The sequence below is a fragment of the Pseudoalteromonas sp. Z9A6 genome, assembly GCF_011378805.1.
GTDB classification, from domain to species: Bacteria; Pseudomonadota; Gammaproteobacteria; order Enterobacterales; family Alteromonadaceae; genus Pseudoalteromonas; species Pseudoalteromonas distincta.
This window is the reverse complement of record NZ_WTKZ01000010.1, coordinates 1-104,540: the sequence shown is the minus strand read 5'-3', so window position 1 is coordinate 104,540 and position 104,540 is coordinate 1. Positions and strand designations below refer to the sequence as shown.

At 38.2% G+C, this 104,540-nt stretch carries 89 protein-coding genes and 2 tRNA genes; 31 read left to right on the top strand and 60 right to left on the bottom strand.

Going from position 1 to position 104,540, the window contains the following annotated elements:
- Positions 1–80: 80 nt before the first annotated feature.
- The 4 genes from GQR53_RS06375 to GQR53_RS06360 form a co-directional block, all read right to left on the bottom strand.
- Entirely contained in the window at positions 81–3,140 is a 3,060-nt protein-coding gene (locus GQR53_RS06375) for an ATP-binding protein (RefSeq protein WP_165743221.1), read from the bottom strand.
- A gap of 275 nt (positions 3,141–3,415) precedes the next feature.
- Positions 3,416–4,624, bottom strand: a complete 1,209-nt coding sequence (locus GQR53_RS06370) for an ABC transporter permease (protein ID WP_165743224.1) — start codon at positions 4,622–4,624, stop codon at positions 3,416–3,418.
- A complete protein-coding gene (locus GQR53_RS06365; RefSeq protein ID WP_165743220.1) occupies positions 4,617–5,405 on the bottom strand; it encodes an ATP-binding cassette domain-containing protein in 789 nt (262 codons plus the stop codon). Before GQR53_RS06365 ends, GQR53_RS06370 begins: the two co-directional genes overlap by 8 nt.
- Positions 5,402–6,214 (bottom strand): DUF3025 domain-containing protein, encoded by an 813-nt coding sequence (locus tag GQR53_RS06360; protein WP_165743219.1) that lies wholly within the window; start codon positions 6,212–6,214, stop codon positions 5,402–5,404. Before GQR53_RS06360 ends, GQR53_RS06365 begins: the two co-directional genes overlap by 4 nt.
- Before the next feature lie 113 nt (positions 6,215–6,327).
- Here GQR53_RS06360 and GQR53_RS06355 point away from each other — a divergent pair, with 113 nt between their 5' ends.
- Positions 6,328–7,953 (top strand): M28 family metallopeptidase, encoded by a 1,626-nt coding sequence (locus GQR53_RS06355; protein ID WP_165743218.1) that lies wholly within the window; start codon positions 6,328–6,330, stop codon positions 7,951–7,953.
- A gap of 120 nt (positions 7,954–8,073) precedes the next feature.
- A complete protein-coding gene (locus GQR53_RS06350; RefSeq protein WP_165743217.1) occupies positions 8,074–9,243 on the top strand; it encodes a putative manganese transporter in 1,170 nt (389 codons plus the stop codon).
- A gap of 61 nt (positions 9,244–9,304) precedes the next feature.
- Here the strand turns inward: GQR53_RS06350 and GQR53_RS06345 are convergent, their stop codons facing one another.
- From GQR53_RS06345 to seqA, 7 genes are all read right to left on the bottom strand, one after another.
- A complete protein-coding gene (locus GQR53_RS06345) occupies positions 9,305–9,670 on the bottom strand; it encodes a DUF805 domain-containing protein (protein ID WP_165743216.1) in 366 nt (121 codons plus the stop codon).
- A gap of 417 nt (positions 9,671–10,087) precedes the next feature.
- Positions 10,088–11,674: a dihydrolipoyllysine-residue acetyltransferase gene (locus tag GQR53_RS06340; RefSeq protein WP_165743215.1), complete on the bottom strand. Its 1,587-nt coding sequence runs from the start codon at positions 11,672–11,674 to the stop codon at positions 10,088–10,090.
- An 8-nt stretch (positions 11,675–11,682) separates the two neighbouring features.
- Complete coding sequence (locus GQR53_RS06335) at positions 11,683–12,660, bottom strand: transketolase C-terminal domain-containing protein (protein ID WP_165743214.1); 978 nt, start codon at positions 12,658–12,660, stop codon at positions 11,683–11,685.
- Positions 12,660–13,874 (bottom strand): thiamine pyrophosphate-dependent dehydrogenase E1 component subunit alpha, encoded by a 1,215-nt coding sequence (locus GQR53_RS06330; protein ID WP_165743213.1) that lies wholly within the window; start codon positions 13,872–13,874, stop codon positions 12,660–12,662. Before GQR53_RS06330 ends, GQR53_RS06335 begins: the two co-directional genes overlap by 1 nt.
- A 265-nt stretch (positions 13,875–14,139) precedes the next feature.
- Positions 14,140–15,192 (bottom strand): succinylglutamate desuccinylase, encoded by a 1,053-nt coding sequence (gene astE, locus GQR53_RS06325; protein ID WP_149602584.1) that lies wholly within the window; start codon positions 15,190–15,192, stop codon positions 14,140–14,142.
- A 120-nt stretch (positions 15,193–15,312) separates the two neighbouring features.
- The gene (gene pgm / locus GQR53_RS06320; protein WP_002962933.1) at positions 15,313–16,950 is read right to left on the bottom strand and encodes a phosphoglucomutase (alpha-D-glucose-1,6-bisphosphate-dependent); all 1,638 of its coding nucleotides are present in this window, start codon (positions 16,948–16,950) and stop codon (positions 15,313–15,315) included.
- A 9-nt stretch (positions 16,951–16,959) separates the two neighbouring features.
- Positions 16,960–17,556, bottom strand: coding sequence for a replication initiation negative regulator SeqA (gene seqA, locus GQR53_RS06315; RefSeq protein ID WP_039487971.1), 597 nt, complete (start codon positions 17,554–17,556; stop codon positions 16,960–16,962).
- Positions 17,557–17,776: 220 nt separating this feature from the next.
- On the opposite strand from seqA, the gene GQR53_RS06310 reads away from it, so the two are divergent.
- From GQR53_RS06310 to fur, 5 genes are all read left to right on the top strand, one after another.
- On the top strand, positions 17,777–18,544 hold the full coding sequence (locus tag GQR53_RS06310) for an alpha/beta fold hydrolase (protein WP_138489112.1): 768 nt from the start codon (positions 17,777–17,779) through the stop codon (positions 18,542–18,544).
- Between the two features lie 95 nt (positions 18,545–18,639).
- Entirely contained in the window at positions 18,640–18,861 is a 222-nt protein-coding gene (locus GQR53_RS06305; protein ID WP_002962930.1) for a DUF2788 domain-containing protein, read from the top strand.
- A 2-nt stretch (positions 18,862–18,863) separates the two neighbouring features.
- A complete protein-coding gene (ybfE, locus tag GQR53_RS06300; RefSeq protein WP_002962928.1) occupies positions 18,864–19,142 on the top strand; it encodes a LexA regulated protein in 279 nt (92 codons plus the stop codon).
- Between the two features lie 14 nt (positions 19,143–19,156).
- Positions 19,157–19,684: a flavodoxin FldA gene (gene fldA, locus GQR53_RS06295; RefSeq protein WP_007586856.1), complete on the top strand. Its 528-nt coding sequence runs from the start codon at positions 19,157–19,159 to the stop codon at positions 19,682–19,684.
- Between the two features lie 186 nt (positions 19,685–19,870).
- Positions 19,871–20,314 (top strand): ferric iron uptake transcriptional regulator, encoded by a 444-nt coding sequence (gene fur / locus GQR53_RS06290; protein WP_002962922.1) that lies wholly within the window; start codon positions 19,871–19,873, stop codon positions 20,312–20,314.
- A gap of 308 nt (positions 20,315–20,622) precedes the next feature.
- On the opposite strand, the gene glnS is transcribed toward fur, so the two are convergent.
- Positions 20,623–22,281, bottom strand: a complete 1,659-nt coding sequence (gene glnS, locus GQR53_RS06285) for a glutamine--tRNA ligase (protein WP_024596870.1) — start codon at positions 22,279–22,281, stop codon at positions 20,623–20,625.
- A 218-nt stretch (positions 22,282–22,499) separates the two neighbouring features.
- On the opposite strand from glnS, the gene GQR53_RS06280 reads away from it, so the two are divergent.
- The gene (locus GQR53_RS06280; RefSeq protein ID WP_165743210.1) at positions 22,500–23,570 is read left to right on the top strand and encodes a DUF3083 family protein; all 1,071 of its coding nucleotides are present in this window, start codon (positions 22,500–22,502) and stop codon (positions 23,568–23,570) included.
- Between the two features lie 58 nt (positions 23,571–23,628).
- Here GQR53_RS06280 and sucD read toward each other — a convergent pair whose 3' ends face one another.
- The 8 genes from sucD to sdhC form a co-directional block, all read right to left on the bottom strand.
- On the bottom strand, positions 23,629–24,501 hold the full coding sequence (gene sucD / locus GQR53_RS06275; RefSeq protein ID WP_002961811.1) for a succinate--CoA ligase subunit alpha: 873 nt from the start codon (positions 24,499–24,501) through the stop codon (positions 23,629–23,631).
- Positions 24,501–25,667 (bottom strand): ADP-forming succinate--CoA ligase subunit beta, encoded by a 1,167-nt coding sequence (sucC, locus tag GQR53_RS06270; protein ID WP_002961809.1) that lies wholly within the window; start codon positions 25,665–25,667, stop codon positions 24,501–24,503. The genes sucD and sucC overlap by 1 nt, the downstream gene beginning before the upstream one ends.
- A 177-nt stretch (positions 25,668–25,844) precedes the next feature.
- Complete coding sequence (odhB, locus tag GQR53_RS06265) at positions 25,845–27,362, bottom strand: 2-oxoglutarate dehydrogenase complex dihydrolipoyllysine-residue succinyltransferase (RefSeq protein ID WP_039487977.1); 1,518 nt, start codon at positions 27,360–27,362, stop codon at positions 25,845–25,847.
- 3 nt (positions 27,363–27,365) lie between these two features.
- Positions 27,366–30,185 (bottom strand): 2-oxoglutarate dehydrogenase E1 component, encoded by a 2,820-nt coding sequence (gene sucA / locus GQR53_RS06260; RefSeq protein WP_033021680.1) that lies wholly within the window; start codon positions 30,183–30,185, stop codon positions 27,366–27,368.
- Positions 30,186–30,276: 91 nt separating this feature from the next.
- Positions 30,277–30,993 carry a succinate dehydrogenase iron-sulfur subunit gene (locus tag GQR53_RS06255; protein WP_002961804.1) on the bottom strand — a complete coding sequence of 239 codons (717 nt, stop codon included), beginning with the start codon at positions 30,991–30,993 and terminating at the stop codon, positions 30,277–30,279.
- 10 nt (positions 30,994–31,003) lie between these two features.
- Positions 31,004–32,776, bottom strand: a complete 1,773-nt coding sequence (gene sdhA, locus GQR53_RS06250) for a succinate dehydrogenase flavoprotein subunit (protein WP_002961801.1) — start codon at positions 32,774–32,776, stop codon at positions 31,004–31,006.
- Positions 32,777–33,124, bottom strand: a complete 348-nt coding sequence (gene sdhD / locus GQR53_RS06245) for a succinate dehydrogenase, hydrophobic membrane anchor protein (protein WP_002961798.1) — start codon at positions 33,122–33,124, stop codon at positions 32,777–32,779.
- A complete protein-coding gene (gene sdhC / locus GQR53_RS06240; protein ID WP_122975019.1) occupies positions 33,115–33,492 on the bottom strand; it encodes a succinate dehydrogenase, cytochrome b556 subunit in 378 nt (125 codons plus the stop codon). The genes sdhD and sdhC overlap by 10 nt, the downstream gene beginning before the upstream one ends.
- 420 nt (positions 33,493–33,912) lie before the next feature.
- Here sdhC and GQR53_RS06235 point away from each other — a divergent pair, with 420 nt between their 5' ends.
- The 3 genes from GQR53_RS06235 to GQR53_RS06225 all read left to right on the top strand — a co-directional run bounded on the left by GQR53_RS06235 (position 33,913) and on the right by GQR53_RS06225 (position 36,991).
- On the top strand, positions 33,913–35,199 hold the full coding sequence (locus GQR53_RS06235) for a citrate synthase (RefSeq protein WP_165743208.1): 1,287 nt from the start codon (positions 33,913–33,915) through the stop codon (positions 35,197–35,199).
- A gap of 115 nt (positions 35,200–35,314) precedes the next feature.
- Positions 35,315–36,541 (top strand): SufS family cysteine desulfurase, encoded by a 1,227-nt coding sequence (locus GQR53_RS06230; RefSeq protein WP_165743206.1) that lies wholly within the window; start codon positions 35,315–35,317, stop codon positions 36,539–36,541.
- 33 nt (positions 36,542–36,574) lie between these two features.
- The gene (locus GQR53_RS06225; protein WP_165743205.1) at positions 36,575–36,991 is read left to right on the top strand and encodes a SufE family protein; all 417 of its coding nucleotides are present in this window, start codon (positions 36,575–36,577) and stop codon (positions 36,989–36,991) included.
- A gap of 66 nt (positions 36,992–37,057) precedes the next feature.
- Here the strand turns inward: GQR53_RS06225 and tcdA are convergent, their stop codons facing one another.
- The 7 genes from tcdA to GQR53_RS06190 are packed head-to-tail and all read right to left on the bottom strand — an operon-like array spanning position 37,058 to position 44,519.
- On the bottom strand, positions 37,058–37,855 hold the full coding sequence (tcdA, locus tag GQR53_RS06220; RefSeq protein ID WP_154903051.1) for a tRNA cyclic N6-threonylcarbamoyladenosine(37) synthase TcdA: 798 nt from the start codon (positions 37,853–37,855) through the stop codon (positions 37,058–37,060).
- Entirely contained in the window at positions 37,856–38,536 is a 681-nt protein-coding gene (locus GQR53_RS06215; RefSeq protein ID WP_165743203.1) for a TIGR01621 family pseudouridine synthase, read from the bottom strand.
- Positions 38,533–39,294: a 3-deoxy-manno-octulosonate cytidylyltransferase gene (gene kdsB / locus GQR53_RS06210; RefSeq protein ID WP_165743201.1), complete on the bottom strand. Its 762-nt coding sequence runs from the start codon at positions 39,292–39,294 to the stop codon at positions 38,533–38,535. The genes GQR53_RS06215 and kdsB overlap by 4 nt, the downstream gene beginning before the upstream one ends.
- Positions 39,282–39,479: a Trm112 family protein gene (locus GQR53_RS06205; protein WP_002961789.1), complete on the bottom strand. Its 198-nt coding sequence runs from the start codon at positions 39,477–39,479 to the stop codon at positions 39,282–39,284. Before GQR53_RS06205 ends, kdsB begins: the two co-directional genes overlap by 13 nt.
- Positions 39,469–40,449 carry a tetraacyldisaccharide 4'-kinase gene (lpxK, locus tag GQR53_RS06200; RefSeq protein ID WP_165743199.1) on the bottom strand — a complete coding sequence of 327 codons (981 nt, stop codon included), beginning with the start codon at positions 40,447–40,449 and terminating at the stop codon, positions 39,469–39,471. Before lpxK ends, GQR53_RS06205 begins: the two co-directional genes overlap by 11 nt.
- Entirely contained in the window at positions 40,446–42,191 is a 1,746-nt protein-coding gene (gene msbA, locus GQR53_RS06195) for a lipid A export permease/ATP-binding protein MsbA (RefSeq protein WP_149602576.1), read from the bottom strand. Before msbA ends, lpxK begins: the two co-directional genes overlap by 4 nt.
- 60 nt (positions 42,192–42,251) lie before the next feature.
- Complete coding sequence (locus GQR53_RS06190) at positions 42,252–44,519, bottom strand: DNA internalization-related competence protein ComEC/Rec2 (protein WP_165743198.1); 2,268 nt, start codon at positions 44,517–44,519, stop codon at positions 42,252–42,254.
- Between GQR53_RS06190 and GQR53_RS06185 the strand changes: the two genes are divergently transcribed.
- Positions 44,499–45,005 carry a DUF2062 domain-containing protein gene (locus GQR53_RS06185; protein ID WP_024595571.1) on the top strand — a complete coding sequence of 169 codons (507 nt, stop codon included), beginning with the start codon at positions 44,499–44,501 and terminating at the stop codon, positions 45,003–45,005. The genes GQR53_RS06190 and GQR53_RS06185 overlap by 21 nt on opposite strands.
- Positions 45,006–45,107: 102 nt before the next feature.
- On the opposite strand, the gene GQR53_RS06180 is transcribed toward GQR53_RS06185, so the two are convergent.
- From GQR53_RS06180 to GQR53_RS06065, 24 genes are all read right to left on the bottom strand, one after another.
- Complete coding sequence (locus GQR53_RS06180; protein ID WP_165743196.1) at positions 45,108–46,853, bottom strand: DUF3466 family protein; 1,746 nt, start codon at positions 46,851–46,853, stop codon at positions 45,108–45,110.
- Between the two features lie 11 nt (positions 46,854–46,864).
- Complete coding sequence (locus tag GQR53_RS06175; RefSeq protein WP_165743194.1) at positions 46,865–48,778, bottom strand: ABC transporter ATP-binding protein; 1,914 nt, start codon at positions 48,776–48,778, stop codon at positions 46,865–46,867.
- 15 nt (positions 48,779–48,793) lie between these two features.
- Complete coding sequence (locus GQR53_RS06170; protein ID WP_165743192.1) at positions 48,794–49,033, bottom strand: glutaredoxin family protein; 240 nt, start codon at positions 49,031–49,033, stop codon at positions 48,794–48,796.
- Entirely contained in the window at positions 49,026–51,143 is a 2,118-nt protein-coding gene (gene rlmKL / locus GQR53_RS06165; RefSeq protein WP_008133692.1) for a bifunctional 23S rRNA (guanine(2069)-N(7))-methyltransferase RlmK/23S rRNA (guanine(2445)-N(2))-methyltransferase RlmL, read from the bottom strand. The genes GQR53_RS06170 and rlmKL overlap by 8 nt, the downstream gene beginning before the upstream one ends.
- Before the next feature lie 92 nt (positions 51,144–51,235).
- On the bottom strand, positions 51,236–51,766 hold the full coding sequence (locus GQR53_RS06160; protein WP_002961896.1) for a cell division protein ZapC: 531 nt from the start codon (positions 51,764–51,766) through the stop codon (positions 51,236–51,238).
- A 117-nt stretch (positions 51,767–51,883) separates the two neighbouring features.
- Positions 51,884–52,894 (bottom strand): quinone-dependent dihydroorotate dehydrogenase, encoded by a 1,011-nt coding sequence (gene pyrD / locus GQR53_RS06155; protein ID WP_165743190.1) that lies wholly within the window; start codon positions 52,892–52,894, stop codon positions 51,884–51,886.
- A 120-nt stretch (positions 52,895–53,014) separates the two neighbouring features.
- Positions 53,015–57,856: an NAD-glutamate dehydrogenase gene (locus GQR53_RS06150; protein ID WP_165743189.1), complete on the bottom strand. Its 4,842-nt coding sequence runs from the start codon at positions 57,854–57,856 to the stop codon at positions 53,015–53,017.
- A gap of 208 nt (positions 57,857–58,064) precedes the next feature.
- Positions 58,065–60,386 (bottom strand): MMPL family transporter, encoded by a 2,322-nt coding sequence (locus GQR53_RS06145; RefSeq protein ID WP_165743187.1) that lies wholly within the window; start codon positions 60,384–60,386, stop codon positions 58,065–58,067.
- Positions 60,386–61,408, bottom strand: coding sequence for a YCF48-related protein (locus GQR53_RS06140; RefSeq protein ID WP_165743184.1), 1,023 nt, complete (start codon positions 61,406–61,408; stop codon positions 60,386–60,388). Before GQR53_RS06140 ends, GQR53_RS06145 begins: the two co-directional genes overlap by 1 nt.
- Before the next feature lie 132 nt (positions 61,409–61,540).
- Positions 61,541–62,905 (bottom strand): DUF1329 domain-containing protein, encoded by a 1,365-nt coding sequence (locus GQR53_RS06135; RefSeq protein ID WP_165743183.1) that lies wholly within the window; start codon positions 62,903–62,905, stop codon positions 61,541–61,543.
- A 13-nt stretch (positions 62,906–62,918) separates the two neighbouring features.
- Entirely contained in the window at positions 62,919–65,018 is a 2,100-nt protein-coding gene (locus tag GQR53_RS06130; protein ID WP_165743181.1) for a DUF1302 domain-containing protein, read from the bottom strand.
- A 253-nt stretch (positions 65,019–65,271) separates the two neighbouring features.
- Positions 65,272–65,493, bottom strand: a complete 222-nt coding sequence (locus GQR53_RS06125) for a DUF2835 family protein (protein WP_033011738.1) — start codon at positions 65,491–65,493, stop codon at positions 65,272–65,274.
- Positions 65,494–68,088, bottom strand: a complete 2,595-nt coding sequence (pepN, locus tag GQR53_RS06120) for an aminopeptidase N (RefSeq protein ID WP_165743179.1) — start codon at positions 68,086–68,088, stop codon at positions 65,494–65,496.
- A gap of 47 nt (positions 68,089–68,135) precedes the next feature.
- Positions 68,136–69,599: a Na+/H+ antiporter NhaC gene (gene nhaC, locus GQR53_RS06115; protein WP_197098738.1), complete on the bottom strand. Its 1,464-nt coding sequence runs from the start codon at positions 69,597–69,599 to the stop codon at positions 68,136–68,138.
- Between the two features lie 181 nt (positions 69,600–69,780).
- Positions 69,781–71,805, bottom strand: coding sequence for a carboxy terminal-processing peptidase (gene prc, locus GQR53_RS06110; protein ID WP_165743176.1), 2,025 nt, complete (start codon positions 71,803–71,805; stop codon positions 69,781–69,783).
- 26 nt (positions 71,806–71,831) lie between these two features.
- A complete protein-coding gene (proQ, locus tag GQR53_RS06105) occupies positions 71,832–72,482 on the bottom strand; it encodes an RNA chaperone ProQ (protein WP_002961909.1) in 651 nt (216 codons plus the stop codon).
- A 15-nt stretch (positions 72,483–72,497) separates the two neighbouring features.
- Positions 72,498–72,776, bottom strand: coding sequence for a hypothetical protein (locus GQR53_RS06100; protein ID WP_002961910.1), 279 nt, complete (start codon positions 72,774–72,776; stop codon positions 72,498–72,500).
- Complete coding sequence (locus GQR53_RS06095) at positions 72,776–73,234, bottom strand: GAF domain-containing protein (RefSeq protein ID WP_002961911.1); 459 nt, start codon at positions 73,232–73,234, stop codon at positions 72,776–72,778. The genes GQR53_RS06100 and GQR53_RS06095 overlap by 1 nt, the downstream gene beginning before the upstream one ends.
- Positions 73,235–73,362: 128 nt before the next feature.
- Complete coding sequence (locus GQR53_RS06090; RefSeq protein ID WP_002961912.1) at positions 73,363–73,743, bottom strand: hypothetical protein; 381 nt, start codon at positions 73,741–73,743, stop codon at positions 73,363–73,365.
- A gap of 173 nt (positions 73,744–73,916) precedes the next feature.
- Positions 73,917–74,162, bottom strand: coding sequence for a hypothetical protein (locus GQR53_RS06085; RefSeq protein ID WP_024594562.1), 246 nt, complete (start codon positions 74,160–74,162; stop codon positions 73,917–73,919).
- A 13-nt stretch (positions 74,163–74,175) separates the two neighbouring features.
- The gene (locus tag GQR53_RS06080; protein WP_165743175.1) at positions 74,176–74,988 is read right to left on the bottom strand and encodes a CPBP family intramembrane glutamic endopeptidase; all 813 of its coding nucleotides are present in this window, start codon (positions 74,986–74,988) and stop codon (positions 74,176–74,178) included.
- Positions 74,989–75,106: 118 nt separating this feature from the next.
- Positions 75,107–75,484, bottom strand: coding sequence for a LytTR family DNA-binding domain-containing protein (locus tag GQR53_RS20830; RefSeq protein ID WP_231619909.1), 378 nt, complete (start codon positions 75,482–75,484; stop codon positions 75,107–75,109).
- Between the two features lie 890 nt (positions 75,485–76,374).
- A tRNA-Ser gene (locus GQR53_RS06070) sits at positions 76,375–76,465 on the bottom strand.
- An 83-nt stretch (positions 76,466–76,548) separates the two neighbouring features.
- Positions 76,549–76,639, bottom strand: a tRNA-Ser gene (locus GQR53_RS06065).
- A 251-nt stretch (positions 76,640–76,890) separates the two neighbouring features.
- Here GQR53_RS06065 and GQR53_RS06060 point away from each other — a divergent pair.
- The 7 genes from GQR53_RS06060 to GQR53_RS06030 are packed head-to-tail and all read left to right on the top strand — an operon-like array spanning position 76,891 to position 80,030.
- Positions 76,891–77,556 (top strand): Bax inhibitor-1/YccA family protein, encoded by a 666-nt coding sequence (locus GQR53_RS06060; protein ID WP_008133668.1) that lies wholly within the window; start codon positions 76,891–76,893, stop codon positions 77,554–77,556.
- Positions 77,557–77,611: 55 nt separating this feature from the next.
- Positions 77,612–77,965 (top strand): sulfurtransferase complex subunit TusD, encoded by a 354-nt coding sequence (gene tusD / locus GQR53_RS06055; protein WP_024596911.1) that lies wholly within the window; start codon positions 77,612–77,614, stop codon positions 77,963–77,965.
- A complete protein-coding gene (tusC, locus tag GQR53_RS06050; RefSeq protein ID WP_002962696.1) occupies positions 77,962–78,318 on the top strand; it encodes a sulfurtransferase complex subunit TusC in 357 nt (118 codons plus the stop codon). Before tusD ends, tusC begins: the two co-directional genes overlap by 4 nt.
- Complete coding sequence (locus GQR53_RS06045) at positions 78,315–78,581, top strand: DsrH/TusB family sulfur metabolism protein (RefSeq protein WP_008133664.1); 267 nt, start codon at positions 78,315–78,317, stop codon at positions 78,579–78,581. Before tusC ends, GQR53_RS06045 begins: the two co-directional genes overlap by 4 nt.
- Before the next feature lie 3 nt (positions 78,582–78,584).
- Positions 78,585–78,914, top strand: coding sequence for a TusE/DsrC/DsvC family sulfur relay protein (locus tag GQR53_RS06040; protein ID WP_165743173.1), 330 nt, complete (start codon positions 78,585–78,587; stop codon positions 78,912–78,914).
- A complete protein-coding gene (locus tag GQR53_RS06035; RefSeq protein WP_024604803.1) occupies positions 78,914–79,600 on the top strand; it encodes a pseudouridine synthase in 687 nt (228 codons plus the stop codon). The genes GQR53_RS06040 and GQR53_RS06035 overlap by 1 nt, the downstream gene beginning before the upstream one ends.
- The gene (locus GQR53_RS06030) at positions 79,593–80,030 is read left to right on the top strand and encodes an NUDIX domain-containing protein (protein ID WP_024600509.1); all 438 of its coding nucleotides are present in this window, start codon (positions 79,593–79,595) and stop codon (positions 80,028–80,030) included. Before GQR53_RS06035 ends, GQR53_RS06030 begins: the two co-directional genes overlap by 8 nt.
- Before the next feature lies 1 nt (position 80,031).
- On the opposite strand, the gene GQR53_RS06025 is transcribed toward GQR53_RS06030, so the two are convergent.
- Positions 80,032–81,303 carry a sensor domain-containing diguanylate cyclase gene (locus GQR53_RS06025; RefSeq protein ID WP_165743171.1) on the bottom strand — a complete coding sequence of 424 codons (1,272 nt, stop codon included), beginning with the start codon at positions 81,301–81,303 and terminating at the stop codon, positions 80,032–80,034.
- A gap of 361 nt (positions 81,304–81,664) precedes the next feature.
- Here GQR53_RS06025 and mnmA point away from each other — a divergent pair, with 361 nt between their 5' ends.
- The 5 genes from mnmA to GQR53_RS06000 all read left to right on the top strand — a co-directional run bounded on the left by mnmA (position 81,665) and on the right by GQR53_RS06000 (position 86,628).
- Complete coding sequence (mnmA, locus tag GQR53_RS06020) at positions 81,665–82,765, top strand: tRNA 2-thiouridine(34) synthase MnmA (RefSeq protein WP_002962705.1); 1,101 nt, start codon at positions 81,665–81,667, stop codon at positions 82,763–82,765.
- Positions 82,765–83,367 (top strand): high frequency lysogenization protein HflD, encoded by a 603-nt coding sequence (gene hflD, locus GQR53_RS06015; RefSeq protein WP_165743169.1) that lies wholly within the window; start codon positions 82,765–82,767, stop codon positions 83,365–83,367. Before mnmA ends, hflD begins: the two co-directional genes overlap by 1 nt.
- Before the next feature lie 31 nt (positions 83,368–83,398).
- Positions 83,399–84,769, top strand: coding sequence for an adenylosuccinate lyase (gene purB, locus GQR53_RS06010; protein WP_002962710.1), 1,371 nt, complete (start codon positions 83,399–83,401; stop codon positions 84,767–84,769).
- 88 nt (positions 84,770–84,857) lie between these two features.
- Entirely contained in the window at positions 84,858–86,015 is a 1,158-nt protein-coding gene (locus GQR53_RS06005; protein ID WP_165743167.1) for a cupin domain-containing protein, read from the top strand.
- A 154-nt stretch (positions 86,016–86,169) separates the two neighbouring features.
- The gene (locus GQR53_RS06000) at positions 86,170–86,628 is read left to right on the top strand and encodes a GNAT family N-acetyltransferase (protein WP_165743165.1); all 459 of its coding nucleotides are present in this window, start codon (positions 86,170–86,172) and stop codon (positions 86,626–86,628) included.
- Positions 86,629–86,690: 62 nt separating this feature from the next.
- Here GQR53_RS06000 and GQR53_RS05995 read toward each other — a convergent pair whose 3' ends face one another.
- The 3 genes from GQR53_RS05995 to GQR53_RS05985 form a co-directional block, all read right to left on the bottom strand.
- The gene (locus GQR53_RS05995) at positions 86,691–87,137 is read right to left on the bottom strand and encodes a DUF4826 family protein (protein WP_165743163.1); all 447 of its coding nucleotides are present in this window, start codon (positions 87,135–87,137) and stop codon (positions 86,691–86,693) included.
- Positions 87,138–87,254: 117 nt separating this feature from the next.
- A complete protein-coding gene (locus GQR53_RS05990; RefSeq protein ID WP_165743161.1) occupies positions 87,255–88,658 on the bottom strand; it encodes a M28 family metallopeptidase in 1,404 nt (467 codons plus the stop codon).
- A 173-nt stretch (positions 88,659–88,831) separates the two neighbouring features.
- Positions 88,832–89,245, bottom strand: coding sequence for a hypothetical protein (locus GQR53_RS05985; RefSeq protein WP_165743158.1), 414 nt, complete (start codon positions 89,243–89,245; stop codon positions 88,832–88,834).
- A 149-nt stretch (positions 89,246–89,394) separates the two neighbouring features.
- On the opposite strand from GQR53_RS05985, the gene GQR53_RS05980 reads away from it, so the two are divergent.
- The gene (locus tag GQR53_RS05980) at positions 89,395–90,192 is read left to right on the top strand and encodes a hypothetical protein (RefSeq protein ID WP_165743156.1); all 798 of its coding nucleotides are present in this window, start codon (positions 89,395–89,397) and stop codon (positions 90,190–90,192) included.
- Positions 90,193–90,198: 6 nt separating this feature from the next.
- Here GQR53_RS05980 and GQR53_RS05975 read toward each other — a convergent pair whose 3' ends face one another.
- On the bottom strand, positions 90,199–90,666 hold the full coding sequence (locus GQR53_RS05975) for a GFA family protein (protein ID WP_231619910.1): 468 nt from the start codon (positions 90,664–90,666) through the stop codon (positions 90,199–90,201).
- A gap of 451 nt (positions 90,667–91,117) precedes the next feature.
- Here GQR53_RS05975 and GQR53_RS05970 point away from each other — a divergent pair, with 451 nt between their 5' ends.
- Both GQR53_RS05970 and GQR53_RS05965 read left to right on the top strand, forming a co-directional pair.
- Positions 91,118–91,954 carry a hypothetical protein gene (locus tag GQR53_RS05970; protein WP_165743154.1) on the top strand — a complete coding sequence of 279 codons (837 nt, stop codon included), beginning with the start codon at positions 91,118–91,120 and terminating at the stop codon, positions 91,952–91,954.
- A gap of 150 nt (positions 91,955–92,104) precedes the next feature.
- The gene (locus GQR53_RS05965) at positions 92,105–93,952 is read left to right on the top strand and encodes an ABC transporter ATP-binding protein (protein ID WP_165743152.1); all 1,848 of its coding nucleotides are present in this window, start codon (positions 92,105–92,107) and stop codon (positions 93,950–93,952) included.
- Between the two features lie 128 nt (positions 93,953–94,080).
- Here GQR53_RS05965 and GQR53_RS05960 read toward each other — a convergent pair whose 3' ends face one another.
- From GQR53_RS05960 to GQR53_RS05950, 4 genes are all read right to left on the bottom strand, one after another.
- Positions 94,081–94,500, bottom strand: a complete 420-nt coding sequence (locus GQR53_RS05960; RefSeq protein WP_002963227.1) for an MAPEG family protein — start codon at positions 94,498–94,500, stop codon at positions 94,081–94,083.
- Positions 94,501–94,689: 189 nt separating this feature from the next.
- Positions 94,690–96,096 (bottom strand): tetratricopeptide repeat-containing diguanylate cyclase, encoded by a 1,407-nt coding sequence (locus GQR53_RS20825; RefSeq protein WP_231619911.1) that lies wholly within the window; start codon positions 96,094–96,096, stop codon positions 94,690–94,692.
- 151 nt (positions 96,097–96,247) lie between these two features.
- Positions 96,248–96,853, bottom strand: a complete 606-nt coding sequence (locus GQR53_RS20820) for a hypothetical protein (RefSeq protein ID WP_231619912.1) — start codon at positions 96,851–96,853, stop codon at positions 96,248–96,250.
- A gap of 389 nt (positions 96,854–97,242) precedes the next feature.
- The gene (locus tag GQR53_RS05950; protein ID WP_165743222.1) at positions 97,243–98,346 is read right to left on the bottom strand and encodes an endonuclease/exonuclease/phosphatase family protein; all 1,104 of its coding nucleotides are present in this window, start codon (positions 98,344–98,346) and stop codon (positions 97,243–97,245) included.
- Positions 98,347–98,642: 296 nt separating this feature from the next.
- On the opposite strand from GQR53_RS05950, the gene GQR53_RS05945 reads away from it, so the two are divergent.
- The 4 genes from GQR53_RS05945 (at position 98,643) to GQR53_RS05930 (ending at position 104,499) form a co-directional block, all read left to right on the top strand.
- Positions 98,643–100,934 (top strand): peptidase U32 family protein, encoded by a 2,292-nt coding sequence (locus tag GQR53_RS05945; protein ID WP_165743150.1) that lies wholly within the window; start codon positions 98,643–98,645, stop codon positions 100,932–100,934.
- Positions 100,935–100,947: 13 nt separating this feature from the next.
- On the top strand, positions 100,948–101,607 hold the full coding sequence (locus GQR53_RS05940) for a glutathione S-transferase (RefSeq protein WP_165743148.1): 660 nt from the start codon (positions 100,948–100,950) through the stop codon (positions 101,605–101,607).
- Positions 101,608–101,743: 136 nt separating this feature from the next.
- Complete coding sequence (locus GQR53_RS05935; RefSeq protein ID WP_165743147.1) at positions 101,744–103,006, top strand: valine--pyruvate transaminase; 1,263 nt, start codon at positions 101,744–101,746, stop codon at positions 103,004–103,006.
- A 293-nt stretch (positions 103,007–103,299) separates the two neighbouring features.
- Positions 103,300–104,499: an Nramp family divalent metal transporter gene (locus tag GQR53_RS05930; RefSeq protein ID WP_165743146.1), complete on the top strand. Its 1,200-nt coding sequence runs from the start codon at positions 103,300–103,302 to the stop codon at positions 104,497–104,499.
- Positions 104,500–104,540 lie beyond the last annotated feature (41 nt).

The following is a 104,540-nucleotide window of genomic DNA, read 5'->3' as shown; positions in this document are numbered from 1 at the left end:
TTTCTTAATAATACTGAAATGACACAGATTTCTAAACACTACCAAAAAATCAGCTGCTTAGCAGCTGATTTTCAAAACGATTAACTTAACCAAGTAATTAGCTTGTCTTTTAAAGTTTGTGGTTTAATTGGTTTTGTAATGTAGTCGTTCATTCCAGCAGCTAAACATCGCTCTCTATCACCTTCCATCGCACTCGCTGTCATAGCGATAATCGGTATGTAAGTATAATCTACCCCTGCCTTACTATTTCTAATTTCACTTGTGGTATCGTAGCCATTTAAATTGGGCATTTGGCAATCCATTAATATAACATCAAAAGCTTGCTCTTCGTTTTCTCTCAATGCTTGTAATGCTTCAATACCGTCTGACGCACAAGTGATTTTTACTTTAGTACGCTTTAATATCGCCTTAGCTACTTCAATGTTTATCATATTATCGTCAACTAATAATATATGATAAGCAGATAGGTCAGGCTCTACTTGTTCCACTTCCAAGCCTTTAGGTGGCGCTATAATACAGTCACTACTAGCACCAAATAAGCTGGCCAATTTATAACTGAATTGATCTTGAGTGAGTGGTTTATTTAAAATATGGCTGCCTTCAGGTAATACCGTTTTGATTGGCTTATCTGTCACCATGTCTCGTAAAATTAAAACATACTTTTTATTAAACTGTTTACAGTAATCAATTAACGCATCAATTTGAGGATGCTCATCATCAATTAATAATAAATCAGCTTCAAACTCTTTGTGCTCACTAAAGTAATCAAGTCGTACAATGTTTTCTGCTTTTACTTTGCAGGTTAATAACAATAAGTCGCACACGTTTTTATAAACGTTATCGCGCGCTATTAATGCCGCTACGCTAATACTTGTAGCAAGCTCTATACCTGTGTTTAATTTTTTCTCTTGTGCAACGTGTAGCTCAACCGTTGCGGTAAAGGTACTACCCGCGCCCTTTTCACTTATAACCGTAATATTACCACCCATTAACTGAGCAAGCTTTTTACATATAGATAAACCTAAGCCTGTACCACCAAAATGGCGGGTCGTGCTTGAGTCTTCTTGCGTAAATACTTCAAATAATTTGTCTATGTTTTCAGGCGCTATACCAATTCCGGTATCTTTTATTGTAAAGCTCATTAATAACTTTGAGTCAGTAATGTACTTAGAGCCCACAGTTAAACTTACTTCACCTCTATGAGTAAATTTAAACGCATTATTAACTAAGTTAATTAAAATTTGTTTAAGTCGATGGCTGTCGCCAATAACCATTCTGTCTACTACATCTTTAGTATCTAAAAATACTTCAAGACCTTTGCGTTGACCCTGTAACGCTAAAGAGCTAATCATATCGCTACATACTGTAACAACATCAAATGTATGATTATCAATATCAAGCTTACCTGCTTCTATTTTAGAAAAATCAAGGATATCGTTAATCAAATTCATCAATGAATTAGCACTGCTATTTGCTAGTTTTAAATAATGGTATTGTTGTTCGGTTAAGCCATCTTCTTTGAGCATTTCAAGCATCCCTAATACGCCATTCATTGGTGTGCGTATTTCGTGAGAGATATTTGCTACAAAGTCACTTTTTGCTTGGCTCGCTGCTAATGCTTGATCAATTGCTCGCTCTAGCTCAACAGTCCTTTGTGAAACCTTTAGCTCTAAAGTACTGTTTAAGCCTTCAAGCTCTGATTGAGTATTTTTTAATGAGCTAATATTTCTTAAAATAGCCGCTACCTGATAACGGTTATTATATACGTCAAAAATACTGCTAAGCGTAATCGAAAAATATTGTTTGTTGCCATAACCATCTGAGTAGATAGCTTCAAACGGCATTTTTGATCCGATTGTAATAGTCTCTTGTATACAATTAGTGTCTGCGTTGTTTAAATTAAACAGCGAGACAAAATCAGGATTAGTGCCTGAAATTGAACTACCAAAAACCTCTTTAGCGGTATTATTAAAGTGAACAATTTCGCCGTTTTGCTCAATTGTAAAAATAGCATCTAGAGAATTTTCTATTACTTTATTATTTTGCTCTTTTAGAGAATTAATTAACAGCTTACGGTTTATAAAACGTTGGTATAAAAAAGCAATAACTAAAAATACGCTAAAAAATACTACTAACATTGCAATAAAGTTTTGACGTCTCTCATTCACCTTTGCAAACAATGTTTTTGTATCAACACTTACACCAAGCTCTAAAGGGAGCATGGCTATATCACCCTCAAACGAAATTCGTTTTTTTAAAGTGTAAGCCACTGGATAATTACTTATTGGTAAAGTGCCTTGCTCTGTCATGGTGGTTGCAGTAGAGAATTCTTCAGACCATGTTTTAGTTTTATTAAATTCAAAACTGAATCGAAGTTGAGGGTTTGGATGATATAAAAATTCACCTTCATTATTCATAAGGTAAATCTGCGTCCCTTGTGGAGATTCAACTGTCAAATCTTCAAGTAATTTATCCGCAAAGTAATTAGTAACTAATATTGCAAATATTTTATTATTTTCATCAAAAACAGGCTTAGCAACACGAAAAGTGCTTATATAAGGTTCTTGTATTTGTCCATTTTCACGGTTGTAGTTAATTGGAGAAATATAAACACTTTTCTTATCAAGCATGCTTGCTTTGATTATGTAATCGCGTTGACCTTTTTTTTGTAATTGCTGACCCTGCAGACGATTAATTTCTCCAAGTTGATTTCGGTCAACTCTGACAACTTCTTGCCCACCATCTTCGAGCATAATATAGCGAGCTTGCAAAATACTGTCATCGGTCTGCATAAAACCAGTAAAAATGCTTGCTAAGCGCTCTTGCCAAACATCTATTGGCGTACCAAGAACGGGATCAATTAGTTTATTTTCTTTTGCGCGGGTAATCCCTTGTATTGGTGGTGTAGCATCTAAAAAGCGAATGGCGGTAACACTGTCTTTAAGATGTTTTTTTAATGAAAGGCTTTTTGTTTCAAGTTCACGCTTTAATTCTATTTGAGCTGAATTATAAACATCACTTCTTACTTTTTGATCGAACAAATACAGAGATGGTAAAGCTATAAGAACAAATATTATTGTTGCAACGAGCATTAATTTATTATTTTTTGTCACGTTCAAAAAAATATTCTTTTTTAACATTTACCGTCACCATAAGTTTTTATTGTTATTAGTATAGAGTATTAAAGAGAGAATTGGACCCTCTAACTAATCAGTTATCGTTATAATTTTTATAATAAAAAGACTAAATCATTAGTTTTATTTAGAGCACAACCCTTATGTGAATTTTAAATGAATGGGTTAAAAAATATTGGCTTACAAAATTAATAAATGGGCTATTTTAACTATTAATCACTTCAAAATATAAAAGGTAGCAATTGCTACCTTTTATATATTCTTAAAACCCTTTATGTACATTACCTAAATAATACATCTTCTCTGTTAAACCACTTAACACAAAAAGCCAATAGTCCAGCAGCAATGATTGCAGTGGCTAAAAATATTAAGCCTACAAATGTGTAATCAACAGTCCCTTTTACTATTTCTTTAATTGCTAATGCTACGTTTGTAACAGGAATGAATGCAGTTTTAGCAGTAAGTTCCATATTTGGCATTATTGAAATAATAATCGGGAAAAATACGCCCATACTAAGTGGTGCCATATAATTCTGCGCTTCTTTAAACGTGCGAGCATAGATAGATATAGCCAGAGCTAAGGCCGAAAATATAGCTGCAACCGGTAATAATAGTACAAATATCATTAGTAAATCGGTAACTGCTAATGTACTAAATGCGGCTTTAATAAAATCAAGATCGGCAAACGCGAGCGCCAATGCTATCCAGCACCCCATACTTAAGACGGTTATGGTTGTGGAGGCAATTGATGTAGTTAACAAGGTTATAAATTTACCAAGCACCAACTCTGTACGCGTAATAGGTGTAAGTAGGAGTGTTTCTAGCGTGCCGCGTTCTTTTTCGCCAGCGCCTAAATCAATAGCGGGATAAGTTGCCCCCATCAATACTAATGGAATAAGCAGGTAAGGTAAAAGCCCGCCAATTTTTTCGCCAAGGTTTTCACGTTTATCGGCTGTATCTACTTTTATGACTTCAATTGGATTAAGAATAGATTTTTGAACAGACTCTTCAATACCAAAACTGATTAGTTTTTGAGTTTGCAGTACGTCACTGTATTCTTTTGCGAGTTCTTTAACTCGTTCGAATAAAAAGTTGATAGATTTTGAATCGTTAAACACAACCTGCCACTGGCTTTGTTCACCGCTATCTAAAGTTTGCTCAGCATGGCTTGGTAAATAAATACCCATATCAATATCGCCAGCTATAACGCCTGCTTTAAGCTCTTCAATGTTATTAAAGGTTTTAGTACCTTTATAAAGCTCAAAACTTTTGTGATAAAACACTTTGTCAGTAAATTCTTGTGCGTATTCACCGTTAATAATAGCGTATGTATTTACTTTTTGCTCAGCGTCCATTGCAGCTTGCGAGCTTATAAATGCCATTACGGCAAACAATAACGGAAATATAGCAACAGGGAGCGCGACTACAAATAATAGCGTTTTTTTATCGCGTAATAACTCTCTTAATTCCTTTTTAAATACCTCAAACATCATGCTTCTCCGTTAATATATTCATAAACGCTTGATTAAGCTCATCACTATTACCTGCTTGTTTAAACTCTTCTACTGTCCCGTCAAAACAGCTAATACCTTCGTTAATTACAGCGACACGGTCACATAAAAGGGCTACTTCATCTAAATGATGGGTTGAGAAAATAACAGGCGTCCCTTGCGCCTTTAAACCTTTGATAAATTTAATAACGGTTTGTGTTGTCATTATATCAAGGCCCGTTGTTGGCTCATCAAGTACCACAACTGCTGGGCGATGAACAACTGCGCGCGCAATATTTGCTTTTTGCTTCATACCTGTTGATAGGTTTTCTGCCCGTTTATCTACAAACTTATGCATATCAAGCAATGTAAATAGCTCATCACAACGCGTTGCTATATCGCTTTTGTTCATGCCATGAAGCTTTGCAAAATACTCTATGTTTTCTTTTACAGTTAAGCGGCCATACAAACCCGTAGAGCCTGATAAAAATCCAATAGACTTACGGCCCAGTAGCGGTTTTTTTACAATATCGTTTCCAGCAATAGTTATTGAGCCTTCATCGGGCTTTAACGCGGTTGAAATCATTCTCAGTGTCGTCGTTTTACCCGCACCATTTGGGCCGAGCAATCCAAGTACCTCACCTTTAGCGCAACTAAAACTAACGTCTCGTACTGAGTGAAAGTAGTCTTTATCTTCACGAGGATCGATGTCGTCTATTTTATTTTTTTTGTGATCTTTAGTTAGCTTAAATTTCTTTTTAAGCCCAGCAACTTCTATCATGTTCGCATCCTTCGTTTCGCTCTAAAATAATCTGTATTGTTGTAAAAAGAGTCGTCTTTGTTTTCGTCATGCCAGCCTGGCACACCTAATAAAGGCAGTGGTGAAAGCTTTTTGTTATCGGCTAAGCAGTTATCTGTACTAATCATCTCATAAAGGGCTTGGTCAAGGTACTGGTATTGAGTTACTAAATCTTTACAAAATATTTCATTAGGTACACAAACAAATAACGCTTTACCCGTTAAACCTATATAAGGCTTTGTTAGCATTTCATAATTAGCATGACCAAACATAAAAGGTTTTATTGTTTTACCCCACTCATGTTTGTGTTCAACAAATGCAGTTTTCCATTGGTGATCGCAAAGCCACTGCTGCCATTTACTCTCACTTATAGCTAATACAACGCCACATTCATCAAAAAGCGTTAGTGCATTACGTTGCTTAGTACGCTGTTGCAGTCCATGCTCAGCTATATCTTGCACATGTCTATGGTTTATTAACGCTTTGGTTTTAGGAAATAAACACCATATAAACCCACCAAATAAGTCATGCCAATTTTCACTGCGTGTAGGTACAACACCCGTTTCAAAAATTACTTGCTCGTAATACCGATCGCCAAAGTCTACCTTTGCATCATCTTCAAAAGTAATAGGAATATTATTCTCATTAATAGCAGTTAAAAATGGAGAAAACCACTGCGGCGCCGGCCAATCTGTTAGTTCGTTAACTTTAAATAGCTCACGTAAATGCGCAAATGCACCTGTTTCTAAACTACTGATTTGCCACTGCTCGGGGGGAGTAAAACGCTTCATTTAAACCTTTAACAATTTATGCCTATAATTTACGAGAAGTTTACCGCAAAAACTGGTTCTGCTTAATAGAAGTTAATATACTAATCACAACTTAAAACAAAAAAAGAGCTGACATGAAACATTATTTCTCTCTCTCACTCCTCGCTACTGCTGTTTTAGCAGGTTGCGCAACAACAAGTATTACCCCTACTGATGTAACAAATGGTTATAACAGTATTCAAGCTGATGAACTGGCTAAACATGTAAAAGTACTCGCATCGGATGAGTTTGGTGGCCGTGCTCCTTCATCACCTGGCGAAAAGCTAACGCTTGATTATTTAACTGCGCAGTTTAAAGCTTTAGGTTTAGAACCTGGTAATGGCGACAGTTACTTACAAGAAGTCCCATTGGTTTCTTTAGAAGCTGATTCGAACATGGTGCTTAGTATTGGTGGTAAAGACTATCAATATAAAAAAGACATGGTTATGGGTAGCAGCCGCATTAGCGCACAAGAAGGCATAGAAAATTCTGAACTTGTATTTGTGGGCTACGGCGTTAATGCCCCTGAATACAATTGGAATGATTACGAAGGGTTAGACGTTAAGGGCAAAACGGTTGTAATGCTTGTTAACGATCCGGGCTTTGCAACAAAAGACCCTGCTTTATTTACTGGCGATGCAATGACCTATTACGGTCGTTGGACATACAAATATGAAGAAGCAAGTCGACAAGGTGCTGCAGGTGCAATTATTATTCATGAAACAGCACCTGCGTCATACCCATGGTCGGTTGTTGAAAATTCGTGGAGTGGCGAGCAGTTTGGTTTTCAAAAAGAAAACAACAATATGGACCGCGTTGCCGTTGAAGGCTGGGTTACAACTGACGTAGCAAAAGAGCTTTTTACTAAAGCAGGATTAGATTTTGAGACTGCGAAAGAAAACGCAGCTAAAGGTGCTTACTATGTTGATATGGGCGATTTAACTGCTTCTGTTAATGTTAAAAATACAATTAAAAAATCAGTGTCGTATAACTTTATCGCTACGTTACCAGGAAGCGAGCAACCAGATGAGCATGTTATTTACTCAGCGCATTGGGATCACTTAGGTACAGATAAAACACGTAAAGGCGATCAAATTTACAACGGTGCTCACGACAACGCAACGGGTACAGCTGGGCTTATTGAAGTAGCTGAAGCCTTTACTAAATTACCAAAGCACCCTAGCCGCTCAATGACATTTTTAGCAGTTACGGCTGAAGAGCAAGGCTTACTAGGTTCTAAATACTATGCAGCTAACCCAGTGATTGCAGCTAATAAAACAGTCGCTAACATAAACATGGATAGCTTAAATTTATTAGGCAAAGTAAAAGACATGAATGTGGTTGGTATTGGTAAGTCACAAATGGATGAGTTTTTAGCAACTGCAGCTAAAGAGCAAGGCAGAACAATATCAGGCGATCCTAAACCATCATCTGGTGGCTATTACCGCTCTGATCACTTTGCATTTGCAAATATGGGTATTCCGGCAATGTATGCAGGCGGTGGTACTGTGGCTGCTGATGAAGAGACAGCTAATTACCGTAAACGCATGAGTTTAGTACTTCGCGGTTGTTATCATCAACCATGTGATCGTTACCGTGACGAATGGGATTTATCGGGTGCTGTTCAAGACTTACAATTGTTTTATAAAGTAGGCTTTGATATTTCGGAGCAAGAGCAATGGCCAACGTGGAATGCAAACTCAGAATTTCAACGTAAGTAGCATTGGTTTAACATCGAAAAACTCAAAGAGAGTAATCGATTTAAATAGATGCAAATGATATTGATTATCATTTAATTAAAATATACAGTGTTACTAAGTTTATTTAATTGGTAACACTGTATGATTTTACTCTCTCAAATAGGATTTATTACGCCCGCTTCTAAACGCTTTGTTAGCCAAAATAAACGTTTATTATTACCACTTTTTTTGCTGGTATGCTTAGCTGTGCCATCACTTCGTGAAATTACAATAACAGCACTAAGTGATGCTTTTTTTCAAGTTAGCGTATTTGTTGCTGCAACATTATTAATTTATTACTACGCCATAGAGCATTTACCTCAATTAGAGCTTAGTTATTTAAGTGCTAAATCGCCGGTATTAGAAATATTTTTTGCTGCCGTTTTAGGTGCCCTTCCTGGATGTGGTGGTGCAATAATAGTGGTTACCCAGTTTACAAAAGGCCAAGCAAGTTTTGGGGCCATTGTTGCTGTTTTAACAGCTACAATGGGAGATGCCGCATTTTTACTCCTTGCCACTCGCCCTACTGAAGGTTTAACCATAATGGCCATTGGCTTAGTCGTAGGCACGCTTTGTGGTGTTATAGTAAATGCCCTACATGCAAAAGACTTTTTACGCCCAACAAAGCAAGAACAAAAACACCAAGTTAAAGTATTGCCAACTCGTATAATTAAAATAAGCAAACCCGTTTGGATGTTCGCTATTATTCCAAGCCTCATTATTGCTTTTTTAATTGCATTTAATGTCGACTTTGATCAATTTGGAAAATACACAGGCACAAGTATTAGTATTTTTGGTGCTGCAATGGCGTTATTTACTGTAACTATATGGGCGTATTCTTCTAAAGGTGAAAGCTATAAAGAAGTAACCTCAGAAGACGATGAATGTAATCCACCTTCTAAAATTATTAAAGTACTTCAAGACACACACTTTGTGACCGCATGGGTAGTGGCATCGTTTATGTTGTTTGAGCTTTTAGTAAATATTGCAGGGCTTGATTTAAAAAACTGGTTTGCACATTATGCTTATTTGGCGCCACTTATTGCTGTGGTGATTGGTTTTTTACCCGGTTGTGGTCCGCAAATAATTGTTACTACGTTATATATTCAGGGGATCATTCCATTTAGCGCATTAACTGCTAATGCAATATCTAACGATGGTGATGCGTTATTTCCTGCAATTGCAATGGCACCTAAAGCGGCTGTAATTGCGACTGTGTATACATCTATTCCTGCTTTGGCCGTTGGCTATGGCCTTTACTTTTTAAGTTAAAATTGCCATAAACAAAAAAGCTCAGCTATTGCTGAGCTTTTAGGATGTTAACTTATTTTATTTATACGGCTGCAGGCTCTGCAGCTAGTTCTTTTGGATTTGGGCCATAATCGTTCTCACCTTCGTGCGAATCTTGCGCAAGGAAAACAATTAAAACAATCCAACCAATTACTGGCACTAACCAAAGTAGCTGCCACCATCCTGAACGGCCTGTGTCGTGTAAACGACGTGCACCCGCACTCAATTGAGGGATCAATAAAGCTAAGCTATATATTGAGCTTACGAACATTGTGTTTGTAATACCATCTATAACACTTGTTAAAAGCGAAAAAATAATATTAATTAGCATAAACATCCAAAATGCTTTACGACGATTACGGCCTGAAAAATCTGCGTAGCTACGCAACGCGTTCATATAATGTTCCATGAAATTTCCTTAGTGTTATTTTTTATATTCCCTAACGGGGTTAACTTTATTACTTTTTAGTAACACTTGTATCTTAAATAAAAACAGACTCATTTAAAACAAAAAACCAGCAAATTGCTGGTTTTTTTATTAGGGCGTGTTGACCTTTGCGGATTGAAATTTGTTCAATCTAGGGGCGATTAAATCGCGGCGCGAGGTTTGTAACCTAGTGGGCTAAGTAAAAACCGAGCAACAAAGAGTTTATCGCCCCTAGGCAAAACCCGAAGGGCAGCGCATGTTTGGCATTTATGCTGCGTTATCGCCTACTTATGGGGAGTAACCACACTTCATAGGCTCTGCCTTGCCTAAAAACCAAACATACTGCTGCAAATTCAATCACCAAAGATCAACACGCCCTAGGTTTAAACAATTATATTATTAACTCATTGCCATCATCATTGCCGAAGGATTTTCTAAGTACGATTTCCATAGGTTATTAAAGCGTGCAATAGTGCCGCCATCAATAACACGATGATCGCCAGACCAACTCACTTGCATTATCGCTTTACTCACAACTTGGCCACTTTCATCAAAACGCGGTAAGTGCTGCAGTTTACCCAATGCAACAATAGCTACTTCTGGTTTATTAATTATAGGGGTCGCAATAGTGCCGCCAATCGCACCAATGTTAGAGATACTAATTGTCCCACCTTTTAAATCATCAGGTGCAACACGCCCTTCTCGCGCTGAGTGAGTTAAGCGGGTTAAATCATTAGCCACATCAACAATACTCTTACTCTGGCACGACTTAATATTAGGCACTAACAAGCCAATTTTTGAATCAACCGCTATACCAATATTATGATCGTTATAATAGGTAAGCTCTGAGCAATCATCGTTCACTTTTGAATTAAGTACAGGGTACTCTTTCATTGCTAGCGAGAGTGCTTTTACAAAAAATGGCATCATGGTGAGCTTTACGCCTTGTGCTTTGTACTGCTCTTTTAAGGAGCTGCGCAAAGCTATAAGCTGTGTTAAGTCTATTTCATCACTAAACGTAAAGTGCGGAATAGTTGAAACCGATGCCACCATTTGCTTGGCCATGGCCGCTTTAATGCCTTTAATTTGCTCTACTCGTACACCACCGCTTTGATTCTGTGTTTGGTTTTGTACTGCACTTTGAGAAGCATCGCTATTAAGCGGTGAAGTATCAATAGTATTTGGCACTTCGCCTTTTACAAACTCTTCAATATCTTGCTTGTAAATACGTCCATTTTTTCCACTACCTGGTACGCACGTTAAATCAACATCAAGTTCACGTGCTTTACGACGAACTGCAGGCGACGCAACCGCTTTTTGATTGATAACCTTTGCAGCTTGCTGCGTTTTAACAGAGGCAACTTTTTCAGCGACGGCATTAGTTTGAGCCTTTACGACCGCTTGGTTTATATCAACATTTGGCTTTACTGCACTGCCTGCAATTGTCATTTGAAACAACGGGCTATGTACTTTTGCTATTTCACCTTTTTGGTAATATAGTTTTTTTACTGTGCCTGTATATTTTGCCGGAATTTGTACTAATGCTTTGTCGGTCATTACATCACAAACCGCTTGGTCTTCTTCTATTTCGTCGCCTTCAGCAACTAACCAATCAACAATCTCACACTCAACAATACCTTCACCAATATCTGGTAGTATAAAGTCCTCAACTACATCAGATGCATTGTTATTAGTTTTATTTTCAGCTTGAACTGGCTCTTCGACTACTTCATTACTAGTACTATCACCAGTTACATCCATAGCAAATAAAGGCGCATGTACTTTAGCAATTTCACCTTTTTGATAATATAGCTTTGTAATAATACCATCATGCACTGCCGGAATTTGTACTAATGCTTTGTCTGTCATCACATCACAAATTGGCTGATCCTCAGATACGGTATCGCCTTCTTGTACTAGCCATTCAACTACTTCGCATTCAACAATGCCTTCACCAATATCGGGTAATATAAAATCTTTCGCCATGGTAACCCCTAAAAATCCATTGATTGTTTAATTGCAGCCAACACTTTTAGTGCATCCGGTACGTATTCTTTTTCAAGTGCCAACGGGTATGGTGTATCTAGACCACATACACGTAAAATTGGCGACTCTAAATGCAAGAAACACGCTTGTTGTATTGTTGCTGCTATTTCGGCACCAAAGCCATTAGTTATAGGCGCTTCATGGCTCACGATTAAACGACCGGTTTTAATAACCGATTTAGCAATCGTTTCAACATCCCATGGTAAAATACTACGAAGGTCAATAACTTCACAGCTTATACCTTGCTCGTTTGCTTGCTGTGCTGCCTCTTCAATAATCTCCATTTGAGCACCCCACGCTAAAAGCGTAATATCGGTACCCTCTTGTACTACTTCAGCCGTGCCTAATTCAATACTATAATCTTCTTCTGGCACTTCGCCTGTTGATGCACGATATAAACGCTTAGGCTCAAAAAATATGACAGGGTTATCATCTTTAATAGAGGCACGTAATAACCCCTTAGCTTGATAAGGGTTACGCGGTACAACCACTTTCAAGCCCGGTGTATGTGCAAAATAAGCTTCGGGTGATTGCGAGTGGTATAAGCCACCAGCAATACCACCGCCATAAGGCGTACGAATAGTTAAGTTACCAACATTAAATTCATTACCACTGCGATAACGAAATTTAGCGGCTTCATTTACTATTTGATCGAACGCTGGGAATATATAATCAGCAAATTGAATTTCTGCCAATGCAGGCGCACCAAAAGCCGCTAAGCCATTAGCAAAGCCTAAAATACCTTGTTCGGTTAAAGGCGTATTAAAAACGCGATGCTTACCGTACTTTTCTTGCAAACCTGATGTTGCTCTAAATACACCGCCGAAGTAACCAACATCTTCGCCAAAAATACAGGCTTGAGGGTGTTCGTTCATCGTAATATCGAGGGCAGAGTTAATTGCGTGGAGCATGTTCATTTTAGCCATTACTTAATTCTCCCTGCGGTTACTGGGTAAGCATCTGGATGCTGTTTTATATGATCTTTTAATTGCTCGTACTGGCGTTGCAATAAGGGAATTGGAGTATCGTAAACGTCAGATACCAATTCTTCTAAAGCAGGCTTGGCAACAACTTCAGCACGCTTAAGCGCTGCTAAAATTTCTTCACGAATCGACTCTTTTGCTTTTATGTCGTCCTCTTCGTTTAACCAATCTTGCTTAACCAACCATTTTCTAAATTTATCAATAGGACAGATTTGATTATTTGCCTCTTCATCTTTAGAGCGATAACCACTGGGATCGTCTGATGTAGAATGCGCGCCTAATCGATAAGCAATCGATTCAATAAGCACAGGCTCACCTTGTGTTGAGGCTATTTCGCGTGCTTTTTTAGTCGCTGCATACACTGCAAGTGCATCTGTGCCATCAACACGAATTGTTTTAATACCATAACCTACACCACGCGACGCAATACCATCGCCTTTAAACTGTTCATCAGCAGGGGTAGATATGGCATAGCCGTTATTACGTGCAAAAAATATAACCGGCGCTCTGTGAACAGCCGCCATATTTAAGCCCGCATGAAAGTCACCTTCTGATGCAGCACCTTCGCCAAAGTAACAAATAGTCACGTTATCAATTGTACTTGCAAGCTCACCTGTTTTAGCGTCGATATGCTTTATTTTTTGACCATATGCATAACCTGTGGCCTGTGGTATTTGCGTACCCAGTGGCGATGAAATCGTCATGTAGTTTAGCGCTTTAGAGCCATAATGGATTGGCATTTGGCGACCTTTACCTAAATCCAATTCATTTGAGAACATTTGGTTCATAAATTGATCAAGCGTAAAGCCACGATAATGCAGTGCAGCTTGCTCACGATATTGCGCCATGATCATATCGTCTTGATCAAGTGCAGCAGAAGAGGCTGTAACTGCGGCTTCTTCGCCTAGGCATTGCATATAAAAACTAACACGACCTTGGCGCTGCGCGCCTTGCATACGTTCATCTAACAAACGTATAAAACGCATTGTTTCATATAACTTAATAGCGGTATGTTTTGAAATATCAGGTGCGGTTGCACTAGGATGAATGTCGCCGTCCTCAGTTAAAATACTAAGGGTTGGAATATTAAGTGCTTGGCCATCAATAAATTCAAGCGCGTGGTTAATATTCAGCGATACGTTATTTGGATTACTCATAACCTACCTTCTTTTGTTGTCGGTAAAACAGTGCCCCTTTAAATTATTATTGTGGGTGATTGTTGCTGGTTAAACTTTGCAACATCTGCACTATCTTTAATTAAAGCTGCCAACACTTTACGTTAACGTAAAGTGTTATTCAACACATCTGGGACGAAACAAAAGCAAATACAGGTTAAATAAGTGGCAAGTTAACGATACGGTTACTTTAATTAATAGTAATCATATAGTTAACTTGAAGTCACCAGTGGTCTGATGAGTTTAATTAGACGAAATTGCTATCAATATCCATTGGAATAACGGTAAGCAGTGCTCTTTGGCCTAATGCTACGCTCGCATTTGGAAATATAATAGCCTCACCTTCAACGTCAGCGTAAATCGCTGTATCACCGTCGGTTGCAAGTAGTTCACCTTTCGCAAAGCCAGTAAAGTTCTCAGCATCATCAGAAAAAGGGAAACTAAAATCATCCTGCGTTCTATTAATTGTGCGGTGCACTGCAAATAACTCAAACTCACTTGCATTAAAATCAGGGTATTTAACTTCATTTTGGCTAATTAATGCAGTTAATGTTTGCTTTGTTTTTTCAAAGCGGGCCATATCATTTTGGCCAAATGGCTTAACCTGACCCAGCTCTACCGTAAACGAGTCCGCACCATGAACAAACGACGAATAATAGCTAAACGTTGTTGCGGGTGATTTCATCATAAGTACGGTATTTACACCACAGCTCAATAAAAATTGTAACTGTGACTTTTTCCATGGCTTACCATGTAAAAATGGATACACAGCAAATTTTTCGTTTTTAGAGCCTCTAATTGCAGTGTGTAAGTCGTAATGACATCGGCTACTGCCTTGCTGGCCACGGGCATAAAAGTCACTTACGTATTGCTCAAGCTTTGCAGCGCGGTTTCGTTCATTATTCATTGGTACACCTTCAACTGTATGGTGACCATTAAATAATCTATTTAAGTTTTCTTCTACAAAACGCAGGCCAATATTAATTGATTGTGGATTACCATAAATAAATAAAACACGCTGTTTAAGGACTAGCTCACCTTTTATAATTTGTTTAATGAGCGCATCACAAATTTCAATTGGCGCAGTTTCGTTACCGTGTACAGCGCTTGAATAAATTACATCTTTGCTTGTTTTGACAGCAGGTTGAAACTCAATTACACCGGTATCGTGTATATTTACACAAGTTCCATTATCTAAAACAAATTCACCTGCATCTAAATGCCATTCGTTATTACGGCTAAGCGTTAAAAAATCGCCTGTTTGTTTTAATTCATTTAAGTAAGATGGATTGGCTGACATGTAATAAGCCCTTTAAAAATAATGTGAGAGTAAACTCTTATGCATATATATGCACAAGGTAAAGGTATAGAAACAAAAACGGCTGAATAAATCAGCCGTTTTAAAATAGTTTAAGCAGTGTTAGCTGATCACAGAATCGACTAACTTTTTAGCTTCTTTTTCAAGTAACGCTAAATGCTCTTCACCTTTAAATGATTCAAGGTATATTTTATAAATATCTTCAGTACCTGATGGACGCGCTGCAAACCAGCCATTTTCAGTGACCACTTTTAAACCACCAATTGCCGCATCGTTACCTGGTGCATGAGTCAGTTTTTGCAAAATAGGTTCGCCAGCAAGTGTATCTGCTTTAACATCAGAAGCACTCAATGCTTTTAAACGTGACTTTTGGCCGCTTGAGGCCGGTGCATCAAGGCGTTTATAAATTGGAGAACCAAACTCTTGTTCTAGTTCTTTATATAGCGCTGATGGAGTTTTACCTGTTACTGCAAGTATTTCTGCAGCAAGTAGTCCCATAATAAAGCCGTCTTTATCTGTACACCATACAGAGCCATCAAAACGTAAAAATGCAGCGCCTGCGCTTTCTTCGCCACCAAATGCAAGCTTGCCTTTGCTTAAGCCCTCAACAAACCATTTAAAGCCTACGGGTACTTCTTTTACTTTACGATTATTGCGCGCTGCTACTTTATCGATCATAGAGCTAGAAACCAGTGTTTTACCAATCTCTACTGTTTCATTCCAATCACGGTGTTTAAGTAAGTAATCAATTGCCACTGCTAAAAAGTGGTTTGGATTCATTAAACCATCTGGCGTTACAATACCGTGGCGATCGTAGTCAGGGTCGTTACCAATAGACACATCAAAATCATCTTTTAATGCAATAAGGTTCGCCATTGAATAAGGTGATGAACAATCCATACGAATTTTGCCATCTTTATCAAGTGGCATAAAAGCAAAACGTGGGTCAACAACATCATTAACGACGGTTAAATCTAAATTATATTTTTTAGCAATAACAGGCCAAAAATTAATACCTGAACCACCTAGTGGATCGATACCAATTTTGATACCTGCATCGCTAATGGCTTTTAAATTAACGATATTTGCTAAATCATCAATATAAGGAGTCATTAAATCTTCGTAGCGGATAAAGCCTGAACGTGAAGCTTTAGCGAATGGGAATAACTCAACTTCAACCAAGTCTTCTAATAAAAGTTGATTTGCTCTGTCTTCAATCCATTTAGTAACGTCGGTATCAGCAGGTCCGCCATTAGGTGGGTTGTATTTAAAGCCACCATCTTCAGGAGGGTTATGCGAAGGCGTAACAACAATCCCGTCTGCAAGCTCATTTGGGTGTAGCTTGTTATGGCTAACTATGGCGTGGCTGATAACTGGCGTTGGTGTAAAGTCACCGTTTTCTTGCGTTATCACTTGCACTTCGTTAGCAACTAAAACTTCAATAGCTGAATTAAATGCAGCCTCACTCAGTGCGTGTGTGTCTTTACCTAAAAATAACGGACCAAAAATATCATTTTGTTTTCTATAATCACAAATAGCCTGAGTAATCGCTAAAATGTGTGACTCGTTAAATTTAACATCGTAAGAACAACCACGGTGGCCTGATGTACCAAAAGCAACACAATGCTCTGGATTTTGTTCAAGATCAGGTTCGTTTAAGTAATACGCAGATACTAATTTAGGTACGTTAACCAGTGCTGATTGTGGAGCAGTTTTGCCTGCGCCTGAGTGAATAGCCATTATATTTCCTTACAGGTAATCGCGAATTTTTTCAGCTTGCTCTGCACTATATCCAAGGCAAAGAGCAACTTCATGAAGCATCATTTTTTTACGCGTTGTATTAGAATTTGTCATAACCCAATATTCACTATCAGTTATGTTTTTAGGGTTCATACTACTACCGCTATTTACTAAGGCTTCTTTACTAGTAGCAAAGTAAACACGGTCACGCCCTTTTATATCTAGTACAGCCGAAAAATCAGTTTTATGTGTGCGGTAAAATGCACTTAAAATAAACAAAAAGCGCCCAACAACACCCTTTTGCATTGCCAGCTCTTCTTTATTTAATACATTAAAAACATTATCGCTTTTTTGCTTCACGGGTGCGTGAGCTACAGGCGTTTGTTTTTTTGAAGTCTCAGCAGCAGGTGGCTCTGAGCTTTTTAATGTGGCGGTAGACGTAGTCGCAGTTTGATTATTTTGAGTTAGTTCTACGTTTGCGGTTTGAATTTTTTCGCCGCTCAGATTTAATAAACGACGTAAAATAGTGGATGCACTTTCACCAATACTTTGCGTATTGCTTGCAATATACTGATATAACTCGTCGTCTATGTCGATTTGTTTCATGTTCTTCCTGTCATTACGGGTCACATTTTTTTCTCCCGTGTGATTATACCCAAACCAATCAGAAATGCGAGTTACAACAAGCACTCCCGTAAACATATTAATATTTACTTGATTGTTGTTGATTTAACAAACAAAAGCCCAATTTAATAAATAGTCGCTGTATTTTTTGCTTTTTAGAGCAATGCTCGGCAAACTATGGCGAAATTTTCAGGAGGCGTGTATGCAGTTAAATTACAAGCAACAAGGGCAAGGCCCTAATGTTATCTTGATCCACGGACTTTTTGGATCATTAGAAAACCTAAATGTAATCGCAAAACCATTAAGTGAACACTTTAATGTTATTAACGTTGATTTACGCAACCACGGGCTTTCTCCTCATAGTGATGAAATGAACTACCCTGCAATGGCTCAAGATATTGTCGAGTTATTAGCACATTTAAACATAGATAAAGCTCATTTAGTTGGACATTCTATGGGTGGGAAAGTCGCAATGGAATTAGCACTAACACACCCTGAACTGGTAAATAAATTGGTTGTACTTGATATCGCACCTGTTAGTTACCCTGCTCGCCACACAAAAATATTACAAGCATTAAAAGCAGTTTCAACGCAGTCAATAGATGATAGAAAGCAAGCTGATGCAATTATGCAGCCTTTTATCGAAGAGCTTGGAGTTCGACAATTTTTACTTAAAAGCCTCGCTAAAAATGAAGAAGGTCATTTTGCATGGCGATTTAACCTAAATGTGCTTGATGAAAAATATTCGACAATCACATCCAATGTTAATGAAAACAATTCTTGTTTATGCGATACTCTTTTCATTAAAGGTAATGATTCTGACTATATATTGCCCGAGCATCGTACTGCAATTACAGCACGCTTTAAAAACACCAAGGCTAAAATTATTCATGGCGCAGGTCATTGGCTTCATGCTCAAAAGCCTCTTGCTGTTAATAAAGCGATAAATGACTTTTTAACTGCGGTTTAAAGCAATTTTAATCGCGTGTTTTTGATTCAGCGCACTAAATATATGAATATTTATATGCTATAGTACGCGCCGTTTAATTTAAAGGTTATACGTTGATGGTCAGTCAGTTAATTAACGAATTTGATACCCTAGGGTTGTATTTTGGCTTAGCCGGTATTTTCATATTCATCGGCATGGCAATTAAAGACGTACTAAAAAGTGGCAATGTACCAAAGTTCGGACAATACATTGTTTGGGGCGTGCTCTTTTTAGGTTGTTCAGGCTTTATTGCTAAAGGGCTTATTCAAGTATTTTGGCAAGGCGCAGGTGTAGGTTAAGCATGGCGAAGTCAGAAACAGATAGAACTACACTCGATTTATTTGAATACGAAAAACGCCCAGGCAGACCTAAAACCAATCCCCTTTCTCGGGATATGCAGTTAAAGGTAAATAAACGTAATCAAATAAAAAGAGATAAAGCACGTGGTTTAAAGCGTGTTGAATTTAAAGTTTCATCGCAGTTATATCAAGCATTGAGTGATATGGCAGATGCACAAAATATTAGCCGCAGTGCGCTGATTGAAACGATTTTACAAGAAAGATTGGCTATTGATACATAAAAGGTTTTAAATCCATGGCAAGTGTAGGCATTTTTTTCGGAAGTGACACAGGTAACACAGAACACGTAGCAAAAATGATCCAAAAAGAATTGGGTAAAAAGCTAGTGGCTGTTCATGATATTGCAAAAAGCTCCAAAGAAGAGATTGCTGAATTTGATTTAATCTTATTCGGTATCCCTACTTGGTACTACGGTGAAGCTCAATGTGACTGGGATGACTTTTTCCCAGAACTTGAGGAAGTAGACTTTGAAGGTAAACTTGTTGCTATTTTTGGTTGTGGTGACCAAGAAGATTACGCTGAGTACTTTTTAGATGCAATGGGCATGATCAACGATATTGTTACTGAACGTGGCGCTATTGTTGTGGGCCATTGGCCAAGTGAAAGCTATGACTTTGAAGCGTCTAAAGGAATGGCTGATGATAAGCACTTTGTAGGTTTGGGTATCGACGAAGACCGTCAACCAGAGCTTACAGAACAACGTGTTAAAGCATGGTCTGCTCAAGTATATGAAGAAATGTGTTTAAGTGAATTAGCTGACTAATTTACTGCATATATCGCTAGCTGTTTAAATAATTATCAAACAGTTAGCGTTTTAAGCTTTAGAGGCAATATAAATCAATTGTTCTTTGCACTTAACGCTTAGGCACGTTATCCTGTTTGTTGCTAATGTGTCGTGTACATCTTTGCAAGATGTCTAGTATAACCAAATAAAATTGAGACAGATTTAATGACTGATCATAACTTGGAACTTAAAAAAGCCGGTTTAAAAGTAACTTTACCGCGTATTAAAATATTAGAGATTTTACAATCTCCAGATAACCAACACATCAGTGCTGAAGATGTTTACAAAATTCTTTTGGATCTAGGTGAAGAAATTGGTCTTGCAACTGTATACCGCGTACTTAACCAATTTGATGATGCGGGTATTGTAAGCCGTCATCACTTTGAAGGCGGAAAATCAGTATTTGAACTTTCTGGAAGCACTCACCACGATCATTTAGTATGTTTGAAATGTGGCAAAGTAGTAGAGTTTGAAGATGACATGATTGAGCGTCGTCAACTAGAAATTGCTGAAGAAAATGGTATTACTCTTACAAACCATTCTTTGTATTTATACGGTGAGTGTAATGATAAAGCAGCGTGTAAAGAATTTAGCGACGCTAACAGCTAATATCGCTTTTAAAAGCAATAAAAAAACCTGCTAAGTGCAGGTTTTTTTGTGCCTAAAAGACAATAGTAATAAATATACCCAGTAAATCCTGGGGATACTAAACCTGAACTCTGGTTAAGAGATTTACCAACGTATTGAATCATGGTGATATACAAATTTATTTTCTCTAGCCAGAGATTTTAAGTGAAAACAAGGCGAATTCACGCGTCAATAGCTGGCCTATTGCAAGTAAATTCAACGCAGTTAGCGCTGAAAATAGCTGCTCGAGATAGATTTATTATCCAGAGTTCAGGTTTTTTAGATATTACTTATTGAGTTTTAGACCATGAATCGCGAAGACCCACGGTTTGATTAAATACAACGTTCTCTGATTTAGAATCACGAGAGAAATAACCTGTACGCTCAAACTGAAAGCCCTGCTCTGCTTGTGAATTAGCAAGCGATGGTTCTAATTTAGCATTAGGTAAAACAACCAGTGACTCCGGGTTTAGCGTAGTTTCAAATTCCTCTGCAGCTGCTGGATTTGGTACGCTAAACAAGCGGTCGTATAAACGAACTTCTGCACTAATAGACTCTGGTGCTGAAACCCAATGAATAACACCTTTTACTTTACGACCATCACTTGGGTTTTTACCAAGTGTTTCGCTGTCGTAAGTACAGAAGATAGTTGTGATTTCGCCATTTTCGTCTTTTTCAACACGCTGCGCTTTAATAACATAAGCACCACGTAAGCGTACTTCTTTATCAAGTACTAAACGTTTGAATTTGTTATTCGCTTCTTCTTTAAAGTCTTCTCGTTCAATATAGATTTCACGAGTAAATGGAACATCACGACGCCCCATTTCTTCTTTATTTGGGTGATTAGCCACTGATAAAGTTTCAACTTTATCTGCATCGTAGTTTTCAATAACGATTTTAACAGGATCGAGTACAGCCATTGCACGTGGTGCATTTTCGTTTAAGTCTTCACGGATACAGGCTTCAAGCATGCCCATTTCAACCATATTCTCTTGTTTTGTTACACCAATACGCAAACAAAATTCACGAATTGAACCTGGTGTATAACCACGACGACGTAAACCTGCAATAGTAGGCATACGAGGGTCATCCCACCCTTCTACATAGTTATTTACTACTAAATCATTTAGCTTACGCTTTGACATAATAGTGTATTCAAGATTTAAGCGCGAAAACTCAATTTGCTGTGGGTGACACTCTAAACTAATGTTATCAAGTACCCAGTCGTATAAACGACGGTTATCTTGAAACTCTAATGTACATAATGAATGTGTAATACCTTCAAGCGCATCAGAAATACAGTGAGTGAAGTCATACATTGGGTAAATGCACCACTTGTCTGCTGTTTGGTGATGATGAGCAAAACGTACACGGTAAATAATTGGATCGCGAAGCACCATAAATGAGCTTGCCATATCAATTTTAGCACGCAGTACACATTCACCTTCTTTGAATTCGCCAGCGCGCATTTTTTCAAATAACGCTAGGTTTTCTTCAACTGAAGTATCTCTATAAGGACTGTTTTTACCTGGCTCTTTTAATGTACCGCGGTACTGTCGTGCTTCGTCTGCAGTTAAAAAACAAACGTACGCTAAGCCTTTTTCAATAAGCTCTACTGCGTAACCATATAAAGTATCAAAATAGTTAGAAGAATACTTTATGTCGCCATCCCAATTAAAGCCTAACCACTGTACATCCTCTTTAATAGAGTTAACGTAGTTAATGTCTTCTTTTTCAGGGTTTGTATCGTCAAAACGTAGGTTACATAAACCGTTGTAGTCTTTTGCGATACCAAAATTCAAACAAATTGATTTGGCATGGCCAATATGTAAAAAACCATTTGGCTCAGGTGGAAAACGTGTATGCGTTGTCGCATGTTTGCCACTTGCTAAGTCTTCATCAATTCGGGTTCTAATAAAGTTACTTGGGCGATTCTCAATTTCCGCCATAGGAGTGTGATCCTCTAAATATTACGTAATAACAAAACTAATGCATTATTACAAAAACATACAATAACATACAGCAATAGATTAAGGTTTATTTTAGATATTGATTAACTTTAATCCACTTGTTCAATTGTTTATGAATAAAATTTGTTTTAACGCAACATTTAGGTCATCAAAGCCAATTATAGTAGCTAAATAACCTACTTTATAAGGATTCTAAGATGGCGACACTTAATCAACACCGTGTATATATTCCAACTAATGCACGCGCTAACCACTATTTATTGGCTGAAATAATACCTAATGAAGCATTTTATAATAGCTTTAGCACTATAAACTGTTGCTATGAGCGTATTGCGCGTCAATTATTTGCATGTTGTGATGAGTATGAACTGCATAATGTACATTTATTAGCAAACGATAAACTACCGGTTGTACGCTTTCATGATGAGTCATATCAATTAGAAACCGACAAGCAGATGTTGTTTTTTTATAACCCTCGTTATCACGAGGCACATAAAATTTATTACTCACCAGATATAAAAAGCAAGAAAATACGTTTCTTGTTTTTAGCCACGGGTGAAGACTTACGTGCAAACTCAGCTTTGTTTCACAATAGAGTGCAAAAAGTATTAAACTTACTCCAAGAACAGTTATTTATAAATCAGCCCCAATTTAAACTTCGCGATCACCAACATCTAACTTACGATTTATTTGCTAAAGATAAGGGAAATAAAGAGAGTTATGGATATAAACTCAGAAGCCTCTACCCTCGTTATCAATCAAGGCAATGTAATATTCCTAGTGACTATGCTGAAATGACTTACGCAACATTTACCATTGCGATTTCTCGGGCCATCAAAACACAGTTTCAAACAATGGTGAACAATAACGATGTGGAAAAGTTTTATGATTACTTTGCAGATAGTTTTAAACGCGCATGTGAACAAAACAAACTAACACACGGTGCAATGGTAGCTAATGGCGCAATACCCATTGTCCGAAACAGTAAAATAGATAAAAATGAAGGTAATGCAGAGTTACAAAAGTTGAGTTTTGATGTTGAATCAAATGAAAATCAAATTAAGTATTTTTATGAAGCAACAAAATTAGTAGAAACACTACATTTTGTTATTGTCGCAACGCAGCAGGATAAACATGAAATTGGTTATGGCCGCTTTATGAACCAAGTAGAGAAAACAATTCATGCATTATGTAACGAGCTGGCTATAAATAAACAACGACAAGATTTGACTGTACGCTTTTTTCAGCATATTAGTTATCCGTTCTAAATTTACCTCAATAACAAAAAGGCCCGCATAAGCGGGCCTTTTCAGAGGAAACAAGCAATTACCAGCCTGTTTTCTCTTTAAGTGCTTTACCGATTTCAGCAAGTGAACGTACAGTTTTTACGCCCGCAGCTTCTAATGCAGCAAATTTCTCATCAGCAGTACCTTTACCGCCTGCGATGATTGCGCCAGCGTGACCCATACGCTTACCTTCTGGTGCAGTAACACCAGCAATGTAAGATACTACAGGTTTAGTTACGTTAGCTTTGATGTACTCTGCAGCTTCTTCTTCTGCAGTTCCACCAATTTCACCAATCATTACGATTGCTTCAGTTTGTGGATCTTTTTCGAACATTTCTAAAACGTCGATAAAGTTAGTACCTGGGATTGGATCACCACCAATACCAACACACGTAGACTGACCAAAACCAGCATCAGTAGTTTGCTTAACCGCTTCGTACGTTAAAGTACCAGAGCGAGAAACAATACCTACTTTACCAGGTTTGTGGATGTGACCAGGCATGATACCAATCTTAGTCTCACCAGGAGTAATAACACCTGGACAGTTAGGACCAATCATACGAGTACCTGTTTGATCTAGTTTAACTTTAACGTCAACCATATCAAGCGTAGGGATACCTTCAGTGATACAAACAATCAGCTCGATGCCAGCATCGATAGCTTCTAAGATTGCATCTTTACAGAAAGGAGCTGGTACGTAGATAACTGAAGCAGTTGCGCCAGTTTCTTGAACAGCATCACGAACTGTGTTGAATACAGGAAGACCAAGATGCGTTTGACCGCCTTTACCTGGGCTTACACCACCAACCATTTGTGTACCGTACTCAAGCGCTTGCTCTGAGTGGAAAGTACCTTGGCCACCAGTGAAACCTTGACAGATAACTTTTGTATCTTTATTGATTAATACAGACATTATTTGCCCTCCGCAGCAGCAACAACTTTCTCAGCAGCGTCTGTTAGTGATTCAGCAGCAATGATATCTAGACCTGAGTTCTTAAGAACTTCACGACCTAATTCAGCATTAGTACCTTCTAAACGTACAACTACAGGTACATTTACGCCAACTTCTTTAACTGCGCCAATGATACCTTCAGCAATCATGTCACAACGTACGATACCGCCAAAGATGTTTACTAAAACAGCTTTAACATTATCGTCAGAAAGGATGATTTTGAATGCTTCAGAAACACGTTCTTTAGTCGCGCCGCCGCCAACATCTAGGAAGTTAGCCGGTTTTCCGCCGTGTAGGTTTACGATGTCCATAGTACCCATTGCTAGGCCTGCACCGTTAACCATACAACCAACATTGCCATCTAGAGCAACGTAGTTAAGCTCGAAGCTTGCTGCGTGTGCTTCACGTGCATCTTCTTGAGATGGATCGTGGAACTCACGGATTTTAGGTTGACGGTAAAGTGCATTACCATCAATACCGATTTTTCCGTCAAGACAGTGAAGGTTACCTTCGTCTGTAATTACTAACGGGTTGATCTCAAGTAGTGCGAAATCAAAATCAGTAAACATGTTACCAAGACCCATAAAGATCTTAACAAACTGCTTCATTTGTACTGGGTTAAGACCCAATTTGAAGCCTAGTTCACGTGCTTGGTAAGCTTGAGGACCCACTAATGGATCAATTTCAGCTTTGTGGATAAGCTCTGGTGTTTCTTCTGCAACAGTTTCAATTTCAACGCCGCCTTCAGTAGACGCCATGAAAACTACTTTGCGAGATGCACGGTCAACTACTGCACCTAGGTACAATTCGTTAGCAATGTCAGTACAGCTTTCAACTAAAATTTTAGCTACTGGCTGACCTTTCTCGTCTGTTTGGTAAGTAACTAGGTTTTTACCCAACCAGTTAGCTGCAAACGCTTTTACTTCGTCGATAGTTTTTACTAGCTTTACACCGCCAGCTTTACCACGTCCACCTGCGTGAACCTGAGTTTTAACAACCCACATATCACCGCCGATTTTTTCAGCAGCTGCTGCAGCTTCTTCAGGTGTATCGCAAGCGAAACCCTGAGAAACTGGTAAACCATATTCGGCAAAAAGTTGTTTTGCCTGATACTCATGCAAATTCATGATGCTTTATCCAATTTTTTATACTAAAAGAGCTGAATATTTTTTCAAATAAACAACTACCCCAAATTGCGCACCTAGTATAGATCCCAAGGCTTAACATGAAAACCCCAGTAAGACCAAAGGCGCAAAAAAAAAGCTGTGAATGTTCATTCACAGCTTACATTTCATACAACTAGATTAAACATCTAGCAATAAGCGAGTTGGATCTTCAAGTAACTCTTTAATAGTCACTAAGAAACCAACTGATTCTTTACCATCAATGATACGGTGGTCATAAGAAAGAGCTAAATACATCATAGGAAGTATTTCTACTTTACCATTTACAGCCATCGGACGGTCTTGGATTTTATGCATACCCAAAATTGAAGACTGTGGCAAGTTAATGATAGGTGTAGATAGTAATGAACCAAATACGCCGCCATTAGTAATAGTGAAATTACCACCGGTCATATCTGCAAGCGTTAGCTTACCATCACGACCTTTAAGTGCTAATTCACGAATACCCTTTTCGATTTCAGCAACAGATAGTTTGTCACAATCTTTAAGTACTGGAGTAACTAGACCACGTGGAGTAGATACTGCAATGCTGATATCAAAATAGTTATGGTAAACAATATCGTCACCATCAATTGATGCATTAACATCTGGGAAGCGTTTAAGTGCTTCAGTTACCGCTTTCACGTAGAAAGACATGAAACCTAAACGAATGCCATGACGCTTTTCAAATACTTCTTGGTACTGCTTACGAAGGCTCATGATTGGTTCCATGTTCACTTCGTTGAATGTTGTTAACATTGCAGTTGAATTTTTAGCTTCAAGAAGACGTGTAGCAATCGTTTTACGCAGGCGAGTCATAGGAACACGTTTTTGAGTACGATCGCCCATCGGTGCTGCAGGAGCAGAAGCTTCTGCTTTTTTAGCCGCTGGCGCTGGTGCTTTTAAGAAAGTATCAACGTCTTCTTTAGTTACGCGGCCATTTTTACCCGTGCCGTTAATTTTAGAAGCGTCTAAGCCTTTCTCAGCAATTAAACGACGAACTGATGGTGTTAACACATCTGAACTTTCGCTAGAATCTGCTGCTGGCGTTTCGTCTGCTTTTGCAGCTGGAGCCGCTGGTGCACCGCCTGCTTTAACCGAACCAATTACTTGCTCGCCTAGTACAGTATCGCCTTCGTTGTGAATGATATCACCCATGATGCCATCTTCTTGAGCTACTACTTCAAGAACAACTTTATCTGTTTCAATATCTACCAAGTTTTGGTCGCGTGTTACTGCGTCACCTGGTTGTACATGCCATGTAGCAATTGTTGCGTCTGCAACTGATTCTGGAAGTACAGGTACTTTAATGTCCACTTCTTTACCTTCTGATGCTGGTGCTGATTGCGCCGCTGGCGCGTCTTCTGATTTAGCTGGTGCTGATTCTTCTTTAGATGAACCTTCACTTGCTGGCGCTGCATCAGCATCACCAAGTAAACCCATAACTTGATCGCCAAGTACGGTTGCACCTTCTTCTTGTGATATTTCTGTAATTACACCGTCATGCTGTGCAACAACTTCTAAAACCACTTTATCTGTTTCAATGTCTACTAAGTTTTGATCGCGAGTTACTTTGTCGCCAACACTTACATGCCATGTAGCAACGGTAGCATCTGCAACCGACTCAGGAAGAACAGGAACTTTAATTTCTGTGCTCATTGCTTATCCTTTATTTTCTATAGTAAGCGCGTCGGCAACGAGCGCTTGTTGTTCTTTAGTATGTACTGACATGTAACCACACGCTGGTGATGCAGACGCTTTACGTCCTGCATATTTTAATTTAGCACCTTGTGGGATTGCATCAATAAAGTGATGTTGTGAACAGTACCATGCACCTTGGTTTTGTGGCTCTTCTTGACACCATACAAAATCAGTTACGTGTTGGTAACGCTCCATAATTGTTTGCATTTCGTCATGTGGGAACGGATATAACTGCTCAACACGAACTATAGCAATATTATCTTGCTCAAGCTTACGACGCTCTTGTAATAGTTCGTAATAAACTTTACCACTACAAAATACAACGCGTTCAACTTTCTCAGGGTTAATATCATCAACTTCGTCGATCATATTATGGAAAACACCATGCGATAGCTCTTCAAGCGATGAAGTTGCAAGAGGATGACGAAGCAACGACTTAGGCGTCATAACAATCAACGGACGACGTAGTGGTCGAACTGATTGACGACGAAGCATAGCGTAAACTTGTGCAGGAGTAGATGGAACACATACTTGCATGTTGTGATCAGCACATAGTTGTAGGAAACGCTCTAAGCGAGCTGAACTATGTTCTGGACCTTGTCCTTCGTAGCCATGTGGTAACAAAATTGTAAGACCACATAAACGGCCCCATTTTTGCTCACCAGAACTTAGGAATTGGTCAAATACAACCTGTGCACCGTTGGCGAAATCACCAAACTGTGCTTCCCAAAGCACTAATGAAGTAGGCTCTGCAGTTGCATAACCGTATTCAAAAGCAACAACTGCTTCTTCAGATAAAACAGAGTCAAATACTTCAAAAGTACCTTGATCTTCGCTTAAGTGCTGTAGAGGTGTATAAGTAGCGCCGTCTGATTGACTATGAACAACAGCATGACGATGGAAGAATGTGCCACGCCCTGAATCCTGACCAGTTAAACGAATGTCAGTGCCTTCAGTTGCGATTGTTGCATAAGCAAGTGTTTCTGCCATACCCCAATCTAGAGGTTTCTCACCAGAAGCCATTAATTTACGATCATCGTAAATCTTTTTAACGCGTGACTGTGCTTTATATTGCTCTGGGTAAGAAGCGATTTTCTCACCGAGTGCTTTGAGCTCTTCAACAGGTACGCTGGCATCGTAATCAACATCCCATTCATGGCCAACATACTTTGCCCAATCTGAAGAATGCGATGTCTCTGGTTGTATTTCTGAAACAACACAGTTGCCTTCGTCTAATGCATTACGGTACTCATCAGCAAGTGCTTTTATTTCTTGTTCAGAAAAAGAGCCTTCAGCTATAAGTTGGTCTGCGTATATTAAACGTGGAACTGGGTGCTTTTTAATTTTTTGGTACATAACAGGCTGAGTTGCATTAGGCTCATCAGCTTCATTGTGACCATGGCGACGGTAACATACTAAATCGATTACTACGTCACGTTTAAACTGGTTTCTGAAATCAAGTGCAATTTGAGTAACAAATGCAACTGCTTCAGGGTCATCAGAGTTAACATGGAAGATAGGTGACTGAACCATTTTAGCAATGTCAGTACAGTAATCTGTAGAGCGTACATCGTCTTGTTTAGATGTAGTAAAACCAACTTGGTTATTTACAACAATACGGATACTACCACCACAACTAAACGCGTTAGTTTGTGATAAGTTAAACGTTTCTTGTACAACACCTTGGCCTGTAACCGCAGAATCACCATGAATTGTAATTGGTAAAGCTTTAATACCAGAACTGTCACCTAAGCGGTCAAGACGAGCACGTACTGAGCCCATAACAACTGGGTTTACAATTTCAAGATGAGACGGGTTAAACGCAAGCGCCATATGAACATTGCCACCTTTAGTAGCAAAGTCAGATGAATAACCCATGTGGTATTTAACATCGCCAGAACTTAATGTTTCTTTATGTTTACCAGCAAACTCATCAAATAACTCTGATGGATTTTTACCAAGTACATTTACAAGAACATTTAAACGACCACGGTGAGCCATACCAATAACAGCTTCTTGTTGGCCGCTTTCACCAGCGCGGTGAATAAGCTCTTTTAACATTGGAACTAACGCATCGCCACCTTCAAGTGAGAAACGCTTAGCACCTGGGAACTTAGCCCCTAAATATTTTTCAAGTCCGTCAGCAGCAGTTAATCCTTTTAGGATACGCAGCTTTTCGTCTTTTTCGAATTTTGGCCTAGACTGGACAGATTCTAAGCGCTGTTGTAACCAACGCTTTTCCTCTGTTGATGTGATGTGCATATACTCAGCGCCAATTGAACCACAATATGTAGTTTTTAGTGCTTGGTATAGTTCACCTAAAGGCATAGTATCGCGGCCTACGGCAAACGATCCTACGTTAAACTCGCGGTCAAAATCACTTGAAGATAAGTCGTGGTACTCTAGCTCTAAATCTCGTACACGCTCTCGTTGCCAAATACCTAATGGATCTAGGTTTGCATTTTGGTGTCCACGAAAACGGAAAGCATTAATAAGTTGTAGAACTTTAACCTGTTTAAGGTCACCGCCACTACCCTCTGCTACCACTACTTCTCTATGCTTGTTTTTTGCAAGCTGTGCAAACTGCGTTCGAACTTCTGAATGTTTTACTTCAACATCCACACCATCAACTTTAGGTAATTGTTCGAACACTTCTCGCCATTCATCTGGCACAGAAGTCGCATCGTCTAAATACGCTTCATAAAGCTCTTCTACATAAGCAACGTTGCCGCCGTTTAAATGTGAAGATTCTAGCCATGCCTTCATCACACCTTCGTGCATTTATAAGCCCTTTTCTTTAGCGCAGAAATTAATAGTTATCATAACAAGATGGCTAATAATCTGTATTAGCCATCTTACGTTTACTAAGTAATCAAACCGCTCGGTTTAATAACATAGATTTGATTTGCCCAATTGCTTTAGTCGGGTTAAGACCCTTAGGACAAACGCTAACACAGTTCATGATACTGTGGCAACGGAACACACTGAACGCATCGTCTAAATCCGCTAAACGTTCTTCAGTTGCTGTATCTCGGCTATCAGCTAAGAAACGGTAAGCGTGAAGAAGGCCTGCTGGACCAATGAACTTGTCTGGATTCCACCAGAACGAAGGACACGATGTCGAACAACATGCACACAAAATACACTCATATAGCCCATCTAATTTATCACGTTCTTCAATAGATTGAAGACGCTCGCCTGCTGCAGGCTGATCATTAATTAAATAAGGTTTAACTTTTTCGTACTGAGTGTAGAACTGACTCATGTCAATAACAAGGTCACGAACCACAGGTAAGCCTGGTAACGGACGTACTACAATTTTACCTTTGCCATTTTTTTGTAGCGTAGATAAAGGAGTAATACATGCTAAACCATTTTTACCATTCATGTTAACACCATCAGATCCACACACACCTTCACGGCATGAACGACGAAAAGATAGTGTAGGATCTTGTTCTTTTAAAAGAATAAGTGCATCTAACACCATCATGTCGTGACCTTCCTCTGTTTGCAAGGTGTATTCTTGCATACGAGGAGCGTTGTCAACATCTGGATTATAACGATAAACTGAAAATTGTACTTGTGCCATCGTCTATCTCCTAGTAAACACGTGCTTTAGGTGGGAAAGCTTCACGCGTTTTAGGCGCATAGTTTACATCACGCTTACTCATTTCATCCGTTACAGGATTGAATACTGAGTGACATAACCAGTTTTCGTCATCACGATCTGGGTAGTCAAAGCGAGAATGTGCACCACGGCTTTCTGTACGGAAGTTTGCAGCTACTGCAGTTGAGTAAGCTGTTTCCATTAAGTTATCTAGTTCAAGACATTCGATACGCTGCGTATTGAAGTCTGATGATTTATCATCAAGACGAGCATGTTGCAGACGTTCACGAATTTCTTTAAGTTCTTGAAGACCTGAAGCCATTGAATCGCCTTCACGGAATACCGAGAAGTTAAGCTGCATACATTGCTGTAGGTCTTTTTTGATTTGAACTGGATCTTCACCTTGGCCAGCCGTTGAATTTTCCCAACGGTTGTAACGTGCAAGAGACGCTTCTAAATCTGACTCTGAAGCCGCTTTTGATACTTCAACATCTTTAAGGTATTTACCTAAGAAGTTACCAGCAGCACGGCCAAATACAACTAAATCTAGTAATGAGTTACCACCAAGGCGGTTTGCACCGTGTACAGATACACATGCAATCTCACCAACAGCAAATAAACCTTCAACTACTTTTTCGTTGCCTTGAGCATCGATTTGTAGTGCTTGTCCATTTACGTTAGTAGGAACACCACCCATCATGTAATGACAAGTAGGAATTACTGGAATTGGCTCTTTAGCTGGATCAACGTGAGCGAAAGTTTTAGCTAGGTCACATACGCCAGGAAGACGTAGGTTAAGCGTTTCTTCACCTAAATGGTCAAGTTTCAGCTTGATATGAGGACCCCAAGGACCATCACAACCACGACCTTCACGGATTTCAGTCATCATTGAACGCGCAACAACATCGCGAGACGCTAAGTCTTTTGCGTTTGGTGCGTAACGTTCCATGAAGCGCTCGCCATCTTTATTTAAAAGATAACCGCCTTCACCACGACAACCTTCAGTTACTAGCGTACCAGCACCTGCAATACCCGTTGGGTGGAACTGCCACATTTCCATGTCTTGCATAGAAATACCAGCGCGTGTTGCCATACCAACACCGTCACCGGTGTTAATGTGAGCATTTGTTGTTGATGCGAATATGCGACCTGCACCACCAGTGGCTAATACAACTGCTTTAGATTTGAAGAAAGTGATTTCACCTGTTTCAATCTCAATTGCTGTACACCCTACTACATCGCCATTGTCGTTTTTAACTAAGTCAAGTGCATACCACTCAGAGAATACATTTGTTTTGTTTTTAACGTTTTGTTGATATAGAAGATGAAGTAAAGCATGACCAGTACGGTCAGCTGCAGCAGCAGTACGTGCGGCTTGTTCACCACCAAAGTTTTTCGATTGACCACCGAAAGGACGTTGGTAAACACGGCCATTTTCAAAACGAGAAAATGGTAGTCCCATGTTTTCTAATTCAGTAATAGCTTCTGGGCCAGTTTGACACATGTATTCAATAGCGTCTTGGTCGCCGATAAAATCGGAACCCTTAACGGTATCGTACATATGCCATTCCCAGTTGTCTTCGTGTGAATTACCAAGAGCTACTGTAATACCACCTTGAGCAGATACAGTGTGTGAGCGCGTTGGAAATACTTTAGATATTAATGCACACGTTTTGCCAGATTCTGTAATTGCTAAAGCAGCGCGCATACCAGCACCACCTGCACCAATTACTACGGCGTCAAATTCACGAACAGAATATTTCACTTAAACACCCCATAATACAATTAGACCAATAGCTACGTAAGCAACGGCCATTAGGTTTAAAACAAAACCTAAAACAGCACGCAACTTCGAACACTTAACATAGTCTGTAAGAACTTGCCAAAGGCCAATGCGGGTATGAACCATAATGCAAATAAGGGTAATTAAAGTAAACCCTTTCATTGCTAGGTTAGAGAAGAGGCCTGTCCAGGCTTCGAAAGTGACTTCTGGCGTCGCTAAAAAATAGCCGATAATAAAAATCGCGTACGCGCTGATTATTAATGCCGTGGTACGTAAAGATACGAAATCTTGTACACCATCACGTTTTAGAGTTGCTTGATTTAAAACCATATCCACACCCCTGCCAATACGGCAAACACAACACCAAGAGCCATTGATACTTTAGCGCTGAGATTACCTGATTCAAGTTCTTCCCAATGTCCCATATCCATAATCATATGACGGATGCCACCAATAAGGTGATAACCTAATACAGAAACAGTGCCCCAAGCTATAAATTTGGCAATGAATCCGTTAAACAGACCCTTGACGAATTCAAAACCTTCAGCTGAAGAGAGAGACTCAGACCAAGCCCAAATGACAAACGTTAAAGCAAAAAACAATGCAACACCGGTGACGCGGTGAAAAATTGAAGCTTTAGCCGTTGCCGGCATAGATATAGTTGTTAGATCTAGATTTACAGGTCTTTGCTTTTTCACAGTTACTTGCCCATCTTAGCTCACAGTGGAGCTCATCTACTTGTTTTTCTAAAAACCCACCAAATATTACTGATGGAACTATCAGAATAAACATATCAAAATAGTTAAAGTTCACAAAACAGTAAATTTTAAGCTGTTAAGAATATGTTTACCCAAATACAATACGGTTTAAAACCACCGTTAGTATATATACCCACAGGACTTTTTACAATTCTTGTTTATTTAGAGATGTTTGCGAATTAGCCAATAGTATTATATTTAATTAATACCGAATATTTATTATACATATATGCATAATGTTTATAAAAATTGACTTTAACCCCCTCTTTCACGTTAAAATGCGAAGATGTGCTTAAAACAGATTTCAGAACTTTAAAATCTAAAAATCAGAATAGATATCTTAATAGGAGATACATAGCGATGGCAGATAAAAAAGCCACAGTCCATATTGATGGACTAGATCCAATCGAACTTCCAATTTATCAAGGCACTGCTGGCCAAGATGTAATCGACGTACGTACGTTAGGTTCACATGGTCACTTTACTTATGACCCAGGTTTCATGTCGACTGGTTCTTGTGAATCTGCAATCACCTATATTGATGGTGGTAAAGGTGTACTACTTCACCGTGGTTACCCAATTGAGCAATTAGCTGAAGATTCTAACTATATTGAGCTTTGCTACTTACTTTTAAATGGTGAGTTACCTTCTAAAGAACAATATGAAGTTTTTAAGAATGAAATCACTACAAGCACTATGCTTGACGAGAAAATTGCTAACTTTTTCCAAGGTTTCCGCTTTGACGCTCACCCAATGGCAATGCTTTGTGGCGTAGTGGGTGCATTATCATCTTTTTATCATGAAGACCTTGATATTACTGATGCAGAACAACGTAAAACAAGTGCAGTTAAGCTAGTTGCTAAGTTACCAACTATTGCTGCAATGGCTTATAAAACAAACATCGGCCAACCGTTTGTATACCCACGTAACGATTTAAGCTACGCAGAAAACTTCTTACACATGATGTTCTCTGTACCTGCTGAAGAATATAAAGTTAACCCTGTAACTGCTAAAGCTATGGATAAAATCTTTATGCTTCATGCAGATCATGAGCAAAATGCATCGACTTCAACAGTTCGTCTTGCTGGTTCATCAGGTGCTAACCCGTATGCATGTATTGCAGCTGGTATTGCTTCTTTATGGGGACCTGCTCACGGCGGCGCTAACGAAGCATGTTTAAACATGTTAGAAGAGATTGGCTCTGTGGATCGTATTGATGAATACGTTGCTAAAGCTAAAGACAAAGCTGACCCATTCCGCCTTATGGGCTTTGGTCACCGCGTTTACAAAAACTTCGACCCACGTGCTACAGTAATGCGTCAAACGTGTCATGAAGTTTTAGCTGAGCTTAATATCCAAGATCCACTTCTTGATATTGCTATGAAGCTTGAGCAAATTGCCCTTGAAGACCCGTACTTTGTAGAGAAGAAATTATACCCTAACGTAGATTTCTACTCTGGTATTATCTTAAAAGCGATTGGTATTCCAACAAGCATGTTCACTGTAATCTTTGCAATGGCACGTACTGTTGGTTGGATCACTCACTGGGATGAGATGCTATCTCAACCTGGTCATAAGATCAGCCGTCCTCGTCAACTTTATACTGGTTACACTCAACGTGACTACGTATCAACTGACAAGCGTTAATTAACGTTGGTTAGTTTAAAAAGGCCGCATTTTGCGGCCTTTTTTATTAACAACACTTGAGAATTATCATAAACCGATTACAATTCCTGCCTTAAAAACACTATGTAGATGAGCCATGCTTGCTTTAAAGTTTGATATAAATAAAATTAGAAACGACTTCCCAACATTAAATCAAACAATAAACGGCTGCCCGCTTGTTTATTTAGACTCAGCAGCAACCTCACAAAAGCCTCAATCAGTTATAGATACAATTACTGAGTTTTATACGTCTCAAAATGCTAATGTACACCGTGGACGCCATACACTTAGCGAGCAAGCAACTTATTCATATGAACAAGTACGGGATAAAACTGCAGAGTATTTCAATGTATTTAGTAAAGAGATTGTATGGACTAAAGGCGCTACAGAAGCCATTAACTTGGTCGCTAACGGATTAAAAAAGCGCTTAAATGAAAGTCATACCATAATGATATCTCCGCTTGAGCATCATGCAAACATAGTGCCTTGGCAAATAGTGAGTCAACAAACGGGTGCTAAATTAATAGCGCTTCCACTAAATAAAAATGGCACGCTGAACACCAAAGAATGCTGTAAATTTATAAAAGAAACAAAACCTGCCCTATTAGCTATTACACAAGCATCTAACACACTGGGTAATATAACCGATTTAAAACCACTAATTAGAGCTGCAAAAGACGTCAATTCTCTTGTTCTAGTGGATGGTGCACAAGGTGCACTGCATTTAAAACCCGATTTACGTGAATTAAACTGTGACTTTTATGTCTGCTCAAGCCATAAAATGCTCGGCCCAACAGGATTAGGTGTGCTTTATGGTCGATATGAGCAATTAAATACCCTTGATATTTACCAATCAGGTGGGGAAATGATCGATAAAGTGTACTTAACTCACAGTACTTATCGTCCTGCGCCTGCAAAATTTGAAACTGGAACACCAAATATCTCTGGAGTTTTAGGCTTTGGTGCCGCATTAGACTATTTAAATGAATTAGATCACGCAAAAATCCAGCAATATGAGCAAAAATTGTTTAGTTATGCCGCTCAAAAATTGGTAAAGGTTGATGGTATTACAATATATAGCAACCTATCAGACAATATTGGTACACTCTGCTTCAACTTAAATGATGAACATCCTTATGATTTGGCAACTTTACTTGACGGGTACGGGGTTGCAGTAAGGAGTGGACACCATTGTACACAGCCATTAATGACACATTTAGGGCTTAATGGAACGTTAAGAGCGAGTTTTTCTTTTTATAATACCTACAAAGATGTAGATATATTCATTGATTCACTTAAAAAATGTATCGCTTTACTGGACTAAACGTCACTTTAATAGAATTAATTAGGATAACTCATGACAAATACGTTTAACAAAGTCACAGAATCTATAAAAAATGCGCCCGCTTGGCAGCAAAAATATCGTGAGATAATGCTTTTAGGAAAAACTTTACCTGTTTTAGCTGATGTTTTGAAGACTGATGATGCACTTGTACCAGGCTGTGAAAGCAAAGTATGGATGTTTGTTGAATTTGATTTAACAGAAAATACACTTGTTGTAATAGGTGACTCTGATACTCGTATAGTAAAAGGATTATTAGCCATTATTTTAGCGCTTTACAATGGCCTCACACCAGAGCAAGTAGTGAATAAAAATGCGTATGAAGAATTTGAAAAGCTAGGCCTTATTAGCCACTTAAGCGCATCACGTGGTAATGGTATTAAAGCCATGGTTGAAAAAATTCAAACCATGGCACAACACAAGCTAAGTTAACCGAGGTCTGTTGATCTTTCAAGGTTAAATTGCAGCAGTCTGTTTGGTATTTAGGCTAGGCAGACCCTAGGCTTGTGAGCGTTGTTTTTTATCTAGGTATTTACGTACAGCTTTAGCAGCAACAAAAAAACCAAAGCTTCCTGTGATCATAGTCACAGAGCCAAAACCATTATTACAGTCCATATTCATCGTGCCATCAGCACTTTGCTTAGCATGACATACGCTGCCATCGCTTCCTGGGTAAACCAATTGCTCTGTTGAGTAAACACAATCAATATTAAACTTACGTTTAGGATTATTACTAAAATTATATTGCTTGCGCAAAATATAGCGCACCTTTGCAAGTAATGGGTCTTGCGTAGTTTTAGCTACATCACCAAAGGTTATTTGGCTAGGATCTGTTTGCCCGCCAGCACCACCAGTTGTAATTATAGGTAGTTTATTACGTTTACAGTGAGCAATTAACGCTGCTTTTTCTTTAACTGCATCAATACAATCAATTACATAATCAAAACCTTGAATATGCTCTTGAATATTATCAAGCGTAATAAAGTCATCTATTACATGAACTTGGCACTGTGGATTAATGAGCTCGCAGCGCGCTTTCATTGCATCGACTTTAGCTTGACCAATAGTGCCCGTTAACGCATGAATTTGCCTATTGACGTTAGTCGCGCAAATATCATCCAAATCTATAAGTGTTATTTTACCAACACCAGTACGTGCAAGTGCTTCTGCTGTCCAGCTTCCTACACCACCGATCCCTACTACACAAAAATGTGCTTCTTGAAGCCAATCAAACTGTTGATGACCATATAAACGTTTAATACCACCAAAACGTATATCTGTAACTTTTTCGCTCATTTACCAATCCAGTTGCCATGGCGATTGCCATGCTTGAAAATCTTGATGTTTAATTAACGCCAAATACTCATCACCATTATCGGGTAATAAAGTTAGCTGTATTTGTTCACTTTGCCAATAAAAGCTCAATGCATATGCATGTAAATAGGTACGATTTGATGGTGTACCTGAATACATTGCATCGCCTAAAATAGCTGCGCCCACACTTTTTAGTGCCACTCTTAATTGATGCGTCTTTCCTGAATAAGGTTTTAAAATATACCCTCTAAATCCTGGCTTATAACTCAGAGAATAGAATCGGGTGATTGCAGGGTTGAGTGTACTCGTTAGTAACTTAAATGAGCCACGGCGAGACTTAGCCATATCGCCTTTTATCCACCCTTGCTTCTTTTTAGGTTTAGCATCACTAATCGCTAAATAAAATTTAGCAATCGCATGCTCAGTAAACATAACAGTAAAGGCGGCTGCAGAGGCTTTGTTTCGCGCTAAAATAATCAGCCCTGATGTCACTTTATCTAAACGATGAACGGCATAAAGCTTTTGCGATAATTGTTGTTCGGCTAAAACAACAAAGCCGGGCCCCTCTTCAGAATGAAAATTAAGACCCGCTGGCTTTTCTAAAATATAAAAATCGTTATGTGTATAAACAACTTTTAATATCTTACTTACTTGCTCACTCACACGTTTTTACTTTTAATATGCGCTATTACTTTAGCTAAGTCATCAGGCGTATCTACACCTGCATGAGGGGCTATTTGAGCTTGTTCTATTTTAATTTTATAACCGTGATACAAAACACGTAACTGCTCAAGTGATTCAAGTAATTCTAGTGGTGATACACTCAGCTCTATATATTGTTTAATAAAACCCGCTCTGTACGCATAAATACCCACATGGCGTTGAAATGGCGCTAAATTAAGGGCAGTGCTATCATCCATCATCGTATTTCTATCAAACGGTATACTTGCACGAGAGAAATACAGGGCATTTTTATTTATATCGCTAACCACTTTAACGGCATTAGGATTAAATACTTCATCACGCTCTTCAATAGCAACACTTAACGTTGCCATTGGTGCTGTTGAATCACTTAATAGTGCAGCAACTTGAGATACGTTTTCTGGTGCAAGTAATGGCTCATCGCCTTGTACATTAACCACAATTGTATTGCTATCAAGTTTAAGAAAATCAACCACTTCAGCTAATCGTTCAGTACCCGACTGGTGATCTTCACGCGTCATTACTACATCATTAGTAAACATACTTACTGCATCAAATACTTTTTGATGATCGGTTGCTATAACTACTTTACTAGCACCTGATAAACATGCTTTTTCGTAAACGTGTTGAACCATTGGCTTGCCACAAATATCAGCAAGCGGTTTACCTGGTAGTCGGGTCGATGCAAAACGAGCAGGAATTACAACTACGAATTCCACTTTTCAACCTCTTCTAGAGATAGTTCTCGTGCTTCATTTTCAAGTAAAACTGGAATATCGTCTTGAACAGGATAAGCAAGCTTAGCTGCTGTGCTAATTAGTTCGTTGTTTTCTCTGTCAAAGCGTAATTTTCCCTTACAAACAGGGCACGCAATTATCTCGAGTAATTTTGTATCAAAGGCCATTGAGTATTCCTTTTTCTTTTAATATTGAATTTAATTTGTTTATTACGCTATCGGTAGGTTGTGCATCTACTGGTAAATAATACCAATTAGGCTTTGCAAAGGACTTACATTTAACGGCATCTTTTTCGGTCATTATAATGCAATCATCACCAAATTGGGCAAAATCATCTACTGTATAAGCATAATGATCTCTAAAATGATGAGTCGATAATAACGTAATATCTTGTGCTTCTAATGAGTTTTCAAACCGTTTAGGGTTCCCAATTGCACTTATTGCATGTGCTTCACTTACGTTACTTTTTGCATAATCGCTTGAATTAACCAAGCGAAGGTTACTTACTTGTAATGTGTAGCTATTATTAGCCTCACCACCATTTTCAATTACTATATCGACACTTTGCAAACGTTTAGTTGTTTCACGAAGTGGTCCTGCTGGCATAACAAAGCCATTACCAAAACGACGCTCACTATCAACAATACAACACTCAATGCTACGAGGCATTTTATAATGCTGCATTCCATCATCAGAAATAATAACATCGAGTGTATAATTATTTTCTAATAAATCGATATTGTGTTGTCTATTAGGCCCAACCGCTATTGGGCACTTTAAACGATGGTATAAAAGTACGGGCTCATCTCCAGCCTGCTGAGCATCTACAAGCTCAGTAACTAACAGCGGGTAATTTTCTGATTGCCCACCATATCCTCTACTAATAATTCCCACTGATAAACCTTGCTGAGTTAAATGACCATACAGCCACAAAACAAAAGGCGTTTTACCATTACCGCCAACACTTATATTGCCAACTACAATTACAGGCGTTTTACACTCAAAAGGTTTAAGTATTTTAGCGCTGTATAAGTATTTTCGAAATGACGAGACAACCCAAAACAAAGCACTTAATGGTAATAACAGTAAAGTAATTAGACCAAATGGTTTATACCAGCTTTGTTCTATTTTACTCACGCCTGATCACCAAACTGCATTTTGCAAAGGGCTGAATAAGTACCGTCATTTGCTAATAAGCTATTGTGATCGCCACTTTCTATTACACGACCATTATCAATAACATAGATTCGGTCACTGTTTTCGATAGTAGATAAGCGATGCGCAATAACAATTGAGGTTTTATCTTTCATTAGCGTTTCTAATGCTTGCTGAATAAGCTTTTCAGATTCGGTATCAAGTGCTGATGTAGCCTCGTCTAAAATCAAAATAGGTGCGTCTTTTAATATTGCACGTGCTATCGCTATACGCTGGCGTTGACCGCCGGAGAGCATTACGCCATTTTCACCTACCATGGTGTTTAATTGCTCTGGCAAGTCTTTAACAAACTCCCAAACGTGCGCTTGTTTAGCAACTTGCTCTAATTCTTCCTCAGACACATCATGCTTTATGCCATAACAAATATTGTTAGCAATCGTATCGTTAAATAACACGACTTGCTGAGACACTAAAGCAAATTGGCGACGTAAATCTGTTAATTTATAATCCTGCAGGGCTATACCATCAAGTAATATTTCACTCGGTAACTCTAGGTCATAGTAGCGTGGTAATAAATTAGAAATTGTTGATTTACCCGAGCCTGAGCGCCCTACTAAGGCAATACTTTCACCCGCTTTAATCGTTAGCGACAAATCGTTTAATACTGCTTCATCTTTTGTTGGGTACTTAAAGGTTACATTTTTAACTTCAATTAACCCTTTAACTTTATCGACTGAAACGGTGCCAGTATCTTTTTCCATTTCTTCATCTAAAACTAAAAATATACTTTGTGCAGCAGAGATACCACGCTGCATATCACTATTAACATTAGCGAGTTGTTTTAGCGGTCGCAATAGCATCATCATTGAGGCAATTAATGCCATGAAGTCACCAGAGGTAATCGTATCAATCATTGATGGAAGAGATACAGCCCATAAAATAACAGCCATAGCACTTGCTGCTAATATTTGAATAATTGATACACTTAAAGCTTTTGTCGCATCCATTTTAATGCGCTGCTGGCGGTTATGATTATTAATCTTTGAGAAATGGTTTATTTCTTGGTCTTGTCCGCCAAATCCATGAATAACTTTATGTCCGCTAAGCATTTGTTCAGAGCTACGTGTAACCTGCCCCATAGCTGATTGGATACTTTTAGAAATATGGCGAAAACGTTTCGATACAACTGCTACAATAATGGCAACGAGAGGGATGATGACTAGAAATATAAGTGAGAGCTTCCAACTGGTATAAAACATTACACCAAGTAAAAAGACAACAAAGGCCCCTTCACGTACAACAATAAGTAACGCTTTAGTAATTGCTTGTTGAACTTGCTCTGTGTCAAAAGTGATTTTTGAAATTAAATCGCCCGTTGAGTTTTTGTCATGAAAAGAAACGGGTAAATGCAATATGTGCTCAAATAACTCTTGGCGTAAAGAGCGTACAACTTGAGAGCCCACATAACTTAAACAGTACGAAGACATAAAGTTAAAAACACCACGCCCTAGTACTAACGCGATAACTACAAAAGGAGCGTACTTTAAAACTTCTGTATTTCGCTGGTTTAAACCTTGATCAATAAACGGCTTCATTAATTGAATGAATAAAGCATCCATTGCTGAATAGCCTATCATCCCAACAATTGCGATAAAAGCGACACTTTTGTATGCGCCAACATACGAGACAAGACGTTTATAAATTTGTGCAGTACTTTGATCCATAACACTCTCTAAATACAGTAACTCCCTGTATTGTATCCTTCGATGAGATAAAACTAAACGTCAATCTTTGATAAACCAATAACTTTCCTGCCCTCTTGCTGTTTCTATGACCAAATTGTTTGAGTAGAATTTAATGCTAATTTGCCCATCTACGCCTGTTGTAAATTGCTCTGCGCTTATTGCTTTGTAACGCTCGACAACAAAGGGCTTGGGAAATTCCCACTGGCCTTTATAAGCACTTGAATGAATCACAACCTTAGGAGCTACTTCACTAATAAAATTAACACTTGAGGATGTATCACTGCCATGATGCGGGCTTAACATGACTGTACTTTTCAACGGCGTATTATCCGCTAATAAAGAGGCTTCACGGGATTTTGATATATCACCTGTAAACAACACACTATGAGTATTACTCGATACTCTAACAACGCATGAATCGTCGTTTTCATTCCCATACCCTCTTGTGCTAAAGCTTTCTACTCTTAAACCAACAAAATCAACACTTTGGACTTCACACATATTAAGTGTATTTTCAGGATGAAATTGCTTTAGTGTTTCCCCAAATCCAGCTTCAATAAAATGCTGTAATCCTCCAGCATGATCATTATCTTCATGGCTTAAAATTGCTGTTTTTACTGTTAAATTATTTGCTTTTAAATAAGGTAATAAGATACTTCGCGTACGGCTAAAGCGATTAAAATAACTTGGTCCAAAATCATAGATGAGCACTTGGTTATCTTTTTCAATTAATGCCATGAGCCCGTGGCCAACATCAAACACATGAAGTTGCCAGTTAGGCTTTTCTTTTAGAAGATTATTCAATAAAAGTACTGTTAAAGGAATGAAAGAGAGCAATTTATAGGGGAGGAAGTAAATCATCAACATAGTAATATAGGTAAAAATGACGAATATTAACTCGATTCTTCCTGTTGTCAGCCATCTTAATGACTCAGGTATTTCATAAAGTAATTTAAATAACGCATATAACCCTGTATCAAACAAATGTATTAAATTACCTATATCTAAAAAAGTACTCAGTAATGTAAAAACAATCAAAAATGGCAAAATAATGATAGAAAGAAACGGTATCGCAATTAAGTTAATGCCTAGGCCCGCAATACTTACGCCATTAAAAAAATAAAGTGAAAGTGGTAATAAACCGATAAACAATGCTACTTGAATAACAAATAACGCAATAATTTTGTTTTTGATTCGTGTATTTAATATTGGTAATTTATTAATAACAGTAAAAATTATAGCGACCGCTAAAAATGAAAAATACAGACCTGGATTAAGTAAATTAAATGGGTTAACAGCAAGCACTATTACCAAGGCAAATAAAATACTACGCCAACGCAGCGGCTGTTTAGCAAGAAAATAAAGTAACAAATAACAACCCAGCATAATTAGTGCTCGCGTTGCTGATACTAAAAAGTCACTTAAATATACGTAAACTAATGCAGCTATAAAACCGAACGAACTGTAGTAAAGTGTAAGGTTAAATGATTGACCAATTGAAAAGTTTATTTTCGTACAGATAAATCGAATGAATAAGTAACCAAAGCTAAAAATCAAACCAATATGTAAGCCCGATATAGCCAGTAAGTGACTTAACCCAAGTGATTGCATTAATTGTTTATCTGTATAGCTCATTAACGATTTATCACCACTGAGTAATGCATAATAGAGCCACTGCAATCTTGTATTTGTATAGGTATTTTTAATGAATTTTTGATAATCTAGCACGATGCTTTGTTTATCGCTGTGTATTATATTAAGCTCTTTATTGAGCACTTTGCCTTTAAATAATATTCTATTTATAAATGCATAACGTTCATTATCAAACACATTAAAATTTTTATTACTGCGAAAATATTTTAAATGGATTAATGCAGAGAATTTATCGCCGACTGTAAAAGGCTGTGCAGAATTAACACTGAGCATTGCTTTGGGTGCTCTAAAATTCGAAAAACTACTCCCGTCTAATGCCACTATTTTGGCTTTGATATACTGAGGTTTTTTATCAGAAATAACCTCTTCAACAACTAATGTAGAATCAAGTGCATACTTTTCGTTCGGTTTTGGTATTTCAAAACTATAAAAAAGGTAAAAATGCATACCAACAAAGCAAATTGCACAAATAAAGCCTAACAATACGTTTAAAAACGGCTTAAAATAAGCGCTCACTATTACAATGAAAATTGTGAAGACTGTAAATTCGAGAGTTTGATAATAAAACACGGTTGCTACACAGCCAATTACAAACCCAAGACTTATCCACACTGATGTAAATGGTTGCTTTAAATGGCTAAAAAAACGATCCAAAGATTTTTACCTGATCCAAATAAAATTAGACATCATAAATCACTAAAAATATTTGGACGACTTTTACAAGACGCAAATCTTTGGCATTTAAATAGACGTTCAGCTCGAGGAGCCTTCGCGGTCGGGTTATTTTTTGCTTTCATCCCTGTTCCTTTTCAAATGGTTTTAGCCGCAGCAGGTGCTATATTATTTAGGGTTAATTTACCCATATCAGTTGCTTTAGTATGGCTTACGAATCCATTAACCATGCCACCTATCTTTTATGGCTCATACTTAGTGGGTACGTTAATACTTAATCAGCCAGAACAACACTTTGTATTTGAAGCAAGTTGGTCTTGGTTTTTAGAAAGTATAGAAACAATTGGTCCTGCATTTTTATTAGGTTCATTAGTATGTGCTTCTATTGCATCAATTATAGGATACTTTGGTATCGATATTATTTGGCGCCGCTCTGTGAAAAAAGCATGGTTATCACGAAATAATTAGTGGCGTTAAAGCTAAATAATCGCTGCAATCCTAATCTAATAAAATATTATAGACGAAAAAAAACCAACTTTATCAAGTTGGTTTTTTTATAATCAATAAACTTTAAAAGCGAAATACACGCCTTAAGCCAACCAGTGGTAATAACAATAATGTATACCAAGGGAAGCTAGCAGAGTTACGCTCATAAACTTCAGCTTCTACTGGAGCACAGCTTTCTACTTCACCATTTGCAATTGGCGTTAGTTTAACTGCTATTGCAATACTCTCATATTCAATTTCACCATTAATATCAGTTACTACACCGCCTAATGAATCTAGCTTTTCAACTGTTTTAGTCGCAGTACCAAATATTTCATTATTTTCGTTGATAGCAGTCGCTTCAACCATAGTATAAGCGTAATCAGTTTCACCGTCGGTGTCATAACAAGGCAGTAAATCGTTTAGATTAGTGATTTTGTCTTCACCAATTTTGTAAATAAAGGCTTCTTTTAGTCGCGAGCTATCAGAAACACCCACTTCCCCTTCACCTACAATATAACCTTGGTTGTTTATATCGTTACCGTAAGAACTTGAGCTTGAAAAGTAATCAGTAGGGAAAACCGTACTACCCGTTGCTATATCATGGTAAAAGAATTTATTACGAAGAGTGCCTTCAATACGCTTAGTCGCATAACCTGTAATCACATCGTTATCATTAATAGCAATTGATTTACCAGACTGCCAGTCATCTTCTTGATTAATAAAATCAACAACCGCACCGTCTTTAAAATAAACTGGCATTGTAAGAATTGTATCGTCATTTTTGTAATAACGTGTATTCGATGAACCTACAATTGTCTCGTTGCTGTTCACTGCTAAAGCAGTACTTGTAAATGCGTCATCTTCCGCTTCACCTTCGTCAGGTGTCAGTGCCATACCAAGCTCTTCAACAGATGTGATATTAAGTGATTCATCAAGTTCCCATTTAACAGCGCGCTTATTAAATAAGCCTCGTGAAATATTTGAATTTAACAAATTGATACATACTGACGTTGGTTCGTCTTCATTATCACAGTTATCATCAATATTATCTTGTCTGTCATCTGGAATGCTTGTAGACATATTACCTACAACGGTATAACCACTGTTAGTTTTAATAATATCGTTGGCACGACTTGTACCGCCGTATTCATTAAACTCAGGCTCTAACTCAACACTTACACTGCCATCAGCGCTTATTACAATTCCACGCTCTATAAATTCATGAGTAAACCATGTTTCTGCATCATCTTCACCATCAGGTGTAAAAGATACTTTATCGTATGGAGCGCTTCCCCAACCGACTGTAACACCATCTTCAGTTACAGCATTAAAAAGGTTAGTAGTTGAACGTGTTAGTCCGTCATAATCAACAGATACAATATCAAATAATGGTTGCTCAGTTATTTGTGTATCATTATATTTTATGCCTACTAATGAGCTTAATTTTTGATATTCAAAATTTGTAGAAATTGAAGATAAAAAACTAACCATGAAAGTGTGTGCATCAGCATTAGTAAGTACTGCATCATTATTTTCAATGTCATCAAGTGTGAAGGTAATCTCTTTATCACTTAATTCAAATGCTGCCTCTGTATTGTCATAGCTATTTTCAATAAGGTTTTCAGTAAAATCTATATAGCTTGTATCAATAGGTAAATTGTATAAACCATTTGCGAAACCAATAATATGCCCGCTTTCGCTTACATCTGTTACATAAGAATATTTAGCGTCTTCAAGAGTCCCTAATTCACTTAACTGGTACGTCGCACTTGTTGCTGAAGTGCTTAATGTCGCTAAAATACTGGCAGCGAGTAATTTATATTTCATTTTAGTCCTTACTACTGATTCTGTAATTCTTCAAGTTCTTCCCAGCGCTCAAGGGCAGCTTCAAGGTCAGACTCAAGTTGTGCTAAATGGTTCAATGCTTTAGTTGTTACATCACTCTCTTGTTTAAAAAAGTTTGCGTCACTCACTACAGCTTGTTGAGCTTCAATTTCAGCTTCTAGTTTTTCCATTTTATTCGGTAGTTGCTCTAATTCAAGTTTTAATTTGTAAGAGAGTTTATTTGTCTTAGCTGCTGGTTTTGCAGCTGGAGCGGCTACTTTTTCAACTTTTTTTACTGGTTGTTGCTGAATTTTTTTTTCTTGTTCAGCTAAGTAACCTACATAAGCTTCATAGTCGCTATAACCACCGACGATATCTGTTACTTTACCATTGCCTTCAAATGCCCATACACTAGAACATGTATTATCAATAAATTCTCGGTCATGACTTACAATCAGCACTGTACCTTGATATTGATTAATAATGTCCTCTAGTAACTCTAACGTTTCAATGTCCAAGTCATTCGTTGGCTCATCGAGAACAAGTATATTAGATGGTTTTAAAAACAGTTTAGCTAATAGCAGTCTATTTTTTTCACCACCAGAGAGTGCTTTAACCGGGGTTCGAGCGCGAGCTGGAGGGAATAGAAAGTCTTGCAGGTAACCTAAAACATGACGTGAACGACCGCCCATCATCACTTCTTGTTTACCTTCGGCAACGTTATCTTGAACAGTTGCTTCTTCGTCAAGTTTTTCACGGTATTGGTCAAAGTAAGCAAACTCTAAATTAACACCTTGCTTAGTAATACCATTATCAGGTTCTAAATCACCAAACATTAGTTTTAATAGTGTTGTTTTACCAATACCATTTGGGCCTACTAAGCCGATTCTGTCGCCACGCATTACAAGTGTCGAAAAATCATCAGCAATAACTTTATCTTTAAATGCATGGCAAAGGTTCTTAGCTTCAAATACCAACTTACCTGAGCGATCAGCTGTTTCAATATTAAAGTCAGTTTTACCAACTTGATCAACACGTTGCTTGCGCTCATTACGTAGCTGTTTTAGCTCTCGAACACGCCCTTCGTTACGCGTTCTTCGCGCTTTAACACCCTGGCGAATCCACGTTTCTTCTTCAGCTAAACGCTTATCAAACAATGCATTTTGCGCTTCTTCTACTTTTAAATCATGCGCTTTTTGCTCTAGATAAGTCGCGTAATCACCTGGGTACGAAATAAGTTTACCGCGATCTAAATCTAAAATACGCGTAGCGACAGCGCGAATAAACGCACGGTCATGCGATATAAATACAATGCCGCCTTTAAATTCTTTTAAAAACTGTTCAAGCCACATTACACTTGCCATATCTAAATGGTTTGTTGGCTCATCTAGTAATAATAAGTCAGGCTCACTTACAAGTGCACGCGCAAGTGCTACTTTACGCAGCCAGCCACCAGAAAGTGACTCAAGTTTAGCCTCTGATGTTAATTCTAATTGTGTCAAAACTAATTGAATTCGGCTATCAAAGCGCCAACCATCAGCGGCTTCAAGTTGGTTTGATAAACGTTCAAGTTTATTTAATAACTTATCAGTACATTGTGTTTGCAGTTCGTTGCTAACATGATGAAAATCAATGAGTAGGTTAGCAATTTCCGGCATACCCTGCGCAACGTAATCAAATACAGTGCCATTTGCGCCTTTTGGTGGATCTTGCTCTAAACGAGAAATCCGAATGCCACCAAGCTGATTTATTTCACCGTCATCTAAAACAACTTGTCCATCGAGTACTTTTAATAACGTTGACTTACCCGCGCCATTTCGACCAACTACACACACTCTTTCGCCACTTTCTATAACGGCGTCTGCTTTGTTAAGCAAAGCATGTGTACCAAAAGCAAGTTGTGCTTTTAAAATTCTTATTAAATCCATAGTTCTTATTTGCTCTTATTCTGCTTGTGCTAAAAATTCGCGCACAGAGTGTAAAGTAAAAGGCCAATATAATTTCTCGCCTTTTTCACTTTTTAATACAGGAATAGTAATTTGATACTCAGCAATAAGCTGCTCATCAGTCATAATATCGATTTGTAATAACTCACTGTTGTCATTTAGTACATCAGTGATAAGTTGCTCAGCCTGTTCGCACAAGTGGCAACCATCAGTATGATATAAAATCCATTTAGCCATGCGTAATTAGCCAGCTATTATGGATTTTTTTATTACGTTTGAAGTCTGGTGATAGCGTTTTATCTGAGATATTAACGGCTTTTAAACCTAAACCAATCAGGCCAACTTCATCCATTACAAAACCACGTTTGTTATTAGAGAAAATCAAAGTACCTGATGGACTTAAGATCTTTTTAACCCACGTTAATAATTTAATGTGATCACTTTGCACATCAAACGCGTCTTTCATACGTTTTGAGTTTGAGAACGTTGGAGGGTCTAAAAATATCAAATCATATTGTGCTGTCGCATGCTCTAACCACTTTAAACAATCTGCTTGTTCAAAACGGTAACGTGTATTACTGATATTGTTTAAATCGAAGTTATCTTGCCCCCATTTTAAATAGGTTTTAGATAAATCAACTGTTGTAATTGCTTTAGCGCCACCAAGTGCAGCATGCACAGAGGCAGTACCTGTGTATGCAAACAAGTTTAAAAAGCGCTTATCTTTCGCATTTTCTTGAATATAACGACGCATTAAACGGTGATCTAAAAACAAACCTGTGTCTAAGTAGTCAAATAAATTAACTTTAAACTTAGCACCAAACTCTTCAACTACCATAGTTCGGTTTTGTTTAGACATGGCCGTATACTGGTCTTCGCCCTTTTGCTTTTTACGCACTTTTACAGCAATATTTTCAGGTGAGATATCAAGTTGTTGCGAAGTTAATGTTATTACGTCTTGTAGGCGTTTTTCTGATGTTTTTTCATCAATTTCTTTGGGCGCTGCATATTCAAAAATAACCGCAGAATCACCGTAAATATCTACAGCAACATTGTACTCAGGGATATCCGCTTCATAAACACGATAAGCATCTACTTTATTTTGTTTAAGCCAGTTTTTTAAGCCTTGCTTATTCTTTTTCAATCTATTTGCGAATGACGTAGAACCTTCAAAATTAAGCGCTTTTTTATCATCGGTGGTCAAACTTACTTGCTTATCATCTAATTGATATAAGTTAAGTTCAACATCAAGTGGGCCATTTTTAAACTTATAACGCTTAAGGCGCACAAGTTTTAAAAGTTTAAATAAGCTCTCGTCCATACCTAGTAAGGCAAGTTTCCAATGATTAAAGTGCTTTTTAAAGCCAACACCTAAATTACGGTGTAAATCAACAAGCTCAGCCATAGAACCAATACGCTCACCGTAAGGTAAGTTTGAAATTACAACCCCCGGTAATTTTGCAACAGCAGTAAGTTTAGTGGCATCACTTTGCTTAAACTTAATAACATCGTCAAGCTCAGCACGTTTGGCATTATCAATCGCTTTATTTAAAACTTGCTCATCGTAATCGTGGCCAATTAACCACAATTTAGGATCGGTAATGTTAGCAAGTAACTCTTCTTTAAGTTCTTTAAACTTAGCGGCTCTAAAACTGGGTAAACGCTCAAAAGCAAAGCCTTCACGAAATAATCCCGGCGCCTCGTTTCGCGCCATGCCAGCCGCTTCGATTAAAATAGTACCTGCACCACAACATGGATCGAATAAAGGTTGTTTTACATTATCAAGCCAACCACTTCGTTTAATTAATGCAGCAGCTAAATGTTCTTTAATTGGTGCTTTACCTTGACCTTGACGGTAACCACGTTCAGACAAACGAGGGCCCGAATAATCAATATACATAGAAACGCCGTAACGATTTAATCGTGCAACAACACGCACATTTGCATCTTGCTTATCAACGTTAGGACGCTGCTCGTATAAATCATTAAAGTAGTCAACAATCGCATCTTTTATTACAAGACCCGAAAATTGTGTGTTTTTTAATGAGTCATTGGTACCGTTGAAGTCGACAGCGAATGTTTGAGTTGGTCCAAACCACTCTTGCCAAGGTTGCGAGCGAGCAAAATTATACAGGCTATTCTTGTCATCTACGCCTTCTTTTTCTTCAATAAGCATAAGCACACGCGTTGCAAAACGACTTGATAAACAAACCTTTTGCGCCAGTAATGAGTCAGCCTCAAAACGAACAGAACCAACAGTTTGCTTAGACACAGTTGCGCCAAGTTCTGTTAGTTCATCAACCAATAAATTTTCGATTCCGATAGAAGTAAGTGCGATAAATTGCAAAGTAATAACCCTTAATAGCTAATTGCGCAGGATTATAACATAGGTTGGGCGACAAACACGCCATAAAGACACGCTTAAAAACTTAAATTTGGTTAGGCGGTTTGACTTTGATATTGCTGATTTAGGATGGGGTGAACTCGATTATTCAAAATACGGATTACTTCAAATTGTGCTAAAGATAAATTTTCGTCTAATTTAAAGGTTTCGCTTAAATTTAAGCAAATAGATGCATCAGGGCAATGCTCTACAATTAAAAAATCGCCAGTCTGCGCTTTAGATATTAATTTAACTATTGCTTCTACACTAGGCTCTGTTCCAGTGTACTCTTCAAAAAACCAGCTTTTTGATAAAACGGGTTTTAAGTGATACTTAACAGCGGTTGCATTTAGCGATATTTGACAAATTTGAGCAGCAGACCACAATTCAAACCCATCTAAATAGTTATAAACTTGTTCATAAAATGCAGCATCTTCGAGACTAAAACGTGGATTTTTAAAAACAGAATCGGTGAGTTGTCTTAACTTATAGGGCGTACATAATTGCATGTCGTCATTTAAATCAAGTAACAAACGATTTTTATTAGGACAAGTAATCCACTGCCATTGCTTTGATGCTTGTAACATTTACTCCTCCTTGGGTATGTTGAATAATTATTGCTCACAGTATAACCGCTTTTGACCACTTTTAAAATGCTTGCTTAGAACATTTATCGAACGATCAAAAGCTTAGATAACTGATCCTTATAAGCCGTTGACGATCGACTTTACCAATTGTGGACCTTTGTAGATGAACCCAGTATAAACCTGGACTAAATTTGCGCCTGCATCGAACTTTTCTTTTGCAGATTGCGCATCATCTATTCCGCCTACTCCGATGATTGGTAACTTACCTTGTGTTAAGCGTTTCAATTCACTCACCACCTCTGTAGAACGCATTCTAACTGGGTGACCTGATAAGCCGCCGGCTTCTTCTGCATATAGCTGGCCCATAACTGCAGCTCGCTCAAGCGTGGTGTTGGTGGCAATTACACCATCGATTTTATTATTTAAAAGTGACTCACTTACTTGCTCTATTTGAATTTGATCTAGATCCGGTGCAATTTTTACAAGCATAGGCACTTGTTTATTGTGCTTTGCAACTAAATCTAACTGTTCGTTTTTAAGACTTTGCAGTAAATCATCAAGTGCAGCGCCATATTGCAAATCACGCAAGCCAGGTGTATTTGGTGATGAAATATTTACCGTAATATATGAGGCATGTTCAAATACTTTACGCATACAATGAATATAGTCATCTTTACCTTGTTCATTTGGCGTATCTTTATTTTTACCAATATTAATACCGAGTATGCCGCTGTATTTTGCTGCTTTTACATTTGCAACTAAGTTATCAACGCCTTTATTATTAAAACCCATACGGTTAATAATAGCGTTTGATTCTGGCAACCTAAAAATACGAGGTTTATCATTACCAGCTTGAGCACGCGGCGTAATAGTGCCAACTTCAATAAAACCAAAGCCCATTTGGCTGAATGCATCAATACATTCCGCATTTTTATCAAGGCCAGCTGCTAGCCCTACAGGGTTTTTAAATTTCAGACCCAAAAAATCGACTGGCTTATCAGAAATATTTTGCGACCAAGCTAAATTTAAAGGTGTATTGGTAAAACGACGAAGATTATTAAGTGCAAACTCATGCGCCCACTCCGCATCACGGGTAAACATAAAACGGCGAGCTAAATCATAAAACATCAATATAATCCTCTTTTTAAATTTTAGACAAAAAAATACCTCAGACAAGGCTGAGGTATTGTATAACAATTTTAACAATCAGTTATTTATTTACTAAACAATTAACTGATTAAAGCTAAATTATTTTCCTGACGTATCACAATTGTGGCTTAACAACATAAGTTCACGAAGTGCAACCGAGAACTTAGCAAAGTCGTGGCTTTGTGATGTTTTAAACTCAGCCAGCATTTGTTTCCAGCGTTGAAGTAATAAATCTTGGCTATCCATCCACTCGTCTATTTGACTATCAACATCGCTCTCATCACCTTCAAAGCTATTTAATACAACTTCAGATAACGTACGTTGCTGCCAATCAAGCTCTTCTCGATAAGACGAGCGAGCAAGTGCTTGCCAATGATTTGCTACTGGTTGCTTAGTTATTTGCTCTAAGAACCAATGCAGACCCATTCTTGCACCTAGTTTAAAGTAAGTATTGGACACCATCGAAATACTCTTACCTGAACTATTCGCAACTTCTGCTAAATCCATCACAGAGAATAAGCTTGATAAAGAAACAATACGATTAGCTATATCTGTTGGAACGCCCGCGTCAATTAACTTATTGGCCTCAATTACAATACGATCATTTTCTTTTTCAATCATATACGTATTTAAGTTATCGCTTAAATCTTTAAAGGTTGGCGCAAAGAATTCAATTCCTTGTTCAATCGTTTGTGACTTATTACGATGACGTAAGAACCAACGCGTTGCTCGGCGCACAGTACGACGAAGTTGGTAAAGCATTTCAGTTTGAACTGCTGCTGGTATTTTATTATCAAGTGCACTAATAGAAGACCATGTTTCACGCATTTCAAATATTTCGCTAGCAATTGAGTAACACATTGCTATCTCAGCTTCATTAGCACCAGTTTCTTCATGCATACGTACCATGAAGTTTAAACCCATATCGTTAACGATACTGTTAGCAAGTTTAGTTGCAATAATTTCTTTACGAAGTGGGTGGTTGTTCATCGCATCGTTAAACTTCTCACGTAGAGGACGTGGGAATGACTTAACAAGCAATTGGCGATAGTAAGGGTTTTCAGTAATTTCATCACTTACTAAAGACTCTTTTAATACCATTTTTGCGTAAGACACTAGCACTGAAAGCTCAGGACGAGTTAAGTCTTTACCTGCAGCGGCGCGTTCTGCCAATTCTTCATCACTTGGAATAAATTCGATAGCACGGTTTAACTTGCCTTCTTTTTCAAGCGCATGAATAAAGCGAATCTTTTCTTTGAGCGTTGAAGTTCCTTTAGACTGCGTAATTGAAATAGTATGTGTTTGACGGTAACAGTCTTTTAATACTAATTCAGAAACTTCATCTGTCATTGAGTAAAGTAGCTCATCACGTTGTTTACGTGTTAGGTCACCTTCAGCTACTAGGCCATTAAGTAAAATCTTTATATTTACTTCGTTATCTGAACACGCAACACCACCAACATTATCAATAAAGTCCGTGTTTACGCGCCCGCCTTTAGCTGCAAATTCAATTCTGCCAAGTTGAGTAGTACCTAAGTTACCCCCCTCACCTAAAATTTTAGCGCCTAAATCTCTACCATTAATACGTAACGCATCGTTTGCACGATCCCCTACATCTGCATCAGTTTCTTTAGAGTTTTTGATATACGTTCCGATACCGCCATTCCACAGTAAATCAAACTCCATCATTAACGATGCTTTTATTAATTCGTTTGGCGTCATACTCGCTTTTTTAGTGCCCAACATTTTTTTCATTTCTGGGCTAAGCGTAATTGATTTAGCTGCACGAGAGAAAACACCACCACCGGCAGAAATTAACTCTTTGTTATAATCATCCCACGATGAACGCGGCATATTGAATAAACGTTCGCGCTCAGGGTAAGAAGTAGCAGCATCTGGGTTTGGATCAACAAAAATGTGCATATGGTTAAAGGCTACTTGTAAGCGAATATGCTTAGATAACAACATACCATTACCAAATACATCACCAGCCATATCGCCTATAGCTACCACTGTAAAGTCAGTCGTTTGACAATCGATATCCATTTCACGGAAATGTCGTTTAACTGACTCCCATGCGCCTTTAGCTGTAATACCCATTTTCTTATGATCGTAACCAACCGAGCCACCTGATGCGAATGCATCGCCTAGCCAGAAATTGTATTCATTAGCTATGCCGTTTGCGATATCAGAGAACGTAGCTGTACCTTTGTCGGCTGCAACCACCAGGTATGCATCATCTTCATCGTGGCGAACAACATCTCGAGCTGGCACTACTTCACCGCGCTCTATGTTATCTGTAATATCTAGAAGACCACGGATAAAAATTTTGTAACACTCTTGGCCTTCTTTTATAAACGCTTCGCGCTCACTAGGTAATTGTTTACATACAAAACCACCTTTAGAGCCAACAGGTACAATTACTGTATTTTTAACTTGTTGCGCTTTAACTAAGCCAAGTACTTCAGTACGGAAGTCTTCACGACGGTCAGACCAACGCAGACCACCACGCGCTACTTTACCGTAACGTAAATGCACACCTTCAACGCGCGGAGAATAAACAAAAATTTCAAACGCAGGAAGTGGAAGTGGTACATCAGGAATTAAACTAGGCTGTATTTTAAACGAAACATAAGATTTAAACTGACCTGCATCATCTTTTTGGAAATAGTTGGTACGTAGCGTCGCAACAATCATATCTACGTATAAACGTATAATGCGGTCATCATCAAGGTTTGCTACATTTTCAAGTTCTAAGTAAATTTGCGTACTTAACTTTTCAAGTGTTTTAGCACTTGCTGGGCTCTTAACTGAGAACTTTTTAGCAAATAAATTAACAATTTGCGCTGCAATGTTTGGATAATTTGCAAATGTGCTTTCAATGTAACTTTGTGAGAACGTTACACCAATTTGACGCATGTACTTAGCGTAAGCACGTAAAATAGAGGCTTCGCGGCCAGTTAGGCCACCCATTAACACTAAACGGTTAAAACCATCATTTTCAAGGCGGTTGCCCCACACATTTGTTAATGCAGCGCGAAAACGTGCTGAAATTTTATCAAAGTCTGCCATCCCTTTGCTGTCAATAAGCATAGAGAAGTCCATGATCCAGTTTATACGACCATCGCTAGTTTTAACTGAATATGGTGTTTCACCAACAACGCGCAGACCAAAGTTTTCAAGCATTGGCATAACATCAGATAAGTGAATTGGCTCATCTTTATGGAATAAGCTTAATCGTACAATATTACTGTTTGCTTCTTCTTGAGGACGGTAAAACAGCATTTCTAGCTTGTTTTCATCGCTAAGTAGTTCTAACTTTTCAATATCAACAACCGCAGCACTTGGAAGCACTTCGTCTTTGTATGAGCGTGCAAACGCATTACAGTATTTACGATTTAAATCGTTACCACGTGCTTCACCCGCAGACTCTAAAAGTGCAGATTGAAGTTTATCTTCCCACGTACGTGCAGCTTCTACTAAATTGTTTTCGATGTCTTTCACGTTATATTCGATCTTGTTGTCGGTCACACGAACGGTGTAATGAGTACGCGCCAGTGTTGACTCAGAGAAATAAGTAGTAAATTCGACTTTATCGTCAGAATTAAATGCATTAGCTAATATATCTTGCGTTTCACGACGAAGAGCCGTGTTATAACGCTCGCGAGGTACATAAACCATGCAAGATAAAAAGCGACCATACGCATCTTTACGTACAAACAAGCGGCACATATCGCGCTCTTGTACTTGTAACACACCCATAGCAACTTCAAGTAGCTCACCTTCGCGCGCTTGAACTAGCTCATCACGTGGGTAGGTTTCTAAAATATTTAAAACAGCTTTGTAAGCGTGAGTACCTTTAGCAAAATCACACATTTCCATAATGCGATTAATTTTACTTTTTAACACAGGTACATCAGTAGCACTGTTATTGTAAAAGCTTGATGAGAATAAACCGATAAAGCGGTCTTCACCAATTACATTGCCTTCATCGTCAAAACGCTTAATGCCTACATAATCGATGTAAGCTGGACGATGAACACGAGAAACAGAGTTAGTTTTTGTTAAAATCAGTAGGTTGCTGCTACGAGCTTCTTGACGTGCAACTTCAGGTAATTCTGATAATAAGCGAGTGTGTTCTTCAGTCGAGTTTTTCATCAAGCCTAGGCTTGTATCCATTTTACCTTTTAGTTGGTAATCACCTTGAACTGGGCTTAACTCATATTCACGGTAACCCATTAGGGTAAAATTATCTTTAGCTAACCAATCTAAAAACTCAGTTGTTTCTGAAACTTCATCTTTACTTTTATTATGATGACGTTTAGGTAACTCTTTAGTCACTGCAATCAATTTTTTACGGATTGGTTGCCAATCATCAACAGCAACAGATACATCAACAAGCACAGACTCTAATTCTTTTTTGAAAGACTCAATCACAGAAGAATCTGTCTGACGGTCGATTTCAATAAAGAACACTGTTTTAGTAGATGAAGATTCTTGCTCTGCTTTTAAATTTGATAATCCAGAAATTTTAGCGTTTGTATCGCGCTTAATTTTTAATGGGCAGTGAAGTAATAAGTGAGAGGCGATATTTTCACGAGTCATGGCCATACGAACAGAATCAACTAAAAACGGCATGTCTTTAGTAATAATTTCTACAATTGTATGCGATGACTGCCAGCCATCTTTTGCCACTTCAGGATTGAAAACGCGGATAACAGCGTCGTCGGTAGTATTTTTTTCTAGCGAGTTCCAAAGGCTTAATGCTGCGCCATATAGGTCACTATCGTTGCGATTTGCCAAATCCTCTTTAGACATGTTGCTGTACAAGGCTTTGGCGAATTTCTCAACGAGTAACACATTATCAGCGCGAACTTTTTTCTGGATCAGCTTACAGACATTATCTAGGATAACCGAGGCTTGGCCTTCATTTCGTGTCATTGTATGTTCCTTAATCTATTACTGCTCAGGAGCAGAAATTTGTACAGCTATTCATTAGCGTGGAGTCAATCAAATTCTAACCCTTTTGCAGCTAATAAACAGCCTTTTCGATGAAAACATTTTAAGCATTTCAGTTATTTGGTCATCTATTCACAAATTGTAGATATAAATGGCCTTTACAGGCCATTTAGGAGCAAAATTATTCACATTATTTTTTCTGGTCAGTCCAGAGAAGGCTACCAATCGCCGGTAATAACAACACTGCACCCAACATATTTACTAAAAACATGAAGGTTAGCAATATACCCATATCAACTTGGAATTTAAGATCTGAGAATATCCACGTACTCACACCAATAGCTAATGTAATCCCCGTAAACAATACAGCACTACCACGCTCAACAAGTGCATTACGATAAGCAATACTCAGTGGTACGTTTTGCTTAAGCTGCCCCATCATCGACGACAGTATATAAATGCCGTAATCGACCCCAATACCAACACCTAGCGCAATTACAGGTAGTGTAGACACCGTTAAGCCTATTTCTAGTTGAACCATAAGCGCTTGTGCAAGTGTTGATACAATATAAAGCGGCAATACTACGGCTATTGTTGCTTTTACGCTTCTAAAGCTCATTAGGCATAAAATAATAACGGCACCATAAACGTAAAGCATCATTGGTATTTGCGCCTCTGCAACTGACTCATTAGTCGCTGCCATTACACCAACAGGCCCAGACGCTAATTTAAATGCTAATTCATCAGTGCCCTCTTCTTTAGCAAATTGCTTAACACTTTTAATCACAGTATCGATAGTTTGTGCTTTGTGATCATCTAAAAATATTATCACAGGCATAACGGAGCAGTTACCGTTAAGTAAACCTGTACTTGTTTCAACTCGAGATGTTGATTGTACTAAGCTCGCTGAATTTCGTGGCAAACTCTGCCATTTCAGATTGCCTTCGTTGTACCCTGCGTTAACCGATTGAGCTACAGAGCTCAAACTAACAGCAGACTGCACACCGGTCACATTTTCTACTTTATATTGAAAACGGCTTATGCGCTCCATAACATCATGTTCAGTACATGCTGCAGGATATGCCTCTACTATTACTTTTAAGATATCTGACGAAATAGTGTACTTGTCTGATATTAAAAATGTATCTTGGTTATAACGCGCATCTTGATGCAGAGACGGTGCGCCTGCGTGTAAGTCGCCTATACGCATTTTATCTGCTTGCCAGTAACCTAGAGCAAATAAAACAAGGGTAAAACCAATAATCATTTTAGCTACTTTAGGGTCTGTTGCTTTTACAAGTAAGTCGCGGATTTTATCAAGCATGTTAGGCTTTGTAGCGTCACCAGATTGAATATGTACACTGTTTTCAAAATTCATGTACGAAGCCCAGACCGGCAATAATATTAAATTAGTAAATATAATGACGGCTACACCTAAACTCGCTGTAATAGCAAGTTCACGGATAATACCAATATCAATGGTAAGTAATGTTAAAAAGCCAACGGTGTCTGAAAGTAGTGCAATACCACCGGGTATTAATAGAGCCCTAAAACTTGACTGACAACAGATACGGGTACTTTTTCCTTCACCTACTTTTTTACCAATCGCATTGATCATCTGCACACCATGACTTACACCAATAGCAAATACTAAAAACGGCACCAAAATAGACATCGGATCAAGACCAAATCCTAAACTTGAAAGCAGGCCTAATTGCCAAATAACAGCAATAATAGAACAGGCAATAGGTAAAATGGTTAACTTCAAACTGCCACAAAATAGCCAAACCATAACGAAAGTAAAGGCGATAGCAATGGCAAAAAATACGACCACACCTTTTGCACCTTCAGCTATATCGCCTGCCATTTTTGCAAAACCAATAATATGAATACTTACTTTATCTGTACTCAAAGGTTCTCTTAAATCACTTTCTAGCTTTTGTGCAAAAGCTAATGTGTCTAACTTTTGTTGTGTTTGTGGATCTGTTTCTAAAAGCTGGGCCGTTACCATTGCACACGAGTAATCGCTGGCAATCATACGTCCTACCACTTTTGCTTTTTCGATGTTTTCTTTTACAACACCTAAACCACGCGTATCCGCTTTAAAGTTAGCAGGAATAATTGGACCGCCTGCAAAGCCATCCTCGACTACTTCAACAAAACGAGCACTTGGTGAAAATATAGAGTTAACTAATGGACGATTTACGCCAGGAATAAAATAAAGCTGATCGTGAACCGCTTTTAATTGAGTGAAAAACTCTGGATTAAATATATTGCCGCTGTCATCACACACTGAAATTAAAATACTATTTGCACCACCAAATTGTTTTTCGTGCTTGGTGTATACTTTCATATAGTCGTGATTTAACGGAATGTTTTTATTAAACGATGCATCTAATTGAATTTGAGTTGCTTTGAATACGAGTAAACAGGTTATAAGCGCAAAACTTATAAGCATAATTAAGCGATGTCTAAAAATCGCCTTTTCTATAAAATCGAGTAACTTATGCATTAAGGGGTTAACTCCTTCACTTTAATGCCATCTTCTGTCGCCATGATTAGTTTGTTATTTAAAATCACGCCATCCAAAATTGCTTTACCATCGGCTAACTGCTCATGGGTAAGTAATCCATCTTGAATGTGAAAAATAACACCACTATTGGCGAGCATGAGCCATTGCTTATCATTGTAATTAATGATGTTGTTAATTGTCGCTGTTTTAATATTTTCAAAATGTAGCCACTCTTGCTCATTATTTTTCTTTGCAAACACGTTACCGCGAAGCCCTGCTACAATTTCTTGCGTACTATCTGATGCAACTGCAAAGAATGAACCTGGGTAAATCTCCTCAATCCTTTGCCAAGTTTGACCATCATCAATGCTTCTGGCCATTAAACCCATCTCACCAACGAGCATTAATCCGTTATCTGTTTTTTCGATTCGATTAAAGTGCGGTAAAATTGAAGCTGTTTCTGCTTCGTACCCTTCGGGATCATTTTCTTTTAAATCGTTTAAGTAATCTCTGTCATCACTAAACAGTAACGAATCTAAAAAGCGCTTTTGCCAATGTTTACCACCGTCGGTGGTTTGATAAAACATGCCATAGGCCCCCACTGCAAAACCTTTTAAATCATCTTCAAATAGGATATCAAGGCAGGGTTTATCTAGTTCTGGTTTAACTTGTTGTAACTGCCAATTAATACCACCATCGGTAGTATTGATAATGGTGGCATCGTGTCCACATGCCCAGCCATTATTTTCATCGCTAAAGTCAACAGCTGTTAATAGCACTTGAGTTGGTACAAGTTCAGCTTGTTGCCATTTATTACCAGTGTCACTTTTAATAACGGTACCATGCTTGCCTACTGCAATTAGCCCGTTACCTGTGTTTGTTATATCAGTAAGTAGGGTTTTATCTGCTTTAATTGCACTGATTGCACTGATTGCACTGATTGCACTGATTGCATTTTCAGGGACATCCTGAGCAACACTCGCACCACTTATGATCAGGCTGGCATATACTAAATACTTCATAAATTTTAATCGCCTTGAACGAGAGAATTGTTTGTCTTTATATACTGAGGAAAGCGTTGCGCGATTTGGTATAAGACAAACGCGATGTGAAAGGAAAAGGCACTTAACATGCGTTAAGTGCCTAACTTCTAACTATCTACCTGCGCGACGTAATGCGCTTGACGTAAACTCGTTATCGTTAAACGATTGTGAAAAATCGTACATTTTTTCTTGGTTATCTAAACCAATTGCTAAATAACGACGAGAATTCAAATCATGGTAAACCTCAAGCGTACTCCATTGTGTAGGTACCTCGTAGTAGTTAAGGCCATAAGCCATTGCTACACGATAAAGCTGGTCGCGGTTATCATAAATATCCGTAACCTGTACTTGCCAGCTATCTTCGTCAATGTAAAACACACGTTTTTTATAGATATGGCGTGTATCATCTTTTAAGTTAGCTTCAACAACCCAAACACGGTGTTTTTCGTAACGTGTATGCTCTGGGTTTATGTGGCCAGGCATTAAAATGTCATCGTATTCTAACTTATCACTATGAAGCTTATAGCTGTTATAAGGAATGTATAACTCTTGCTTACCTTTCAACGTCCAGTTGTAACGATTAGGTGAGCCATTGAACATGTCAAAATCATCAGTAGTACGTAAGCTATCCGCTGCTGTTCCTGGTGCATCATATGCAACATTAGGTGCACGACGAACGCGGCGTTGTCCCGAATTGTAAGTCCATGCTTGGCGTGGCGTTAATATTTGGTCCATCGTTTCATGAACAAGCAGTGCTGTACCTGCTAAGCGTGCAGGCTCTGTAACACTTTGTTTAAACTTAAACAAAATGTTTGAGTCTTGCAGCTCTGCGGGTGTTGCACTCGGATCTGAATATTTAACCAATAACTGCTCATCAAAGCCAACATAGTTATAAGAACCCGATGCTGTTGGCGCTGCTTGACCGGCAAAACGCTCAATAGACTGTCCACGGTAACGTAACAAATGATTCCAAATAGCTTCTAAACCCGTTTTAGGAATAGGGAAAGGAATACCAATTGCCGTATTTTTGATCCCATTCCCGTCTTCAACTAGTTCAGCTGTTGGTGCAAACTTTTTAGTTGCGTCGTACACAAACTGTGGATAAGACGCAGAGCGACGTGTTTCATACACTGGCATTTTAAATGTATCTGGATATGCTTCAAATAAAGCAATTTGACCCGGACTTAAATTTGCTTTGTACTTTTCAATATTATTTTTATCAATAGTGAATAGCACTTTATCAGTTGAAAATGGGTCAAGGTGATGCATACCCGGTTCATAGCCTGCTGGAGCAGATATAATGCCATTATTCCATGCTGGAATAGAGCCATCAGCATTCGCCGCTTTTTCTGCGCCTAATGGCGTTAAGTTTTGACCTAATTGAGCTACCTCAACTGCGCTCATTTTTGCCAAAGCAGCACTGCTTGCAAATAAGCTACAAAAAGCAGTAGCAATGAGGGTAGGTTTTTTAATCATAGTAATGTTACCCCTAAATAGAATATTTTAAGTTAAAAGAAACGTAATCGCGATCTGAGAAAGTATTAATATCGCCGCCGCCCCAAAACGAGTTGTAGCTCACGTCAAGTGACCACGCATTTTGGTAGTTAAAGTTCATGGTCGCACCTAAAGATTTACGGTCTTCAATAAATAAGAACATAGGGTCTGGTGTATTACCATTTACGTCATGAGAAAATACAAAACGAGGAGAGAAATTAATACCATCGTAAAGGTCATAATAATCACCTTTAGCAATTAAGCGATATCCCCAAGAAGATGCAGTAGCAAATGATTTTTGCTCTGCACCATTTGAAAGACCAAGTTGCAATGTAGTGTAATCAGTTGTGCCAGGCCCAGTAATAACGCCACTTCGCCCAGTACCCGATACGTTTAAACGCATCTCGTCGTATTCAGGCATGTTATGAATTTTTACAGCACCCACTTCACCAACAACAGCCCAACTATCAGCCCCTAATGAAGGGCCAAATAAATGTGTTGCAGTAAACTGTAATTGTGATGTATTACGTTCAATATACCCTTGAGCAACTTGACCAGGTCCTACAACACTGATGTCGTCGCCTAAACTCATTTGTGAAATACCCGCAAAATCAGGGCGGATACCAGCAACCGCTAATTGCTCAGGCATCGCTGCATACAAAAGCTCAACATCATCAATTTGCAGAGGCTCGTCTTGACGAAAAGCAAATTCACCCGCAAAAGCTGTTTCACCAATAGTGGTGTTAAAGCTCAAACCGTATAGTTTAATATCTTCTGGGTAGTCGTTTTCAGCTTTAGAAAAGGCAGTTAAATCAGCAACATTATCAGAGGTAATTTCTGTCGTCATAATCATCGCTAAATCTTGCGCAATTGCTTCGTTTGAAAAGTTTGATACGCGACCAGAGATAAGCGGACGACGACTGTGGTAGTTCACATGGTATAACGCAATTTCAGTATCATTAAACTCAGGTAAAAACACCCCTAAACGAAGACCGTACTGACCGCCATCTTCAGGTTCTGTTTTACCATTATCCCCTTTGCCTTTTAATGCAACCTTAGTTGGGTAAGCAAGATACATTTGGGCTAGTAAAGCGCTTCCTTCAGCACTTAAAGGATCAATACCTTGAGCAGCTGCTGCTAATGCAAAATCAGATGTTAGGTTATTTAAACTATCCGTTAAAAAAGCAACATCAATATCAGGATTAGACGTAAAGCCTAACTGAACATTTTGTTGGTAACCATTTTCTGCAGCAAAGTCATTAGTAGAAAAATACGTGCCAGCTGCTGGTAGACGCGTTTCTTGCCATTGATATTGGTAGAAACCTTCAAGCGTAATATTTTCAGTAATACCAAGCGATGCCCAAAGCATACCTACAGGTATAAATGCTTCTTTAAGCTCAGCGCCTGGTGCTTTCAATCGGTCAATATCAACTGGGTTTACGTTAATACCATGAGATATAAGCGTACTTTCACCCCAGTTAACTACTTGCTGACCTAAGCGAATTGATAATGGGTTATTCCCGTCGTTTAAATCAAAATTAGCCCAAACGTATGCATCTAGTAAACGGATATCTGCACAGCTTTGCTCTTTTGTATCTTTATCGTCACACGGGTCAACACCTTCACCAGAAGTTGGGTTTGAATAAGCGCGATCGCCATCCATCAACGCAAAATCATAAAAGTACATAAAACGTGTAAACAAACCATAATTATCTTTATTTATTGAAAGGTCGTGTGTTCCCTTCAATAGTTTTGAGAATGAGTCACCACTGTCAAAATTTAAATTACCCGCATCACCATTGTTTGAGTAAGAGCCGGGTTGTGCCCATACATCTTGTGATGAGTAAATAGTGTTACTTAGTGCAGGGTTGTAACCTGTCCAGTCAAAAGCTGGATTATTACTTTTACCAATTAAGTTAAAGTCCCTGTCTTCTACACGGACGCTTTGCCCATATGAAAAGGTTGAGTCGAAGGTAATATCAAAACCCCCAGCTTCAAATGTTACAGCTTGAGTACTGGCTGCAGATAAACCTAAACTAGCGGCTGCTAAACCTATAGCGATTTTATTTTTAACAAAAAGCGATCTTCTTATCATTTTGGTTCCCCCCTGTCGCGGGTCATTTTGTGTGATCAAGTTATTGTTTTTAGTGTCATCGTAACGATAGAAGCGAATCAGTAAAATTACAAATAGTCGCATTCAATCTGTCATATATTTCTTATTCTGGTTGACGCTTACGTATTGGTAAGACGTCGTACCAGATAATTTATACACGTTATTTTACAATAGGACAAATTGAAATTAACAAAAAGACAATATTTTTATGCTTTTATAACATGAAAACAGGGAGCTAAGCCACGCGCTCAATACGAATGAATTTATTTTCGGGGGTTAATAATATTCTAAAACGCCCTCTTATACCTAGGCTGGTAATAAAAGGTCTTAAATGATTAGCAGAAAAACGTACCGTTTTCCCGCCATCTTCTACAACTTGTAAAGAGCTAAAACGGCCATGGTAGTAATCCATGCACTCGTTATAGCTCAATCTTAAGGTAAAATAATACTCAATCATTTATACGAGCGCTTTTTCAACCTTTTCATACAAATCAGCACTTAGCCCATCTAGATTAGCTAAGCGTTGTAATTGCAGTTTCATTGCTTGAGAGCGAACATCATCGTAACGTTTCCATGACATGAACGGTGTTAACATACGAGACGCATTTTGTGGATTAATTGCATTAAGTTTTATTAATAAGTCACCTAACAACGTATAACCTTGGGCGTCTGAACGATGAAATTGTGCTGTATTAAAGTGACTAAAGCTTCCTACAAGTGCACGTACACGATTCGGGTTTGAAAAATCAAAACACGGATGTTCGTAAAGTGCCTTAATATTGTCTATAGCATTATTGCCTGATTGCATAGCTTGCAGTGCAAACCACTTATCCATCACTAAAACATCATGGCGCCATTGACTATCAAAATGACTCAAAAGCTCTTCTTGTAAAGGGTGGGATGCTTTTACCACTGCGCTTAGTGCACCAAGTACATTGGTCATATTAGTAGAACTTGCGGCTTCTTTAATAAAGCTTACAGCCTCTGGCTTTTGAGTTTTAGCCAAATAATGCAAGCATATTTGTTTTAAAGCGCGCTTAGCAACGGAGCTTGCACTTATACTGCCATCATCTTCAAGAGATTCGTAACAACTAAGCAGTTCATCAGCAAGTTCGTCAGCAATTTGTTGCTCGAACTTTTCTGTTATTTCAATAATCTCATCAACAAGTATTACTTCAAATTCAGCGGCTAATGTATCAAAACTTGGCAGTTTAAACAGCTCTGCAATTAAGGCTAAATCGCCCTCTTTTGTGTTTATAAGTACACGTAGCGCATTTATAATTTCGCTGCTTAACTCGCTATTAGTCGTATCGGTAATCTGAGATTTAATCGCTTTAATAAATAGCTGCTGTTGTGCATCCCAACGTGAAAAATCACTGCGTGCAAAACGCATAATATGCAATAGTTCGGGCTCTGTTGTTTGCTGATTTAAAATACAAGGCGCAGAAAAATCTTCCAGTAAAACCGCAACGGGCTTCTCTAAAATATTATCAAAGCTAAATGTTTGAGTCGTACTTGTTACATCAAGTACATGATCTAGCTTTTTACCTTTATATTGCAGAGCTATACTTTCCCCATTCGCATCAAGTAATTCAATAGCAAATGGAATATGAAGCGGTTTATTATCTGGCTGATTATCCGGTGCTGCTTGTTCTATTGTTAATGTATACGTATTTGAACTGCTATCAAAATGTTGTATTGCATTTAAGCGCGGGGTACCCGATTGACTATACCACAGCTTAAATTGCTCTAAATTTACACCTGATGCATCGCTCATTGCACTGACAAAGTCATCACATGTTACTGCTTGCCCATCGTGGCGCTCAAAGTAAAGTGTCATCCCTTTTTGAAAATTAGTTTCACCTAGTAACGTGTGCATCATACGGATAACTTCAGCACCTTTATCGTATACTGTTACAGTATAAAAGTTATTCATTTCAATAACTTTTTCAGGACGAATTGGATGCGCCATAGGGCCTGCATCTTCGCTAAACTGATGCGTACGCATTACTTTAACAGCATCAATTCGGTTAAGTGCACGAGAACCTAAATCACTACTAAACTCTTGGTCTCTAAATACGGTTAACCCTTCTTTTAGCGATAACTGAAACCAATCTCGGCACGTTACACGATTGCCCGTCCAGTTATGAAAATATTCGTGCCCTACAATAGATTCAATCGTATGGTAGTCTTTATCTGTGGCTGTTTCTTGATTAGCTAATACGCATTTACTGTTAAAAACGTTTAGCCCTTTATTTTCCATCGCGCCCATGTTGAAAAAATCGACAGCTACAATCATATAAATATCAAGGTCATACTCTAAATTAAAGCGTTCTTCATCCCACTGCATTGCCTTTTTGAGTGAGGCAATAGCATGGGGTGTTTTAGATAAATTACCTTTATCAACAAACAATGCTAATTCTACATCTCTGCCGCTTTTAGTCGTGTACGTATCTTTTAAAACATCAAAATCGCCCGCTACAAGTGCAAATAAATAGCTCGGCTTTTTAAATGGGTCTTGCCATTTCACAAAATGACGACCATCTTGTGTTTCACCACTATCTACTTGATTACCATTAGAAAGAAGTTGTAGATACTTTTTATCGGCAATAATAGTTACATCAAACGTGGCAAGTACATCAGGGCGATCCATGTAATAGGTGATCTTTCTAAAACCCTGCGCTTCACACTGTGTACAATACGCACCGCCAGATAAATACAAACCCTCTAAAGAAGTATTCGTCTCAGGCGATATCTCGGTCACAATACTTAATTGGCAACTATCCGGTAGGTTATTAATTATTAGCTGCTCGCCAATAATTTCATAATCAGTTATATCAACCGTATCAATAGATAAAGACAGTAAGCTTAAATCAATACCATCAAGCACTAAAGGTGCTTTTTTATCACCAACACGAGTAAGCGTTAGCAAAGAGCTTACTTTGGTTGATAATGGCTGTAAGTCAAAGGTTAGCTCTGTGTGGTCAATTAAAAAATCAGGAGCTTTATAGTCTTTAAGATATTGTGCTTGAGGTTTACTTGATTCAGTCATAGATACTCCAAAACAGCTCCTTTTAAGTTAAAAGGAGCTGTTTAAAATTAGGCGGATTGTTTTGGCTTAATACGTAAAATTTTAATGCCCAAGTAGGCATAAACCACCGCTAAAACAGGGTTAATTAAGTTAAAGAAAGCGTAGAGTGCATAATCAAAAGGATTTATTAGTAAAACGCTTTGCATATATGCGCCACACGTGTTCCATGGAATTAGTGGGCTGGTAATTGTACCGCCATCTTCCAATGTACGAGATAAGTTAACAGGCTTCAAACCACGTTTTTCATATTCATTTTTAAACATACGACCAGGTACAACAATTGCAATATATTGATCGGCCGCTATCACGTTAGTACCAATACACGTTGCTATTGTTGCCGCAATTAACGATCCCGTACTTTTAGCTATTTTAAGTATGCTTTTAACAAAAATATCCAAAAGGCCTGTTTTTTCCATAATGGCACCAAACATCAGTGCAGTCATAATAAGCCATGTGGTTGTAAGCATTCCGGACATACCGCCACCACTGAGTAGGGAGTCCATTTTGTCATCGCCTGTACTTATGCTAAAACCATCAAAAAACGTCGTCCAAACAAGCTTAAAATAGCCAACTAGCTGCCCTTGAGAAACATCAATTTGGCTAGCAATTAAATCAGATTGAAACAACATGGCCCAAACAGCGCCCACAACAGCACCGATAGAGATAGCAGGAAAAGCAGGCATTTTTTTAATCGCTAAAACTAAAAGTACAATTAGCGGGATTAGCATTTCAAAACCAATATTAAAGTTTTGCTGTAAAATAGCCGTTATTTCATCAATACGCCCCGCTTCGCTTGAAGCAGTTGCGTTAAAGCCCATGAATATAAATATAATCAGTGCAATTACAAAACTTGGTACTGTCGTCCACAGCATATGTTGAATATGCTCAAATAAATCAGCGCCTACAACTGCTGGCGCTAGATTTGTTGTTTCTGACAGCGGGCTTAACTTATCACCAAAGTACGCGCCAGATATAACAGCGCCTGCTGTAACTGTTTGTTCAAGTCCAAGACCCGTTGCAACGCCTAATAAAGCAACACCTATCGTAGCGGCAGTAGTCCAAGAACTACCTATACTCATAGCTACAATGCCACAAATTAAACAACTCGCTGCATAAAACCAACTTGGGTTTATAACTTGCAAGCCATAATAAATTAAAGTTGGTACAGTTCCAGAAAGTAGCCAAGTGCCAATTAACGCACCTACCATAAGTAAAATTAGGATAGCGCCAAGTGAAAGCGTTATACCTTCGATCATAGCTTGTTCTAATTTTTTCCATGTATAACCGTTTTTAAGCCCAATTAAAGCTGCTGCAAAAGTAGCAAATAAAAGTGCAATTTGGTTAGGGCCTGATGAAGAGTTATCACCAAATAAGTAAACTGCAGCACCAAGTAAACAAATTAATACAGAGATAGGAATTAATGCATCAAAAAACGAGGCGGGCTTGATTGGTTTGTCATCCAATAGCTTCAAAGTAGAGACTCCTAGACACACTTACTGTGTGTTTAATTATTATTTTTAGCACGTAAAGCGCATTAATTGAGCATGATTGATCTAGCTCAACTTTATGTAATCAAGGATTATAACAATTTAGTAAATTTTAGGTAGTAAAAAAGGCGCCAATGCGCCTTTTTTACAGAGGTAAAACCAGTTATTACTTCTTAGCTATACGACCATAATTTATATAATCTTGAGTAATTAATGCAGCCTCTTCCAAAAATGGGTCAAGCTCTTCAATTACTTCTGGTATATCGTCTAAGTTTTCTACCGGATCTTTACCTAAACGCTTAAGACGTTCGTTAGTACGTACAAGTGCACGTGCTTCACCTTCATCTTTTTCTTTAATACGGTCTGCTTCAACTAAAGAGATAGTTTTACGGTCTTTCTCTTCGTTGTATAAGGTAATGTCATTAAATACATAACCAAATTCTGGCTCTGATTTAATTCGTACTTCGTGTTGTTTTTCAAGGTACGTAATAATAGGGGTTAAATTACCTAGTTTTTTATATTTCGCTTTAACAATGCTGTCCCAAGGAAGTGCATTATCTTGCTTACTTTCGCCCCACTGTGCAGGATCAATTGCTGATGGAAATGAAATATCAGGGATTACACCTTTATGTTGCGTGCTACCACCGTTAATACGATAAAACTTAGCAATAGTATACTGTACACTACCTAACGCATTATCGTATAGGTCATAAGCACGGCCTAAGCCTTTGTGCTGCTGTACAGTACCCTTACCAAATGTTTGCTCACCAATAATTACAGCGCGACCGTAATCTTGCATTGCTGCTGCGAATATTTCAGAAGCAGAAGCACTGTAACGATCAACTAACACAGTTAAAGGGCCGTCATAGTAAGTTATACCATCACGATCTTTTTGCTCTTCTATACGGTTATTTAAGGTATGAATTTGAACAACTGGGCCCTGGTCAAAAAATAAACCTGACAATTGTGTTGCTTCATATAATGAACCACCACCATTTTGGCGCAAGTCAATAATAATACCATCAACCTTTTCTTCTTTAAGCTTAGCAAGTTCTACTTTTACATCTTTCGAAAGATTATTGTAAAAGCCAGGAATTTCAATCACCCCAATTTTACTTGTTAAATCAGAATATTTTGCTTCAAATACTTCTGATTTAGCCGCTCTATCTTCAAGTCTGATTTTATCGCGAGTGATTTCTACAACTTTCGGAGCGCCGTGAGCATCAACACCTTTTAAATACTGTAAACGTACTTTAGTCCCTTTAGGACCTTTAATTAAATCAACTACGTCATCTAAACGCCAGCCAATTACATCTACAAACTCTTCGCCATCTTGAGCAACACCAATAATGCGATCATCAGCTTTAATTTGATCTGTTTTATCTGCAGGGCCTCCCGGCACTAAGCTGCGAATAACAGTGTAATCTTCATCAGGGCTTAATACGGCACCAATGCCCTCAAGCTCTAAGTCCATATCCATTTTGAATTGCTCTGCACGACGTGGCGATAAATAAGACGTATGCGCCTCAATACTGCGTGCTAGCGAATTCATAACAATTTGAAAAGCATCTTCTGAATTTGATTGTACTAAACGTTTTTCTGCATTTTTGTAGCGTTTGGTCAGCACCTCTTTAATGCCTTCCCAATCTTTACCCGTCATTTTTAAACGCAGTGCGTCGTACTTTACACGCTCACGCCAAATTTCATCAAGCTCAGCTTGTGACGCAGGCCATGCTGAATCTTCACGGTCAAAAAAGTATTCATCTTCTTTATCAAACGTCATCTCTTTTTCAAGCAGAGTAAGTGAATACTCGTAACGTTCAAAACGGCGTTTAAGACTTAAGTTAAAAATATCAAACGTAAAGTCTAATTTACCGGTAGTAATAGCGTTATCAAAGTCATCACGATATTGCTCAAATGAGGCGATATCGCTGGCTAAGAAAACGCTTTTATTAAAATCAAGGGATTCGATATAACGATCGTACACTTTACTAGAAAGCTCATCGTTAAATCGAACCGGTGTATAGTGTGAACGAGCAAATAAGCTAGCCACTCGTTTGCTAGCAGTACCATGTTGACTCTCTTGCTTGAGCTGGGGTAAATCGTTAATAGTAACGGCTTCTACAGCAGCAAATAATGAACCTGAAAACAGGGCAGCAACTAACGGAATGAGCGTAAACTTTTTACTCATACACAACTCCTTAATTTATTTACAACTTAAACAATGTATAAGCTGTCAGCTTTGGTTTTAACTTGCATACCTGTTACTAACTCAACATGAACATCATCTTTGTTCACTTCAGTTATTACTGCATTTACAAGTGCTTGGCCAAGTTTAACCTTAACCTTATTATTAACCTTGACCTCAGTTGCTGGCAAAGGTTCAATTTTTCCTGAACGCTTAGCCGGCGCTGCTTTAGCAGGTTTGTTAGCTGCAGGAGCGTTTTTATCGCCTGGTTTGCTAGCATGAGCTGGTTTTTTCTTGAAAGATTTAGAATCTGAATCTTGGCGAGGACGCTGTTGTTTTTTGCGTTTAGCCATTTTAGCGCGGCTTTCTTCCAATGCTTTTTGTGCATGGTCGATATGCTCTTGCTCAACTTTTTCACCTTGATTACCATCAAGATCAATACGAAACTCTGACTTGGTCACAGCTTCTAAATAACGCCAGTTAGACGTGTATTTTCTAAGCGCTTGACGAACTTGAGTCTTACTTACTTTTTCAGACCCTTCAATACGCTCAGCAATATCTTTAAAAATACCTACTTTAAGCGGCTTGATGCCATCTTTTTGTTTAAAACATTGTGGGAATTCTTGATATAAAAATTCCAACACTTCATTAATATCTTTTAGCTTGTTTGTGGTTTCCATTTTAGAACCTATTTTTCACATCTTTTCATCAAGGGACGAATCGACGTAGTGTGTTACCCAGTCGACCAACTCTTCGAAATCGGCTTCTATAACAGCCATATCACCTCGAAGGTGTTCCCAAATACCATTAATTGTTTCATCAATAAATTCACATTCTGAATCATCTGGAAGACGATCCCATGCAATATGAATCAAATCATTGAGCGTTTCCGCTACATGTTCTTCTTCGCCTTCCCAGTCGCCAACATCTTGTACAGCAAATAGGTAGTCTTGAACATTTAGCAAATCTTTCATTACAAGCTCGCCTCTAAGCATTTTACTAATGCTTCTAGACCGGCTTTATCGTCAGCATCAAATCGACCAATACTCGGACTATCAATGTCTAGTACAGCAAATACTTTACCATGTTTCATGATAGGTACAACCACTTCAGAATTAGACGCTGCATCACAGGCTATGTGGCCGTCAAAAGCGTGAACATCTTCAATTAATTGTGTTTCTACGGTTGCCGCAGCAGTTCCGCATACACCTTTTCCTACTGGAATACGAATGCATGCAGGGTTACCTTGAAACGGACCAAGTACTAATTCAGTAGGAGAATCCATAAAGTAAAAGCCCGCCCAATTTACATCCTCTAAAGAGGTAAATAACAGCGCGCTTATGTTTGCCATATTGGCAATTACATTGGATTCACCAGCTATCAGCGATTCAGTTTGCTTAACTAATGACTGGTAAAAATCGTGCTTTTGCATACCAAACTACTTCTTATTAAACATACAGTAGCTAAAGGTACTCTTTGTCGTGAAAAATTGGAACCTTTTGGAGGTAAAAAAAAGGAAATCACACCGTTTATCAGTGCGCTTGGTTAATAATGCTGCGATTATTTTTTTGCCGTTTTACGAAGACCAAACAAAAACAGCCCAGCAGCGAATGCTGACATTACACTATTGATCAAAAATATCTCCCCTGTTGTGGCACTTAATAAGTAACTAAATATCGCTCCGCCTAGTAGTCCAAGAGTTAATACCCCTGAATAATTAACTTTAGAATACTTAAACATGAGTAAATACCCAGGCACAACAAAAGCAGCCATTGTTAAGCCTACTATGTGTGCATTTGATATAGCAGTCATTAATAAGGTAAGAAATATTGATACAAACTCGCCTTCAAGCGTAAGTGAGTAATAAACACCAAGTAAACTGCCTACAATAACAGGCGATAATAACGAAAGCCCTACGCTTTTTGCTAGCTGATGTTTCATTTAAAATCCTTAATACACAAATCTAAATTCTATGTATAAAGCATGCACCAAGATCTAAAGGTTAGAAACAGAGACTATGGTCGTAATTTATGATTAAAAATAAACCTTATTGCAGTATGAGCCTATTACTTTATTAATAGGCTCATAAGTTTGGGTCACACTTATCAAAATGCTTATAACTTAGCTATTTTATTTGATAACTCAAAATGGCTAGATGTTACTATTTCCTCAAGCACTGCCACCCTTTTGCTCAACATCGCTGTTTGTTCCTCTAATTTTGTTATCTTGTTATTATTTAGTCCTTTAAATTTTGCGTGCGCTGCCATTATTGTAGTTTTATAGGTGAAATAACGTTTAGTAATAGTAAGAATCAAAAAGGGTGAGCTAAATATAATTATTACAATAAATAATTCTAGCATGGTCGTTTCCCAATCAATTTAAGTTAGCTTGTTGCGTGTAAAGGCCATTTTTAGTGCATTGAAATAATTTTGATAATGTAACTTCGCGCTGCTTTCCTCGTCGAATTAGCATCTCAACATACACAATACTTAACACAATGGCTGTTGCTTTAAATAAGTTACCTTGTAGATCACCTACTGCGCCACCCGACATACCAAATATTCCGTAAGCTGCATTCATAAAAATATGCATCCACATAGGAAACCAAATACGATAACCACATTCACAATATAGCCACGCAAACCATGTACCTGCTACAGTAGTGATTGCAACCGCCATCAATGCAGAAATCGCATCATTGCCTTGATAAATATGGCCCAGACCAAATATTACTGAACTAATTAATGCCGCAGGCACAAAGCCCCATCTACAATATTTAAATAAAACACCAAACAATGCAGCCCTAAAAATTAGCTCTTCAAAAAACCCCGCATAAACTGAGCCAGTTATTATTGCTAGTATTGATAGGTTAAGTTCATCACTCAAAAATCCATAACCTATTGCCATAGGAGTACAACAAATAATTGCTGCGAGTGCATAGTTAATAAAACCAGAGGAATTAAACCCTATAGATTCAAAAGGCTTACTTTGTTTAAACAAAATAATAGCCGCAATAACTAACGGTCCATATAAAAAAATATATTTAGCGGGGGTAAATAAAATGCCAGTTAGATTATCAAGTTCAGACAACCAGCTAGACCAACCTTCTCCCCTAAACTGCCTCATTACATAGTGGCAAAATACAAATATAGAAATTATTGCAAGTGCCTTGATAGCGTATTTCATATCTACTTTTCTCGTTAAGTTGTAAATTTCAACTTAATCTTGGCAATAGTAAAAATACAAAGCGACCTATTAGGTATCAATTACAAGATGAGGTATAAAGCCCATGTTTTAGGGGGGATTAACATGATTTTGGGATTAATGACAAAGCATCTTTGATTACTTTTACATAAGAACGAGACACAGGAATTTTAATATCAATTGTATGTAGCGATAATTGCAACCCTCCAGCATTACCACTGTAGTGTTGAATGTTTTGCAGGTTAACCGCATAAGAACGGTGGCATCGTAATATAATTGTTTTTTCTGGAAGCTGCTTTAATAAACCGCTAAGAGATACACGTAATAGTTTACGTGAAGTTGAAGCTCCTTCTTGTATTGTTATTTCACAATAGTTGTCTGAAGATTTAATAAATAAAATATGGTGAGGAGCCGCATTAATTTCGTCGTTTTTGTTATCACCTTTGAGAGTAATTGTCTTTAATTCAACTTCTCTCAACTGCTCTTGAGCAACGCTAACTTTACTTGGCTTAGTTAAATCTATTACATGCCTATTTACCACAAGTAAAAAAATAAGAGGAAATACACCAATACAAAAAATATACCCTACAAAAAGTAATTGATTCTGCCAATGCTAAGATCCAAGTACAGCAACCACAAAATACCCATGATTGAATATCGCAGTAATTAAAATATATGTGATAGGAATAATAATTAAACGGTTTAATTTACTTAGCTTAAACTTAAGTAACACTATTTCTATGAAACCTGACAATAGCAAAGCACAAAAGGTTACTAACCCATAGCCAAAAAGTCGCAGAAACTTGTAAGACTCGGTATCGCTTGAAGTGCCAAAAGGTTGAAATACAAAAAGTACAAAAAGCGTTATAAACGAAAACATGGCGGCACGATATACAACTAACTTTCTCGAATCTAGATCATCTTTGAGCCACAACATCCTATTTTTCATACCTTTAATCCACCAATGTTTAAAAATAGCACACATTAATATGTGCATTCCAACTCATTTAAAATTTTTTGTGATGGTAGTTTTATTAAAAACAAAAAAAGGAAGAGAGCATCAACGTTATTTAACATCAGAAGATGATGTGTCAGCAATTCTATCTGCTTTTAAGATTTTACTAATGAGAGATAAAACATGTAATACCAATTCGCTTAATTAAGTGATCTATTTTGAGGGTGGAAAAACGTGTTGATAGCTAGGCAATAAATTCGCTATTTAGTTGTTCAAAATGAGAATTTTTTAACGCATGGAGCGACACGTTTAGCCCCGCAAAATGATTAAGTATTATTGCGGGTTTGTATAAGTGTACTAATTGTGTTCCAAACACAAAAAAGCCCGCTAAATTAGCGGGCTATTCTGTTATATGGTGGAGAGATAGGGATTTGAACCCTAGATGGGCTATAAACCCATGCCGGTTTTCAAGACCGGTGCATTCGACCACTCTGCCATCTCTCCGATACTGCTAAGTTAAAAGTAAGAGTGTACTAATAACTATTTAAATGAATGATATTTTAATTACCACACACTTATTAAATAAGTGGTGGAGAGATAGGGATTTGAACCCTAGATGGGCTATAAACCCATGCCGGTTTTCAAGACCGGTGCATTCGACCACTCTGCCATCTCTCCGCACGGCCTGCATAATAGGGAAACCCATCCCTTTTGTGAAGCTTTTTTTTAAATTAATTGTTTAAGTGCTTAAAAAACAATTAATTTGTTTAAAGATAAAACAAAGTGTTTTTAATTTAGCCGTCAATATACTTTTATTTAAATATTTAACTCTATTGATCTACAAAGGTTTGCCCAAACATATAAGAGTTGGTAATCTAATTTTAGTTAAATTATCGAAACACACACGTTTCACTTAAAGGAGCTCTACAATGGCGTTTAATCAATCGTACAATACCGCGAAACCGGTAATGTCTACCATTGAAACAAACAAGGTACTTAAAAACACCTACTTTTTACTAGCTATGACACTTGCATTTAGTGCAGTTACAGCCGGTATTTCAATGGCACTACAATTACCTTACTTTATGGGAATTGTGTTTACACTCGTTTCGTTCGGTTTATTATTTGTTGTAAATAAAAAAGCAGATACAGCATCTGGTGTATTTTGGGTGTTTGCTTTCACAGGTTTAATGGGGGCAGGCTTAGGTCCATTGCTTAACCATTATGCTGCATTACCTAATGGCCCAATGCTTATTATGCAAGCCTTAGGTTCTACAGCGCTTATCTTTTTTGGTTTATCTGCTTATGCACTAAATACTAAAAAAGACTTCTCATTTATGGGTGGCTTTTTAACTGTTGGCTTAATCGTTGTGATTGTAGCAAGCATCGTTAATATTTTTATTGGCAGTTCATTGATGTTTATGGTGCTTAATGCAGCAGTTGTACTGATTATGTCTGGTTTGATTTTATTTGATACAAGCCGAATCATAAACGGTGGTGAAACTAACTACATTCGCGCAACAGTGTCTTTATACCTAAGCGTATATAACTTATTTACTTCTTTACTTGCTCTACTTGGCGCAAGTGATGACTAATTAAATAGTTCTGTTAAAATAGCCCCTTTATTGGGGCTTTTTTATTGGAATTGTTTTGGCACGCTTTGTTCTTTCATTACATACACCACCATCCGATCACGATACCACGCAACGCATAGTTAAATTTGCGAATGCATGTTTAGCCCAAGGGCACACCATTGATGCTATTTTTTTATACCAGCAAGGTATTTATCATGCATCTACCCACTTTGATTTATCCTCAGACGAGCTTCAAATTTCAGCACTTTGGCAGCAACTCGCTGATCAAAAACTAAATTTAATGCTGTGTGTTACCGCCGCGCAAAAGCGCGGGTTAGATATTAAAAACACAGGTGTATTTAAAGTCGCAGGATTAGCTGAATTTGCAATGCTTGCAAGCGACGCAGATAAATGGGTGCAATTTAAATGATAAACGTATTAGTAATGAGTCAGTGCAGCCCATTTGACGATTTAAATATTCGTGATGCACTTGATATGACATTGATATTTGCTGCTGTTGACCAAAATGTAAGTTGGTTGTTTAGCGGCCCCGCCGTTTTAGCTTTAAAAAAGCATCAACAACCAAACAATATTGGCTTAAAAGACTTTTTTAAAAATATTAAAACACTCGAAATATATGATGTTGAAAACATTTTCGTGTGTGAAAAATCATTGCTTGATTATGGTTTAAATAAACATGATTTACTCATAGAAGCAAAAGCTCTTAACTTTAGTCAACAACAAACACTAATTAAAGCGCAGCAACATGTGGTGAACCTATGAGTACGTTACATATATTTTCAAAGCCGCTTAACTATTACTCGGCAAATCAGCTAGAGAACTTAATTTTATCAGGCGATAAGGTACTACTTGTTGGTGATGCCTGCTTTGCAAAAAAACAATTTAGACAATTTGCAGATACACTGTTAATACTTGAACAAGACGCGCAAGTACGTGCAATAAAATTAGCAGATAACGATAAAGCAATTAGCTATGAAGACTTTGTGGCACTCACTTTATCAACTAATCAATCAATTACGTGGTAACTCATGCTTGAATTTAACAACCAACAGATTGAAACCGACAAACAAGGCTACTTGATCGACCATACTTTATGGTCAAAGGAGCTGGCGCCTGTAATTGCTACTCAAGAAAACATCACACTTAGTGAGCAACACTGGGAAGTCATTAATTTTGTTCGTGATTTTTACATTGAATATAACACCAGCCCAGCAATTAGAATGCTTGTAAAAGCAATGGCTAAAGCACTCGGTGAAGATAAAGGTAATAGCCTTTATTTATATAAATTATTTCCTAAAGGCCCAGCCAAGCAAGCAACAAAAATTGCCGGATTACCAAAACCAGCTAGGTGCATATAATGAGAGCTAAATCAGACAATAATCAAGCAACACAAGCCAAGCCAAAAAGAAGTACTGGGCGTACTTATTCACGCAGTGCACTTAACAAAACGCCATCTGGTAAAAGAGAAATAAAGCCGCAAATAGCATCTAAAGACAGAAAAATTGTGTTATTCAACAAGCCGTTTGATGTGCTATGCCAATTTACAGATGACGCAGACAGAAAAACGCTTGCTGAATTTATCCCTATTAAAGAAGTTTACGCAGCAGGAAGGTTAGACAGAGACAGTGAAGGTTTATTGCTTTTAACAAACTGTGGAAAATTACAAAACACCTTAACTGCTCCTGATAAAAAAACGAATAAAACCTACTGGGCACAAGTTGAGGGTGAACCAACGAGTGAATCAATTAATGATTTATGTAATGGCGTAGAACTTAAAGACGGGCTTACACTCCCCGCTAACGTTAAAATAATTGATGAGCCAACAATTTGGGCGCGTACCCCGCCTGTACGCGAGCGAAAAGCAATCCCTACCACTTGGCTAAGTATTACTATTAATGAAGGTAGAAACAGACAAGTTCGTCGAATGACCGCGCATATTGGACACCCTACACTTCGCCTCATCCGCTATAGCATTGGCAACTATACGTTGGATGATATTAATTGTGGTGAATACAAAGTAATTAAGGGCGTAGTTGATGCATAAACCGCATGTCACGGTTGCAGCAATAGTAAAAAAGCAAAACGAGTTTTTACTTGTAAAAGAGCGAGATAAATTTACAAAGCAAATTTGTTACAATCAACCTGCGGGTCATTTAGAGCAAAATGAGACACTTGCACAAGCTGCAAGCAGAGAGCTACTAGAAGAAACAGGCTTAACGCTCGAGCCTATTGGGTTTTTAGGTGTTTATAATTTGCATGCCGATAACGCAGTGCACTATTTGCGATTCTGCTTTTTATTTGAAGCGCCTAATAATATAAAAGCACCAACACCAATGGATTCCGACATCATCAGCGCTAGCTGGTATACATTAGAGCAAATAAAATCATTACCTCTTAGAAGCCCTTTAGTGCTCAAGTGCATTAACGACAGCTTGAATCGACCACCGTTAAGCTTAGAAACTATTTATAATTGATTTACTCTGAGCTTAGCGCTATACAATTACGTCCTTGTTTTTTAGCATAATAAAGGGCGTTATCAGCGGCTTTAACAAAGCTGACTTCATTACTATTTGTATAGTTGCTAATGGTATTAATGCCCATACTTATTGATAAAAATCCGGTAAAGCTATCTTGGTGAGCAATAGCTAAGCTTTCTACAGCCTTTTGTATTTGCTCTGCTATAAACAGCGCTCCTTGCCTATCTGTTTGTGGAAGTAAAACAACAAATTCCTCTCCACCATAGCGCGCCACAAAATCTTCTGGGCGACTAACCGTTGAAGCAATTTTTTGAGCCACGTCATATAAGCACGTATCGCCCGCTACATGCCCATACCGATCATTAAATTGTTTAAAATGATCAATATCGATAATAATCATCGATAGCATGCCTTCGCATTCTTTTGCTCGTTCATACTCATGCGTTAGTTTTTCATCAAACCGACGCCTATTTGCAATTTTGGTTAATGCATCCAAAAAGGCCATATCCCTGAGTATATCTTCTGCTTCTAAACGCTCTGTTGCATCATTAAAAACAGCTAAAAACTCTTCACCTATATCAATCCCTGAAATTTCCATCATCACTTGCGAGCCATCACGACAAGAAACTCGATAGTTATTTGCGGGTATGTCGTTATTGTTATTTAGTGCCTTTTCAAGAGAGTCTTGCCACAGCTCTTTTGCAAGTGCTCTGTATTGGGGATCTGGATACGCTTTTTCCCACCATGATTTAAGATTTGGCACATCTTCTACTGTATAACCAAAAACATCTACAAAACGTTGATTAACTTTTAAAATATCACCCGTCTTGGCACATACATTACATACTGGCATTGGCAAAACGGTAAATAACCTAGCGTAGTGACTTATCTCATGTTTGCGCATAGGGTTTAGTGTACTTTGAGGTAAGTAACTCATTGGCATATCATTTTTTTCTATACTAAGCTTTTCTTCCATTTCTAAAGCGAAATACCACTCAAGCCACCAGTGCTCTACATGCTCAAGCACCTTTAAATCAACGTTCTTTTTAACTGTTGAACCTTTTATTAAGCTAAATAACTCATGTACATGGTTTGGCTCTTGGTAAATATGAGGGTTTTTGGGTTTTATTAACTCATAAAAAAGATTATAGGCTGATTTTTTAAACTCTGTCGTCTTGCTAGAAAGTAATTCGCTATCCAAAAAATCCGGTTTTTGTGTGTAATGCTCGACTAAAGAATTTATCTTGTTTATTTGATAGGCATAATTCATATATTCATTCCATTGACTATATTTCAAGCGGCTTTAAAATGGTTTACAACCATATACTCACCACTATTTTATTTTTATTAAGTGTATATTTACCCTAGTAGTTTTGAAAGAAAATACTATTAATAAAACTCAATAACTACATGAATTATTCTATACTCTTAATTTATTAGTAAAGATCACTTTAATATTGCTAAAGTTACAGCCTGATAATGCGTTTAAGTCTAGTTTGCTATTTGTTATACAAATAAAATAGTGACAAATTATGTCCTTTGCCGCCCTACGCTCTTTAAGCACAAACAAAATACATGCTATAATCGCGGCCTTTCCAAGTTAACAGCAATCTGTATAAGCGAAATTATTCATGAGCGAAAATAGTCACATTAAAGTCATTGTTGGCATGTCCGGCGGTGTTGATTCTTCTGTATCTGCATATTTATTACAACAACAGGGCTACCAAGTAGAAGGCCTGTTTATGAAGAACTGGGAAGAAGACGACAATGATGAATACTGTGCCGCCGCTGATGACTTAAAAGATGCACAAGCCGTGTGCGACAAATTAGGTATTGAGCTTCACACAGTAAACTTTGCTGCTGAATACTGGGATAATGTATTCGAATACTTTTTAGCAGAGTACAAAGCCGGCCGTACACCAAACCCAGATATAATGTGTAATAAAGAAATTAAATTTAAAGCCTTTTTAGAATTTGCGGCTCAAGCACTCGGTGCTGACTTTATTGCAACCGGACACTACGTTCGCCGTGAACTTCGCGATGACAAATACGTAATGTGTCGCGGACTTGATAATAATAAAGATCAAAGCTACTTCTTATATACCCTAAGCCATGAACATATTGGCCAAACGTTATTCCCTGTAGGTGATATCGAAAAACCAGAAGTACGCCGCATAGCAGAAGAACAAGACCTAATCACGCACGATAAAAAAGACAGCACCGGAATTTGCTTTATCGGTGAGCGTAAATTTAAAGATTTTCTACAAAAGTTTTTACCAGCGCAACCTGGCGTTATCGAAGACACTGACGGTAACAACGTAGGCGAGCACGAAGGCTTAATGTACCACACACTTGGACAACGCAAAGGCTTGTTAATTGGTGGTATGAAGGAAGGTTCTGGCGAACCATGGTACGTAGTTGATAAAGATTTAGAACGTAACGTACTTGTTGTTGGTCAAGGTAAAGATCACCCTCGCCTATACAGTAATGGTCTTAATGCAAACCAATTACATTGGGTAGACCGCGTTGGCCCTAAAGGCACCACTCGCTGCACAGTAAAAACACGTTACCGTCAAGAAGACTTAAGCTGTACCCTACTTGTAGGTGAAGACGGCATGGCTCGTGTATTATTCGACGAACCACAAAAAGCAGTTACGCCAGGTCAATCTGCCGTATTTTATGCAGAAGATGTGTGTTTAGGTGGTGGTATTATTGACTCGGTGATTAAGTAATGAATGAATACCAAGTCATGGCGCTTGCCGCCATGTGCCAGGTTGCTAAACAAGTTCAAAAAATTGCCCAATACGGCAGCAACAACAAACACGATTTAGAAATCTTACTTTCAAGTATTATTCAAACATCTCCTGAATCTCCAGAGGACGTTTATCAAGGTACAGATAACCTGCGTGATGGCTATAAAACATTAATGGCGCAGCTTACTGCAGGCGCTCAAAAAGATGTTGAAATAGTAAAGTACGTAGGTGGTTTAATGCAGCTTGAGCGTGCACTAAATGCAAACGACAAGAGCTTAAACGAATTAGGCAAACGAATTGATGATATTCATCGTCGTTTAGATCATTTTGCTATTACCGACGAGAGCGTTGTTGCCGGTTTAGCAGATATATACTCGTCGGTGCTGAGCCCCCTTGGGCACCGAATACAGGTTTATGGTAAACCCGAGTTATTAAAACAGCAGCTCACTCAAAATAAAATCCGTGCCCTATTACTAGCCGGTGTTAGAAGTGCAGTATTATGGCGACAAATGGGCGGTAAACGCCGTCACTTTTTCTTTTCAAAAAGAAAAATACTCGCCATTGCTAAAACAAAAATTTAACTATCGTTCAAACTAAAATTTAGGAGTTATTATGGAGCTTTCAGCGTTAACGGCTATCTCTCCGGTGGATGGTCGCTACGGCAGCAAAACCACTGAACTACGCAGTATTTTCAGCGAATTTGGCTTAATTAAATACCGCGTAATTGTTGAAGTGCGTTGGTTGCAAGCGTTAGCTGCAGCAAGCGATATAAAAGAAGTACCTGCATTTAGCGAACAAGCAAATGCACTACTTAACGCTATTGTAGATAACTTCAGTGAAGCTGATGCACAGCGCGTTAAAGATATTGAACGCACTACAAACCACGATGTTAAAGCGGTTGAATACTTATTAAAAGAAAAAGTAGCCGATAACAGTGAGCTTCATGCAATCAATGAATTTATTCACTTCGCTTGTACTTCAGAAGATATTAACAATCTATCTCATGGTTTAATGCTTAGCGAAGCACGTAACAAGGTTTTACTCCCTTATTGCGATGAACTTTTAAGCGCAATTAAAGAAAAAGCGATTGAGTACAAAGCAATCCCAATGATGACTCGTACGCACGGGCAACCAGCTACACCATCAACGATGGGTAAAGAGTTTGCTAACGTATACATGCGTTTAAAGCGTCAACGCGACCAAATTGCACAAGTAGAAATGCTTGGTAAAGTTAACGGTGCTGTTGGTAACTACAACGCTCACCTTAGCGCATACCCAGATTACGACTGGCATACTCACGCAGATAAATTTGTATCAAGCTTAGGTTTAACACTTAACCCATTTACCACACAAATTGAACCGCATGACTATATTGCAGAGTTGTTTGACGCAATTGCACGCTTTAACACTATTTTGCTCGATTTTGACCGTGACATGTGGGGTTACATCGCACTTAATCACTTTAAGCAAAAAACAATTGCGGGCGAAATTGGCTCATCTACAATGCCGCATAAAGTTAACCCAATTGATTTTGAAAACTCAGAAGGTAACTTAGGTTTAGCAAACGCTATTTTTGCTCACCTTGCACAAAAATTACCAGTTTCTCGCTGGCAGCGTGACCTTACCGATTCAACGGTATTACGTAACTTAGGTGTAGGTATGGGCTATGCGATCATTGCATACCAATCAACACTTAAAGGTGTGAGCAAGCTTGAAGTAAACGAGCAACGTTTAGCAGACGAGCTTGATCAAAACTGGGAATTACTAGCCGAGCCGATTCAAACAGTTATGCGTAAATATGGTATTGAAAAGCCATACGAAAAACTTAAAGATTTAACACGCGGTAAACGTGTAAATCAAGAAATAATGGCTGACTTTATCGATGGTCTTGACCTTCCAGAGCACGCTAAAGTAGAAATGAAAAAACTAACACCTGCTAATTACATTGGTCGTGCTGTTGAGTTTATTGATGACTTAGTTTAAAAACTAAATTACTCTTTTAAAAAGCGAAAGGCTCATCCTTTCGCTTTTTTTGTTTTAACCCCATTGCACAAACTAGTAGGCATAATGTATGTATCAATTAAAAATAAATAATTTGTCTGAGCAAGAGTTTTTAAGCCATTTTTGGCAAAAAAAACCGCTTTTAATCAAACAAGGTTTTGCTGATTTTCAAGACCCGCTTGATGCTAATGAACTTGCCGGTCTCGCAATGGAAGAAAGCATAGAGTCACGTATTATCACCAATCATAAAAATGATTGGCAAACGCACCAAGGTCCATTTGAAGACTTTGAGCAGTTAACAGACGATCATTCTACATTACTCGTGCAAGCAGTTGATCACTGGCATAGCGAAGCTGCACAACTACTAGAGCCATTTAGGTTTATTCCAAACTGGCGCATAGATGATTTAATGATCAGCTATTCAACGCCTAATGGTGGTGTTGGCCCACATTTAGACCAATATGACGTATTTATTATTCAAGGCGAAGGTAAACGTCATTGGCGCGTAGGCCTGCCCGATCCAACACTTAAGCAGTTTGCTCAAAACAAAAAATTACTGCAAGTAGAAGCATTTGAAGCCGTAATCGATTGCATATTAGAGCCTGGCGATATTTTATATATTCCACCAGGGTGCCCTCACGAAGGTTACGCTGTAGAAAACGCACTAAATTATTCAGTTGGTTTTAGAGCGCCAAATCAACAAGATTTATTGTCGAGCTTTGCCGATCATATTATTGATACCGAAAGCGGCCAAAAACGTTATACCGATCACAACATCACGCTCAGAAAATCAAAAGGTGAACTTACAAACCTTGAAGTTGATAAAGTTAAAACACTGATGGCAGCACTTTTAGAAAATGACGATTTATTTAAACAATGGCTAGGCTCAACGCTTAGTCAGCCCAAACATGAAATGGATTTAGCGCCAGTAGAGCCTCCATTTACGTCAGAGCAAATAAGCGATGATTTAAGTGATGAAGAAACAGTGTTTGAACGCTTAGGTGGCACACGCGCTATTTATCAGCAACTCGATACAGAAGTTTTACTAAGTGTTAATGGCGAAAATTACGCCATGCCGTTAACCGACTTAGCGGCGGTAAAACTACTTACCGATCATACTGAGTTTGAAAGTTCAGCATTAAATTTAACAAAGCCAAGTTTAGTTTTTACTCAAACTTTTACTACACTTGTTAATGAGGGGCTTTGGTTTAATATAGACCACGAGTAATAATACCAATTATATTAATAATGATGAGCATTTTACAGCGCAAGATACTATGTATACAGGTCAGTTAAAATTTTTAATTTTCATCTGATATTGGCTTAAATAACTTTGCTGTGATTGCTTACTCATTTTAATTTGGTATCAATAGGAGTTTGCAATGGGCTATCTGGTTGATAAGGTTGAATGGGATATAAAAAAAGATTTGCTACAAAAAATTCGAGAGCGAGTTTTTGTTTACGAGTTACATATCCCCAAGCATATCGAATTTGATAGCCTAGATAAAATTGCATTACATGTACTTGTTACAGACGATGCAAACTGCCCAATAGCAACGGGTAGATTATGTAAAGATGGCTTAATCGGCAGAATAGCTGTATTACCTGAGCACCGTAATCGCAAAGTATATACATCGCTTCTAAACTTTATTGTAGAATTAGCTTCAAACCAAGGTATTGAAGAAGTAAGCATTAATTGTATTTTAAATGAAGTAGAGCGTTTTAAGCGCAATGGCTTTATTCAGCAAGGAAATGTATTTATGGAGGCGGGAATTCCTAGGCAACGTATGCAATGCTCTGTTTCGGCGTTTAATACAACCCCCTTCACACTTGTCCATTAGATAAAGCAAAGGGCAATAAATAAGCTATCACCCTCTACATTGTTACTTAACCCAAACTGTAGCTACTTTGACTCATTTGCCCACAGCGGTTCATTATCATACATTTCATACAAGCCATGTGCTCTATTTATAAGTAAGTTAGCAAAATCTACCTGCGTTTTATCACGCGCGCCTGTACTCATAATTTGATCCGCTTTTAATTGCCACTGCAAAGAAAAATAACGCATTGCATCGCGTGCATCTGTTGCCGCACTAACCTCAGCATGATCTGTAGGTAACCGCCCTGTTATTACCCAATATGTTTTACCGTTCTGTGCTTTAAATTTCCACATTGCACAAAGTGGTGCTAAAAATCGACTGTCTTTATCAACTACTGATTTTGGCATAATGCCCTTTTCGGCTAAATGCTTTTGCGCTGTTTGAAAACATTCGCGTTGCCACTGCATTCTTTGCTCATCAGTTATAACTTGTTCTTTTGCTGTTAACGGCTTTTTTTCTTGTTGTTGCATTTTTAATAACCTTTTACTTCTTTTTTAACACTCTAAGGGCTTAGTAAATAAGGTGCAAGTATAAAACGGTCATTTGCACCTTAAAGCGCTCTGTTTGCTGTGTTTTTAGCCAAACTATTATTTTATATTGTGATCAAACGAACCCACATCACCCGGAAAAACTACTGGAGACTCAATACCGTCTTTACTAACAGAGGCTACACCAAAGTAATAATTATCAATCACTACGTTTTTAAGTGTGTACTGTGAAACCTTACCAACGTATTTACTAAACTGCCATTGCGGCTCGCTCGTGTAACGCCAATAAATTTTATAGCCAGCAATATTTTCATCACTGCTTTCTTGCCATGAAAACGACGTATCAGCTGTAACAGCGCCCTTTATTTTAACTTCTTTTGGCGGTGCGGGTGCCCACGCCATAGATGCCATAGTAACCGCATTAAGTGAAGTTAACTTAGCCGTATAATCAAAATCAACGCCATCAATTGTATCGCCATACTCAACACCATTTTCAGTGCGTAAATCTTGATGCTGACGATCGTAGTGCTCGTTAGTTTCCATAATACGCACCGCTGCAAAACCTGCATCATTAAATGGACGATGATGCCCACCACGGCCAAATCTATCTAATCGATATACAAGCATTGTATCTAAATTAGGAATGTATCTGTCAGCAATAGTATCTATGTAGCGAGCTAAATTGCGACTCGCAGAATCGACTTCACCACCTGTAAAGCGGCGAGTATTAGCTTGCTCTTTTGTTTCTACAACACGGGTACCTTCTGAAAATATACGCGCAGTTGTATTATCAGTTACCCCATTAATACCGGTAATATTGCCAATCATATCGTTGTTTAAAACGCCATGAACTTGCCAGTCATGCTTTTGCGCATAAGCCGTTAATATTTTTCCGCCAAACAAACCCTGCTCTTCGCCCGAAAGCGCCGCGTAAACTACCGAACCATTAAATTTGTATTTACTTAAAACACGAGCTGCTTCTATTACTCCTGCCACGCCCGATGCATTATCGTTAGCACCCGGTGAATCACTCGTAAAGTCCATAACATCACTTACACGTGAATCTATATCACCCGACATAATCACCATGCGATTCGGCTCGTTCGACCCACGTTGAATAGCCACTATGTTAACCACTTCAACAGGATTAGGAATGCGTTTTTCGCCCGATATAGTGTCCTTTACTTCAATAATTTCCAGACAACCACCACACTGCACAGATATTTTTTCAAGTTCTTTTTTTATCCAACGCCTAGCCGCACCAATGCCTCGAGTATCCGATTTAGTTTCTGAAAGCGTATGGCGAGTACCAAAATCCACCAGCGTTTGAATGTCACTACCAATACGTTCGGGTGATACTTGAGCTGCTATATCATGTAATTTTTGCTGTTCTGTGTATTGAAGTTGTGTTTTCCCATGTGCTGATAATGCAAGTGTGCAGGCGCCTGCAATTGCAGTAAATTTAAGTAACGTTGTTGTGATTTTCAAAGGTGTTTTAAGCATCTATTAGCTCCTAATTATTATAGTGTAACCATTACTTAACTAAGATTTTATGGCAATACATTTGAGGTAGATGTAGAAAGGAGCACGCTAAGCGCATTTACAAGAGGTTACTAGGATAGTAAAAAGCCCACTACCTTTAATGGGTACTGGGCCAAAATTTATTATGCATACTTTTAATGAGTGGTTTTAATATCAAATTCTTTCAAAAAGGCCTCATGCCCTCCTAAGCTTGCAAGCACACCAGCAGAAAACATAAATATTAATACAAATGCTAAACAGCTCAAAAACTCCGAACTATTTTCAGGATTAATATAATAGTTAAGTAAAAAACCACTCAATACACCTATAAAAGCAATTTTGCTAAATAAAAAATAACTTGGGATCTCAAATGCCCAAACAGAGGTATTGTTTGCAAACTGCCTATATCCATACGTCATAAAAGCCAACAGACCAATAATACCAATTGCAAAAGTAGTCACTATGGTCAGTGCGCCCATATTTTTATAAATAAGCACATACCCTAATCGTAAAGAATAGATAAATACTGGAAACCATGCCAAAACAGCAGGCCCTAAAATTAATCCCATTTTCAATCCTTGAATAACTTCTAACTAATTAATAGCTAATACAATATTATATTTAGAGGTTAAATTACAAACCTTGTTACACAATAATCTATTTAAAAATGTGTTTTTCGTGGCACACTGTCATTGTGTATACATTAATAGTTTAAGTTATGCGTCAGCTAAAAGAAGATACAATTAAAAGTAACCTTATTGAGTCGCAGCAAAGTGCATACGGCCCTGTATGCGTGTATCAAAATAAAGAATACCGATGGTTAACGCTTGCACAAAAAACCAATGAAGACATAACAATTCAAGGCGTTATGAACCTTATACACCCTGAGCAAGTAATAGTACCTGTAAACCAGTGTATGATGTTATTTTTACTTAAACCGGTAGATACACTAAATATATTAAATTTAGGCTTGGGCACTGCAGGGTTTGAGCGAATTATGTATCACTTACAAAGTAATACGCCTTACATAAACACCATCAATACATTTAACACGGTAGAAATAAACCCAAGCATTGCCTTAATTGCTGCCCAGCACTTTAAGTTACCAATTAAGCACAGCAGCTATTTACAATGCGCCGAGCAATATATTACCCAATGCTCTGATCACTTTAACGTAATCACTATCGATATTTTTAGTGGTGAATATCATCAGCCTTTTTTAACCAGCGATAGCTTTTGGCAAAATATAAATCGCTGCAGTGAGCAAAATACGCAAGTAATCATTAATTTAAACCCACAAACAGGCCAAGAGCTGCAAATGCTTTTAGTACTTTTAAGGCAACATTTTAAGTGCTTAGGGATAATAGAGTTTAACGAATACAAAAATATAGTGATCATACTAAGCCAGCAAACATTAATGCATATAAACGTTGATGAAATACAAAACTCACCGGTGTTTATAAACTTTGCGCCAGACCTTTATAAAAGTATTAACAGCATTTACCACATTGAATAAAACGCGTTACCGACCAGGTTCATGTTTTTCATAGCACGGTAAGCTTGTTTCTAACTTCTCCCAGTTAGCTTTAGACGTAACAAAATTATGCGATAAAACCTGCTCAGTAATATCGCTATCAAATATTCCTAAACGAATTCGTATTCTGCTTTTGTCATCATTATTGCTACTATAAACCGGCGAGCCACAACATTTACAAAAGTAACGAGTACGCCCTACTTTAAAACTATACTCGCTAAGTAGTGCCTGCCCTTTGCTTATTGTAAAGTCATCTGTATTTACAAAGCCATTGGTTGCAAATGCAGTCCCGCTGTTTTTTCTGCACAGTGAACAATGACAATGGATAATAGTAGGGCGTGTTGTTCTTTGGTGGTTGAATTTGCAGCAGTGTGTTTGGTATTTAGGCAAGGCAGAGCCTATGATATGTGGTTGTTCCCCATACATAGGCGATAACGTAGCATAAAGACCAAACATGCGCTGCCCTTTGGGTTCTTGCTAGGGACGATTGACTCTTTGTTGCTCGGTTTTTACTTAGCCCACTAGGTTACAAACCTTGCGCCGCGATTAAATCGCCCCTAGATTGAACAAATTTCAATCCATAAAGATCAACACGCCCTAGTTATACTGCCCGACACTTCAACGTTTACTTCACCACACAAACACGAACCCGTATACATATAACATCCTAACTATTAAATTATTTTAAACTCAGCTGAAATTTGCTGAGTTGATTTAATGGATAAGTTTACTGGTTAATTTTCTGAATGGAATAATAATTTTTATATCTTCGCAGTTCCCACGCCATTACGTATTGCTTTAATGATTGACATAAAAACATTAAATTGGTTACATAACCTTTACTTTAAAGTTATAGCCAAAACAATAATTGGTTAACCAAAAAACCTAAACTTACTGAGAGCCAATTATGCATTGTAAACACATGTCACTTTTATGTTTGTTAAGCGCGTTAGCGTCGTGTTCAACCATTTCTAAAAACACGTCAAGCGATTGGCTACTTATTGATGACTTTGAAAATTCACTTAGCAAGTGGCAAAGTGTCGATACGCAAAATGAAACTAAGCCACAGGTTAAAAACCCACAAATAACAGTTATACAATCAGAACAAGCAAACTCATCAACAAATCATTATTTACTAAAAAAGCCTGCGGCTGAGAGCATTGTAGGAAATCGTAAAGCGCTTTCTTATACAAAACTTCCACAAGCGGTTGAAGTTGGCGACACCTACACATTTTATATGCGTATAAACGTGGCTGCTTTTCCTAATAACCATGCTTTTGGATTAAGCAACCTTACGCCAGAGCTAATTAATAAACATGCGTACGATGCGTTTGAGCCTACACTTCGCGTAACCGATAAAACAGAATCAAACGGGCTTGTAAACGATGGCGCATTAATGGTTAAAACCGACAGCGGGTATAGCAACATTCAAAACTACACTACCAAACAGTCAGCTAAACCTCTGCAAACAAATACCTGGTACGACGTATGGTATGTTGTTAATAACGCAGCAGTCTCAGAGCAAGGTCAGCAATATGATGTTTACGTAAAAGGCGGTGAATTTAGCAAGCAAACACTGGTGTATAAAAATGCACAATTTAGAATGAAGCGCGAACAACCTCTTATATATTTTTTAGCAAACTGTAATACAGGCCCAATTAAAAAGCCTTACGGAAATGGTGGCCTCAGATATGACGATTTATACATGAGCAAAGGTACAAACCTAAATAACCCAATGCTATAAAAGTAAGTGAAGTGTTTTTAGGTGTTCTTTTATACATAAGTTTATATTAATAACGCTCTAGCATATTCACAATTAATACCTTACAAACCTGCATTTAAAAATACTTAAATGGTATAATAGCGACCATTATTTGCCATTTAAGTTTTTAAAATGTATCGATTATTTGAAAAAATGACAAAAGCATTTCCTGAGGATCAACCTACTCAGCCGCCTTCGACTTTATTTGCCTTTTGTCGCCACTACACCAAAGGAATGGAACTGTCGTTGCTGCTTATGTCAATCAGTGCCGCCATGCTCGCTATTTTAGAGGTTTCTTTATTTAGCTATATGGGGCAGCTTGTTGATTGGTTAACAGCCTACACGCCCGAAACCTTGTTTGTAGAGCAAAAGTCAGAGCTTATTAAAATGGCTGTCATGCTGCTATTAGTATTGCCCGTAGTCGTATTTTTTCATTCTGCTATTTTGCACCAAGCATTGCTTGGCAATTACCCTATGTCGATTCGCTGGTTAGCGCATCGTTATTTACTGCGCCAAAGTGTTAGCTTTTATCAAAATGAATTTGCAGGAAGAATAGCCACCAAAGTACTGCAAACTTCTTTAGCTGTTCGCGAAACAGTGACCAAACTACTTGATGTATTAATGTATATAGTGGTTTATTTTGGCTCAATGGTATTTTTAGTTGCCGAAGCCGATTGGCGCTTAATGATCCCTTTATTAGTTTGGTTGGTTTTATACATTTGCGTGCAACTTTACTTTGTACCGCGCCTTAAAAAAATTGCCAGCTCACAAGCCGATGCGCGCTCAGAAATGACCGGCCGTATTGTTGATAGTTACACTAACATTTCAACTATTAAATTGTTTTCGTATACCCAGCGTGAAGAGCAATACGCAAAACAAAGCATGGATGTATTTTTACAGCCTGTGTACAAGCAAATGCGCTTAGTAACCAGCTTAAACTTTGTTATTCAAAGCTTAAATTACCTATTAGTATTTTCGGTTGCCGCTGTATCACTTTATTTATGGTCACTTAGTGCAATTAGCGCCGGCGCCATTGCAGTTGCTGTTAGCCTAGCGCTCAGATTAAACGGTATGGCGCAGTGGATCATGTGGGAAATAAGCAGCTTGTTCGAAAACATTGGCACCGTAGCCGATGGTATGAAAACACTTTCTAACCCTATTGAAGTTGCCGATAAACCAAATGCTGATACGCTTAACGTAAGCCAAGGTGCTATTGAGTTTAACAACGTACACTTTAACTACGGCAAAGCTGCAAACGAGACTAATCGAAGCCCAGTAATGAACGGTTTAAACTTAAACATTAAGCCTGGCGAAAAAATTGGTTTAGTCGGTCGCTCTGGCGCGGGTAAATCAACACTTGTTAACTTATTACTGCGTTTTTATGATACCGACTCTGGAACAATAAAAATTGATGGGCAAAACATCACGGACGTAAGCCAAGAAAGCCTACGCAGATATATAGCCATGGTAACGCAAGATACTTCCCTGCTTCATCGCTCAGTAAAAGACAATATTTTGTACGGTCGCCCCGATGCAACACAAGACGAGATGATCAACGCGACCAAACAAGCTAAGGCGCTTGAGTTTATAAACGACTTGGTCGACAGCAAAGGTAATAAAGGCTTTGATGCACAAGTGGGCGAACGCGGTGTTACGCTTTCGGGCGGTCAACGTCAACGTATTGCTATTGCACGTGTACTACTTAAAAATGCACCCATACTTATACTCGACGAAGCCACCAGCGCACTCGACTCAGAAGTAGAAGCCGCAATTCAGGCAAGCCTTGATGATTTAATGACTGGTAAAACAGTTATTGCCATAGCGCACAGGCTCTCAACCATTGCACAAATGGATAGATTAATTGTACTTGATGACGGCGGCGTAGTTGAGCAAGGCACTCATGAAGAATTAATCGCTAAGGGTGGAATATACGCAGCACTATGGACACACCAAACAGGCGGGTTTATAGGCGTCGATTAACCATTAATATTACCTTACGGTAGAGGTAGTTTTATTCTGCTTCTACTTTAAACAAAAAAGCGAAGATGCCTTAAAGGCTCTTCGCTTTTTTTATCGTTATAAATAAATTTTATAACTTTTTTTATAAATTAAGAGATTAGTCTTAACCCTATCATTATCAGCATAACCACATTAGCAAGTACGCCGATTAAAAAAAAGTAACTACGTGGGCTTGGGTTTTTCTCCGTTGCTATAGCGTAGTACAGCGCCATGTGAATTAAACGCGCAATTAAATACACCCAAATACACATTGCAAAAATCGGGCTTTGATAATTAATTACAAACGCAAATAACACCGTACCTATAAATAATGCGCTGTTTTCAAGCGTATTATGAAACGTACGATGCGCTCTAAATATAAAGCTGTCGTGCGATAAATCCTCGTCAATTTTACCTGGTACAGCATTTGGTTCTTTAGCTTTGCTAAACGTAGCCACAGCCCACTGTACAAGCAACATAATTAAATAGAGGTAAAATGCCAAATAGGCCGAAAGTGCAACTTCAGTCATTATTAAATCCTTTGTTTTGTTTTTAACTTAGTATTGATTGCAATTTTAAAGCCTAAGTTAATACACTGATATTCAAAGGGTTAATTTAATAAGCCTAATTACATATGTAAGTAACACACAGCATTGTATAAAATTTACTTGTTATAATTTTAAAAAATTACATCAAAACTAAACTGTATACTGCTGAGTTTACTCCGATCTAAAAAGTTTAAACTCTTCAAGTGAAGCATCCCATAACGCTACCTGATTACGCCCCAAGGACTTAGCCTCATAAAGAGCTAAATCAGCCTGTTCAATCAACTCAGAAGGTGTTCTTGCTTTAAATTTAATAGACGTAACCCCAAAGCTACACGTAACAGGAATATCATCAAATGTCGCTTTTTCAACTTTAATACGAATAGCCTCAGCTATACGTATTGCTTGCTCTTGAGTTGTGTTGGGCAAAATAATACAAAATTCTTCGCCACCAAAACGGGCCACGCTATCACTTTTACGTATATTAGCTTGTAAAAGTTCGGCTACGCCACAAAGTACTGTGTCGCCAACGCTATGCCCATAGGTGTCGTTAACGCTTTTAAAATGATCAATATCGACCATTAAAATACAGTACTCTTCAATCTGAGGTAAATCCAAAAAGTCGCGATTCATAACCTCAAATAAAATACGACGGTTATAACAATTGGTTAAAGGGTCTCTTGCTGCCAAATAGTCTAACTCTTCATTACGTTTTTTAGAGGCAATAAAACTTCTATAAACCAGTAATACAATAGCTAAACAAGCGGCTAATAAAAATGCGAGCGCAATACTGGCGTATTTATTCTTTGAAAGCTCTAGCTCTGATATAACTCTAGCTTGGGCGGCGATTTCAATTTGATTATTTTTCTTTTCAAGCTCAAGCTGATGGCGTTTTTCTTTTTCTCTTAACGTCTCAAGCTCTATTTCCATTTTGTACGAATGCAAATGTGCTTTTTCAAGCGCCAACTTATCTTCACTTCTTTCATTTTGAATAATATCGGTTAGGGCTATTTCTTCTTCTGCATAACGAAGTGACTCTTCTATACGACCACGCAATTTTTCTGCTATTCGAATTTCACGATAGGCATATAGCATATGTAACTTATCATCTATTTCGGTTGATAAAGCGAGTGACCTTTTTAGTAAAGAAATCGCCTCATTTGTATCAATACCAATTAAAATGCCCGCAAGCGCAGTAAGCGACTTTATCTCATAAAGTTTACCACCTGCTTCTCTGGCGAACGACAACGACTCTTTGTAATACTCTATAGCCTTGTTTTTATTCCCTTGGGCACGATAAATATTAGCAATAATACGCGCCGTTATAGAAATGTAGGATGTAAGATTTTTGGTTTTATAAGTTACGTAAGCTTTCTGAGCAAATCTCATCGCTGATTCTAAGTCGCCAGACTCATAGTTAATAACAGCCATTTCTCTTAAAGCTGAAGCGAGCGTTTTTTCCTCGACCATACCTTTTGGCAAATCGATAGTTATTTGATAGAAAAATTCGGCCTGATCAAACTGTCTTAATCGTGTATATACCAGTCCCATTTGATTTGATGTTTTAGCAATCCCAAGCATGTTATTTACTTTTTTATAATATAAATATGCCTCATTTATATGTTCAAGTGATTTTTCATAAAGATTAATATGACGATAAATAATACCCGCCCCTAGTAATGCCTTAGCAAAGCCAACAGGGTCGTCAATGTCTTTATGTCTTTATGTATTTCTAATGCGCGAGTGGAGTAAGAGCTAAAACTAAGTTATCTAAATAACGGTGTGCTTCTGCTAGTGTATTTAAAGTACGCGCCATTAGCTTTAAATCACCTAAATTAGAATATACCTCTAAAGCTTTTGTATAAAAGTGAGCCGTTTGCTCTCTATTTTTGAGGCGTTTGTACGACTGAGCTAATTTTTTATACGTTTCATCTAACTGTCTTTGTATTAATTCGTCTTCATCAACAAGGTATTTTAAAGCAGATGTGTATTGCGCGTTCGCGTTATTGTACTTTTTTTGTTCATAAAACGAATCCCCCTTAGTAAGGAGCACCTGCGCTATAAAAAAGTCATCGCCATACACAAGGGTTGTTGGTAATAAAGTTTCAATGCGGGTAGTAAGTTCGTCATAACGTTTTTCTTCTAATAATATATTTATATAATTAATAGACGCCTTTATTTGGTTTCGTGAATCATTTAATTTGCTGTAGTAAACAGAGGATTGTAAAAAGTGCTCGAGCGATTCATTAATATTGTTATTTTTTTTATTCGCCCTACCTAGCAAGTTATGTAGCTTTGCGCTGAGTAACGTGTCATCAGCACTTTGCGCTTGTGACAACAACGCCTTACTTAGTTCAATACTTGTTATAACGTCAGTATCTATAAGTAATTCAGCTCTTTTTAGCAGCCCTGCATTAGATTCATTAGTTAAATTGTATGAGGTGGTTTCTTGTGCGTAAGCGCTGTTTAAGCTAACAAAGCTTTCACTAAAAATGTAAAATTATAAATTCGCTTTACAATGAAACTATGTATTTGCGAAGGTAAATCCATATTTCGCTTATGATTCAAGTAGGTATAAAATTCCATATTTACCATTTTAGTAATTTATTATTAATACAATTCAAAAGGCTGATGATAAAATATACAAACCGGCGCAATACATCAAGTATTGCTGCTATATGAATACTTTTAATTTATAATTTTAGCATAATTATGCATAGAGCAAGCCTAGCTTCTTAGTTTTAGTGTAACTAACACAATACCATGATCGGTACTTAAATCATCGCGCTCAAATTCGGGATTAATTAAGTGACGATCATAAGTATTATACTCAATCACCTCAAAAAAACTGCCAAGGTAGCTGGCATCAAACTCACAAGATAATAAAATATAATCAAGCACGGAGCTGCTCGCGCCATAATAATGTGTTGGTGCTCTTAAAGGCATAAGCTTAGTTGCATTAACATTTTTTGCTTCGTTTTCATCAGCTAAATCAAAAATGCTATTGCTTTCACTATCGCTTATTTCATCGCTAGTCATTGCCTCACAATTAGACAGTTCATCTTCGCTTAGCTGCGACTTAACAAACAAATCCCATGAATCATTTAAACAATATTTAGCGAGGTAGGTTTTAGCATCAAATGCAGGCGCAAAGCGTAGCGTACTTGTCAGTAAATGGCTTAATACGCCATCCGCTAGTTCATTATTAAAGTCCCCCATTAATAGCATGGGTTGTTGCATAGCTTCGCGACGAGCAATCATTTGTATCATTAGTAATGTAGCTTCACTGCCACGCTGAATAGTTGAGCCCCACCCACCCGCTACATTCGCTTTTAAAATTTCAATTATGTTTTGCTCGGGTGTAAGCTCTTTATTATGCTCATCGACATTAATCATTGGGCGCTTAGATTTAAAATGCACCACGTAACAATCAGTATTGCCTATATGCGGCAGCGTTATAGTTGCTCTTAGTACTTTGCGACTAAAAGTAAACTCACTATTAAGGCCAAGCGCAATTGCAAGCTCACTATCGTGCTCAACCGCTGCTACTTCAACTATGGGGTATTTAGAGGCGATTGCCACTACGGGGCGTTTATAAATAAAGTCATCAATCACCTCTGGCGTATCAACTACAGCAAAGTAATTATAACCTTGCTCGCCTACTAGCTCTTTTAATGAGTCAATGCTAAACACTTCCTGAAAACCAATCACATCAGGGGCATGTTCTGTTAAGTAATCAACAACCCAACGCTGCTTTTTAGCCCACTGCTGCGCAGTATAAATTTTCTCAAACTCATAGTATGCATTGGGCGGCTTAAGATAGTTAAACAGATTAAATGTGGCTATTTTTAGTTGGGTGTTAATAATTCCAGATTCATCACTGTTTAAACCTGTATCTAACTGTTTAAGATCTTGATTGCTGATGGGGTTCGCCTAAGTAAAGTTGAAAGTGTTGCTGGCTTATAAACTATCATTTTATTACATGTTTACGTAATAAATCAGCCAGCTTAATTGTAATTTTATACACTCTTTTATTTTAGTCTTTATTATATCCCTCAATAAATAGCATTAACGTGCTTAACCATATAAAATTCGCGGCAATTAAATATGAGCGAAGCGACATTGTAATGAGTAGAAAGATTGAACTATTAGCCCCAGGCGGTGATGTTAACGCGGTAAAAGCAGCCATTGTAGCCGGTGCTAATGCGGTTTATTGTGGATTAGATACCTTTAATGCACGTAACCGAGCGTCTAATCTTTCGTTTGATGAGCTTAACGGCGCACTTCGCCTAGCCCATGAATACGGCTGTGAGATTTTTTTAACGCTAAATGTAGTTATATTAGAGCACGAAATGGGTGCGCTATTTAAGCTATTAAATCAGCTAGTAAATACCACGCTCGACGGCATTATTGTGCAAGACCTAGGGTTATTCAATATAGTTAAAAAGCACTTTCCTACTTTGCATATTCACGCATCAACGCAGTTAACTACGCATAACGAATCACAAGTTGAGTTTTTAGCCCGCATTGGCGCTACACGTGTAAATTTATCGCGCGAGCTTAACTTAACTGAAATCAAAATACTGACTGACGTAGCGCATAAATGCGACGTATTAACCGAAGTGTTTGTGCACGGCGCCTTATGTATTGCGTTTTCAGGGCAATGCTATTCAAGCTCAGTAAGTGTGGGTAACTCGGGCAATCGTGGTCGCTGCTCGCAAGCGTGTCGTGATGAATACGAGCCAACGGCGATGGGTAACAAACACCCATTAAACTTAAAAGATAATTCAGCTTATTTTGACCTACCAGAGCTGGTAGCCGCAGGTGTTGACTCGTTAAAAGTAGAAGGTCGTATTAAAGGCGCTAACTACGTACATACGGTTATTGATAGCTGGCGTAAACAGATAGACACGTTTGTGCAAACCGGTAATTTAATTGAAGACGATTCAAGCTTATACAAAGTATTTAACCGTAATTTTACTAATAAGTTTTTGCAAGGTGACATGACAAAAAACATGTTTACCGACAACCCGCGCGACCATAGCTTTGATCACGCTAACGAAAAGAATAACGCAATTTCGGTTGTGCAAATTTACGATGCACAGCAAGAGCTCGCCGCAGAAAAAAATGATATTGATACGTTAGTTAAAAAGAAGATTGAGTTTTTAGATATTTCAAAACGAGAACTACGCTTTGAGTTTGGCGGTCAATTAAACCAGCCATTTACAGTAACACTGACAATAAACGATAAACACGACAACACCCTAGCAGAGCAAAGCGCCCTTCAACCTCTACGCTTTGAAGTTCAATCGCAAATGCCTATGCAAACCGCTGATAAATCAGTTGTTGATATTGCAGCTATTGATAAACGCTTTAAAACCTTTAGTAATGCCAATTTTGAAATTAAAAATATGGATTACTCAAACTTAGGCAACAACTTAAGCATTCCGTTTAAAGAGCTTGCCCGTATTAAAAAGCAAGTCGCGTTTTTATTAAACGAAGGTAAAGACGTACTCGCCCCTGTTGAACTGCCAAAACTAGTAAACCACCCTAAAGCCGATAACAAAACAACACTCTCTATTTTAATATCGGACATAAAAGACGTTCACCTATGTGATTTAACAGGTGGCGATGTTTACTTTAAATTACCAGAGAGCTTTAGAACCGATAACGATAAATACATTAATGTATTTTTAGAGCACCCACAGTTAATTCCGTGGTTTCCAGCCGTGTTAATTGGTAAAGATTTTGAAGAAGCGGTACGTTTGCTCGAGGTTGTAAAACCTAAGCTTATTATTAGTAACAACACAGGCGTTGCATTTAAAGCAGTACAAATGGGTATTGACTGGATTGCAGGCCCGTTGTTAAACACCACAAACTCTTATGCGTTACTAACACTACAAGAAGATTTAAACGCAAAAGGCGCGTTTATTTCAAACGAAATAAACAAACCACAAATGCGTAATATTAAACGCCCTAACAACTTTAAAATGATGTACAGCATTTATCATCCAATACTAATGATGACCAGCCGACAGTGTTTTTTCCAGCAAACAGTAGGATGTAAAAAACCACGCATTGACGCAAGCTGTATGCTGAGCTGTAAAAAAGAAACCACCGTTACCAATGTCAAAGGCATTAGCTTTGCTATTGATAAACAAAAAGGCGGCTACCCAAGTATTTATAACCATGAGCAATTTTTAAACATGGATATTGTGAGTGACTTTGCCGACAAATTTGACGAGTTCATGATTGATTTAACCGACATTGGCTCAGGCGATAAAGAAAAACTAGATAAAGCCGTGTTACTCGCCCATTTCCAAGATTTAATTAGCGGGCAAACACAAGCAGCTGATCAATTAAATCACATGGTAAAAGTAAAAACACGTCAGCAATATGTTGAAGGCTTAAACAGCTAAGGTAAGTAATAAAATGACATTGCCATTATTATATTCATTACAACACTGCCCATATGCAATGCGAGCACGAATGGGTATTTTAATGGCAGAGCAACAAGTGCTTCTACGTGCTATAAAAACTAAAAATAAGCCGCCGCATCTTTTGCAAATATCGCCAAAAGGCACGGTGCCAGTTTTATTGTTGCCGAATAATCAAGTTATAGATGAAAGCCTAGATATTATGCTGTGGGCTTTAAAGCAAAACGATTCGCATAATTTACTGCATACTCAAGACCCATTAGCACTTGAGCGCATGCTTGAATTAATTAAGCTAAACGACACACAATTTAAGCCTGTGCTCGAAAAGTATAAGTTTTATGCTCGCACAAAAGACATGGCACAAATTTATTATCAAAAAGCCTGCGAAGAGTTTATTAAGCAATTTGAAGCAAAACTAACCACGCATAAATACTTAATGGGCGATGAAAAAAGCCTAGCCGACTATGCTCTGCTGCCATTTATTAGACAGTTTGCCCGCGTAGATAAACACTGGTACTTACAAAGTGAATACACGCATTTACGCGCATGGTTAAACGAGTTTTTACACGCCCCTATGTTTACCAAAGTTATGGCCAAATTTGATTTGTATATGGACTGCGGCAAAGAGTTTTTATACGGCGTTAAAAAACCTTAACTTAGCCTTTGTTTTATAAGAAGTTACATTACTATAGCTAGCTGCAAACCTCAGCATTGAATTATTCTCATCATCGAATTTAAACCATTTATTTACGCTATACTGCCCTCCCCATTACTAACAAACGCTATGCATTATGAACTACTCAAACTTTGGCACTAAATTTACACAACCCAACGGCATTACCCAATTAATGGAAGACTTAGGCGGGGCTAAAAACAGTAACAATCCTAATATTGTTATGCTGGGTGGCGGTAATCCCGCATTAGTACCACAAGTAAATGAGGTTTTTTTAAGTGAATTACAAAAACTCGTTGCCAGTAACAAGGTATCGCAAGTATTTGGGCTCTACGATGGCCCAACCGGTAACGACGAGTTTAGAGCAGCATTAGCTGGCCAGCTAAGTAAAGAGTACGCATGGGATATTAGTGCCGATAATGTAGCACTTGGCAATGGCAGCCAAGCTAACTTTTTTGTGTTGTTTAATATGTTGGCAGGCGAAATGCCGGATGGCAGCCATAAAAAGATTTTATTTCCCCTTGCGCCAGAGTACATAGGTTATGCCGATCAAGGTTTATCGGCTGATATGTTTGTTGCCATAAAGCCTGATATCGAAATTTTGAATACAGGCAGCACATCAAAACAGTTTAAATACGTCATTGATTTTAAAGCAGTTGAAAAAACACTAGCAAACGACAGCAGCATAAGCGCGCTGTGCGTATCACGCCCTACTAACCCAACAGGTAATGTAATTACTGATGATGAAGTAAAACACCTTGATTTGCTCGCTAAGCAATATGGTATTCCACTCATTATTGATAACGCATATGGCGACCCGTTTCCAGGTTGTATTTACACCGATGCAAACCTAACGTGGAACTCAAACATTATTTTATGTATGTCACTTTCAAAACTGGGCCTACCGGGTTTACGCAGCGGTATTGTGGTTGCCAATAATGAGATTATTAAAGCAATTGGCCGCGTAAACGGCAGCATGGTGTTATCGCCAAATAGTATTGGTCCAAGCTTAGTGACACGCTTAATTAACGACAACGAACTACTGCCACTGTGCCGCAACGTGGTACTGCCTTTTTATCGTAATAAAGCACAAATCGCGATTGAATTATTTGATGAAGTATTTGCCGAACTACCTGTTTATTTGCACAAAGTTGAAGGTGCATTTTTTATGTGGCTGTGGTTTAAAGATGCAAAAATAACAAGCGAGGTATTGTATCAACAACTCAAAGAACAAGACGTGTATGTGATCCCAGGTCACAACTTTTTTATCGGCATTGACGATGATTGGGCGCACAAGCACGAGTGTATTCGTATTAACTATGCTACCGATGCAGATACCCTAAAAAAAGGCTTAGAAGCGATTAAAAACCTAATAAAGTAAATATACTGATGCCGATATTAATATCGGCATCAGTCATTTAACTCGCTTATATATACGTTTAAAATTCATGCAAACGCACTGTATCCCCTTTAAATTTATATACAAGTTGGTATCCTACGCGCCCTTTTTTAACATATGCTTATAAAAAAGAAATCGTCAAGGAGCGAATACTGCTGCAAGGCACTTAGTTTAAGTGGCAGCAATAACACAACAGGCATCGCGTATAATTATTGATTTTAAACGTAAGATGTAACTTTAAATAGCAACATGCATTAGCACTATTAAGGTCAATTATGCGATTAGGACCAGGACTACTCGTCACTGCAGCCTTCATTGGGCCAGGAACAATTACTACCGCCAGCGTGGCAGGTGCAAACTTTGGTTTTGCACTTATATGGACATTACTGTTTTCAGTTGTTGCCACTATATTATTACAATCTATGGCGGCGCGCCTTGGCGTTGCCACCGGGCAAGATTTAGCTCAAGCGCTCAGAGCACATATTCAAACGCCTTTATTTAAATCTTTAGCTATATTTTTAGTCATCAGCGCCATTGGTGTGGGCAGTGCAGCTTATGAAGCGGGTAACTTAAGTGGCGCTAGCATGGGATTAATTGAAATATTCCCTCAAGTTAGCTCCCAACTATGGACACCACTTATTGCTTTTTTTAGTGCAGCTTTACTGTATAGCAGCAAACATAAAGTGGTTGAAAACGCGCTAATTTTACTCGTTATTTTAATGAGCTTAGTGTTTATCTCAACACTTGTAATGGCAGCGCCTTCACTGGGTGATGTATTTGCTGGCTTTATTCCTAGTATGCCTGAAGGCTCTATTACAACCATACTAGCTTTAGTTGGTACTACCATTGTGCCGTATAACTTATTTTTGCACTCCGGCGTACTCGCTGCTAGACACGACAGTAACAGCGACATGCAAAAAGTGATTAAACAAACAAATGTTGATACAGGCCTATCAATCACTTTAGGCGGTGTGATCACTTTAGCTATTTTATCTACAGCTTCAGTTGCATTTTATGGCACCGATGCGGGGAAAATTAGTGCGGCTAACATGGCTGTGCAGCTAGAGCCATTGCTTGGCGACGCCGCTCATTACTTTTTTGCTATTGGTTTATTTGCTGCAGGTTTAACAAGTGCTATTACAGCGCCGCTTGCCGGTGCTTACGCCGTGTGTGGCATGTTAGGATGGTCTAACGATATGAGTAACACGCGCTTTAAAGGCGTCGCTATTGTTATTTTATTGTTTGGTGCTGCTGTGGCGTCACTCGGTTTAGACCCTGTCGCGGTAATTATATTCGCGCAAGCGGCTAACGGGTTATTACTCCCTATTGTTAGCACCTACCTTGTATGGCTGGTTAATCAAAAAGGGGTTATGGGAAACTACACTAACTCTTTGATGTTAAACCTGGTAACCCTACCCGTTTTAATCCTAATTTTTGGGCTAAGTAGCTACAAACTAATTAGTTTAATTTTGTAACTATTCAGCCTCATCTGAAATGAATATATCAGGCAGCTGAT

Bases quoted from the DNA above. Each gene is read 5' to 3' on its own strand.
- GQR53_RS06375 (WP_165743221.1), bottom strand. From the start codon at position 3,140: ATGTTAAAAAAGAATATTTTTTTGAACGTGACAAAAAATAATAAATTA.
- GQR53_RS06370 (WP_165743224.1), bottom strand. From the start codon at position 4,624: ATGTTTGAGGTATTTAAAAAGGAATTAAGAGAGTTATTACGCGATAAA.
- GQR53_RS06365 (WP_165743220.1), bottom strand. From the start codon at position 5,405: ATGATAGAAGTTGCTGGGCTTAAAAAGAAATTTAAGCTAACTAAAGAT.
- GQR53_RS06360 (WP_165743219.1), bottom strand. From the start codon at position 6,214: ATGAAGCGTTTTACTCCCCCCGAGCAGTGGCAAATCAGTAGTTTAGAA.
- GQR53_RS06355 (WP_165743218.1), top strand. From the start codon at position 6,328: ATGAAACATTATTTCTCTCTCTCACTCCTCGCTACTGCTGTTTTAGCA.
- GQR53_RS06350 (WP_165743217.1), top strand. From the start codon at position 8,074: ATGATTTTACTCTCTCAAATAGGATTTATTACGCCCGCTTCTAAACGC.
- GQR53_RS06345 (WP_165743216.1), bottom strand. From the start codon at position 9,670: ATGGAACATTATATGAACGCGTTGCGTAGCTACGCAGATTTTTCAGGC.
- GQR53_RS06340 (WP_165743215.1), bottom strand. From the start codon at position 11,674: ATGGCGAAAGATTTTATATTACCCGATATTGGTGAAGGCATTGTTGAA.
- GQR53_RS06335 (WP_165743214.1), bottom strand. From the start codon at position 12,660: ATGGCTAAAATGAACATGCTCCACGCAATTAACTCTGCCCTCGATATT.
- GQR53_RS06330 (WP_165743213.1), bottom strand. From the start codon at position 13,874: ATGAGTAATCCAAATAACGTATCGCTGAATATTAACCACGCGCTTGAA.
- astE (WP_149602584.1), bottom strand. From the start codon at position 15,192: ATGTCAGCCAATCCATCTTACTTAAATGAATTAAAACAAACAGGCGAT.
- pgm (WP_002962933.1), bottom strand. From the start codon at position 16,950: ATGGCTATTCACTCAGGCGCAGGCAAAACTGCTCCACAATCAGCACTG.
- seqA (WP_039487971.1), bottom strand. From the start codon at position 17,556: ATGAAACAAATCGACATAGACGACGAGTTATATCAGTATATTGCAAGC.
- GQR53_RS06310 (WP_138489112.1), top strand. From the start codon at position 17,777: ATGCAGTTAAATTACAAGCAACAAGGGCAAGGCCCTAATGTTATCTTG.
- GQR53_RS06305 (WP_002962930.1), top strand. From the start codon at position 18,640: ATGGTCAGTCAGTTAATTAACGAATTTGATACCCTAGGGTTGTATTTT.
- ybfE (WP_002962928.1), top strand. From the start codon at position 18,864: ATGGCGAAGTCAGAAACAGATAGAACTACACTCGATTTATTTGAATAC.
- fldA (WP_007586856.1), top strand. From the start codon at position 19,157: ATGGCAAGTGTAGGCATTTTTTTCGGAAGTGACACAGGTAACACAGAA.
- fur (WP_002962922.1), top strand. From the start codon at position 19,871: ATGACTGATCATAACTTGGAACTTAAAAAAGCCGGTTTAAAAGTAACT.
- glnS (WP_024596870.1), bottom strand. From the start codon at position 22,281: ATGGCGGAAATTGAGAATCGCCCAAGTAACTTTATTAGAACCCGAATT.
- GQR53_RS06280 (WP_165743210.1), top strand. From the start codon at position 22,500: ATGGCGACACTTAATCAACACCGTGTATATATTCCAACTAATGCACGC.
- sucD (WP_002961811.1), bottom strand. From the start codon at position 24,501: ATGTCTGTATTAATCAATAAAGATACAAAAGTTATCTGTCAAGGTTTC.
- sucC (WP_002961809.1), bottom strand. From the start codon at position 25,667: ATGAATTTGCATGAGTATCAGGCAAAACAACTTTTTGCCGAATATGGT.
- odhB (WP_039487977.1), bottom strand. From the start codon at position 27,362: ATGAGCACAGAAATTAAAGTTCCTGTTCTTCCTGAGTCGGTTGCAGAT.
- sucA (WP_033021680.1), bottom strand. From the start codon at position 30,185: ATGCACGAAGGTGTGATGAAGGCATGGCTAGAATCTTCACATTTAAAC.
- GQR53_RS06255 (WP_002961804.1), bottom strand. From the start codon at position 30,993: ATGGCACAAGTACAATTTTCAGTTTATCGTTATAATCCAGATGTTGAC.
- sdhD (WP_002961798.1), bottom strand. From the start codon at position 33,124: ATGGTTTTAAATCAAGCAACTCTAAAACGTGATGGTGTACAAGATTTC.
- GQR53_RS06235 (WP_165743208.1), top strand. From the start codon at position 33,913: ATGGCAGATAAAAAAGCCACAGTCCATATTGATGGACTAGATCCAATC.
- GQR53_RS06230 (WP_165743206.1), top strand. From the start codon at position 35,315: ATGCTTGCTTTAAAGTTTGATATAAATAAAATTAGAAACGACTTCCCA.
- GQR53_RS06225 (WP_165743205.1), top strand. From the start codon at position 36,575: ATGACAAATACGTTTAACAAAGTCACAGAATCTATAAAAAATGCGCCC.
- tcdA (WP_154903051.1), bottom strand. From the start codon at position 37,855: ATGAGCGAAAAAGTTACAGATATACGTTTTGGTGGTATTAAACGTTTA.
- GQR53_RS06205 (WP_002961789.1), bottom strand. From the start codon at position 39,479: ATGGCCTTTGATACAAAATTACTCGAGATAATTGCGTGCCCTGTTTGT.
- msbA (WP_149602576.1), bottom strand. From the start codon at position 42,191: ATGGATCAAAGTACTGCACAAATTTATAAACGTCTTGTCTCGTATGTT.
- GQR53_RS06185 (WP_024595571.1), top strand. From the start codon at position 44,499: ATGGCTAAAAAAACGATCCAAAGATTTTTACCTGATCCAAATAAAATT.
- GQR53_RS06180 (WP_165743196.1), bottom strand. From the start codon at position 46,853: ATGAAATATAAATTACTCGCTGCCAGTATTTTAGCGACATTAAGCACT.
- GQR53_RS06175 (WP_165743194.1), bottom strand. From the start codon at position 48,778: ATGGATTTAATAAGAATTTTAAAAGCACAACTTGCTTTTGGTACACAT.
- GQR53_RS06170 (WP_165743192.1), bottom strand. From the start codon at position 49,033: ATGGCTAAATGGATTTTATATCATACTGATGGTTGCCACTTGTGCGAA.
- GQR53_RS06160 (WP_002961896.1), bottom strand. From the start codon at position 51,766: ATGTTACAAGCATCAAAGCAATGGCAGTGGATTACTTGTCCTAATAAA.
- pyrD (WP_165743190.1), bottom strand. From the start codon at position 52,894: ATGTTTTATGATTTAGCTCGCCGTTTTATGTTTACCCGTGATGCGGAG.
- GQR53_RS06150 (WP_165743189.1), bottom strand. From the start codon at position 57,856: ATGACACGAAATGAAGGCCAAGCCTCGGTTATCCTAGATAATGTCTGT.
- GQR53_RS06145 (WP_165743187.1), bottom strand. From the start codon at position 60,386: ATGCATAAGTTACTCGATTTTATAGAAAAGGCGATTTTTAGACATCGC.
- GQR53_RS06140 (WP_165743184.1), bottom strand. From the start codon at position 61,408: ATGAAGTATTTAGTATATGCCAGCCTGATCATAAGTGGTGCGAGTGTT.
- GQR53_RS06135 (WP_165743183.1), bottom strand. From the start codon at position 62,905: ATGATTAAAAAACCTACCCTCATTGCTACTGCTTTTTGTAGCTTATTT.
- GQR53_RS06130 (WP_165743181.1), bottom strand. From the start codon at position 65,018: ATGATAAGAAGATCGCTTTTTGTTAAAAATAAAATCGCTATAGGTTTA.
- GQR53_RS06125 (WP_033011738.1), bottom strand. From the start codon at position 65,493: ATGATTGAGTATTATTTTACCTTAAGATTGAGCTATAACGAGTGCATG.
- pepN (WP_165743179.1), bottom strand. From the start codon at position 68,088: ATGACTGAATCAAGTAAACCTCAAGCACAATATCTTAAAGACTATAAA.
- prc (WP_165743176.1), bottom strand. From the start codon at position 71,805: ATGAGTAAAAAGTTTACGCTCATTCCGTTAGTTGCTGCCCTGTTTTCA.
- proQ (WP_002961909.1), bottom strand. From the start codon at position 72,482: ATGGAAACCACAAACAAGCTAAAAGATATTAATGAAGTGTTGGAATTT.
- GQR53_RS06100 (WP_002961910.1), bottom strand. From the start codon at position 72,776: ATGAAAGATTTGCTAAATGTTCAAGACTACCTATTTGCTGTACAAGAT.
- GQR53_RS06095 (WP_002961911.1), bottom strand. From the start codon at position 73,234: ATGCAAAAGCACGATTTTTACCAGTCATTAGTTAAGCAAACTGAATCG.
- GQR53_RS06090 (WP_002961912.1), bottom strand. From the start codon at position 73,743: ATGAAACATCAGCTAGCAAAAAGCGTAGGGCTTTCGTTATTATCGCCT.
- GQR53_RS06085 (WP_024594562.1), bottom strand. From the start codon at position 74,162: ATGCTAGAATTATTTATTGTAATAATTATATTTAGCTCACCCTTTTTG.
- GQR53_RS06080 (WP_165743175.1), bottom strand. From the start codon at position 74,988: ATGAAATACGCTATCAAGGCACTTGCAATAATTTCTATATTTGTATTT.
- GQR53_RS06060 (WP_008133668.1), top strand. From the start codon at position 76,891: ATGGCGTTTAATCAATCGTACAATACCGCGAAACCGGTAATGTCTACC.
- tusC (WP_002962696.1), top strand. From the start codon at position 77,962: ATGATAAACGTATTAGTAATGAGTCAGTGCAGCCCATTTGACGATTTA.
- GQR53_RS06045 (WP_008133664.1), top strand. From the start codon at position 78,315: ATGAGTACGTTACATATATTTTCAAAGCCGCTTAACTATTACTCGGCA.
- GQR53_RS06040 (WP_165743173.1), top strand. From the start codon at position 78,585: ATGCTTGAATTTAACAACCAACAGATTGAAACCGACAAACAAGGCTAC.
- GQR53_RS06035 (WP_024604803.1), top strand. From the start codon at position 78,914: ATGAGAGCTAAATCAGACAATAATCAAGCAACACAAGCCAAGCCAAAA.
- GQR53_RS06030 (WP_024600509.1), top strand. From the start codon at position 79,593: ATGCATAAACCGCATGTCACGGTTGCAGCAATAGTAAAAAAGCAAAAC.
- GQR53_RS06025 (WP_165743171.1), bottom strand. From the start codon at position 81,303: ATGAATTATGCCTATCAAATAAACAAGATAAATTCTTTAGTCGAGCAT.
- mnmA (WP_002962705.1), top strand. From the start codon at position 81,665: ATGAGCGAAAATAGTCACATTAAAGTCATTGTTGGCATGTCCGGCGGT.
- hflD (WP_165743169.1), top strand. From the start codon at position 82,765: ATGAATGAATACCAAGTCATGGCGCTTGCCGCCATGTGCCAGGTTGCT.
- purB (WP_002962710.1), top strand. From the start codon at position 83,399: ATGGAGCTTTCAGCGTTAACGGCTATCTCTCCGGTGGATGGTCGCTAC.
- GQR53_RS06005 (WP_165743167.1), top strand. From the start codon at position 84,858: ATGTATCAATTAAAAATAAATAATTTGTCTGAGCAAGAGTTTTTAAGC.
- GQR53_RS06000 (WP_165743165.1), top strand. From the start codon at position 86,170: ATGGGCTATCTGGTTGATAAGGTTGAATGGGATATAAAAAAAGATTTG.
- GQR53_RS05995 (WP_165743163.1), bottom strand. From the start codon at position 87,137: ATGCAACAACAAGAAAAAAAGCCGTTAACAGCAAAAGAACAAGTTATA.
- GQR53_RS05990 (WP_165743161.1), bottom strand. From the start codon at position 88,658: ATGCTTAAAACACCTTTGAAAATCACAACAACGTTACTTAAATTTACT.
- GQR53_RS05985 (WP_165743158.1), bottom strand. From the start codon at position 89,245: ATGGGATTAATTTTAGGGCCTGCTGTTTTGGCATGGTTTCCAGTATTT.
- GQR53_RS05980 (WP_165743156.1), top strand. From the start codon at position 89,395: ATGCGTCAGCTAAAAGAAGATACAATTAAAAGTAACCTTATTGAGTCG.
- GQR53_RS05975 (WP_231619910.1), bottom strand. From the start codon at position 90,666: ATGTTTGGTCTTTATGCTACGTTATCGCCTATGTATGGGGAACAACCA.
- GQR53_RS05970 (WP_165743154.1), top strand. From the start codon at position 91,118: ATGCATTGTAAACACATGTCACTTTTATGTTTGTTAAGCGCGTTAGCG.
- GQR53_RS05965 (WP_165743152.1), top strand. From the start codon at position 92,105: ATGTATCGATTATTTGAAAAAATGACAAAAGCATTTCCTGAGGATCAA.
- GQR53_RS05960 (WP_002963227.1), bottom strand. From the start codon at position 94,500: ATGACTGAAGTTGCACTTTCGGCCTATTTGGCATTTTACCTCTATTTA.
- GQR53_RS20825 (WP_231619911.1), bottom strand. From the start codon at position 96,096: ATGCTTGGGATTGCTAAAACATCAAATCAAATGGGACTGGTATATACA.
- GQR53_RS05945 (WP_165743150.1), top strand. From the start codon at position 98,643: ATGAGTAGAAAGATTGAACTATTAGCCCCAGGCGGTGATGTTAACGCG.
- GQR53_RS05940 (WP_165743148.1), top strand. From the start codon at position 100,948: ATGACATTGCCATTATTATATTCATTACAACACTGCCCATATGCAATG.
- GQR53_RS05935 (WP_165743147.1), top strand. From the start codon at position 101,744: ATGAACTACTCAAACTTTGGCACTAAATTTACACAACCCAACGGCATT.
- GQR53_RS05930 (WP_165743146.1), top strand. From the start codon at position 103,300: ATGCGATTAGGACCAGGACTACTCGTCACTGCAGCCTTCATTGGGCCA.